We start from the raw sequence: 108045 nt of genomic DNA on the forward strand, positions 1-108045 counted from the left end.
CCTTCCGCGCCGACGAGTGGCTGCTGTACGACCAGGAGTCGCCGTCCGCCGCGGGCGGCCGGGGCCTGGGCCAGGCCCGGATCTACACGCGGGACGGCCGGCTGGCCATCTCGGTGATCCAGGAGGGCGTGGTCCGGGTCCCCCGCTGAGCGCCGGGCGCCCGGCGGGCGTACGGTCCGGTACATGACGCAGGGCGAGGAACCGGACGGCACGGGCCCGAGCACGGGCGAGGACACGGCCAAGGGCACGGGCGAGAGCACGTTCACGGTGATCGTGGCGGCGCTGGCCAACCTGGGCATCGCGGTGGCCAAGGCCGTCGCCGGCCTCGTCAGCGGGTCGAGCGCGATGCTCTCCGAGGCGGCGCACTCCTTCGCGGACACCATCACCGAGGTGCTGCTGCTGACCGCGCTCAAGCGCAGCGACAAGCCCGCCGACGAGGACCACCCGCTCGGCTACGGCGGCGAGCGCTACGTCTGGGCGCTGCTGGCGTCGGTGGCCACCTTCGTGGGCGGCGCGGTCTTCTCCGTCTACGACGGCGTGCACACCCTCGTGCACGGCGAGGAGCCGGGCGACCCCCTGGTCTCGTACGTCGTGCTGGCCGTCGCCTTCGTCCTGGAGGGCTTCTCGCTGCGCACCGCGGTGCGCCAGGTGCGCGGCGAGGCGGCCCGCTTCGGCACGGCCGTCGGCCGCTACCTGCGCCTCACCCCCGACACCACGGTCAAGGCCGTCGTCATGGAGGACTCCGCCGCCCTGGTCGGCCTGCTGCTCGCGGCGGGCGGCCTGCTGGGCGGCCAGCTCACCGGCTCGGGCGTCTTCGACGGCGTCGCCTCGGTGCTGATCGGCCTGCTCCTGGTGTACGTGGCCTGGGTGCTCGGCCACGCCAACGCCCAGCTGCTGATCGGCCGCCCGCTGCCGCGCCCGATGCGCGAGGCGGTGCGCGAGGAACTGCTCGCCGTGGAGCACGTGGCCGGGGTCCTGGAGCTGACCACTCTCATCCAGGGCCCCGAGGAGCTCCTGGTGGCCGCGAAGGTCGACTTCCGGGACGGGGTCGCCGCCGAGCAGGTCGAGTGGGCCTGCGAGGCGGCGGAGGCCCGGCTGCGGGCCCGCTTCCCGGCGATCCGGCGCGTCTACCTGGACCCCACCCCGGGGCGCGGTCAGAGCAGGCCGGCGGAGTCCAGCAGGTAGGCGGTCATCGGCTCGTAGTAGCGCGGGTCGAGCACGTGGTCGTCCAGCGGCACGGCCACCTGCAGGGTGCCCTCGGCCTCGCCGATGAACAGGGCCGGGTCGTTGCAGTCCGCGTACCCCACCGCGTCCACGCCGCGCTGGGCGGCCCGCCCGGCCCACCCGTGGTCCGCGACCACGAGGTCGGGGGCGGTGTCCAGGGCGTCCAGGATCGCGTTCATCGGTTCCGGCGAATGGGTGTGCCACAGGGAGGCGCCGCGCTCGAAGACGGCCACGTCGGCGAACTGCACGACGTACCCCTCGTCCGCGGTCAGGCCGCCCGGGATGCGCACCACGTCGCACCCGGCGGCGCGCAGGGCGGCGGCGGTGCGGTGGTGGACGTCGAGCAGGGCGCCCGGGTGGCCGGTGGCGAAGAGCACCCGCTGGCGGCCCTCGGCGGCCTTGCGCAGCCGGGCGGCCATCCGGTCCAGGCCGGCCACGGTCAGCTCGGGGTCGATGGTGTCCTGGCCGGCCCGGTGGCCCGGGTCGTCGTCGACGCCGCAGCGCTCGGCCATGACGGCGAGGACGTCCTGCTCGTCGCTCCAGCGCTCACCGAGCTCGAGGCCGAGCCAGTAGTGCCGGTCGCCGTTGGCCAGTTTGCGGTAGTGGCTGAGGTTGTTCTCGCGGGGCGTGGCGACGTTTCCGGCGATACGGGTGCGGACGAGGTGGTCGAGGAGTTCGGCACGGCTGGGTATCGGCATGACCCCATTCTTGCGGAGCGGGCCGCCGCGGGCCCGCCCGATCCACGTTGTGGGCGGTCCGGTCCCCCGCCGGCCCGGTCCGGACGGAAGGCCGGCCCGGTCCGGACGGAAGGCCCCTACGCCCCCAGCGCCCCGAAGGCGCCGTGGGCCAGCCGGCGCAGGACGCCCTCGGTGACCGCGCGTCCCGCGCCGCCGCCCAGGTGCGGCGTGGAGTTCAGCAGGCCGAAGACCGCGTGCACGGCCGCCCGCACCTCCCCCTCCGAGGGCTCCGGGTACAGCTCGCGGACCACGCCCACCCACAGCTCGACGTACTCGCGCTGGAGGCGCCGCACCCGCTTGCGGTCGTCGTCGCGCAGCCGCTCCAGCTCGCGGTCGTGCAGGGTGATCAGCGCCCGGTCGTCGAGCGCGAAGTCGATGTGCCCGTCGATGAGCGAGGCGAGCACCGCGCCCGGGTCGCCGGCCGCCCCGGCGGCGCGGGTCCGCCCGCCGTCCAGCAGGCGCTCGCTGATCCCGACGAGCAGCTCGGCGAGCATCGCGTCCTTGCCGGGGAAGTGGCGGTAGAGGCCGGGCCCGCTGATGCCGACGGCCGCGCCTATCTCGTCCACGCCGACCCCGTGAAAGCCGCGCTCGGCGAAGAGGCGGGCGGCCTCCCTGAGGATCTGCTCGCGCCGCGTGGGGGCATCGGTCCTGGTGCTCATGGCACTGATTCTAGACAACCCGGTTAGCGCTCGTTAACCTGAGGGAAACGCGTTAACGCTCATTAACACCCGGCTCACACCACCCAGCAGGGGGCACGATGCAGCAGGCACCCGTCCTCGACAGCGCGGCAGATCCCGCGTCCGAGGCCTGGCGCGCCAACGAGGCCGCGCACCGGGAGCTGTCCGAAGGCCTGCGCGCCAGGCTGTCCGCCGTCCGCCAGGGCGGCGGCGAGAAGGCCCGCGCCCGGCACACCGCCCGCGGCAAGCTCCTGCCCCGCGACCGGGTGGACGCGCTGCTCGACCCGGGCTCGCCCTTCCTGGAGCTGGCCCCGCTCGCGGCGAACGGGATGTACGGGGACCAGGCCCCGGCCGCCGGGGTGATCGCGGGCGTGGGCCGGGTCGCCGGCCGCGAGGTGGTGGTCGTCGCCAACGACGCGACCGTCAAGGGCGGCACGTACTACCCGATGACGGTGAAGAAGCACCTGCGCGCGCAGGAGGTGGCCCTGGAGAACCGGCTGCCCTGCGTCTACCTGGTGGACTCCGGCGGCGCCTTCCTGCCGATGCAGGACGAGGTCTTCCCCGACCGCGAGCACTTCGGCCGGATCTTCTACAACCAGGCCCGGATGTCCGGGATGGGCATCCCGCAGATCGCGGCGGTCCTCGGCTCCTGCACCGCCGGCGGGGCGTACGTGCCGGCGATGAGCGACGAGGCCGTCATCGTGCGCGGCCAGGGCACCATCTTCCTGGGTGGCCCGCCCCTGGTGAAGGCCGCCACCGGCGAGGTCGTGACGGCCGAGGAGCTGGGCGGCGGCGAGGTCCACTCGCGCACCTCCGGGGTCACCGACCACCTCGCCGAGGACGACGCGCACGCGCTGCGGATCGTCCGGGACATCGTGGCGACCCTGCCCTCGCGCGGCCCGCTGCCGTGGACCACGGCCCCGGTGGAGGAGCCGAAGGCCGACCCGCTGGGGCTCTACGGGGCGGTGCCGGTCGACTCCCGCACCCCCTACGACGTGCGCGAGGTCATCGCGCGCGTGGTGGACGGCTCGCGCTTCCAGGAGTTCAAGGCCGAGTACGGCCAGACCCTGGTCACCGGCTTCGCCCGGATCCACGGCCACCCGGTCGGGATCGTCGCCAACAACGGCATCCTGTTCTCCGAGTCCGCCCAGAAGGGCGCGCACTTCATCGAGCTGTGCGACCAGCGCGGCATCCCCCTGGTGTTCCTGCAGAACATCTCCGGCTTCATGGTCGGCAAGGCGTACGAGCACGGCGGCATCGCCAAGCACGGCGCCAAGATGGTCACGGCGGTCGCCACCACCCGGGTGCCCAAGCTGACCGTCGTCGTCGGCGGCTCCTACGGCGCGGGCAACTACTCGATGTGCGGCCGCGCCTACTCGCCCCGCTTCCTGTGGATGTGGCCCAACGCCAAGATCTCGGTGATGGGCGGCGAGCAGGCCGCCTCGGTGCTCGCCACCGTCAAGCGCGACCAGCTCGGCGACGCCTGGAGCGCCGAGGAGGAAGAGGCCTTCAAGGCCCCGGTCCGCGAGCAGTACGAGACCCAGGGCAGCGCCTACTACGCCACCGCCCGGCTCTGGGACGACGGCGTGATCGACCCCCTGGAGACCCGGCAGGTGCTGGGTCTGGCCCTGACCGCCTGTGCCAACGCGCCGCTGGGTGAGCCCCGGTTCGGCGTCTTCCGGATGTGAGGGAGACCATGTTCGACACCGTTCTGGTGGCCAACCGGGGTGAGATCGCGGTGCGCGTGATCCGCACGCTGCGCTCGCTCGGAGTGCGCTCGGTGGCCGTGTTCAGCGACGCCGACGCCGACGCCCGGCACGTGCGGGAGGCGGACACGGCCGTACGGATCGGCCCGGCACCCGCCGCCGAGAGCTACCTGTCGGCGGCGGCCATCGTCGAGGCCGCGGCCCGCACCGGCGCCCAGGCCGTCCACCCCGGCTACGGTTTCCTCGCCGAGAACGCGGCGTTCGCGCGGGCCTGCGCCGAGGCGGGCCTGGTCTTCATCGGCCCGTCCGCCGAGGCGATCGCCCTGATGGGCGACAAGATCCGGGCCAAGGAGACCGTGGAGGCCGCCGGGGTGCCGGTGGTCCCGGGCGGCCGCGACCCCGAACTGGCCGCCGCCGCCCGCTCGCTGGGCGCCCCGGTGCTGCTCAAGCCCAGTGCGGGCGGCGGCGGCAAGGGCATGCGCCTGGTGCGCGACCTGGCCGTGCTCGACGAGGAGATCGCCGCCGCGCGGCGCGAGGCCCGTGCCTCCTTCGGCGACGACACCCTGCTGGTGGAGCGCTGGATCGACCGGCCACGGCACATCGAGATCCAGGTCCTCGCCGACGCCCACGGCAACGTGGTGCACCTGGGCGAGCGCGAGTGCTCGCTCCAGCGGCGCCACCAGAAGGTCATCGAGGAGGCGCCCAGCGTCCTGCTCGACGAGGCGACCCGGGCGGCGATGGGCGCGGCGGCCGTGGAGGCGGCGCGCAGCTGCGGCTACGTCGGCGCGGGCACCGTGGAGTTCATCGTGCCGGGCGCGGACCCGTCCGCGTACTGCTTCATGGAGATGAACACCCGCCTCCAGGTCGAGCACCCGGTCACCGAGCTGGTGACGGGCCTGGACCTGGTGGAGTGGCAGCTGCGGGTGGCCGCCGGGGAGCGGCTCTCCTTCGGCCAGGACGACGTCACGCTGACCGGGCACGCCGTGGAGGCGCGGCTGTGCGCGGAGGACCCGGCGCGCGGCTTCCTGCCCTCCGGCGGCACGGTCCTCGCGCTGCGCGAGCCGCGGGGCGAGGGCGTGCGCACCGACTCCGGCCTGAGCGAGGGCACCGAGGTCGGCAGCCTGTACGACCCGATGCTGTCCAAGGTCATCGCGTACGGCCCCGACCGGGCGACGGCCCTGCGCAGGCTGCGGGCCGCGCTGGCCGGGACGGTCACCCTGGGCGTGCCCACCAACGCGGGCTTCCTGCGCCGCCTGCTCGCCCACCCGCGGGTGGTCTCGGGCGAGCTGGACACCGGCCTGGTCGAGCGGGACGCGGAGTCCCTGGTCCCGGACGGGGTGCCCGAGGAGGTGTACGCGGCGGCGGCGGCCGTGCGCGCGGCGCGGCTGGAGCCGGCGGCGGGCGGCTGGACCGACCCGTTCTCGGTGCCCAGCGGATGGCGCCTGGGCGGCACGCCGGTCACCCCGTCGTTCCCCTTGCGCGTCCCGGGACTCGAACCCGTCACCCACCCGGCGCCCGCCGACGCGCGCGTGGAGGCGGACCGGGTCACCGTCCGCGTCGACGGCGTCCTGCACTCCTTCGACCGGGCCGGCGACTGGCTGGGCCGGGACGGCGACTCCTGGCAGGTGCGCGACCACGACCCGGTGGCCGCCGCGCTGACCGGGGCCGCGCACGCCGGGGCGGACGCGCTCGCCGCGCCGATGCCGGGCACGGTCACCGTGGTGAAGGTCGCGGTGGGCGACCGGGTCGACGCCGGGCAGAGCCTGCTGGTGGTCGAGGCGATGAAGATGGAGCACGTCATCGCGGCGCCGCACGCGGGCACCGTGACCGAGCTGGACGTCAAGGCCGGGACGGCCGTCGCGATGGAGCAGGTCCTCGCGGTCGTCACGCCCGACGCCCCGGCCGACGCGGAGGTGCCCGCGTGAGCGCCGCCGGACTGCCGATGGCCTTCCCGCTGGAGGGCCTGCCCGCCCGGGTCCGCATCCACGAGGTCGGCGCGCGCGACGGCCTGCAGAACGAGCGGGCGGTCGTGCCCACCGAGGTGAAGGCCGAGTTCGTCCACCGGCTGGCCCGGGCCGGGCTCACCACCATCGAGGCCACCAGCTTCGTGCACCCCAAGTGGGTGCCCCAACTGGCCGACGCCGAGGCGCTGTTCCCGCTCGTGCGGGACCTGGACGCGCGGCTTCCGGTGCTGGTGCCCAATGAGCGCGGCCTGGACCGCGCGCTGGCCCTGGGCGCCCGCGAGGTCGCCGTCTTCGCCAGCGCCACCGAGTCGTTCGCCAAGGCCAACCTCAACCGGACCGTGGACGAGGCCCTCGCCATGTTCGCCCCGGTCGTGGCCCGGGCCAGGGCCGAGGGCCTGGCGGTGCGCGGCTACCTGTCGATGTGCTTCGGCGACCCCTGGGAGGGCCAGGTCCCGGTGGAGCAGGTCGTCCGGGTCACCCGCGCCCTGGCCGACCTGGGCTGCCAGGAGCTGAGCCTGGGCGACACCATCGGGGTGGCCACGCCCGGGCACGTGGGCGCGCTGCTGTCCGCGCTGGACGCGGCCGGGCTGCCGTCCTCCCGTCTGGCGGTGCACTTCCACGACACCTACGGCCAGGCCCTGTCCAACACGCTGGCCGCGCTGCGGCACGGCGTGGCCACCGTCGACGCCTCGGCGGGCGGCCTGGGCGGCTGCCCGTACGCGAAGAGTGCCACCGGGAACCTCGCCACCGAAGACCTCGTGTGGATGCTCCACGGCCTCGGCATCGAGACCGGGGTCGACCTCGGGGAGCTGGTCGCCACGAGCGCCTGGCTCGCCGAACGCCTGGGACGGCCCAGCCCGTCCCGCACCGTCCGCGCCCTCTCCCACAAGGAGCAGTAGACATGTCGCTCGACCACCGGCTCTCCGAGGAGCACGAGGAACTCCGGCGCACCGTCGAGGAGTTCGCCCACGACGTCGTGGCCCCCAAGATCGGCGACCTGTACGAGCGCCATGAGTTCCCGTACGAGATCGTGCGCGAGATGGGCCGCATGGGCCTGTTCGGGCTGCCCTTCCCCGAGGAGTACGGCGGCATGGGCGGCGACTACCTGGCGCTCGGGATCGCCCTGGAGGAGCTGGCACGGGTGGACTCCTCGGTGGCCATCACCCTGGAGGCGGGCGTCTCGCTGGGCGCCATGCCGGTGTACCGCTTCGGCACCGAGGAGCAGAAGCGGCAGTGGCTGCCGAAGCTGTGCGCGGGCGAGGTGCTCGGCGCGTTCGGCCTGACCGAGCCGGAGTGCGGCTCGGACGCGGGCGGCACCCGGACCACGGCGGTGCGCGACGAGGCGACCGGCGAGTGGGTGATCAACGGCTCCAAGTGCTTCATCACCAACTCCGGCACGGACATCACCGGCCTGGTCACGGTGACCGCCGTGACCGGCCGCAAGCCCGACGGGCGCCCGCTGATCTCCTCGATCATCGTGCCGTCGGGGACGCCCGGCTTCACCGTCGCGGCCCCGTACTCCAAGGTCGGCTGGAACTCCTCGGACACCCGCGAGCTGTCCTTCTCCGACGTCCGGGTGCCGGGGGAGAACCTGCTGGGCGAGGAGGGCCGCGGCTACGCGCAGTTCCTGCGCATCCTGGACGAGGGCCGGGTGGCGATCGCCGCGCTGGCCACCGGGCTCGCGCAGGGCTGCGTGGACGAGTCGCTGAAGTACGCCAAGGAGCGCCGCGCCTTCGGCCGCCCGATCGGCGACAACCAGGCGATCCAGTTCAAGATCGCTGACATGGAGATGCGGGCGCACATGGCCCGCATCGGCTGGCGCGACGCGGCGTCGCGGCTGGTGCTCGGGGAGCCGTTCAAGAAGGAGGCGGCGCTGGCGAAGCTGTACTCCTCGACGGTGGCCGTGGACAACGCGCGCGAGGCGACGCAGATCCACGGGGGGTACGGGTTCATGAACGAGTACCCGGTGGCGCGGATGTGGCGGGACTCCAAGATCCTGGAGATCGGCGAGGGGACGAGCGAGGTGCAGCGGATGCTGATCGCCCGCGAGCTGGGACTTTCGGCGTAGCGGGCCCGCTTGCCCGGTGCGCCGCCGCGCCGGGCAAGCGGAGGGGCGGGTTCACAGGGCCCGGGGGGCAAGGTTAGGCTCACCTCACTAATCGGCCCCCACCCCGAAGGCAGACCCCGCATGTCCAACGCCCGCGCATCCCGTCCCACCCGCCGCGGTCTGCTCGCCGCGGGCGGCGCCCTCGGCCTCGGGGCGGCGCTGGCCGCCTGCGGCGGCTCCGGCTCCGCCAAGGAGTCCGACGGCGACGCCGCGAAGTCGGGCCCCTGGAAGTTCAAGGACGACCGGGGCAAGGACGTCGAGGCGAAGTCCGTCCCGAAGAACATCGTCGCCTTCGTCGGCGTGGCCGCCGCGCTGCACGACTACGGCGTCGAGGTGAAGGGCGTCTTCGGCCCGACCACGGTCAAGGACCCCAAGACGGGCGAGGACCGGGCCGATGTGCAGGCGGGCGACCTGGACGTCAAGAAGGTCGAGGTCATCGGCAACGTCTACGGCGAGTTCAAGATCGAGGAGTACCTGAAGCTGGAGCCGGAGCTGCTGGTCTCCGCGCTCTGGGAGCCGAACAAGCTCTGGTACCTGCCGGAGAAGTCCGCCGACAAGATCCTCAAGATCGCGCCGAGCGTGGGCCTGTGGGCCACCAACACCACCATCCCCAAGGCCCTGGAGCGCCACGCGCAGCTGGCCGAGTCCCTCGGCGCGGACCTGAAGTCGAAGAAGGTCACCGACGCCAGGGCCCGGTTCGAGAAGGCCGCCGCCCGGCTGCGCGCCGCCGCCAAGTCCCGCCCGGAGATCCGCGTGATGATCGGCTCCGCGAGCGCCGAGGTCTTCTACGTCTCGCTCGCCAAGATGTCCGCGGACACCGCCTACTTCGAGGAGCTGGGCGTCAAGTTCGTCAAGCCGAAGGTGGACGGGCAGGGCTTCTTCGAGTCGCTGAGCTGGGAGAACCTCGACAAGTACCCGGCCGACGTGATCATGATGGACAACCGCACCTCGGCGGTGCAGCCCAAGGACCTGGGCTCCAAGCCCACCTGGGGCCAGCTGCCGGCCGTCAAGGCGGGCCAGGTGATCCCGCGCGTGACCGAGCCGATCTACTCGTACGACAAGTGCGCCGTGCTGGTCGAGGACCTCGCCAAGGCGATCGAGAACGCGAAGAAGGTGGGCTGACCCCGATGACGACCGCCGAGTCCGTCCCGTTCCGCTTCTTCCCCCTCCAGGTGACCCGGACGCGACGGCTCGGTCCGTCGCTGGTGCGCGTCACCTTCACCGGAGGGGGACTGGACCGCTTCGCCTCGGGCGGGCGCGACCAGTCCCTCTCGCTGTTCCTGCCGCGCGCCGGCCGGCGTGAGCCGCTGCTGCCGCCGCTGGACACCGACGACATCTACGCGGTGCTCGGCGCCTGGCGCGCGCTGCCGGACGACGAGCGGGCCGTGATGCGCTCGTACACCGTGCGCGAGCAGCGCCGCTCCCCCGACGAGGTGGACGTCGACTTCGCCGTGCACGCCGACGGCGGGCCCGCCTGCCGCTGGGCCCTGGCGGCCGCCGAGGGCGACCGCGTGGTGGTCCTCGGCCCGGCGGTGGCCGACAACACCGCGGTGCGCTTCCGGCCGCCCGCGGACGCCGACGCGGTGGTGCTCTGGGCCGACGAGACCGCGCTGCCGGCCGCCTCCGCGATCCTGGAGTCGCTGCCCGCCGGGCTGCCGGTGCGGGCCTTCCTCGAGGTACCCTGCGCCGCCGACGTGCTGGAGCCCGTCACGGCGGCGAAGGCCGAACTGACCTGGCTGGTACGGGAGGACGGCGCGCCGTCGGCGCTGGAGGCGGTGCGCGCCGCGGAGCTGCCGGGCGCGCTGCCGTACGCCTGGCTGGCGGGCGAGTCCGGCTCGGTGAAGGCGCTGCGGCGCCACCTCGTGGGCGAACGCGGCCTGGACAGGCGGCGGGTGACGTTCGTGGGCTACTGGCGGCGCGGCCTGAGCGAGGACGCGCTGCGCGAGGCGCCGGAGGGCGACGCGTGAGAGACGTGTGAACGTCTGCTTCCGGATGGGGGCGAGGGGACACCGTGACGTGGAAGTTAGGTTAGGCTAACCTAACTTCCACGTCGTCCCCTCGCCCCCACTCCTGTCCTGGAGGGGCGACGCAGCCCGTACCGGGAGGACCCCGCATGCGCTCGCACCTGCTCAACGACGCCACGGCGGAGCAATACCGGCGCTCCGTCACCGAGGGGGTCGAGCGGGTGGCGGCCAGACTCGCCACGAACCCGCGGCCCTTCACCGGCGTCACCCCCGACGCGCTCGCCCCCGAGATCGCGGCGGTCGACCTCGACCGCCCCCTGCACGACACCTCGGCCGCCCTCGACGAGCTGGAGCGCGTCTACCTGCGCGACGCCGTCTACTTCCACCACCCCCGCTACCTGGGCCACCTCAACTGCCCGGTCGTCATACCCGCCGTCCTCGGCGAGGCGGTGCTCTCCGCCGTCAACTCCTCGCTGGACACCTGGGACCAGAGCGCCGGCGCCACCCTCATCGAGCGCCGCCTGATCGACTGGACCACCGCGCGGGCCGGCCTCGGCGAGGCCGCCGACGGCGTCTTCACCAGCGGCGGCAGCCAGTCCAACCTCCAGGCCCTGCTGCTGGCCCGCCAGGAGGCGAAGGCCGCCGACCCGTCCCGGCTGCGCGTCCTCGCCTCCGCCTGCGGCCACTTCAGCGTCCAGAAGTCCGCCTCGCTGCTCGGCCTCGGCCCGGACGCCGTGGTGTCCGTGCCCGTCGACCGCGACCGCCGGATGCGCACCGACGCGCTGGCCGACGCGCTGGAGCGGTGCGCCCGCGACGGCGACGTCCCGATGGCCGTCGTCGCCACCGCCGGGACCACCGACTTCGGCTCGATCGACCCGCTGCCCGAGATCGCCGACCTGGCGACGCTGTACGGCGCCTGGCTGCACGTCGACGCGGCGTACGGCTGCGGACTGCTCGCCTCCCCCACCCGGCGCGGCCTGCTCGACGGCGTGGAGCGCGCCGACTCCGTCACCGTCGACTACCACAAGTCCTTCTTCCAGCCGGTGAGTTCCTCCGCCCTGCTGGTACGGGACGGGACCACGCTGCGGCACGCGACGTACCACGCGGAGTACCTCAACCCCCGCCGCACGGTCGCCGAGGGCGTCCCCAACCAGGTGGACAAGTCCCTGCAGACCACCCGGCGCTTCGACGCGCTGAAGCTCTGGATGACCCTGCGCGTGATGGGCGCCGACGGCGTCGGGCAGCTCTTCGACGAGGTCTGCGACCTGGCCGCCGAGGGCTGGGAGCGGCTCGCCGCCGACCCTCGCTACGACGTCGTGGTCCGGCCCCGGCTGTCCACCCTGGTCTTCCGCTACATCCCGGCGGAGGCCACCTCGCCCGAGCAGATCGACCGGGCGAACCTGCACGCCCGCAAGGCCCTGTTCGCCTCCGGCGAGGCGGTCGTGGCGGGCACCGAGGTGGACGGCCGCCAGTACCTGAAGTTCACCCTGCTCAACCCCGAGACGACCACCGACGACATCGCCGCCGTCCTCGACCTCATCGCCGGCCACGCCGAGCAGTACCTGGGAGAGAACCTTGTCCACGCCTCGTGACCTCGACTTCATCGGGATCGGGCTCGGGCCCTTCAACCTCGGACTCGCCTGCCTGACCGAGCCGGTCGAGGAGCTCAACGGCCTCTTCCTGGAGTCCAAGCCGGACTTCGAGTGGCACTCCGGGATGTTCCTGGACGGCGCCCACCTGCAGACGCCGTTCATGTCCGACCTGGTGACGCTGGCCGACCCGACCTCGCCGTACTCCTTCCTCAACTACCTGAAGGAGAAGGGCAGGCTGTACTCGTTCTACATACGCGAGAACTTCTATCCGCTGCGCACCGAGTACAACGACTACTGCCGCTGGGCCGCCGCCCGGCTGGGCAGCGTGCGGTTCTCCACCACGGTGACCGAGGTGACGTACGACGAGGCGGACGGGCGCTACGCGGTGCGCACCGACGGCGGCGAGGTCCACCGCGCGCCCCGCCTGGTGCTCGGTACCGGCACTCCCCCGTACGTCCCCGAGGCGTGCGAGGGACTCGGCGGCGACTTCACCCACAACTCGCGTTACCTGGACGCCCGTTCCGAGCTCCTCACGAAGGAGTCGATCACGGTCGTCGGCAGCGGGCAGAGCGCGGCGGAGATCTACCAGGACCTGCTCTCCGGCATCGACGAGCACGGCTACCGGCTGAACTGGGTGACCCGCTCCCCGCGCTTCTTCCCGCTGGAGTACACCAAGCTCACCCTGGAGATGACCTCGCCGGAGTACGCGGACTACTTCCGCGCGCTGCCCGAGGACACCCGCTACGGCCTGGAGGAGCGGCAGAAGGGCCTGTTCAAGGGCATCGACGGGGACCTGGTCAACGAGATCTACGACCTGCTGTACCAGAAGAACCTGGCCGGTCCCGTGCCCACCCGGCTGCTCACCAACTGCGCGCTGCGCACGGCCGCGTACACCGACGGCGGCTACACCCTGGGCCTGCGCCAGGAGGAGCAGGGCAAGGACTTCGAGCTGCGCACCGAGGGCCTGGTGCTCGCCACCGGCTACAAGTACGTGCCCCCGGCCTTCCTGGAGCCGGTGCGCGACCGGATCACCTGGGACGGGCGGGGCCGCTTCGACGTGGCCCGCAACTACGCGATCGACGTCACCGGGCGCGGGATCTTCCTGCAGAACGCGGGCACCCACACCCACTCGGTCACCAGCCCCGACCTGGGCATGGGCGCCTACCGCAACGCGTACATCATCCGCGAGCTGCTGGGCTCCGCCTACTACCCCGTCGAGAAGTCCATCGCGTTCCAGGAGTTCGCCGTATGAGCAGCCGCACCACCTCCCCCACCGCCGTCGGGACGCTGAGCCTGCGCCCGCTGGACGTCCTGACCGACGCCGGCCTGGTGCACCGCTGGGTGACCCACCCCAAGTCCGCGTTCTGGCTGATGTCCGACCACCGCCTCCAGGACGTGGAGCGGGAGTACATGGCGATCGCCGCGCACCCGCACCACGACGCCTTCCTCGGCCTGCGCGACGGCGAGCCCGCCTTCCTGATGGAGCGCTACGACCCCGCCCACGTGGAGCTGGTGGGCCTGTACGAGCCCGAGCCCGGGGACGTCGGGATGCACTTCCTGGTCGCCCCGACCGACACCCCCGTGCACGGCTTCACCCGCGCGGTGATCACCGCGGTGATGCGCGAGCTGTTCGCCGAACCGGCGGTGCGGCGCGTGGTGGTGGAGCCGGACGCCCGCAACACCGCCGTGCACGTGCTGAACGAGGCGGTGGGCTTCGTGGCCGAGCGGGAGATAGCCAAGCCGGAGAAGCGGGCGCTGCTGAGCTTCTGCACCCGGGAGCGGTTCCGCGAGGCGACGGGAGAGGACCTGTGAGCACCACCCACGACCTGCACGGGGCCGTCGGCCACCTGACGCCCGAGCGCTGGGCCGAGGCCACCCGGCAGCTGCTGCGCAAGGCGCTCGCCGAGTTCAGCCACGAGCGGCTGCTGGCCCCCGAGCCGCTGGGCGGGGACGCCTACCGGGTACTGGCCGACGACGGCGCCACCGAGTACCGCTTCACCGCCCGCCGGTTCGCCCTGGACCACTGGCAGGTGCGCCCCGAGTCGGTCACCCGCCACCGCCACGGCGCCGAACTGCCCCTGGACGCGCTGGAGTTCTTCACCGAGTTCCAGGAGTCCCTGGGCCTGAGCCCGGAGGTCCTGCCGGTCTACCTGGAGGAGATCTCCTCCACCCTCTCCGGCACCGCCTACAAGCTCACCAAGCCCGCCGTCAGCGCCGCCGAGCTGGCCGCCGCCGGCTTCCAGGCGATCGAGACGGGCATGACCGAGGGCCACCCGTGCTTCGTCGCCAACAACGGCCGGCTCGGCTTCGGCGTCCACGAGTACCACGCGTACGCCCCCGAGACGGCGAGCCCGGTCCGGCTGGTGTGGCTGGCCGCCCGGCGCGAGCGGGCCGTCTTCACGGCGGGCGCGGGCGTCGAGTACGAGGCGTTCGTCCGGGCCGAGCTCGGCGACGCGGCCGTCGACGGCTTCGTACGCCGACTGGCCGACCAGGGGCTCGACTTCGACGACCACGTGCTCATCCCGGTGCACCCCTGGCAGTGGTGGAACAAGCTGTCCGTCACCTTCGCCGCCGAGGTCGCCCAGCGGCGCCTGGTGGTGCTCGGCGAGGGCGGCGACGACTACCTGGCCCAGCAGTCCATCCGCACCTTCTTCAACGCCTCCGACCCGGCCAGGCACTACGTGAAGACCGCGATCTCGGTGCTCAACATGGGCTTCATGCGCGGACTCTCGGCCGCCTACATGGAGGCCACGCCCGCGATCAACGACTGGCTGGCCCGGCTGATCGACAACGACCGCGTCCTCAAGGGCGCCGGGTTCTCGATCATCCGCGAGTGCGCGGCGGTCGGCTACCGGCACCTGGAGTACGAGAAGGCCACCGACCGCTACTCGCCGTACCGCAAGATGCTCGCGGCCCTGTGGCGCGAGTCGCCGGTGACCTCCCTGCGGCCCGGCGAGCGGCTCGCCACCATGGCCTCGCTGCTGCACGTGGACCGCGACGGCGGCTCGTTCGCGGCGGCGCTGATCGCGTCCTCCGGGCTGGCGCCCGAGGAGTGGCTGCGCGGCTACCTGGACGCCTACCTGCTGCCGGTGCTGCACTCCTTCTACGCGTACGACCTGGTGTTCATGCCGCACGGCGAGAACGTGATCCTGGTGCTCGACGAGCGCGGGGCGGTGGTGCGGGCGGTGTTCAAGGACATCGCCGAGGAGATCTGCGTGATGGACCCGGACGCGGTGCTGCCGCCGGCCGTGGAGCGGATCCGCGCTGAGGTGCCGGAGGACATGAAGGCGCTGTCGGTGCTCACGGACGTCTTCGACTGCTTCTTCCGCTTCCTGTCCGCCACGCTGGCCGACCGGGGGGTGCTGGAGGAGGACGCGTTCTGGCGGACCGTCGCCGCGTGCGTGCGCGGGCACCAGGAGGCGGTGCCGGAGCTGGCGGAGAAGTTCGCCCGCTACGACCTGTTCGCGCCGGACTTCGCGCTGTCCTGCCTCAACCGGCTCCAGCTGCGCGACAACCGGCAGATGGTGGACCTGGCGGACCCGTCGGGCGCCCTGCAGCTCGTCGGCACCCTGGAGAACCCGCTGGCGCGGGTCGCCTGAACCCGGCGGGCGCCGGCCGCGGTACGGTCCCGCGGCCGGCGCCCGCCGCTCCCCCGGGCCCGCCGGGGCCCGCGCCCCGCCCCCTGCCCCGCCCAACCCGGTGGAACAATCAGGGACATGGCGGAAATCATCCAGAAGGACGGGACCTGGACCTTCGACGGCGACACCGTGCGCATCGTCCCCGGCGGCGACAAGGGCGTGAGCCTGCTGCGCCGCGCGCTGGGTGAGGTCGCGGTGCCGCTGGACGCGCTGGCGGGCGTCTCCTTCGAGGCGGGCCGCAAGTCGGGGCGGCTCAGGCTGCGGCTGCGCGACGGCGCCGACCCGCTGCTCCAGACCACCGGCGGAAAGCTCGACGAGGCCTCGGACCCCTACCGGCTGAGCGTCTCCGGCGACCGCGCCGGCGTCGCCGAGTACTTCGTGGACGAGGTGCGCAACGCCCTGCTCCTGGAGCAGGTGGCCGCCGGGCCCACCGACCGCTACCTGCTGCCGGGGCCCGCCCTGCCGCTGACCATCGGCGCGGGCGACGGCACCGTCACCTTCGACGGCGAGCGGATCCGCCTGGAGTGGAACTGGAAGACCGAGGAGTCCAAGTCGGCGGGCGGCCCGCGCACGCTGGGCCTGGCGGACGTGGACGCCGTGGAGTGGCTGCCCGCGGCCGGCCTGGAGAACGGCTACCTGCGCTTCCGCACGGCGCACTCCTCCGCCCCGGCCTTCTCCGGCCCCGCCAAGTACGACCCGCACGCGGTGGAGCTGTGGGGCTTCCGCAGGGACCCGCTGATGGCGCTGGTGGCGGCGGCCGTGGTGGCCCGGCTGCCGCACCCGCACGCGGTGCGGAAGGAGCTCGCGCCGCCGCCCGCCGCGGCCCTGCCGCCCGCGGCCGACCACGACGTGCTGCTGCGGCGCCTGCGGGAGCTGGGCGAGCTGCACCAGGCGGGCGTACTGACGGACGACGAGTTCACGGCCGCCAAGCAGGCCGTACTCAAACAGCTCTGACCTGGGACTACTCCAAAAGGACAGGAATCCTGCCCGATATCGGGCAGGATTCTTGCATTCAATATGAAGGACCCTTCAGTATCTACGGGTGCTCGAACGCCGCTCGTCCCACGAGGACCTCGTCGACCACCTGGTGCGCAGCACCGCGCTCAGGCGCGGCGAGGCGGCCCGGGTGGTACTGGACGTGCTGGCGTACTTCGGCGAGACGACCGAGGAGTTCGTGCGACGCCGCCACCGGGAGCTGCAGTCCGGTGGCGCGGTGAACTCCGAGATCTTCGAGCGGATCGCGGCCGAGCTGCCGCACCGCGCCGTGGCGCCACCGGAGCTCTCGCTCCGGCAGCTGCGCCGCATCGTCTACGGCTGAGCACACCAGGGCAACGGCATCGGCAACGGCCATCAGTGCGGTACGGAGGGGCAGAGACTCTATGTGCGGAATCGTCGGTTACATCGGCAGGCGTGATGTGGCACCACTGCTGCTGGAGGGGCTCCAGCGCCTGGAGTACCGGGGTTACGACTCCGCGGGCATGGTCGTCACCAGCCCGAAGGCCGGCGGCCTGAAGATGGTCAAGGCCAAGGGCCGGGTGCGCGACCTGGAGGCGCGGGTCCCCAAGCGCTTCACCGGCACCACCGGCATCGCCCACACCCGCTGGGCCACCCACGGCGCGCCGAGCGACGTCAACTCCCACCCGCACCTGGACCCGGAGAACAAGGTCGCCGTCGTCCACAACGGCATCGTGGACAACGCCCAGGAGCTGCGCGCCAAGCTGGAGGCGGACGGCGTCGTCTTCGCCTCCGAGACCGACACCGAGGTCATCACCCACCTGATCGCCCGCTCCCAGGCCGCCACGCTGGAGGAGAAGGTCCGCGAGGCGCTCAAGCTCATCGAGGGCACCTACGGCATCGCCGTGATGCACGCGGACTTCAACGACCGCATCGTGGTGGCCCGCAACGGCTCCCCGGTGATCCTGGGCATCGGCGAGAAGGAGATGCTGGTCGCCTCCGACGTCGCCGCGCTGATCGCGCACACCCGCCAGGTGGTCACCCTGGACGACGGCGAGATGGCCACCCTCAAGGCCGACGACTTCCGTACGTACACGACGTCGGGCACCTCCACCACCGCCACCCCGGAGACCGTGGAGTGGGAGGCCGCCTCCTACGACATGGGCGGCCACGACACGTACATGCACAAGGAGATCTCCGAGCAGGCCGACGCCGTGGACCGCGTGCTGCGCGGCCGCATCGACGACCGCTTCTCCACCGTGCACCTGGGCGGCCTGAACCTGGACGCCCGCGAGGCCCGCACCATCCGCCGGATCAAGATCCTGGGCTGCGGCACCTCCTACCACGCCGGCCTGATCGGCGCGGGCCTGATCGAGTCCCTGGCCCGCATCCCGGCGGACGCCGAGCCGGCCTCGGAGTTCCGCTACCGCAACCCGGTCGTGGACCCCGACACGCTCTACGTCGCCGTCTCCCAGTCCGGCGAGACCTACGACGTGCTGGCCGCGGTCCAGGAGCTCAAGCGCAAGGGCGCCCGCGTCCTCGGCGTGGTGAACGTGGTGGGCTCCGCCATCGCCCGCGAGGCCGACGGCGGCGTGTACGTGCACGCGGGCCCCGAGGTCTGCGTGGTGTCCACCAAGTGCTTCACCAACACGGTGGTCGCCTTCGCGCTGCTCGCCCTGCACCTGGGCCGCATCCGCGACCTGTCCGTCACCGACGGCAAGCGGATCATCGAGGGCCTGCGCAGGCTGCCGGAGCAGATCGGGCAGATCCTGGAGACCGAGGACGAGATCAAGAAGCTGGCGGCCGAGTACGCGGACGCCAAGTCGATGATGTTCATCGGCCGGGTGCGCGGCTACCCGGTGGCCCTGGAGGCCTCCCTGAAGCTCAAGGAGATCTCCTACATCCACGCGGAGGCCTACCCGGCCTCCGAGCTCAAGCACGGCCCGCTGGCGCTCATCGAGCCGGCCCTGCCGACGGTCGCGATCGTCCCGGACGACGACCTGCTGGAGAAGAACCGCGCCGCCCTGGAGGAGATCAAGGCCCGCAGCGGCCGGATCCTCGCGGTGGCGCACCAGGTCCAGGAGAAGGCCGACCACACCATCGTCGTACCGAAGAACGAGGACGAGCTGGACCCGATCCTGATGGGCATCCCGCTCCAACTCCTCGCGTACCACACGGCGCTGGCGCTGGGCCGGGACATCGACAAGCCCCGCAACCTGGCGAAGTCGGTCACGGTCGAGTAGGACCGCCGCCCGGCGGAAGACCCCCCACGGGACGCGAAGCGGCCCCCGCGTGTGCCACCAGCACGCGGGGGCCGCTTCCTCGTACGGCCGGTGCCGCCCAAGCACCGGCCTCGTGGCCGCTCAGCCGGTGGCCGTCACTCCCCGGCCCGCGGCGCGCTCCACGCGTGGTGCCGCTTCCCAGCGTCCTCTATGTACCCTTCACAAGCGCACAATCCACCTCGTACGGGCGAGTAGATTTATCTGTTCCGTACGGGATTTGACGGGTTCTCACCGGGGCACCCGGTCCCTTTGGTACACGTACGCCAAGAACGCCCCAAGTCCCCCCGGAGAACGCCCGGAAGGGCTAGGGAACGAGCCGGGGAACGGGCTACGGGATGACGATCACCGGGCGCTGGGCGCGGCGCGCGAGGCGGCCCGCCACGGAGCCGAAGATGCGCCCGACGATGCCGTGCGTGGAGCCCACGACGATCGCGTCGGCCGAGTACTCGCGGCCGACCTCCTCCAGCTCGTGGCAGATGTCCCCGCCGCGCTCGACCAGGATCCAGGGCACCTCGGCCAGGTAGTCCGCACAGGCGAGTTCGAGGCCGAGCACCTCGGTGCGGTGGTCGGGCACGTCGACGAAGACCGGTGGCTCGCAGCCCGCCCAGACGGTGGTGGGCAGCCGATTGGCCACGTGCACGATGATCAGGCCGGAGCCGGAGCGCCGCGCCATGCCGATCGCGTAGGCCAGCGCCCGCTCACTGGACGTCGAGCCGTCGAAGCCGACGACGACGCCGTGCATGAACGCGGGGTCGCAGGAGTGGCGTGTCTGTTCCGCCGCGAGGGGGTCGACCGTGGAATCGGCGACCTGCTTGCGGTCCGCGGGTTCGAAGAATTCGTGTCCGGCCATCGGTGTCTCGGCGAAGAAGGTCCTCGTGGAAGGGGGACGGACGATGAGGCAGGGGGCAGTGACGGAAGGGACGTGATCTCGGAGAGCGGGGCCACGCGGCTCCACCGGGGAGCAGTGTCCGGGAATCACCTTCCCAACCCCATATCCCCAAGGGTACGGCGACACTCCTCTCCTGCCCAGGGCTCGCCGCCCTACGCGTGGCGTTCCACGGAGCATGCACGAGCCCGCCCCGGAAGGCAATGCCGGATGGGCCGTACAGCCGTCACCTGTCCAGGGCCCGCCATGTCCCCCGTACGCCGGAGTCGAGTGACCGGAGCGTTCCGCTCCTCGTTGGCCAGCGGTCAGCCCACCGCGCCCGAGGGAGCAACCGTGCCCGCCACCGAGGTAGTACCGGCTTCAACCTCCGCCGCCCAGTCCGCGAGCGACGTCGTCCGCTGGGCCGCCTTCAGCTGTGCGCTGGTCCCCGTCGTCCTCGTCGTGCACGGCACGTCCTTCGGCGGGGCCTCGGTCGCCGCGCTGGGCCTGGCGGCCGTCACGGCGGCCTGCCGGGTGCTGCTGCGCCAGTCGGAGCGGGCCGCGGCGCGCGAGGCCGCGGGGGTCGCGGAGGCCCCGCACGGCCGCCGGCGGTCGAGGGACGGTGGAACGCCGCGCGGGAACGGCCGCCGCCGTGCTGGAAGTGCGCCTCAGGACTGACGTGTTCGCACACCCGCGCCCGTAGGTTTTCAGCCAACTTCCCGAACACCTCACCCCGGTGGCCGAGCCCCCCTCGAACCCCCTTGCCACCAGGGAAGAAAGCCCTGCCATGGCTATTCGCACCCTACGGGGACGGGCCATGCACGCTACGCGCACTTCCCTGCGCACCCCGTGACATGGAACGCTTCCTGATCGAATGCTTCGCGCCAAGTTGCCTTGTCGACAATGTGCTGGATGCAGAACTTGTCACGCCGGCGCCACGGGACACAGTAGATTCGATCATGGCTATCGATGGCTGGGGACTCGTGCAAAACCGAGGGGAAACGTGCAGGAGCGACAGGACCGAGGAGACGCGAACACCGAGGGGGGCTTAGCGTCATGAGCCAGGACTCCGCCGCACCGGAGGCCGCACGGAAGCTGTCCGGGCGCCGCCGTCGCGAGGTCGTCGCCGTACTGCTCTTCAGTGGCGGCCCCATCTTCGAGAGCTCGATCCCGCTCTCCGTGTTCGGAATCGACCGGCAGGACGCGGGAGTTCCGCGTTACCGACTGCTGGTCTGTGCAGGCGAGGAAGGCCCACTGCGGACCACAGGGGGCCTCGAACTCACCGCGCCGTACGGCCTGGAGGCGATCAGCCGGGCCGGAACCGTCGTCGTACCGGCCTGGCGGTCGATCACCTCGCCGCCACCGCCGGAGGCGCTCGACGCGCTGCGCCGGGCCCACGAGGAAGGCGCCCGCATCGTCGGGCTGTGCACCGGCGCCTTCGTGCTCGCGGCCGCCGGACTGCTCGACGGGCGTCCCGCGACGACGCACTGGATGTACGCGCCGACGCTGGCGAAGCGCTACCCGTCGGTCCACGTGGACCCGCGGGAGCTCTTCGTCGACGACGGCGACGTGCTGACGTCCGCCGGCACGGCGGCCGGAATCGATCTCTGTCTGCACATCGTGCGGACCGACCACGGCGCCGAGGCCGCCGGCGCGCTCGCGCGCAGGCTGGTCGTCCCGCCCCGCCGAAGCGGCGGGCAGGAGCGCTACCTCGACAGGTCTTTACCCGAGGAGATCGGCGCCGACCCGCTGGCCGAGGTCGTCGCCTGGGCGCTGGAGCACCTCCACGAGCAGTTCGACGTGGAGACGCTGGCGGCGCGCGCGTACATGTCACGGCGTACGTTCGACCGCCGCTTCCGGTCACTGACGGGGTCCGCCCCGCTCCAGTGGCTGATCACCCAGCGGGTGCTGCAAGCGCAGCGGCTCCTGGAGACCTCCGACTACTCGGTCGACGAGGTCGCCGGACGCTGCGGCTTCCGCTCCCCCGTCGCGCTGCGCGGGCACTTCCGCCGCCAGCTCGGCTCGTCACCGGCCGCGTACCGCGCGGCCTACCGGGCCCGTCGCCCGCAGAGCGACCCGGGTCCGCCGACGAGCGTGGTGGAGACGGTCGTGCCCGCCCAGGTCTCGTCCGCGGCGCGACGCGCCGCGGCGGCCGCCGGACCGGTCGGCCCGCCCTCGACCGCGTCCGGTGACCCGGGCAAGCCGCAGTCCGACCTGTACGCGCCCGGACGCCCGGCGCTGCCCGGGCAGCGCAGCGGCGCGTAGGAGTACGTACGAAGCCGTACGGCGGACCCCTCCCAGGTCCGCCGTACGGCTTCTGCGCGCGTCCGGGAGCCATAAGGTAGGACGCATGAACGATCGCATGGTGTGGATCGACTGCGAGATGACCGGGCTCTCGCTGACGGACGACGCACTCATCGAGGTGGCCGCACTGGTCACCGACTCGGAACTGAACGTGCTCGGCGAAGGCGTGGACATCGTGATCCGCCCGCCGGACGAGGCCCTGGAGACCATGCCGGACGTGGTGCGCCAGATGCACACCTCGTCGGGCCTCCTCGACGAGCTGGCGGGCGGCACCACGCTGGCCGACGCCGAGGCACAGGTCCTGGCGTACGTGCGCGAGCACGTGAAGGAGCCCGGCAAGGCCCCGCTGTGCGGCAACTCGGTCGGCACCGACCGCGGCTTCCTGCTCCGCGACATGCCGGACCTGGAGGGATTCCTGCACTACCGGATCGTGGACGTCTCCTCGGTGAAGGAGCTGGCGCGGCGCTGGTACCCGCGGGCGTACTTCAACAGCCCGGAGAAGAACGGCAACCACCGGGCGCTCGCCGACATCCGCGAGTCGATCGCGGAGCTGCGCTACTACCGCGAGGCGGTCTTCGTCCCGCAGCCGGGCCCCGACTCGGACACGGCGAAGCAGATCGCGTCCCGCCACGTGGTCCCGGCGGAGCAGCACTAGCCCGGGGACGCCTTCCGGGCCGGAGGGCCTTCCGCCCTGCGGCCCGGGGCGCCTGGCCTCACGGGGCGCCTGGGCGCACAGGAGGCGCCGCCTCCCGGGACCTCCGGGTGCGGGGCCTTCGCCCGGGGCCCGGGATGCCTGGGCCGGGCCCCGGGTGGCCCGGGCGGGGCCCTGGACACCTGCGGCCGGACCCGCTCGACCCCGCCCCCACAGGGCCTCCGGGCCCTCCCGAGGCCCCCTCCGGACCCCCGCGAGAAAGGCGGGCGCGAGCACCCCTTCGGACCCTGTACACTTTTTCTCGGCCGGTCGGGGAAGTCCCCGGACAGAACGACCGGACGTGGTGGGTATAGCTCAGCTGGCAGAGCACCTGGTTGTGGTCCAGGATGTCGCGGGTTCAAGTCCCGTTACTCACCCTGAATGATCAAGGGCTGACCTGTGAAAACGGGTCAGCCCTTCGTCATGTCCGGGAACCCGGGAACATCACGGGAACAACAGGGGTCCACGACCAGGCGTTTTGGGCGTACCGTCCCGTCATGGCGAGCATCGTGAAGCGGCCCAAGAAGTCGGGCGACGTCACCTACCAGGTGAAGTGGCGCCAGGACGGCGAGTGGCAGACGGAGAACTTCGGTGACCCGGACGCGGCCGACCAGTTCCGCCGCCTCGTCGAGGCGCACGGCAACCAGTGGCCGCACGGCTGGGTCCGCGGGCAGGGGTTCGTCGAGGAGCCGGCCGTCCCCGGGGACATCCCCCTCCTCGAGTACGCGACCCGCTACGTCGACCGGCTCACCGGCATCGACGACCGGACCCGCGAGGACTACCACCGCGAGGTCCGCATCCACTTCACCCTGCTCCGCCACACGACGCCCGCGGGCGAGGACGCCACGGCGACGATCGGGAACCTCACCCAGGAGGACGTCACCGACTGGGTGCGCGCCGAGGAGACCGGCGAGCGGGACCCCCACGACGCCGAGAAGTGGCTCAGGCGGCCCGCAGACCCCAAGAGCATCCGCAATCGCCACGGACTCCTCTTCTGCGTCGTCCAGGCCGCCATAGAGGCCACCACGCCCCTGCGTACGACGAACTGCTGCAAGCGGACGAGCCTCCCCCGCGTGGACGACCACACGGACGAGGAGATGACCTTCCTGGAGCGTGACGAGTACGAGCGCATCGCGCAGGAGATCACCGACCCGGACGCCCGGGACCTCGCCGACTGGCTCGTGGGCACCGGGATGCGCTGGAGCGAGGCCACCGCCCTGCGGGTGTCCGACCTCGCCCTGACCGCCGAGCGGCCCTCGGTGAACATCCAGCGGGCCTGGAAGAAGGCCAAGAAGGGATCCCCCGGCGGCGCGTTCTACCTCGGACCGCCGAAGACGAAGAAGGCGCGTCGCCTGCTGCGCCTGGCCCCGGCACAGGTCGAGCTGGCGCGGCGGCATTCCACCGGGCGGAGGCCGGACGACTTCGTGTTCCGCGCGGCGATGGGCGGGGCGTGGCGGCACGCGAACTACTACAACCGGAAGTGGCTACCGGCCGTCGCTGCGGCGGTCGAGAAGGGCCTGCCGAAGAGGCCGAGACTGCACGACCTGCGGCACACGCACGTTGCGTGGCTGATCGCCGCGCGGATCCCGCTGCCGGCCATCCAGATCCGGCTGGGGCACGAGTCGATCCAGACGACGGTGGACCGGTACGGGCACCTGGTGCAGGGGCTGGACGACGACATCGCTTCGGCGGTGGAGGCAATCATGGGCGTGCCGGCACCGCGCGCCGGGCTGCACGCGGTGCGGACGGCGTAGGGCTACACCGGAGGGTGGCCGCCTGGCCTGTCGCGCTCGTCTATCGGGGCGACGGTCAGGCGGCCGGTGTGGCAGTCCGCTTCGAGGATGGCGTTCAGCTCGGAGACGATCTGCTCTATGTCGGCGTCTGGTCGGATCGCGAAGGTGCGAGCCTCGGGGGAGTCCACTCCGACGACGGCGTAGCCGTCTGGGAGCAGCTTGCTCGTCACAATCTGTACTCGTCGCGCTGGGCGTGCGTGCTCAATCTCGGCCACAGATCCCCCAATGGCGTGCTCCAGCTCACAAAGGAACCACGTGTTCGATTCCTCAGGCAAGCGGCAGTTCGGACCTCTCACGCTCCCCAAGCGGATCAGTAATGGTGCCGCATTGAACCGTTCCTGACTACACCGCGCACAACGGAACTACGGTGCGTACCGGCCATGGCCAATGGGATGCACCTCGGGCTCTACTCCGGTGGCGCGAACGAGTCGATAAGCCGGAGGAGTTGCTGACGCTGAGTAGGCGTCAGCCGGTCGGCGCGAGCGACGAGTGCGCGCGCCTCGCCCGAGGCGGACCACTCGATGTCGATCCCGAAGAACTCCGCGGCTGCGGCGTCCTGAATCACACCGAGAGGCAGCCGGATGCCCTTGGCGATCCCACGCAGCATCGGAAGGTCGGGAGGCTGGACCGCGAGGCCCGTGAGCAGCCGGTGCAGCCAACTCCCCTTAATGGCCTGCTGACCCGTCTCCGGGTCGATGCACTGCGCCGCGAGCTTCTCGTAGCTGAGCCCGAGCTCGTCCTTGCGCTCTCTCACCAGGTCCCGCAGGTGCGCGCGTTCCGCCGGCGCAGCGGGTGTCTCCGCAGCCATGAGGCTCATCCTGCCACTCCGTGTCGTGTCATGGGCCGTGGGGTGTCCATGCGACCAGGGGGACGGTACCCAGCTTCCCCCTGATGGCGTCTGGTCTGCCGTCCAGCGCGCTGGACAGAGTGTCCAGCCTCTGAGCCGATTGCGCCAGGGCGCACTGGCGGAATGACTCGTTCCTAGCACTACCCCCAAGGGGATGGACGATACGTCCAAGCTATGCAATGCTCTGGTCATCCAAGCAGTGCAATGAACTACTGCACGAGGTGGACGTGACCAGACCTGCCCTGCGCTACCGACTCGTCAGCATCCAGCTCCTGGAGCTGCTGATGCGGCGGACCGGCACCGGCTCCGGTGTCAGCATCCGCGAACTGGCCGACCGCGCTGATGTCCCGCACGGGACCATCGGCAACCTCCTGACCGGCGAGCAGGAGGGCGTATACGCCGAGGCCGCACACCGCATCGCCTCCGCGATCGGCGTCGACCTGCTCGTCCTGTGGATTCCCGTGGAGCGCGCGGAGGCGTCGCTCCCCCGGCCCCGTCAGGCGGTGACGGCATGACGACCGGCCACAAGCCCGGACTCACCTACCCCGAGGCGGCAAAGCACCTTCGCGTCAAGGTCACGTGGCTGAAGAGGCACGTGAAGAGCCTGCCCCACTCCAAGAAGGGGCGCGTCGTGACCTTCAGCGACGCGGACCTGGAGCGCATCGACTCGGTGCTGTTCCACCACGAGCCGACGACGGGCCCTCTGGCCGTCGAGTCGGCGCCCGCCCCGCAGGGGGCGCACCCGCTGGCGTCGCTGCGTCCGCTGCCCGCTCGGGGCGCGCCGCGCCGCGTCGGCTGACCAACGCACAACGGGGCCGCCCGGACCGGCATCCGGAACGACCCCCGGCACCTCAACCCACTGGATCGAGGACACCGTGAGCACCACTATCTCATCGCCACCCCTCACCTCCCCCGCGTCGTTCCCCACCGGCGACCGGCGCCCCACCCCTGTCGCCGGACTCACCCCGCCGCCCGTCGCCTACGTCGACGCGGACGGCGACCGGTGGACCGTGACCGGCAAGCGCACCCCGGACGGCGAGCTGATCGTCGAGTGCGCGGAGCCGCAGGACCCGGACGACGCGGGCGAGGGCGAGTCGTTCCCGTGGACGCTGCGGCTGGTCGAGGACGCGTTCGGTCCGCTGACGGCGGTGTGGTCATGAACCGGCGGGAGGCGGCCCCGTTCTTGACGCCGCTCCGGCAGGCCCTTCTGGACCACGCGGACATCGCGAGTCTGCCGCTGACGGTGGCGCAGGTGACCGAGCTGGCGTACGCGGCGATGCTCGCGCTGCGGGCGCCGGAGCTGCCGACGGCGGAGCTGTGCGCGCCGCTGTCGCCGGTGGAACGGGACGTGCTGTTCGGTCTGGCGATCGGTGAGACGTCGGAGGAAACGGCGGCTCGGCTGTGCCGGAACGTGGAGACGGTGCGCTCGCACCGGCGGCACATCTACCGGCGGCTGGGCGCGCGTTCGGGTGCGCAGGCTGTCGCGCTGGGTGTGTCGCTGGGCCTGCTGGCGGTGCCGTGCGAGAGCGAGGTCGCGGCATGAGCGAGCCGACGACGAGCGACCCGGCGACCGTGGTGACGCGGGACGGGACGCGGTGGGTGCAGAAGGGCGTGAACCGGGACGCCCGGGGCCTGTACGTGGTGGAGGGCTCGGCGTGCGGGTGTCCGACGTCGCTGATGACGACGCTGCCGGAGCTGGCGGAGATGGGTCTGCGGCCGGCGGTCCCGGTGCGGCGGTCGGTGGACAAGCTGCGTGGGCTGCTGGCCCGGCAGCGGCGGGCGGTGTGTGCCGGGTGCACGGCGCCGGTGGCTGAGGGCGAGACGTACTGCTCGACGGTCTGCCGGAACCGGGATGACCGGCACGACTCCCTGGACTACCGGGCGGAGGACGGCCGATGACCTGCGACTGCCTCGCGCTGGCGGATCCAGAGGAGCCGCACGCGGACGACTGCGTGCACTGGGACCTGGACGTGGAGGTCGACGCGTACGCGTGGGCCATGGCCGAGGACGGCCTGCGGTGAGCGCGCTGACGGATCTGCTCGACGCGCTGGAGGTCTCGCCGGAGGTGCGGCCCGGCAAGGCGCGGGCGCTGTGGGACGCGGCGCTCGCCGAGCACCTGGAACAGCAGGTCCTCGCGGAGGAGCTGCGGCGGATCGAGGCGGGCCTGGCCGAGCGTTGGCCGGTGGTCGCCGCGTTCCTCGCGGAGGACCGGGCGCGCCGCCCGGTGCTGCACCCGGGCGAGCCGCCCGTCCTGGACATGTCGTCGGGCCGCATGCGCCGCGACTACCTGGCCGCCGCGATCGAGACGCACGGCGGGGACTGGACGACCGCGCGGGTCCTGCGCCTGTACCGCGAGGCGGCGTTCACCGTGACCCGGCGGCACACGGTCCGTGCGGACCTGGGCTACCTGCACCGTGCGGGCCTGCTGGAGCTGCACGACAACGGGACCCGCCGCCACTACACCCGGAGGGCTGCCTCATGACGACGTCCGTGCGGGCCGGGGCGTCGTCCCCGGCCGCCGGGCGGCGGGTCACCCCGACCGGCCGCCTGATCCTGCCGGCCGACGCCGACCGCGCCGACTGGCTCACCGCCCGGCGCCAGGGCCTCGGCTCCAGCGACATGGCCGCCGTCCTCGGCATCAGCCGCTACGGCAATGGCCTGTCGGTCTACCACGACAAGACCGGCGGGCTGCCGCTGGAGAGCGACGACTCCGAACCCGCCCTGTGGGGGCGCGCGTTCGAGGAGACGGTGGCCCGGGAGTGGGCGCGCCGGAACCGGTCCGTGGTCCGCCGTGTCGGGCTCGTCGCCAACACGGAGCGCCCGTGGCAGATGTGCACGCTGGACCGCCGGGTCCTGCGCTGCCCGATCGGCGACGTGACCGAGCGCTGCGCCACAGAGATCAAATGCCGCGACCGGATGAAGGCCGACGAGTGGCGCAAGGGCATCCCGGACGACGTGCTCGCGCAGGTGCTGTGGCAGGCCGACGTGTGCGGCTACGACCACATGCACGTGGCGTGCCTGATCGGCGGCAACGACTACCGCCAGTACGTCGTACGGACCGCCGACCACGCGCAGTTGATCGCCGACCTGCGAGAGGCCGGGGCCCGCGCGTGGCAGCAGATCACCGACCGGCGGCCGCCCGTCCTCGCGCACGACGCCGACCCGGACGTCCTCCTCGACCTGTACGAGCGCCTCCACCCGGAGCGCACGGGCGTGGTGGACCTGACCCTCCAGGGCGACGCACAGGACGCGCTCGCCGAGTACCTCGACGCGCACAACGACCTGACCGAGGCGCAGGCCCGCAAGGACCGAGCGAAGGCCGCGATGGTCGGCGCGCTCGGAGCCGCAAGCGAGGCGGTCGTCCTGGACCGCACCTTCTACCGGCTCGACGAGCAGGCCCGCAAGCACTGCGACACGCGACGTCTGGCCGAGCGCTGGCCGGACGCGTACGCGGACTGCGTCGAGGACCGCATCTCGCGCCAGCTGCACGTCCCAGGCGTGATCCGTGAGGAGCACAATGTATGAGCACGATCCAGGAGCGGGCCGCCGCCGCGGCCGGACGCACCACCAGCGAGCAGACGGACGACCTGAGCCTCCCGCAGGGGTACGTCGATCAGTTCCCGGTCCCGGACCCGATGGCGGACTACGACCCCGGGGACGACGACCCGGACATGGTGCCCGTGCACGTGGCGTGGCTCCGGGTCCGGCGCGAGATCCGCGCGATCGGTAAGGGTGAGCTGTACAGCCAGTCCGGCACCCGCTTCAACTTCCGGGGCGTCGATACGGTCGTCCAGCACTTCGGGCCCGTCACCCTCAGGCACGGCGTGAACATCATCTCCTCTCGCGTCGAGGCCACTTACGGCGAGAAGGCGACCAAGTCGGGCGGCAAGATGCGCGAGTGCTCCGTCCTCGTCACCTGGACGGTGATGGGGCCGAAGGGCGACACGCTCACCCTCCAGACCATGGGCGAGGCGCTCGACACGGCCGACAAGGCGACGACGAAGGCGCAGTCCGTCGCGTTGCGCACGCTGCTCCTCGGCTTCGGCCTGACGCCGACCGGGGACCCGGACCCCGACTCGTCGAAGATCGAGCGCGGTGAGGCGCCGATGCGGTCGCCGGAGTCGTACCGGGACGAGCAGCTCGACAAGAGCACCACGCCGAGCCGTCTCGACCAGATCCGCCGGGAGCTGCGCGACTCCGGGATGCTCAACACACAGGTGAAGAACGAGGTCGGCGAGATGGAGACGCTCGACTCGATCGGCGGCCGGATGTACCGCGAGCGCACGGGCGGTGCGTCGTGATCGACACGAGGTGGCACGACGAAGCCCTCTGCGCCCAGACCGACCCCGAGTTGTTCTTCCCGCCGCAGGGCGGCGGCGTCCTCCAGATGGCGCAGGCGCGGGCCGTGTGCGCCGCCTGCCCGGTCCGGCTGCCCTGCCTGGAGCACGGCGTCGCCCACGGGGAGCGGGGCGTGTGGGGCGGCACGACGGACCGGCAGCGGCAGGCGATCCGCCGGGCCCGGGACACCCGGAGGGCCGCCGCATGATGTCGTACCGCTGGGTCCGCAGCCCGTACCGCGCGCCCGACACGGCCCCCGAGCACTGGGGAACCCGCGCCGCCTGCGCCGCACCCGACGTGGACCCCGAGCTGTTCTTCCCGCTGCCGAGCCAGAGCCTCGCGCCCGCACGACAGATCTGCCGGGTCTGCCCGGTCGTGCTGGAGTGCCTGGAGGCCGCGCTCGCCGAGGAGGGCACCAAGCCGAAGGAGCAGCGCTCCGGCGTCCGGGGCGGGCTCAGCGTCGAGCAGCGCGTGGCCCTGAGCCGGAAGAGGCGGAGGGCCGCCTCATGACGCCCGAGAACGCCAGCGCCGAGGAGATCCTCACCCGCTTGCACCAGGGGCTGGGCAACAACGCCATCGCCCGGGCCCTGCACGTCGACAAGAACCGCGTCGCCAGGATCCGGCGCGAGCACGGCATCCCCGTCTACCAGAAGGCGATGCCGACGCTGGAGGAGAAGTGGCGGTCCCTGACCCGGCCGGTGGCCGGCGGGCACCTGGAGTGGACCGGCGCGCGCGGCCGGTCCAGCGGTACCCCGGTGATGCGGTACCGCGACCGGAGGTACAGCGCGGCCGCGGTCGCCTTCCGGATCCGGTACGGCCGGGAGCCGGTCGGCTACGTGATCGCCGAGTGCGGCGTCCGGCACTGCGTCGCCCCGGACCACGTGGACGACCAGGCCGCGCGGGCCGCGACCCGGGAGACGCTGCGGCACCTGAAGGGCGGCCGGGCCCGGAAGAAGTGGTGCGTCCGGGGTCACGAGCAGGCCGAGCACGGCCGGTATCTGCCGGACGGGACGGCGTACTGCGCGGGGTGCAACGCCGAGGCCAAGGCCAAGGCACGCGCTGCCGCGGTGCCGTGACCGGCCGCCGCCGTACGCCCGCCGAGCGCCCGTTCACCGGCGGCCTGGACTGGTCGGACTCCTCGCACTGGTCCCCCCGTCTCCGGCCGTGCCGGTACTGCGGGGGCCTGACGAACCTGCGGGACTCGCGGCGGAGCCCGGCGCACAAGGTCTGCGCGGAGGCGGCGCTCGCCCGCCAGGCCGCCGAGGCGGCGCAGGCGTAAGAGAACGAGCGACTCGCCTGAGACCCGTCCGGGGCGGCCGGCCTGAGCCCCGCCCCGGACGACGAACCACCACCACGGAGAGCGTCTTGAGCACTGACGAGCAGGCGACCAGAGCCAGCGGCAGCGTCCCCCACGCGTACGGGAACGCGCTCGCCTGGCGCTGGTCACGGGAGATGCCCACGCCCCTGCGGCGCGGCTTCCTCACGCTGCTCTACGCGCTCAGGGCCATGGCCAACTCCGACGGTCAACTCCGCTTCCCTGACAGCCCGATCCGGATCACGGACATCGCGAAGGCCATCGGCGCCGACGAGAAGGACACGCGCCGCTACCTCGCCGCTGCCGTAGAGGCCGGGGTCCTCGCGGTGCGCGGGGAGCAGAAGCGCGGCAAGCCCACCTTGTACGTGCTCCTGCTGGGCCCGTCGCCGGACTGGGCGGCGGCGGTGAAGTCCCTGGAGGACTCGCAGCGGAAGCGATCGGAGCGGAAGCCTCCGCCGTGGCGGGCGGCCGGAAAGAACGGGGGGCGGTCCCCCGAACTTTCAGAGCCGAAGTTCGGGGGACCGCCCCCGGAACTTACCGCCGGTACGCCGCTCGAAGTTCGGGGGACCGCCCCCCGTACGAGTTCGGGGGACCACCCCCCGACCAGTTCGGGGGACCGCCCCCTGAACAACCCAGGAAGTACCCATGTCTCTACCCATGACGAGGGGGAGGTCGTTCTCCGGCCTCAGGTAGTGGGCGCTCCCGACGATCAAGACGAGATCCCCCACGACGAGCAACCCCGCGCCGACCCCGCCGCCGAAGAGCCGCGCGAGTTCGCGCTCTGCGCGGGCTGCCGAGGCCCGCTCATCCCCGACCCCCAGCGTCCCGGCCGCGACCGCCACGCCTGGTGCACCACCGCCGAGAGGACCGCCTCATGAGCCCCATCCGGCCCGAGAACCGCCGCCGCTACCCGCCCAACTGGCCCGAGATCAGCCGCAGCATCCGCTTCGGCCGCGCCGAGAAGCGCTGCGAATGCCGAGGCGAATGCGGACGCGGCACCCACACCGACCGCTGCCCCAACGTCCACGGCGGCCTCGCGTACGGCACCGGCAGCCGCGTCATCCTCACCGTCGCCCACCTCAACCACCAACCCGAGGACTGCCGACCCGAGAACCTCCGCGCCATGTGCCAGGGCTGCCACCTCCACTACGACCGCGACCACCACCGCCAGACCGCCGCCGCCACCCGCCGCGCCGCACGCGAAGCCGCCGGCCAACTCGCCCTCGACGGCCCGTGATGGACCGCTCCGAGCGGCTCCACCGCTGCCCTCCCAACTGCCACAACTGCCCCCACCTCGACGGCGACGTCATGCCCAACTGCATGGGCACCGCCGCCCTCTCCCTCGAATCCACCTCCCTCGCTTGGTGCACCTGCGCCGCGAACCAGGAACTCCCCGCCGAGGACAGCACCGCCGCCCGCATCGCAGCCCTCGAAGCGCGCATCGCCGAACTGGAGGCCCGCCTGTGACGCCGTACGAGCGCCTGCTCCTCGACGAACTCCCCTCCTGCCCCGAAACCCCCGCCCCCGGCCGCGCACGCGACTGGCGAGGCACCTGGACCCCCGCCGAACAAGCCCAGCACCGCAACGACCTCCTCGCCGCACTCACCGACTGGACCGACACCACCGACCCCCGCCACCTCCGACTCGTACGAAACGAGGCCGCATGACCAGCGACGAACTCCCCAACCACCTCCGCGAACTCGGCATCGACCCGCGAGAAATCCACGACATCACCAGCCCGACCACCACCCGCGCGACCGACCCGGTTCCCGCCGAGGACGCGCGCCAGGAGACGGCCAGCCCCGTCGGCCTCGCCGCCGCGCTGCCGATGGCCGTGATGTCGGCGATCCTCCGCGACTTCGCCGGGCCGTACTACCCGGACCGCATCGGCGTGTTCTGCGACCACTGCGGCGTCGTCGAGGCGGACGACTACGTGGTCCACGAGGGCATGACCCGGGCGCAGCGGCTCCAGGTCGCCCGGGACCACCTCGTCGCCGCGAAGGGCTGGCGCTCGGATGACGGCGGCGACTTCTGCCCGAGCTGCAAGCCCACCAACTGATCACCAAGGAGACGACCATGCCCGACCAGCCGCTCCCGCCCGGCACCCGGGTCCGCCACGTCGGCCAGCAGTGGGCCCGCGCGGCGACCGCGACGATCCGGTCCGTCGACGGCCCGTACCCGGACGGCAGTTACGAGTACGAGGTCACGGCGGGCCAGGACTTCTCCCGCCGGACCGGGCCCGACAACCCGGAGACCCGCACGACCCGCTGGAACTCGCGGACCGTCCGCCCCGCCGCCGGGTCCGTGTCGTGACCCTCGCCGCCGCGCACACCACCACCCACACCCCGGAGAAGGCCATGCCGAACACCATCGCCGACAAGATCCGCGCCGACATCGCCCGCGAGACCGCCGAGATCACGGCGATCGTCCTGCGCGAGGCCGCCGACCGCTTCGAGGCCGCATGCCCCGACGCCAACGGCGAGCTGGACGTCTGCATGTGCCACGCCGCCCCAGTCCTGCGCGACTGGGCCAGCGAGGCGGAAGGCGGCACCCGATGATGACCACGCCCGCCGACGAGCTGCGCATCGCAGCGGCCAAGCTCCGCGACCTCGCAGACGCCATCAGCGCACCAGACCCCCGAGACCGGGCGTTCCACGCCGACGGCGCGACCGTCACGCAGGGCCGGTCAGTGATCGGATACGACGTTGCCACGGCGGAGACCCCCGAACTCGCCGAGTACATCGCCGTCATGCACCCCGGCGTCGCCCTCGCCCTCGTCGAGCTGCTGGAGACAGAGGCCGCCGTCGCGGACGGCTTCCGTGACAGGGCTCCCCAGATCACCGACGAGCAGATTGAGGCCATCTGCCACGGCCCCCTCGCCGTCGCCCGCGCGATCAACGGCGGTGCCCGATGACCACTCCCTGCCCCGCCGGCTGCGGACGCCAGCGCCAGACCGGCCGCTACCTCGACCTCGAATGCTGGAGCAACCTCACCGCCCGCACGCGCCGCGCGCTCAGCCGCCGCGACAGCAAGGCCCACGCCAGGCTGCGCGAGCTGCACACCCAGCTCGCGGCGGGCGTGCCCCTGAGCGAGATCGAGGTGACCCCGTGACCGACGACCCGTTCGCCGCAGCCGACCGGCTCCGCGGCACCATCCAGACCTCGACCACAGTCCTACTCGCCGCCGTCGCCTGGATCCTCCTCCAACAGGCCCAGTGGCTCCTGTGCGCCGCCGTGACAGTCGGGGCGGTCGCCCTCGGCCTCGCCGCCGCACACGGCCGCCACACGGCCACACAGGCCCGCCAGGCACGCGCCGACGCGGAACGGCGATACCGGTATGCGCATTCGCCCGAGAACGCCAGGTTCGTCCTCGACGTCTGCACCTGTTCGATCAGCGGCCAGTGCCCCAACTGCCCGCCCGAGCGCCTCCGGGGGTTCTGGTGACCACCGCCCGCCGCTGCCGCCCCACCGCCGTCTGCGGCTACCCCGAGGACTGCCAGGCCTACGAGTGGGACGACTGGTGCCCCTGCGACGACGAAGACGGCGAGTACGAGCCGTACGAGGCCGGCGACTTCGACGACGAGCCGTACGAGGAGCCCGCGCCCGGCCGCCCTGTCGAGGACGTCCTCATCTCGATCGATCAGTACAACCCGGAAGGAAGCTGATGGCCAAGATCGCAGAAGCCACCCTCGGCGCCCGCTTCGGCAAGCTCACCGTGACCGGCGAACGCATCCCGACGCGCCAGGCCACAGTCCCAGTGCGCTGTGACTGTGGCACTGAGAAGGTCGCATTCGTCCACCAGCTTGGCGTTCAAGTCAACAGCTGCGGTCAGTGTCTTCGCGCACCGGTGCACCACGGCAAGTCGCGGACGCCCGAGTACAGGGCGTGGATGCGCATGATCCAGCGCTGCACCAACCCCAACAACTCGAATTGGTCCCGATACGGCGGGCGCGGGATATCAGTCGCAGCGTGCTTCAGGCACGACTTCGAAGCGTTCCTTAGAGAGATCGGCCCGCGACCGACGCCCAGCCACTCGGTGGATCGGATCGACAACGACCGTGGCTACGAGCCCGGAAACGTGCGATGGGCCACCCCCAGCGAGCAGGCACTGAATCGCAGTCCACGCACGCTGTGCTGCCGAGGGCATCACCTCGACGGGGACAACGTGCGCACCACCCGCAAGGGCTCCCGAGCGTGCCGCGAGTGCGACCGACTCCGAGGGGCCGAGGCGCGTGCGAAGCGACGTTCTTTCCAGGAGCAGACGTGACCCAGACGACCGGCCGATACACCGCCGACACGATCACCGACCAGGCCCTCGACGAGCTGTACGCCACCGTCCGCCGACTCAATTACCGCGCCCAGCGCGCCGAGTCCACGATCGCGCAGTACGAACGGGCCGTCGTCCAGTGGGAGATCAGCGAGCGCGGCACGTACATCCCGCACGCCAGCCTCCGCGCGATCGGGAGGGTCACCGGCACGGACCTGCTCGGCAGCGTCCGCCACCTCCAGCATTTCCAGCGGGTCGAGCAGGCCGAGGCCGCCATCGCCCGCGTGCGCGCCCACCTCCGCTACGTCCTCGACTACCAGGGCCCCGGCCACTCGCACCTGGTCCCCGGCCGGTGGGACAAGGACGGCAGCCCCTGCGACCACTGCGCCCGCCTCGCCGAGGCCCGCGCCGCCCTCGACGAGCCCAAGGAGGGCCGACCATGACCGCCCGCGTCTACACCGGCGACATCCGCCGACAACTCCCCCGCACCGGACGCAGCGCCTACACCATCCGCCAAGACAGCCCCCGCACCATCCGCGTCAGCCGCGACGGACCCAGCGCCCGCGTGTGGCTGGAGATGCTCGCCGCCCGGCTCCAGCGGGACGGCTACTCCACCGAACTCCAAGAGCCCACCGCCATCCGGCCGCTGCGCCTACGGATCACCCGCAAGCACGCCCGGACCTGACACGCGAGAGGGGCGTGCTCCAGACCTCCCCAGGCCAGCACGCCCCACCGGTGCGATCACCGTACAGCTCGACCGCCACGGAGCCCACGATGACCACCGCACGCGCCGCCCTTCACGTCCTCACCCTCCGCTGGACCGACCTCACCGACACCCTCGGCGCACCCAACTCGGGTGCCTGGTACGGGACCGGGATCCGCAGCCTGCTCGCCGACACCCGCGACGCCGACGAGCAGCTCCTCGCCGAGCGCGCCGCCGCCGACCTCCGCGCCCTGGAGCGCGACCCCGCACAGATCGGCGCCCGACCCATCCCGCTGCGCCTCGACATCCACACCGCGATGATCACCATCACGGAGACGATGCGGTACGCCGCCGACGTCGTCGCCAGCAGCGTCCAGCGCGCCCCGATGACCGCCGCCCCCGCCGGCCTCCCCCTCACCGCAGGCGAGCAGGCCCGCCGCCGGGAGCTGGCCGCGGCCGACGTGCGGGATCCTCGGCGCTGGCCGATCGGCACGACGACGCGATCCCTGGAGTCCGCCGTCGGCTGGCTGGAGGCGCGCGTCGAGGGGCAGTCCGGCCCGTTCCGGCCGCTCGGCCCTGGCGACCACACGGCCATCTGCGACGCCACCAGGCAGGCCATCTGGCTCGCGGAGCAGGCCCTCGACCGCGGCGTCCACGCGGCGCTGACCCTGGCCCGGCCGTGCCCGCGCTGCGGCGGGCAGGTGACCATGCGCGGGTCGCGCGCGGCGTGCGGCGGGTGCCGGGCCGCGTGGACGACAGGGGAGGCCGTCGCGGCGTAGCGACCCAAGCGACCGAGCCCCCGACCGATGCGGGCGGGGGCTCGTGCGTGCGCGGGCGGCTACTCGGCCGTGGGTGGGTCCGTCAGGTCCGTACGGCGGCCCTGACGGATGCCGGCCTGGCGCGCCGCCCAGTAGCGGTCGAACCAGGCGACGGGGTACTCGGGCCGCGACGAGCCGGGGCGGAAGCTCGGCGGTGGCCAGCCCTCGGCCGGGTTCGTGGCCAGCCGGTGGATCAACGTCCTGCTCTTGCCGACTCGTTCGGCCAGCTTCGGAATGGTCATGGTCTCCCGCGGCTCCTCGCTGTCCGGGGTCTCGGGCATGGCACATCCTCTCGCGAGGTGTGGACATTGTCCACACTTCTCGCTACGGTCGAACTGGCACAGAAGACGGCCCCGGTCGGGCTCTCACACACCGGCCGGGGCCAGCCATCCACCTGACTGACCAGGAGATGACCATGCCCGAGCGTACCGACCAGCCCCCCGAGCAGCCCAGCCCCGCGACCCTCGACGCCCTCGACGTCGAACTCCGCCGGATCCTCCGCGACGGCACGTACGCCGCCCAGCTCCTCCGCTCCGTCGCCGACGAGCTGGACCAGGTCCCGTACCTCACGGTCAACGCCGACGAACTCGCCATGGCGATCGCCGTCGCCCACGACGTGCTGTTCTTCGACATGCCGCCGCTCCTCGCCGAGGAAGCCGCCGAGCGCGCCTCCGCCGTCATGCCGGACATCCACGACGACGGCCGCCAGACCTGCGGCGAGTACGCCACCCTCCTCCGCCTCGCCGCGAGGACCGTCTGATGCCCGCCGAGCCGGAGCCGCGCCCGACGCCCGTCGCCGAGCAGCCCGCGACCGTACGCGCCTGCCAGGCCGACTACGCCGCCGGAGCCGCCGCCCGCCGCGCGTCCGAGAAGGCCGACGCCCGCGCCAGCCGCCGCTGACCCCCTCCGACCGGCCGGGCCCGCCCCCAGACCCCGAGCGGGCCCGGCCTCCGCACCTGGAGTGCACCGTGCGCACACGCACCGCAACCCGCTACGTCGAGCACACCATCGACGGCAAGACCCGCCTCGTCCCCGACGAGTACGACGCCCCCGCGCCGCCCCGGGACTGGGACCAGATCGCCCTCAACATCGCCACCGGCATCGCCACCACCGGACTCGTCGCCGCCATGGCCTGGTCCACCGCCTCCATCGGCGACCTCCTCGACCGCGTCACCGTCGCCCCCGCCGCCTACGCCGCGGCCGGCACCTTCGACGCCGCGTGGATCCTCTGCCTGATCGTCGAGTGGCTGTGCCGCTACGAACCCGAGCGCGCCAAGACCGCCGCCCGCGCTGGATGGGTCGCCCTCGCCATCGTCATGGCCGCGCTCACCGTCCACGGCCACCTCGACGGCACCCTGTCCGTCGGCCTCGTCGGCGCCGCCGTCTCCGCCCTCGCCAAGGGCGGCTTCACGATCGTCATGGGCTACCACGCCCGCCCCCTCGACGCCCGCACCCTCGCGTGGCTGCGCGCCGAGGCCGCCGAGATCGACGGCAGCCTCGCCCTGATCCCCGCCCGCCGCCGCCTCACCCGCAGCCGCGCCCTCCTCGACGCCGAACAGGCCGCCCTCGGACCCGGATCGGACGCGGATCCGGACGCGTCCGGACAGTCCGGACCCAATCCGGCCGCCAACGTCGTCCCGATCACCCCCGGCGCCATGACCAGCAAGGACGCCGTCCGGATCGCCTGGGACTCCGGAATCCGGGACCGGGACGCGGTCGTCCGCGCGGCCAGCAAGATCCTCGGCAAGGCGATCTCTCCGGACACGGTCGACCGCTACCTCCGCGCCATCCGGGTCGGTGCGTGATGGCCGACGACTGGTGGGACCGGCTGTACGACGAGGAGCGCCCCGCGCCCGCGAAGACGACGCCCTGGTGGAACACCCGCGCCGCCCGGCCCGCCGAAGCCGAACCCGCGCCGCCGCAGCCCGCGTTCCAGTTCACCGTCACCCCGACCGCCCCCGCCGCAGACCGCGCCAGCGCCCGCCGGGCCCGCTACCGCTGGTGGTTCCTCCGCCGGGGGAGCGCCGCCGGCGTCGGCTACCTCCTCGGCCTCGGCCCCGTCATCCAGGGCCGGATCCACGAGTCCGGCAACGGGGCCGTCGGCTTCGCCTTCCTGCTCTGGATCGTCGCCTGGCTGCTCGCCACCAAGGCCCTCAACCTCGTGCCCGCGCGCGCCACCGAGGAGGCGCACCTCGCCGCCGACTGGCTCGCCCACATCCCCTCCGCCACCGTCCTCGCCGCACTCGCCCTCAACACCCCCGGAGTACTCCAGTGACCAGCCTCGCCGCCGCGGGCAGCCCCTTCGGCGCCCTCGGAAGCGGCGGACTCGCCCTCGTCGTCGTGGTGTTCCTGATCCTCGGCGTCCGCGGGAAGGGCCGCGTCAAGCTCACCGCCTCGCCCGCCGCCTACATCGGGTTCATCGCCGCGACCGCCGCCTCCGCTGCCGGAAAGACCTGGGGCAAGCCCGAGCAGGTCATCGGCCAGGGTCTCAGCGGCCTCGGAGTCGGCCAGTCCGGAGGCCCGTTCGGAGACGTTGGCCTCGGCGCCGTCGCCCTGCTCCTCCTCGCGATCTACCTCACGATGGCCCTCACCTCCGCCAGCGCCGCAGCTATCGGCGTCATCGCCGGAGTCGTCTGGCCCGCCACCGGCGACTCGACCCTGTGGTCCATCCCCTGCGCCCTCGCCGAGGCCGCCCTCGGCATGCTCGGGAGCTGACATGCGCGCCTGGATCGCCCTCTGGGACGGCTCGACCTCCCTCTGCCGCCTGCTCGCCGCGTGGATCGCCGGGGGACCGCTGCCCCGGCTCCTCGCCCTGGTTCTCGCCGCGGGGTTCGCCGTGGGCCTGCCCGTGACTACCGCCCTCGCCTGGCTCACCGTGGCCGCTTGGCTGACGACCTCGGTCGTCCTCGGCTACCGCTCCCCCTCGGACGCCGCGAAGCGCCTCCTCGACGACCCCGACGAGGCCACCGAGAAGGACGCGCCGGCCGCCCCCGCGATCGGGCCCGAGCAGCTCGCCGTAGCCCTCCACGCAGTCGGCTCCCCGCACGCCCACCTGTCCGCCCTCGCCACCCACCTGAAGATCACCCCGGGGGCCCTCCGCGAGGCCCTCACCGCCGCCTCCATCCCCATCTCCGGCGGGGTCCGCATGGGAGGCGCCGTCTCCACCGGCGTGAAGAAGGACCACTTCCCCGCGCTCCCGACCGACCCCGGAGACGGCGTTGTAGCCGCTGTTGTCCCTGGTGAGAGCAACAACAACAACGCGGCCGACTTCATCCAGGACAAGACGAACGCGCACCGCTGGCACGCCCCAGAGATCCTCAAGGGGGTGATCAAGCGATGATCCGTCTCATCCGCGCCGCCCTCGCCGACGTCTACTGCGTCACCTGCGGCTGGTGGTACCCCGAGCCCCACGGCCACTGATCCACCACCACGCCAGCACCACGCGGGATGATCCCCGCACCGCACGACCGGAGGAGCCCCATGGACACCGCCCTCGCCACCCCGCCCGCACCGCCCACGCCCGCCGCCGACCGCGTCCCGCTCGCGCAGCTGGCCGCCGAGACCGCGCGCGACCGGCGCCCCGAGCCCGACCGCGAACAGCCCCTCGCCGCCGCGGCCTTCCAGTCCGCCCTGTAGGCGCGTACCGTCGCCCCCATACCGAGGAGGCGGCCACCTCCGACGCCCCGCCGTGGATCCCCCGCCCGGCGGGGCGTCCTCACGTCCAGGCCCCCGCAGTTGACACCCGGCCACAGGCGCCCCATCATGGGCGGCAGATCCGGCGTGCCCGGACATAAACCACAAGCCCCGCCATCGAGCGGGGCTTTGCCGTATCCGCTGACACCGCGCTCACACCGCGCGCACCATGGACCCCTCACCGCACAGCCCAAGGGGGGCACATGGGGTTCATCAACGACGCCAAGGCCGAGACCGCCAAGCGGGACGCCGCCAAGGCCCACGCCGCCGGATACCGCACGCTCGTGTTCAAGATCATCGAGGCCAACTCGACCAGCCGCAGCACCGGCATCATGACCGGCGTCGGCGAACAGATCGACGCCATCGAAGCCCAGGGCTGGACCCTCGACACGATGACCGCCGCCGAAGGCAAGGCGCTCGGCGGCGAACGCGTCGCACTCGTCTGCCTGTTCCGCCGACGCGGCTGACCCACCCCGCACCGAGCCCGGCCGCACACCCCCGAGCGGCCGGGCTCACGCACGCCCGGGGAGGCGCCGTGACCAAGCGCACCGACATCACGGAGTACGGCTACCGCAAGACCCGGGCCCGCGTCCTCGCCGAATCCGACGTCTGCATCCTCTGCGGCCACGGCCTCGCCGACGCCGTCGACCACGTCATCCCCGTCGCCCGAGGCGGCACCAGCGACCCCGACAACCTCGCCCCTATCCACGGCGTGGCGGGCTGCCCCACCTGCGGGCGCAAGTGCAACAGCGAGAAGGGCGACCGCCCATTGGCGCAGGTCACGAGGCTGAAGACATCGAGGGACTGGTACGCCGGACCCTGACCCCGAGGAGCGCGTGACCATGAGCGGCGGCAGCTTCAGCCTCCTCTACCTCGCCCGTGATCTGGAGGAGCTAGTCAAGCGGCGCAGCGACCTCGCCGACATGGCCGAGACCCTCGCCCGGCTCGGCTACGCAGACGACGTCGCACGCGAGACCCAGCAGCTCCTCGCCCTCCTCGACGCCTGGGAAGCCGAGGCCGAGGCCCGGGTCAAGGCGCTCCGTGGCGTGTGGAAGGCCGTCGAGTGGTGGCACTCCGACGACTGGAACGAAGGACATGTGCACGACGCTCTCACCGGCTATCGAGATCAGCAGCGACGGGCCTCTGACCTGCATTGATCTCTTCGATCTCGTGATGACCTCGACCTGATCCGAGCTAGGTCGGTCATGATTTTTTAGGGAGATCATCTTCCCAGCCCCGCGCCCAGCCTTTATTTTTCTCCCCCCGGGCCGGATCTCAGGGGACGATCATGGAGGCGGTGCCCTTGACCAGGCGAAACGCAGCCAGCCGCGGGCCCGTCGAGGCGGCCGTCCGGGACGACATCGACCAGCTCGGGGACCTCACCGGCGTGGAGCCGTCGCTCACCGAGCTGGCGTACACCCTGGCCCGCGAGGTCGACCTGACCCAGACCGGGGAGTGCGAGGACTGCGGCGCCCGGGTCCCGCTGGAGGACAGCACCAAGACGTTGCCGACTCTCTCCCGCGAGCTGCGCCAGACGCTCGCCGCGCTGCTGGAGGGGCGGGTCGTGAATGACGACGACGACGGACTCGGGGACCTGGCAACCCCCGAGTGACTTCGCGGCCGACCTGTACGAGCGGTACGGCCTGACGTGCCCGCCGCTGTGGGGCACCCCCCGGCATCCGGACCGACCCTCGCTCGGGCCGAAGCTGTGGAAGGTCATGACCAAGCTCGGCGCCCCGCCGATGCCCTGGCAGAAGTACGTCACCGACGTCGCCCTGGAGATCGACCCGGCCACCGGTGTGTTCGCCTACCGCGAGGTCGGCATCAGCGTGTCCCGGCAGCAGGGCAAGACCGAGCTGTGCCTGGCCGCCCAGGTGCACCGGGCGCTGGCCTGGCCGCGGCAGAACATCGTCTACGCGGCGCAGACCCGGGGCATGGCGAGGCAGCGCTGGGAGGATGAGTTCTGGGAGAAGATCGCCGCGTCCGAGCTGGCCCGCCTGGCACGTATCCGCAAGAGCAACGGCAACGAGGCGATCCTGTGGCCGCGCACCCGCTCGAAGATGGGCATCACCGCCAACACCGAGAAGGCCGGCCACGGGCCGCCCCTGGACCAGGGCTTCATCGACGAGGCGTTCGCTCACGAGGACGACAGGCTTGAGCAGGCTTTCTCGCCCGCGATGCTGACCCGCGCCATGGCTCAGCTGTGGTGGGCCTCGGCCGGCGGTACGGAGAAGTCGGCGTGGCTGAACAAGAAGCGGAAGATCGGGCGGGCCTTGATCGAGGCGCAGTTCGCCGCGCTCGCCGAGGACCCGAACGCTCCCCGCCCGCGGGCGGCCTACTTCGAGTGGTACGCCCCTGAGCACCTGGACCGCGCGGACCCCGAGACGTGGCACAGGACGCTGCCCGCGCTGGGGCACACGGTGACCGAGGACATCATCCAGGCCGAGCTGGAGAAGCTCGACCCGGCCGAGTTCGACCGGGCCTACCTGAACCGCACGCGCAAGGCCACGCCGCCGTCCGACCCGAACATCCCGCGCGAGCAGTGGACGGCCGCGGCCTCCGAGGACTCGCGGCCGGCGGCCGACGAGGTGGCGCTCGCGGTGGACGTGGCGCAGGACCGCAGCCACGCGAGCATCGGCGCGGCGATCCGGCGTCCGGACGGGCGGGTGCACATGGAGCTGATGGACCGGCGCCCGGGCACTGACTGGGTGGTGCCCGCGCTGGTCCGCCTCCACAGCCTGTGGAATCCGCTGGTCGTGGCAGTCGCCTCGTCGGGTGCCCCGGCCGGGTCGCTGATCGACGACATCACGACGGCCGGGATCACCGTGCCGGAGGACAAGGAGCAGCCGCACCGCGGGCACCTGGTGGTGATGCGGACGAACGACATGACCGAGGCGTGCGGCGGCTGGGCGGACGCGGTCCGCCAGGGCGCCGCCGTGCACATCGACCAGGCCCCGTTGACAGGGGCCGTCAACGGCGCGCGGACGCGCCGCAACGGGGACGCCTGGCAACTGGACCGGACGCACTCCCTGGTGGATGTGAGCCCGCTGGTGACGGTCGTCGAGGCGCGGTGGGCGCTGCTGTCCAAGGGGCCGTCCGTGCTGGAGGACTACGACGTCCTCGATTCGATCTACTGAGGAGGCGACGCGCATGCGTGAGTGGGTGACGACGCTCCTCGACGCGCTCGGGCTGGCGCTGATTGCGGCTGGGATGGGCGCCGCGTCCGCGCCCCTGCTGGGGTGGGGAGGGCTCGGGGTCTCCGGGGTGGTGCTGCTGGCCGGATCGACTGCGGCGGCCCGGCTGGACAAGCCGAAGGGCGGTAGCGGATGAGCCTGTTCACGCGCCGCAGCATCGCTGGCCCGACCGCGTCCGAGCTGATCCCGCCCCGGGTGCCGCAGCGGGCGGGCGGGGTGTCGGTCACGAACGAGACGGCGCTGCGGCACAGCGCGGTGTGGGCGTCCCTGCGTCTGCGCGCGAACCTCATCTCGATGATGCCGGTGGACCTGTACCGCCGGGTCGACGGGGTCATGGTCGAAGTGCCCAAGCCTCCCGTCCTGGTCAACCCTGGCGGCGAGTCGGTCGGCATCCAGGAGTGGCTCTACTCCACCCAGTTCGACCTCGACCGAGCGGGCAACGCCTTCGGTCTGATCACCGCGCGGGACGGGCTGGGGTTCCCGGCCCGCATCGACCTGCTGCCACTGTCCGACGTCACGGTGAAGTCGACCGGCGGGAAGGTCACCGCGTACCGCGTGGGCAGCGAGACCTACGACCCGAGCGACGTGTGGCACGAAAAGCAGTACACCGTGGCGGGACTGGCGGTCGGCCTGTCCCCGCTGGCCTACGCGGCCTGGTCGATCGGCGAGTACCTGAGCATCCAGCAGTTCGCGCTCGACTGGTTCGGCAACGGGGCGGTGCCCAGCGCGCACCTGAAGAACACCAACAAGACGATCAGCCCGGCGGCGGCCGAGGAGACGAAGCACCGGTTCAAGGCGGCGACCCGGAACGGCGATCTCTTCGTGACCGGGAACGACTGGGAGTACGAGATGATCCAGGCGGAGAGCGCGGGTGCCGACTGGATCGAGGCGAAGCGCGCGACGTCGACCGACATCGCCCGGTACTTCGACGTACCCGGGGACCTGATCGACGCGGCGGCCGGTGGCTCGTCGATCACCTACGCGAATCTCACGCAGCGGAACCTCCAGCTCCTGATCATGCACCTGGGGCCGGCGATCGGCCGCCGCGAGACGGCGCTGTCGAGCATCACGTCCCGGCCCCGGTTCGTGAAGCTCAACACCGACAGCCTGCTGCGGATGGACCCGCAGACCAGGACCGGCGTCCTCGCGCAGCAGATCAACGCCCGGATCCTCGCCCCGTCCGAAGCGCGCGAGATCGAGAACCGGCCGCCGTTCACGACCGACCAGCTCGCCGAGTTCGACCGACTGTTCGGCAAGGGCGCGCAGCCACAGCCCGCCACCGCGACCCCGCAAGGAGGCACACCCTCATGACCGACATGGCGACCCTGCGGCAGCAGGCTGCCCAGGCCCGCGCCGGCGCCGCGGGCTCCATCGCAATGCACGTCCCCCGGGACCGGCCTGAGTCCCCCGAGATCCGGTTCACGTCCCAGCTCAGGGCCAAGACCGTGGAGCGGGACGGCATGCCCTGGTTCCAGGTGGAGGGCTACGCCTCCAGCTTCGAGCAGGGCTATGAGATGTGGGACGCGTTCGGCCCGTACACCGAGGTCGTCTCGAAGGGCGCGGCCGACGCGACGCTGGCCGCCGACCCGGAGGTGGTGTTCCGGTTCAACCACGCCGGGACCCCGATGGCCTCGACGAGGAACAGCCGCCTGGAACTGTGGGCGGACGACGCTGGCCTCGGGCAGCGCGCGTGGCTCAACCCGAAGCGCAGTGACGTGCAGCTCCTCGTCCAGGCGATCGAGGACGGCGACGTGCGCGAGCAGTCGTTCATGTTCCGCATCACCGGCGGCCAGTGGTCCCCGGACTACACCGAGTACCGCATCCAGTCCTTCGACCTGGAGCGCGGCGACGTCGGCCCCGTGACCTACGGCGCCAACCCGCACACCAGCGTCGCGGCTCGCTCCGGCGAGTTCCTCGACGCGATCCCGAACCTGCCGCCGCTGGCCGCCCGCGAGGCGCTGGCCCGGCTGTCCCAGCGCGCCGACCTGATGCCGTCGGCCGCGCCCACACCCGTCCTGCTGCCGACGCCCGCGCCGGCCCCGGCAGCACCCGGAAAGCAGGGCCGCTCGCTGGCCCTGCTGCGCACGCAGCTCCTCGTCGAGCACGGCAAGGACGACTGACTCGCCCCACCATCAGCACGCCGTCCGGCAGATGACCCAGACGGCGGGACCCCGACGCGCCCCGGCAGACGCCCCGTTGGCGCGCGGTCGCGCTACTCACCATCTACCGGAAGGACCCCGTCATGCCCGGAGGGCTGGACGAGCTCATCGCCTCGATCGAGGTGGAGCTGGAGGCCGCGCAGAAGCGGCGCACGAAGACGATGAAGGAAGCCGAGCTGATCCTGGCCAAGGCCGGGCAGGACGGCCGCTCGAACCTGACCACCGAGGAGGACGACCGGGTCGCCGAGCTGTTCGCCGCGCGCGACCAGGCCAAGGCCGACATCGCCGGGATCGAGAAGAAGCTGGAGAACGCCCGCGGCCTGAAGGTCGAGGAGATGGAGCGGGCCGAGCAGGCCAAGCGTGTCACGCCCACCGAGGTACGCCGCCCGTCCTACGACCAGGTGGCGCGGGTGGGCCGCGAGGAGCGGACCTACCGCAAGGACCAGGACCCCCTCGGCAAGGGGTTCCTCATGGACATCTGCCGGCAGTTCACGTTCCAGGACGTCGAGGCGTCCGCGAAGCTGGCCAGGCACATGGCCGAGGAGCGTGTCGAGCGCGCCGAGTACATGCAGCGTGCCGTGGGCACCGGCGCGTTCGCCGGGCTCACCGTGCCGCAGTACCTGACCGACCTGTACGCCCCGGCCACGGCCGCGCTGCGCCCGTTCGCCGACGTCTGCAACCAGCACCCCCTGCCTGAGTCGGGCATGTCGGTGAACATCTCCCGGATCACCACCGCGTCCAGTGCCGCGCTCCAGGCGTCGGAGAACGCGGCCGTGTCCGAGACCGACATGGACGACACGCTGCTGACCGTGCCCGTGCAGACGGCGGCCGGACAGCAGACCGTCTCGCGGCAGGCGATCGACCGGGGCAACGGCATCGAGGACGTCACGATGCAGGACCTGTTCAACCGGGTCTCGACCAACCTCGACTCCACGCTGATCAACCAGGCGACCACCGGCCTGTCTGCGGCGGCCACGGCCGTCGCCTACACCGACGCCTCCCCGACCGGCGCCGAGCTGTACCCGAAGGTGCTCGCGGGCGCGGCCGGGGTCGAGGCGGCGCTGCTGGCGATGGGCCGCCCGTCGCACGCGGTGATGCACTCGCGCCGCTGGTACTGGCTGTCCTCGCAGATGTCCTCGACGTGGCCCCTGATCAACTGGTCCGGGCTGCCGGTCCAGGCCGGCGGGATGGCGAACGCGGGCAGCTCCTACGGCTCCGGCCCGCGCGGCGTCCTGCCCTGCGGCCTGGAGGTCATCGTCGACAACAACATCGCGACGAACGCGGGCGCGGGCACCAACGAGGACGAGATCTACGTGGTGCCGAACTCCGAGTGCCACCTGTGGGAGGACCCGTCCGCCCCGATGTTCATCCGCGCCGAGCAGGCCAAGGCCGCGAACCTCGGCGTGCTCCTCGTCGCCTACTCCTACTTCGCGTACACCTTCGGGCGCTACGCGAACGGGATGCAGAAGATCGGCGGCACCGGCCTGGTGACCCCGGCGTTCTGATCCCGGCTCCGGGGGCGGGGCCCGCGTAGCGGTGCGCGGGCCCCTCTGCCCCGGCCAGAGAGGAGAGCACGATGCCGACCATCTCCGCGATCGGCGGCGACCGGTGGCCCAACTCCGCCCGGCTGTCCAGCACGCAGGCCGGGAACGGGGTCTCGACGAACGTCGTCGACCGGGGCGCGGCTGTCGAGCGGCCGGCGCTGCTGACCATCGTCACCACCGTGGGCGCCACGCCCACCTGTACGTATGCGATCGAGGGCAGCGCGGACGGCACCGACTGGTGGCCCGTCTCCTACGCCGACCCGGCCACCCCCGACACCGGGGCCGTGGCCACGTTCGCGATCACCACGGCGACGACGACCCGCAAGATCCTGCGCGCGGCGCAGCCGTGGCGGTTCCTGCGGGTCACGTACTCGTCGAACACCAACGTCACGAACACGACGGACGTGACGATCTTCTGAGGAGTGAGGCATGAGCCAGACCGACGACCCGATGGTGGCCGCGCTCCTGCGCGAGCGCGCGGGCTACGTGGCCCGCGGGCTCGACGACCGGGTGGCCGCCGTGGACGAACAGCTCGCGCTGCGCGGCTACAGCGGCGAGGCCGCGCCCGAGACCCAGGAGCCGGAGGGCCGGGCCACACCACAGGTACAGCAGAGCACCGCCGAGGGCCGGGGCCGCGGGCGGGGCCGGCGGGCCAGCGAGTAGCACCGTGGCCAACGAGTACGCGGACCTGCCCACGCTCCTCGCGCAGCTCGGCGCCGAGCCCGGGGACACCAACCTCGACGGGCTGCTGCGGTCCGCGCTGGAGGCCGCGTCCCGCAGCATCGACCGCGCGACCGGCAGACGGTTCTACCTCGATGCCGCTCCGTCCGCGCGCCGCTACAACCCGCGCGAGCGGACGGCACGGGAGACGGACGGCGAGCGGCTGCTCGTCGACGACATGGGCGCCGAGCCGACCACCGTCGAGACCGGCTCCGGCGCGTCATGGTCGGTCGTGGCCGCCGGCCAGTACGAGGCGGGCCCGGACAACGCGCTCGCCGACTCCCGTCCGCTCACGTCGCTGCTGGCACTGTCCTCGTACTGGGACACCGGCGGCACCGGGCGAGTACGCGTGACCGCACGGTGGGGCTGGCCGGCCGTCCCCCCGGAGATCGCGCAGGCCACGCTCATCCAGGCCAACAGGCTGTTCAAGCGCAAGAACTCGCCCGAGGGCGTGATGGGTTCCGCCGAGTGGGGCGTGGTCCGCCTGTCCCGCCGGGACCCGGACGTCTGGAATCTGATCGAGCCGTACATGCTCCCGGGCATGGCGTGAAGGGAGGGATGCGCCGTGGAAATGTCCGCCGTGCGCGAGGCGATCGCGGACGCGGCCCGCGCAGTGACGATGCCCGTGGGCACGCGCAAGCTCACGAGCACGGGCTACGTCCCCGACGAGGTGAACGAACCGTGCTTCTTCGCGGGCGAGTACAGCGTGGACTTCGACAAGGCCATGGGCCGCGCGCTCGACGAGGCCGAGATCACCTGCCGCGTCCTCGTCAGCCGCGCCGACGACAAGGCCGCCCAGCGCCTGCTCGACCGGATGCTGTCCGGCAGTGGGCCCGGGTCGCTGAAGCAGGCGATCGAGGCGGCGCGCGGGGCGCCCGGTGAGTACGCCCTCGGCGGCCTGGCCCACGATCTCCGCGTGACCCGCATCCAGGGCTACCGCTGGTACGAGCATGCCGGGGTGGACTACGTCGGCGCGGAGCTGACCATCAAGGTCATCGGGGACGGGAGCGGCTGAGATGGCGAAGACGATCCTCACCGATGTGCGTCTGTTCGCCGTCGGCGCCGACCTGACCGGCAACTCCAACAAGGTCGAGCTGAGCGGCGAGTTCGAGGAGAAGGACACCACCAACTACGGCAGCGCCGGGTGGAAGGAAGTCCTCGCCGGGCTCGGCTCGGCGGAGATCAACGGCGAGGGCCAGTGGGAGGCGGGCGACGCGACGAAGGTCGACGACGCAAGCTGGGCCCAGCTCGGCGGGCTCGGCCCGTGGACCGTCTGCCCGACGGCGGCCACGGTCGGCGCGCTGGCCTACCTCACGCGCGCGCTGCGCTGCTCGTACACATTCCTCGGCGAGGTCGGCGAGGTCGCCCCCTGGCAGGCCAAGGCGACGAGCCACTGGCCGCTCGTGCGGGGGCAGATCGCCCACCCGCCCGGGACCGCGCGCACCGCGACCGGCACCGGCACCGCCCTCCAGCTCGGCGCCGTCGCCGCCGGGCAGCGGATGTACGCGGGGCTGCACGTGCTGTCCGCCGCGGGCACCACGCCGAGCATCACCTGCCGCGTCGAGTCCGACGACAACGCGGGCTTCAGCTCGCCGACGACCCGGCTGACGTTCGCCGCCGCGACCGCGCCCAGCGGCGAACCCCTGCGCACCGACGGGACGGCCATCACCGACAACTACTGGCGCGCGGCCTGGACCATCTCCGGCACGAGCCCCAGCTTCATGTTCGCTCTCTCCCTGGGAATCAGGTGATCACCCATGCCGAAGATGGTCCTCACCAGCGAGTTTGTGTCGCTGAACGGCACCGACCTGTCCGAGTACACACGCAAGGCGGAGCTGAGTGTGGAGGTGGAGGAGAAGGACGTCACCACCTATGCCTCGGCAGGATGGAAGGAGACCCTCGGCGGGCTGAAGGGCGGTGAGCTGGGGCTGGAGTTCCTCCAGGACTTCGCCGCGACCCGCCTCGACTCGATCATGTGGCCGCTGTTCGGCACGGTCGTCACCTTCGAGGTGCGGCCGACGAGCGCGGCCGTGGGCACGTCGAACCCGAAGTGGACCGGCAGCGTCTTGATCAAGGAGTGGAAGCCCATCGAAGGCGGCGTGGGCGACGAGGCCACGGCCGGCGTCTCCTTCCCCACCTCCGGCGCCGTCACCCGCGCGACGTCCTGATGCCCAGCGGCCAGCCGCCGTTCGAGCTGCGCTGCACGCACGAGGGGCTGGACTCCCTGGTGCGGGCGATCCGCGCGGAGGCCGACGGCAAGGAGCTGCGCAAGGAACTCGCGAAGAACATGAGGGAGGCCTTGAAGCCAGGGGCCGCCGACGCGAAGAGTTCGATCATGGCGATGGCCTCGTCCGGGCTCGGCGCCCGGCCCGGTCTGCGGACCAGCATCGCCCGCAAGATCCGGCCCGAGGTGAAGCTGGGCGGCCGGTGGACTGGCGCCCGCGTGAAGGCGTTCAAGACCAAGAACATCCGCCGCTTCCCCAACGCGCCCAAGCGCGTGAACCGCAGGTCCGGCGGGTGGCGCACGCTCACCTACGGGCACGAGCCGTGGCGCACACAGGAAGGCAAGCGCGGCTGGTTCGACGAGGCGTTCGAGAACGCGACCACCACGTACCGCCAGGCCGTCCTCGACGCGATGGAAGACATGGCCCGCCGGATAGCTTCCCGGGTCGACCAGGGATAGGAGCCCGATGTACCTGATCTACCAGCCCGAGGGGCAGGACGAGCCGACCCGCTGGAAGTACAACCCCCGCCGCCTCATGGCCGTGGAGCGCGAGGACCTGGAGCGCCGCACCTCGCGGAACTTCTCGACCTTCACGACCGACGTGGTCCAGGGCAACGCCCTGTGCAGGCGCGCGCTGCTCTTCACCTACCTGCGGCGCGACCACCCGAAGGTGAAGTTCGAGGACGTCGACTTCACCTGGGACGAGGTCAAGCTGGCGTACTCCCAGCAGGAGCTACACCTCATGCGCGAGGACGCCCTGGAAACCCTCCACGGCGACCAGCTCGCCGCCGCACTCGCGTCCTTCGACAAGGCCATGGAGACCGCCTACGACGAAGACGAGGTGGGCGAGGGCGGCGAGGGAAAAGCCCAGCTGCCGATCGCCGACTAGCGAACCTCGGCAACGCCGCTCACCTGCTCGGCCTCAAGGAGGAGGACTTCCTCAAGATGACTGTCGAGGTAGAGGACCACTACCTGACCTGGCTGGACGCGTACCGCAAGCAGATGGACGAGGCCGAGGCCAAGATGAAGAGGGGGTGACCCGCCGTGTCGGACACCTCGCTCGTCTTCAACCTCGTCGCACGCGACCGCGCGTCGGCCGAGGTCGGACAGATGGCCGAGAAGTTCAACACCGCCGCCGCCACGATCGGCGCCGGGTTCGCCGGGGCGCTCGGCGTCGGCATCATGGCGAACATCGACGCCGAGGCCGCAGGCGACAAGCTCGCCGCGCAGTTGGGCGTGGGCCCGGCCGAGGCGGCCGAGCTGTCCCGCGTCTCCGCGAGCGTCTACCGCAACGCCTGGGGCGAGTCGACCGAAGAGGTCAACGAGGCGATCCGCGGCGTGTACCAGAACATCGGCGACACCTCGGCCGCCGAGGGCGGGCTGGAGGGCGTGACCACGAAGGTCATGGCGCTGGCCTCTACGTTCGACCAGGAGATCGGCAAGGTCTCGGCCGCCGCCGGACAGCTCGTCCGCACGGGCCTGGCCGACTCCGCCGACGAGGCGTTCGACATCATGACCGCCGGGTTCCAGTCGTCGGCCAACAAGGCGGACGACTTGCTCGACACGCTCAACGAGTACAGCACGCAGTGGCGCCGGATCGGCCTGGACGGGCAGACGGCCATCGGCCTGATCAGCCAGGGCATGGCAGCGGGCGCCCGCGACAGCGATCAAGTCGCGGACGCGCTGGGTCAGTTCGGCGAGCGGGCCCTGGCCGGGGGCACGGCGGTGGACGCGGCGTTCCAGTCGATCGGCCTGTCCTCTGCGGACATGGCCGCGAAGATCGGCGCGGGTGGGGCCACCTCGAAGCAGGCGTTGCAGCTCACCATGGACGCGCTGCGCGGGACGGCCAACGAGCAGGTCAGGCTGAACGCGGCGGCGGCCCTGTTCGGCGACCCGGGCAACGTGCTCGGCGCCGCCTTGTTCGCCCTCAACCCGGCGACGGCGTCGGCCGCTGCGGGCATGGACAAGGCGGCCGGGGCCACGGACAAGCTCGTCGACACTGTCGGCGGGAACGCGTCCGCGACCTTCGAGTCGTTCAAGCGGAAGGTGCTCGGCGACCTGGGCGACGCGGGCGGCGTCGTCGTGAAGTTCGCCATGGACAACCAGAGCGTCATGCTCCCGCTGCTGTACACGTTCGCCGGGCTGGCCGCGACGGTCGCTGTGACGCGCGGCGTGATGGTCGCCTACTCGGCTGTGTCCTCCATCGTGACCGGGGCGCACGCCCTGATCTCCGCCTCGTGCTGGACCGTGATCGGCAACTGGATGCGGATGACGGCGATCGGCCTCGCTGCCTACGTGCGGATCGGGGCCGCGGCCGTCGTGGCCGGCACGACGACGGCCGCCGCGTGGATCGGCTCGGCGCTGGTGTCGATGGGGACGTGGCTGGCCGCGCTCGCGCGCACCGCGCTGACGGCGTCGATGACGTTCATCGGGATGGCGGCGCGGGCGGTCGCGTGGGCTGTGGTCATGGCGGCTCAGTGGCTGATCGCGATGGGTCCGGTGGGCTGGGTCATCGCGGCGGTGGTGGGTCTGGCTGCGCTGATCATCGCCAACTGGGCGAAGATCAAGGCGTGGACGGGGCAGGCGTTCGACTGGGTCTGGAACAAGATCAAGTCGATCGGCTTGACGATCCTCTCCTGGATCACCGGCTGGCCGATCGTGTCGTACTTCCTGCGGCACTGGGACCGCATCAAGACCGGCGTCGCCGTCAAGGTGCTCCAGCTCATGATGTACGTGAGCAGCCTGCCCGGCCGGATCTCCCGCGCCCTCGGCAACCTGGGCTCGCTGTTGTACGGCAAGGGCGCCGACATCGTGCGCGGCCTGTGGAACGGCATCGTCTCCATGGGCGGCTGGCTGCGTGACAGCCTCATGGGCTGGGCCCGCAACCTGATCCCAGGCCCGATCGCCAAGGCGCTGGGCATCGCGTCGCCGTCGCGGGTGATGGCGCTGGAGGTCGGCCGGTGGATCCCGGCCGGCGTCGTCCAGGGCATCGAGGCCGGACAGCCCGCGGTCGCCCGCACCATGGCCTCCCTCGTCGAACCACCGCCCGCGGCTGCGGGCATGGCCGCCGGAGGCCGCCTCGCCGGGGGCGCCGCGCCCATGGTGCGGCCCGGCGCTGGCGGTGGCGGCGTGGTCGTCGTGCGCCTGGACGTGACGGGCGCGGACGGCGACCTGCTCCGACTCATGCGGCGCATGGTCCGCGTCGAGGGATACGGCAACGCGCAGCTCGCGTTCGGCGACAGGAGGTAGACGTGGCCTTCCCCCAGACCCCGCTCGACGTGCGGACCGAACTCCAGATCGGCGGGGCCTGGACGGACGTCTCGTCCTACGTGTACACGCGGTCCCCGATCACGATCGAGCGGGGCCGCAAGGACGAGGGCTCGCGCGTGGATCCCTCGAAGTGCTCGCTGACCTTGAACAACAGGGACGGCCGCTTCTCTCCGCGCAACCCGCTGTCCCCGTACTACGGGCTGATCGGCCGCAACACCCCGATCCGGGTCAGCGTCCCGGGGACCGAGTCGTACCTGGCTCTCTCCGGGGCCCAGGCCGACATCGCCTCCACCCCGGACCACGCCAGCCTCGGCATCACTGGCGACATCGACATCCGCGTCGAGGCCACCTGCGACTGGTACACCAGCCAGCTGAACCAGACGCTGATCGGCCAGTGGGGTGTCGAGGGCAATCGCGCCTGGCTGCTGCGGATCTACGGCGGGAACCTGACCCTGCTCTGGACCACGGGCGGTCTCGCCTCGGCTGCGTTCTTCTGGGACTTCACGCTGCCGCGGCTGCCGCGCCGTGCTGCGCTCCGCTTCGTCCTCGACGTGAACAACGGCTCGGGCAACCTGGCCACGGCCGCGTACTGGTCGACGAGCATCAGCGGAACGTGGACGCAGTTCGGCACGGGAACCGGCTCCGGCGTGACCAGCATCTTCAACAGCACGGCACCGCTGGAGATCGGGCCGACGCAGACCGGCACGGTCCCCATGCGGGCCCCGCTCGTCGGCCGCGTTCACCGCGCCGAGGTCCGCAACGGGATCGGCGGCAGCGTCGTGGCGAACCCCGACTTCACGGCGAAGACCCCGGGCACGACCTCGTTCGCCGACGGCGCCGGCCGGACGTGGACCGTGGGCGGGAACGCCGCGATCACCAACAGGGAGTACCGGTTCTACGGGGAGGTCTCCGCGTGGCCGCCGCGCTGGGACGTCTCAGGCCGGGACGTGTGGACGCCGATCGAGGCGGCCGGGATCCAGCGGCGCCTCGGCCAGGGCCGCAAACCCCTCGACAGCACCCTGCGGCGCCGCATCCCCTCCGACTCGACGGTCCTCGCGTACTGGCCGATGGAGGAGGACAAGGCCGCGTCGCAGTTCTACAGCCCGCTCGCCGGGGTGAAACCGCTGATCGTGGCGGGCAGCATCGACTACGCCACGGACACCGACCTGCCCGGGGCCCTGGGCCTGCCGCACCTGCACACCGGCGCGTCGCTCTGGGGCGCGGTGCCCGGCCCCGCGTCGGCGGCTGGGCGCTGGCACGTGGAGCACATGGTCAACATGCCCTCGTCGCCGGGCAGCGCGACCGCGTACATGGACGTGTTCACCACCGGCACCATCGCCCGCGTCCGGATCAGCCTCGGCGGCGGCTCGTCGCACGTCCGCTTCGACGCCTACGACGGGGCCGGCACGCTGCTCGGGTCGCAGAACTCGACGACGGCCACCACGCTGTACGGCGGGTGGCGGCGCCTGAGGCTCTTCTGCGAGCCGTCCGGCGGCAACATCCGCGTGGCGCTGACCTGGCTCACCCCTGACGATCAGCCCGGATTCTTCATCGACACGATCTTCGCGGGCAGTATCGGGCGCGTCGCCTACGTCAGCGTGCCCTCGCTCCCGGCTGCCCTCGACGGGATCGGCATGGGGCACCTCGCCGTCTTCAACACCTCGAACACCAGCATCTTCAACCTCGCGGACGCCGCATTCGCCGGGGACTACGCGGGCTGGAGGATGGACCGCCTCGCCGGAGAGGAGGTCGTCCCGGTGTCGCTGACGGCGCCGCCGTGGGAGTCCGAGCGCGTGGGAACGCAGGCGTCGGACACGCTCCTCGGGCTGCTCCAGTCCGCGGCCGACACGGATGGCGGGATCCTGTACGAGCGGCGGGACCGGCTGGCCCTGGCCTACCGCGACCGGATCAGCCTCTACAACCAGGCGGTCGCCCTGCCGCTGAGCTACATCGTGGACGGCGAGGTCGGGCCGCCGCTGGAGCCAGCGGAGGACGACCAGCAGATCCGCAACGACGTGACCGTGACCCGCTCCGGCGGGTCCTCGGCGCGGGTCACGCAGACCACGGGGGCGCTGTCCGTGGCCGACCCCGAGGACGGGGGCGTCGGCACCTACGACGAGTCCGTGACCCTGTCCCTGTACCTGGACTCCCAGGCCGAGCAGCAGGCCGCGTGGCGGGTGGCGCTGGGCACGTGGGACGAGGCCCGCTATCCGACGATCCGGGTGATGCTGCACGCGGTGCCGTACCTGATCGACGAGGTGCTGGCGCTCGACATCGGGGACCGCCTCACGATCGCCAGCCCCCCAGCGTGGCTCCCGCCCGACCTCATCGACCAACTCGCCTTCGGCTACAGCGAGGTACTGGACCAGTTCACCTGGGACGTCTACTTCAACTGCGTGCCCGCTGGCCCGTGGACGGTGGGCGTCGTCGAGGACGATGTCCTCGGCCGCGTCGACACCGACGGCTGCACCCTGAACGGGCCGATCTCCAGCTCGACGACCACGGTCAACGTGGCGACCGCCGTCGGCGTCCCGCGGTGGATCGACTCGGCCACCTACGGCTCGATGTTCCCCTTCGACATCCGCGTCGGGGGCGAGGTGATGCGGGTGACGAACATCGTGGGGACTGCCCTGTCGCAGACCATGACCGTCCAGCGCGGGCGGAACGGGATCACGAAGGCCCACGCGTCCGGCACCCCGGTGGTGCTGGCGAACCCGATGCGCCTCGCGCTCTGACCTGAGGAGGTGCCCCGGTGGCCTTCGCCGGACAGAAGATCACGGCTGCTCAGTTCAACCGGTTGCAGCCCAAGAAGTACTCCGCCGTCGGGACGGGCACGCTGACCGGGCCGCTCTCCAACGCCGACGTGACCGGGGCGACGATCACGCTGACGACCGAGACGGCCAACGCGATGTACACCGTGTGGTGCACGTGGGACTTCAACATGACCGGCGCCTCGTCCGGCACCGAGACGGGCCGCCTGAACCTGGACGGGGCGAACCTCAGCCCGCTGACCACGAACGCCGACCCGGACAACGGCGGGCGCGGCACGGTCCCGCAGAACTACAACGGCACCATCGCCACGCCGGGGTCGCACACGTTCAAGCTCGTGGCCAGCCCGCTCACCGGGCAGCAGGTGCAGAACGTGAACTGCTCGATCATCGTCGAGATCACGGAGGTCGTCTGATGCCCTGGGTCGTCCCCGCCGCCGAGTCCCGCCAGTACGACGGGGCCAACGCGGCCGACCTCGCCGCGTGGATCGGCGCCGACGAGTACGCCGAGACGGGCGACGCCCTGACCCTGACGGTCACCGTGTGGGGCCTCACGAACGACGTGGTCCTCCAGCCGGGCTGGTGGCTGATACGGCAGGTCGGCCAGTGCGGCGGGGCGCACAGCCCCGAGGACTACGCCCGCCTGTGGCACGAACTCCCCACGGCCTGACCCCTGCACGCCCTTCGCCCCGTGCCGTCCTGGCCGGGGCTCACGCATGTCTGGAGGCACACGTGCCTGATCTGTGGATGCCGGGCGCCACGCGCCTCGACATCGGCGACCACGCCCCCACCGACGGCGGCCCGGCCAAGGCCATCGCGCACATCACGTGGGACCGCAACGCGACCGCGGCGAAGCCCGCCGACCTCGTCCCCTACACCAACCTCGTCGAGTACTTCGGCCGGAACCCGGACGGCAAGGCCGCTGCGCCTCACCTGCTGTGGGATCCATTCACCGGGGCCGTCACGCAGTTCCACCCGGCGACCTCCCGCTCCAAGTCCCTGGCGGACCAGGCGGGCGGGACCCGCACGAACCGCGCGGGCAGCGTCGTGATCCAGATCGAGACGGTGTTCTTCCCGTACTGCCGCGTGGGCGGGCGGGTGTACGCGGAGCTGACCGACACCCCGTGCAAGGGCTGGCCGGAGCTGCTCGCGTGGGTGCGCTCGTGGGGTGTGCCGGACGTGTGGCCGATGGGCCGACCGATCGATTTCGCTCCGCGCCGGAGCGAGTCCGTGTGGGAGTCCCGCGCGGGCTGGTACGCGCACGCGCACGTCCCCGAGAACGACCACCAGGACCCGGGCTCGTGGCCCGCGTTCACGACCAGCCCGACCCCTGTGCCCGCCGAGGAGGACCCCGTGCCCGAAGACCTGACCGAGTCCACCGACACCGACGTCCGGATCCCGGCCGACACCTGGACCCTGACCGCGATGGCCGCCGACTCCGCGCTGCTCCAGGGCAAGGCGTCGTACGTGCTCACCTCCTACGCCACCGTGGCCGGCGCCCCGGGCACGCGCGTGAAGGGCCGTTACCAGGACTACGACGTCGCGAAGAAGCGCAGCTCGCTGGACCTGCCGATGGACGCCGGGGTCATCGGCGCGGACGGGCGCCTCGACGTCCACCTCGACCGCAACGGGCAGCTCCCCGCAGGCACGCAGCTTCGGCTCGAACTCTGGGCGGACAAGCCGATCACCGTGACGTACCGCGTGCTGCGCGGTCGCGTCTGGCGCTGACCAACTCCCCTCTCACAGAAGTGGATCACCCATGGGAATCGCAGCCTTCTGGAAGGCCGCCTTCGAGCGCGCCGTCCGTACCTTCGCTCAGGGCACCATCGGCGCGATCGGCGCCGGGGCCCTCAGCATCCTCGACGTGGACTGGGGTGAGGCGGCTGGTGTCGGCGGCCTGGCCGCTGTGCTGTCCGTGCTCACCTCGGTCGCGACGTCCGGCGTCGGCCGCCCCGGGCCCGGCATCACCGAGACCGCGGTCGACCGCCCGACCTCGATCGTCTGATGTGGCCGGCGGCGGCGCGGCGGGTGTCTCGCCGCCGCGCGTACCTCGTCACCCTCGGCCTGGCCTGGGCCGGGTACGGAGCGCTCGGCATGATCGGCAACGTGACCTACAGCCGTAGCCGCGGCATCGCCGAGCTGACCCGCTGGGTCCCGATCGACGTCCTGGGCTGGGGCTGGGTCGCGCTCGGCCTGCTCGCCGTCCTGGCCGCCGTGCCTGCGCGCTGCCCCCGTGTGCAGGCGATGGGCTTCGCCGCGGTCAGCACCCCGGCCGCGCTGTGGGGGACGGCGTTCGCGTACTCCGCGGCGACCGGGTTCGACGGGGCGGCCGGCGGGGCGTGCGGCTGGCTCGGGTTCGCGCTCGGGACGTTGTGGGTGTCGGGCATGGAGGACCCGCCGCCCCGTCACCTGAGGAAGGGGCGACGCTGATGGACATGGGGGCGCTGGTCGCGTCGGGGGTAGCTGGCCTGGTCGGTGTGCTGACGTGGCAGCAGTCCCGCGCGTCGAACCGCCGGTCTGATTTCACGGCGATCACTGAGCGCCTGGACCGCGAGCTGAAGGAAGAGAAGGTCCAGCGGCGGCTGACGAACAGCTACGTGCTGGAGCTGCTGCGCTGGGCCCGGCGCGTGGAGCCGACCACGCAGGCCGGGCCCGTTCCTGATCCGCCGGCCGACCTCGATCTGTCGCCCTGGCAGCCGTGACCTGAGAGGGGGCCGTGATGGCTCTGCCCGCGACGCGTGTCGTCACCGGGAAGTACACCAACCCCGCGACCCAGACTGCGGCCACCGGGTTCGTCCGGCTCACCCCGCTGCCCGCGGTGTGGACGGACACCGTCAACGGGGAGCGGCTGCCCGGGGGCGTGGAGCTGGACCTCGTCGCGGGGCAGTGGTCACAGGCGCTGATCACGACGGACGCGGCCGGGGTCGAGCCGGGCACGAACCGGTACTGGCAGATCGAGGAGCACATCGACGGGCAGCCCGTCGCCGCAGGGGTGTTCGCGCTGCCGACGGGCGATGGGTCCCCGGTGCGGGTGGCGACGCTGCTCGACCCGGACCCGGGGGTGCCGCAGTACGCGCCGATGGTCCTGTCCGTGAACGGCGAGGTCGGTGTCGTCGTGCTGGTGCCGGCCGACATCGGGGCGCTGGCGGCGGACGGCGGGACGCTGACGGGGAACTTGACGGTGGCCTCGTCGTACGACGGGACGACGTCGAGCGACTCGACGCGCAGGATCACGCTCCAGTCGTACCAGCGGGCGACGTACCCGGGGCACTGGGGCGAGCCGCTGCGGCTGGACCTGCTGCGGGACGACGCGAAGGCGATGATCGCCTGGCGTGAGGGCTACACCGGGAACGGGCTGCGGTCGGTCGCGTGGATCGGCGCGCACGGCAAGAGCAACGACGGGCTGTCCTGGCACAACCACATCAGCATCGAGGTGCCGGACCTCAGCGGTGCGCTCCAGACAGCGCTGGAGATCCCCTACGCGCAGTTCAACACCCCCAACGGATTCGGGATCGCGGCGGCTGACGTCTACGTGCGCGCGGTCGCGAAGCTGATCGCCTCCGGCGTCCCGCTGATCGTCGAGGGCTCCCCGGGCACGAACCGTGACCTGGTCTTCGGCAGCACGGACGGCACGAACGTGGGCGGCAAGGACGCCTACAAGCGCTGGGCGATCCGCGCCGACTCCGTCGCGGAGACCGGGTCGAACGCCGGGTCCGACTTGCGGTGGATCCGCTACAACGACCTCGGCGCGGCGATCGACTCGCCCATCTACGGGAAGCGCAGCAACGGCTTCATCGGGCTCGGCGGGAACGTCTCGCCTCAGGTCCAGCTCGACATCGGCGCGGCGAACTCCGGCTCCTGGGAGGCCCGCCTGAACCGGGGCGCCACGACCAACTCCGCAGGCCTCTCCTTCGCCACGAATGCCGTCGTCCAGTGGACGGTCGGCATGCGCAACGACTCCACGAACGACCTGCACGTCAGGGACAACGTCAACGGCCGCACGCCGTGGAAGGTCCGGACGACCGGCGCGGTGGAGGCTGGTCTCGGCTTCGCCCGTGGGCGGACGGCGGTGGCCGATGCGAACTACACGATCTTGACGACGGACTCGCGGATCGCGGTCACGTCGATCACGGCCGCGCGGGTGATCACGCTGCCCAACGTTGCGACGGCCACCGGCCAGGAGTTCGTGATCAAGGATGAGTCGGGCGCCGCCGACGGCACCAAGACGATCACCGTGAGCGGCGCCGCGAACATCGACGGCGCGGCGAGCAAGGTGATCAACGCGGCGTACGGGTCGCTGAGGGTGTACTCCAACGGGACCGCGTGGTTCACCTACTGACCGGCGAACAACGTCGCCCCCTGTCTGGCCTTCGGGCCGGGCAGGGGGCGACGTCGTGTCTGCGGCCGATTCCCCCGCGCGGCGGGGACAACTTGAAACATCGAACCGGAACACCCCCGCGCTGCGGGGACGAGCAGTGCCCCGCGTCCGCCGGGCTGCTGCTTTGGCAGAGTAGCGCAGCCGACCGACAGCAGTCAGCGGTTCCTACGGCTCGGCGAGGTCGGTCCGGGCTCCGCGGCCGGGGCGAGCCTGGTGGGCGGCGCGTACTGCGGCCGCGTCGTACAGGGCCGTGATGCGGCCCGCGCTGGACACGCCCGTTCCGGCGCGCTTGATACCCCACCGGGAGAGCTGCCGTCGCGCGGCGTCGCGGGTGAGGCCGAGGTGCTCCCCGGCTTGCTCGGCGGACCACAGCTCGGGCTGCTGGTCGGGCATCAGTAGTCCTCCTTCAGTGAGGTGATGTACGTGGAGGCCTCGCGGCGGGTCAGCCCCTCGATTCCGGCGCGGTCGGTGGGGCCGCTCATGAAGCCGCCGCCGTCGCCGCTGCGGCGCCGCTGGTCGAGCAGGGACAGGATGAAGTCGACCTGCTTGGGGGTGACCATCGGGGTCCCGGGCGCGGGGGGCGGGGTGACGCCTACGGCTTCGGCGGCCGCGGTGACGACGGCGTGCTCGCGGTCCTGGACGTGCTTGCGGATGCGGGCGGCGACCTGGTCGGCCTGGCGGGCCTTGAGGGTGCCGGTGTGGCCGGTGATGGCGTAGCGGTAGCCGCCGGCCTCTTCGGTCCACTGCTCGATGGTGGCGTCCGGGACGCCGGCCTTCTGGGCGAGGAGGTGGATGCGCTCGGCGTCGTGGCTGCTGATGGCCATGGTGGTCCCCCTTGGATCGGCTTGGGTGGTGCCCTTGCTGACGCTTTAACTATGCCTCACGTGAGGCACAGTCGTCAAGGGGTGCCCCGCCCACAGCGACGCCCCCTGCCACAGCTCCGGCCGGGCAGGGGGCGCTTCGTGCGTTCTGGCGCCCTGTTGCGCCACCGCGCCCTAGCGTTACGGTGCGCGCTCCACACGACCCACAGAGGGGGATCCATGGCCCGCAAGTTCCGTATGGTCGGCAGCAATTCGGGTTCGAACGGCTGCCCGACCCTGTACACGATTCCCGACGGGAGGTACGTAGTCCAAGGGCCCCGGGTCGACGACCCGGAGGAGCTAGCCCAGCTCGACCGGCGGGCGCCGGGCGAGGGCGCGGTCATCGTCCCGCGCGAGCTGCTCGCGAATTTCGGTCCCCGGGAGGCGATCCACGTGCCGCAGATGATCACGTTCGCCGAGTTCGACGCCATGTTCGCCAACCTGAAGCACTCGGCGTGGCGGCTGGAGACCCGGCGCCGGTACGCGTCGGACGAGACCACGCCGACGTACCGCCAGTTCGTCGCTGGGGAGCCGGTCGATTGGACGAGCTGGGACGCGGAGTGGTGCGCCGAGCGCCGGGAACAGACTCGGCTGGGGAAGAGGTTCGAGCGGGTACGGATCCTGGACACCCCGCCGACGGTCGCGCAGCGGTACCTCCTCGACAACGCTCGGCGGAACAGCGCCGTGGGCGAGGACATCCGCGTCCTGGACCGCTCGCAGGCCGAGGAACTCAGCCTGCCCCACGAGGACTTCTGGATCTTCGACGCCCGGGTGGTCGCCCTGCTGCACTTCGACGAGGACGACGAGATGACCGGCGTGGAACTCATCACGAACCCGGTGGAGGTGCTGCCGTACCTCCAGGCCCGCGAGGCCGCCTGGCACTACGCAAGGCCTTACGACCAGGCGTAGGGCGGATACGGTGCCCGGGTGAGCACCGACTTTCAGCAGGCCAGGGTGGCGCTCGGCATCCGGCTCCGTGAGCTGCGGGGCCGGACGTCCGGGCGGGCCCTGGCCGCTCAACTCGGCTGGACCCAGTCGAAGGTGTCCAAGCTCGAGACCGGCCGGCAGACCGCGACGCCGGAGGATCTCCGCGCGTGGGCGGAAGCGACCGGCCACCCGGAGGCGGGCGAGGAACTCCTGTCCCGGCTCCAGGGGCTGGAGTCGCGGTCCCGGTCCTGGCGGCGCCAGCTCGCCGCCGGGCACCGGCCGGTGCAGGACACGCTCACGACCGAGTACGAGCGCGCGTCGGTGCTGTACGCGTGGGAGGGCTCGATGGTCGTCGGGCCGCTCCAGACCGCCGACTACGCCCGCGCGATCTTCGAGTCGTACTCCGAGCTGCACCAGTCGCCGCGCGACACCGAGGCCGCAGTACGGGCGCGAATGGAGCGGCAGCGGCTGCTGCATGACGGGCGGCAGGCGTACCACGTGGTGATGTGGGAGGCCGCGCTCTACTCGCGGATCTGCCGGCCGGGCGCGCTCGCTGCCCAGCTCGACCGCCTCGCAGGGACGATCGGACTCGACACGGTCCACCTCGGCATCGTGCCCTTCGCCGCGCGCGTCCCCATCCCGCCGGGGCCCGGCTTCTGGATCCTCGATGACCGGCTCGTCCTCGTCGAGGACTGGCACGCGGAGCTGTGGCTCGACGACCGGGACAGCCTCGGCGTGTACCAGCGGGTGTGGGAGCGGCTCGCCGGGGCTGCGGTCTACGGGGACGCCGCGCACCGCCTGATCGCCCGGGCGAGGGCTGCTCTCGACCTCGCGTGAGCATCATCGCGAATCCGCCGGGGCGGCGCGAGAATCATCGAGAATCACACGGCACGGCGCGAATCACCCGCGCCTACGGTGCAGGTCATGGACACCGATACCCGCCCCCCGGGGGCCGCCGCAGCGGGTACGGGCTGGTGCGCATGGCACCGTGGCCCGTCCAGCACAGCCCGTCTCGTCGAGGAATCTCCCGTCGACCGCACGTCGGCATCGCCGTACCGCCGGAGCGCGTGCGCACCGTGCGTCGAGCAGCGGCGCCTGACTCCCGTGGAGGCCGCGTCGTGACGCCGGTCCGGTGCGTCGAGATGGAGGCGTCCGCCCTGTCGACGTGCACGGTCTGTGGAGATCGGACGATCGGCCGGATCTGGTACCTCGTCGAGCCCGAGCGCGCGCGGCGGGGCGAGCCCCCGCGGGTGGCCCACAAGCGGCACAGCGACGCCGAGATCCAGGCCGCTGTCGAGGAGGCGCAGGATGCGTAGGCTCCGCAGCGGGGACCGGGTCCTCGACAAGATCCTCGGCCGGGTGGGCGTCGTGCAGTCGGCGGACGTCGCCGAGTACGCGGTGCGCAGCGAGTACACCGGGGCGACGTGGTCGGCGGCGCGGTGGGACCTGGAGTTGCTGCCGCCGTTGCGGGTCGGGTCGTCGCCGGTGCAGCCTCGCCGGTACTCGGCGCCGCCGAGACCCTCGGGGCTGCGCCCCTGACTTGCCGCCGCGGCCGGCCCGCCTCGGTGTGCGAGGGCGCCCCGGCCGGCCACCGACGGCGGATCGGTCGGCCGGGGCTCAGCGCACGAGGTCGGCGAGCGGGACACCAATCGCGTCGGCGATGCGGATCAGGGTGTCGAGCTTCGCGGACGCGTGGCCCTGCTCGATGCGGTTGTACGAGGCGAGGGACATGTCGACGCGCAGCGCGACTTTCTCCTGCGTGAGGTTGGCCCAGAGACGCGCGGCGCGGATCTGATCGCCGATGGCGCGACGGCGTGCGAGGACGCGGTCGTCGGGCATCGGCTCGTGGTGCACTCAGCCACGGTCACGCCTCCATGATCGAAATGTCTTTATGGTCAACCATAAGGAGGTTGATCATGCTGATCTGCGGGTATCCGCCCAAGATCCCCAGACTGGCCCTCCCCGCTCCCCAAGCATCGGGAGGGCCTGACTCGCCCCCCGCTCCCTCGCTGGAGCGGGGGGCGCTGTCGTGCGCCGGTAGCGCGATTCGGGGCTTTGCTACTCACCCCGTGTGGGCGCCGGGCGGCGCCGCCGGGAGCTGTTCCCGCGGGAACACGGCGGGGCGTCCGGCCGCATTTGGCGTCATCGAGCGTCATCGAACGGCACCAGAATGTCCCGAAAACCGGCATCGTCGCAGGTCACAATCAGGTCAAAAAACTGGTTCAAGTCCCGTTACTCACCCTGATCGATTCGGGCCCCGTCCTCACGAAGAGGACGGGGCCCGAGTCGTTTGTACGGGGATGCCGCCGCGCGGCCCCGGGCCGTGCGTTCGGAGATCCTCTCCCCCGGGTCGCCGGCGCGCCCTACCCTGGCGGGGACGAGCCGTTGAGAAGGGCAGGGTCCGATGTCTTCCGACGCCACTCCCGACCCGTACGCCGAGCCGATCGCCTTCGGCAGCAGGATGCAGCTCCTCCGGGAGCGGCGCGGCATGAGCCGGGTCGTGCTCGCCGGGCTCCTCGGCCGGTCGCCGGCCTGGGTGAAGCAGGTCGAGAAGGGCGGGATCGGGGCGCCGGGGCTCGACACGGTGCTCCAGGTCGCCGAGGTCCTGCGGGTGCGCAACCTCGCCGAGCTCACCGGGCGCCCCGAGCCCCGGGTGGACCTCTTCGTGGGGCCCGGGCACCCGCGGCTCGCGGCCGTCCGCGCGGCGGTGGACCACCTGCCACTGGTCACCGAGCGGGAGGCCCCGCCGGTACCCCATCTGCGGGCGCGCCTGGCGAAGGCGTGGAGCGCCCGGCACCGGGCGGCCAACCACCGCGACGTGATCGGCGCTCTGCTGCCGGACCTGATCCGGGACTCCGAGCTGGCCGTACGGCAGGCCCGGCGTCCGGAGGAGTGGCGCGCGGCGCAGGCCGTCGTGGCCGAGGTGTACTCGCTGGCCCAGTTCTTCGTCGCCTACCAGCCGGACAGCTCGCTCCTGTGGCGCGTGGCCGAGCGCGGCATGATGGCGGCCCGGCAGTCCGGTGACCCGCACGCGATCGGCGTGGCCGCGTGGCTCATGGCCCAGGCGCACCGCGACTCCGGCCCCGGGCACTACGACGCGGCGGACGCGGTCGCGCTGGAGACGGCGCGGTTCCTGGAGCCACTGCTGCCCGACGGGACCGACGACGTACGGGCCGTCGCGGGCGCGCTCGCCTTCGAGGCCGGGTACACGGCGGCCCGCCGGGGCGAGGCGGGTACGGCGTGGCGGTACTGGGACTCCGCGCGGGCGGTGGCCGAGCGGCTGCCGGAGGCGTACTACCACCCGGTGACCTCGTTCTCCCGGGGCGCCATGGGCGCGCACGCGGTCACCGTGGCCGTCGAGCTGCACTCGGGCCCGGAGGCGGTGCGCCAGGTCGCGCGGGCCGACGCGGACGCCATCCCGTCCCGGCCGCGCCGGGCCCGGCACCGGATCGAGGAGGCGCGCGGCTACCAGCTCGACGGCCGCCCTGACCTGGCGCTCGCCACGCTGGCGCAGGCGCACGAGGCGGCCCCGGAGACGATCACGTACAACGGGTACGCCCGCAGGATCGTGCTGGAGCAGTCCGAGTCCAAGGTCACCGCCCGCAGGCGCCAGGCCGCCGAACTCGCCGCCCGGATCGGCCTGCTGGCCGCGTAGGCCGTGTCCGGCCGAGGGGTATGGATCCCTGCCCTCTGCCGGGGGCGGGCGGCTCTACGGTCCCTGCATGACACTGCGTGCCTACGACGTCCCCGCGCCCCCGTCCTCCACCTGCGGGCTCTGCGGGCGGCCGATCCTCGACCGTGCGTACCTCCTCGCCGAGCCCGGCACGCCGGTGCCGGAAGAACCGCGGCTCGTGCACCAGGGACACCCCGAGGTGCGGGAGGCCGTCGTGCGGCGGCTGCGTACCGGGGACAAGGTCCTCGACACGGCGCTCGGCCGTGTGGGCATCGTGCGGGCGGTCGGAGTCGGCGACTACACGGTGCGCAGCGAGTACTCGGGCGTCACCTGGGCCGCCCCGCGCTGGGACCTCGAACCGCTCCCGCCCCTGCGGGTCGGCCCGCTCACGACGAGCCCCGCACCACCGTGACGGCCCCGGCGCCCCGGGTGGGCCGGAGCGGGCGCCCGGGCGGGAGCCGGACCCCACGGCCGGGGTCACGACGAGTCCCGCACCACCAGCCGTGTCGGCAGGACCAGGCTCGGGGGGGTGTCCGAGGGGCGGGATATCTCCCGCAGCAGCACCCCCGTCATCGCGCGGCCCATCTCCTCGATCGGCTGGCGCACGCTCGTGAGGGCCGGGTCCATGTGGCGGGCGATGGCCGAGTCGTCGAAGCCCACCAGCGCCACGTCGTCCGGGATGCGGCGGCCCGACTCGCGCAGCACCCGGCGCGCCCCGGCCGCCATCACGTCGGAGGCGGCGAACACCGCGTCCAGGTCCGGCCAGCGCGCCAGGAGTTCCGTCATCGCCCGGCGGCCGCCCGCTTCGGTGAAGTCGCCCTCGGCCACCCGGTCGGGGGCCAGGCCCTCCGTGGTGAGCGCCTCGCGGTAGCCGTCCAGGCGGCAGCGCGCGCCGTACACGTCCATCCGGCCGGTGATCGTGGCGATCCGGGTGCGGCCGCGCGCCGCGAGGTGGGCGACGGCCGAGCGGGCCCCGGCCAGGTTGTCGGAGTCGACCGAGGGCAGCGGCTCCTCGGCCGAGCGGCGGCCGCTGACGACGACCGGTATGCCCAGTTCGACGAGGAGTTCCGGGAGCGGGTCGTCCGCGTGGACCGAGACCAGCAGGACGCCGTCCACCCGGTGGGAGGCCAGGTACTGGGCGAGCCGGCGGCGTTCGCGGTCGTTCCCAGCGAGGGTCAGCAGGAGCTGCATCTCGGTGTCGGCGAGGGCCGCGCCGACGCCCCGGACGATGTCGGAGAAGTACGGCTCGGCGAAGAAGCGGGTCTCCGGCTCGGGGACCACCAGGGCCAGCGCGTCGGCCCGGTTGGCGGCCAGGGTGCGGGCGGCGCGGTTGGGTACGTAACCGAGCTCGGCGACCGCCGCCTCGACGGCGGCCCGGGTGCGCTCGCTGACCCGGGGGGAGCCGTTGATGACCCGGGAGGCGGTGCCCCGGCCGACGCCCGCGCGGGCGGCCACCTCCTCCAGCGTCGGGCGCCCCGCGCCGCGCACCCGAAGGCCGCGGATACCGCTGTTCCGGCGATCAACCACGTCAATCCCCCCTTGGCTCCCTTGGCTCCCCTGGCCGAGAACATAACGTGTCCGTTGCCTTGACACCCCTTCAGGCAGCCGCGACCCTTCAACACATCACTTGTGGGAGCGCTCCCACCGTACCGCGCTCATTCATGACCCGCACGTACTCAGGCCCTCGCCGACGGAAAATCAACTCCCGGACCCCACGGGTCGGTTGAACCGGCGCGGGTGCACACGTCAGGACACTGGGAGGACGCAATGCGCAAGGCCGTAATCCTCGCGCTCGCCGCCGCCCTCGGGGCCGGCCTGCTGGCCGGCTGCGCCGAGGACGCCGACGGGCCCGCGGGAGGCGCCACGAAGGGCTCCGGCTCGGGCGGCGGCAAGACCACGCTCACGGTGGGGGTGTTCGGGGCCTTCGGGCTCAAGGAGGCCGGGCTGTACGACGAGTACATGCGGCTGAACCCCGGCATCAGGATCGAGCAGACCTCGATCGAGCGCAACGAGAACTACTACCCGCAGCTGCTCACCCACCTGGGCAGCGGCAGTGGCCTGGCGGACGTCCAGGCGGTCGAGGTCAACAACATCGCGGAGATCACCGCGACGCAGTCGGCCAAGCTGGAGGACCTGGGCAAGGCGCCGGGCGTGGACAAGTCCGCGTTCCTGGACTGGAAGTGGGCCCAGGGCACCGACAAGAGCGGCAAGACGGTGGCGCTGGGCACCGACATCGGGCCGCAGGGCATCTGCTACCGCAAGGACCTGTTCGCCAAGGCCGGGCTGCCCACCGACCGGGAGGCCGTGGGCAAGCTGTGGGCCGGGGACTGGGGCAAGTACCTGGCGGCCGGGAAGCAGTTCAAGGCGAAGGCGCCCAAGGGCGCGGCGTTCGTGGACTCGGCCTCCGGGGTGATGGCGGCGATCACCGGCGGCAGCGCGGAGCGGTTCTACGACAAGGACGGGAAGGTCTCGTACAAGACCAGCCCCGGGGTGAAGGAGGCGTGGGACACCGCGGCCGCGTTCGCCACGCAGGGCCTGACCGCCAAGCTCCAGCAGTTCACCCCGGCCTGGGACCAGGGGTACGCCAACGCCACCTTCGCCACCGTCTCCTGCCCGGCCTGGATGCTCGGCTACATCCAGGACAAGGCCGGGGCCGCGGGCAAGGACAAGTGGGACGTGGCGGCGGCGCCGAAGCCCAGCAACTGGGGCGGCTCGTTCCTGACCGTGCCGTCCGCGGGCAAGCACAAGGCGGAGGCCGCGAAGCTGGCCGCCTGGCTGACCGCGCCGGCCCAGCAGGCGACCCTGTTCGAGAAGCGCGCCAGCTTCCCCTCGGCCTCGGCCACGTACGAGCTCCCGGCGGTGGCGAACGCCAAGCACCCGTACTTCGGCGGCGCGCCGACCGGGCAGATCTTCGCCAAGGCCGCCGAGGGCGTGCCGGTGCAGATCCTGGGCCCGAAGGACCTGATCATCGCGCAGAACCTGGCCGACGTGGGCATGCTCCAGGTCGACCAGCGGGGGAAGTCCCCGCAGGAGGGCTGGGACGCGGCGGTGAAGAAGATCGACAACGCACTGGACCAGTGAGCACTCCATGACGAGCGAGGCAACCACGGCCGCGCCCTCCCACGAGGAGGGCGCGGCCCCCGCCGCGGCGCGCGCGGCGGACGAGCGGCGCAGGGCACGGCGCAGCCGCTGGTACCGGTGGGACGTGCGCTTCAGTCCGTACGCCTTCGTGGCGCCGTTCTTCGTGTTCTTCGCGGTCTTCGGGCTGGTCCCGATGCTCTACACCGGCTGGGCCTCCCTGCACCGGGTGGAGCTGACCGCGCCGACGGACATGGAGTGGGTGGGGCTGCGCAACTTCACCCGGCTGCTCGACGACGAGTTCTTCTGGAACGCGCTGAGGAACACGCTGACCATCGGGCTGATCTCGACCGTGCCGCAGCTGCTGATGGCGCTGGGCGTGGCGCACCTGCTCAACTACCAGCTGCGCGGCTCGATGTTCTTCCGGGTCGCGATCCTCACCCCGTACGCCACCTCGGTGGCCGCCGCGACCCTGGTCTTCGTGCTGCTCTTCGGGCGCGACTACGGGATGATCAACTGGGCGCTCGGGGCGGTGGGCGTGGGGCCGGTCGACTGGCAGAACGGCGACTGGACCTCGCAGCTGGCGGTCTCCACGATCGTGGTGTGGCGCTGGACGGGCTACAACGCGCTGATCTACCTGGCGGCGATGCAGGCCATCCCGCACGAGCTGTACGAGTCGGCGGCGCTGGACGGCGCCTCGCGCTGGCAGCAGTTCGTGCACGTCACGGTCCCGGCGCTGCGGCCGACGATCCTGTTCACCTGCGTGGTGTCCACGATCGGGGCGACGCAGCTGTTCGGCGAGCCGCTGCTGTTCAGCGGGGGCGGGGGCGCCACCGGCGGCTCCGACCACCAGTTCCAGACGCTGGGCCTGTACCTGTACGAGCAGGGCTGGGTGAACCTGCACCTGGGCCGGGCCTCGGCGATCGCCTGGACGATGTTCCTGATCCTGCTGGTCGTGGGCGCGGTCAACGGCCTGATCGCCCGCCGACTGCGCAAGAGCGCGTAGGGGAGCCCGATGCTGACCACCACCAAGCGCGCGGGGCGCCAGCTGCACGGCGGCCGAATCACCTACGCCGTGCTGACCCTGTTCACGATCGGCTCGCTGTTCCCCCTGGTGTGGACCGCGATCGCCGCCTCCCGCAGCAACGGGCGGCTCGCCCAGACCCCGCCGCCCTTCTGGTTCGGCGGGAACCTGTTCAAGAACCTGGAGATCGCCTGGACCGACGCCAACATGGGCACGGCGCTGCTCAACACCACGGTCGTGGCCGGATCGGTGGCGCTGGGCACGGTGCTCTTCTCCACGCTGGCCGGCTTCGCCTTCGCCAAGCTGCGCTTCCGCTTCAAGAACCTGCTCCTGCTGATGGTGATCGGCACCATGATGGTGCCGCCGCAGCTGAGCGTCGTACCGCTGTACATGCTGGTCGCGAAGCTGTCCTGGACCGATCAGCTGCAGGCGGTGATCCTGCCCGCGCTGGTGTGCGCCTTCGGGGTGTTCTTCATGCGCCAGTACCTGGTGGAGGCGCTGCCCACCGAGCTGGTCGAGGCCGCCCGGGTGGACGGGGCGAGCAGCTGGCGGGTGGTGTGGCACGTGGTGTTCCCGGCCGCGCGGCCCGCGATGGCGGTGCTCGGGATGCTGACCTTCGTCATGTCCTGGAACGACTTCTTCTGGCCGATCATCGCCCTGACGCAGAACGGCAGCCCGACCGTCCAGGTCGCGCTCACCGGCCTGGGCCGGGGGTACATCCCCGACCAGTCGGTGATCATGGCGGGCGCGCTGCTGGGCACGCTGCCGCTGCTGGTCGCCTTCGTCCTGTTCGGCCGCCAGATCGTGGGCGGCATCATGCAGGGCGCCGTCAAGGGCTGACCCGATCCCGTCCCCCTCGCACCCGTCCCTCTCGCACACGTTGGGAGCTCAACCATGCCCGTCACCTTCCCCGACGGCTTCCTGTGGGGCACCGCCACCGCCGCGTACCAGATCGAGGGCGCGGCCCGTGAGGGCGGTCGCACGCCCTCCATCTGGGACACCTTCAGCCACACCCCCGGCCGCACCGAGAACGGCGACACCGGCGACACCGCCTGCGACCACTTCCACCGCAGGGCCGAGGACGTGGCGCTGATGGCGGACCTCGGGGTGGGCGCGTACCGCTTCTCGGTCTCCTGGCCGAGGGTGCAGCCGACCGGGCGCGGCCCGGCCGTCCAGCGCGGCCTGGACTTCTACCGGGGCCTGGTCGACGACCTGCTCGGGCGGGGCATCAGGCCGGTGCTCACGCTGTACCACTGGGACCTGCCGCAGGAGCTGGAGGACGCGGGCGGCTGGCCCGAGCGGGAGACCGCGTACCGCTTCGCGGAGTACGCGTCCCTGGTGGCCGGGGCGCTGGGCGACCGGGTGGAGATGTGGACCACCCTCAACGAGCCGTGGTGCAGCGCCTTCCTGGGGTACGGCTCCGGGGTGCACGCCCCGGGCCGCACCGACCCGGTCGCCGCGCTGCGCGCCGCCCACCACCTGAACCTGGCGCACGGCCTGGGCGCGAGCGCGCTGCGGGCCGCGCTGCCCGCCCGGGCGCAGGTGTCCATCAGCCTGAACCCCTGCGAGGTGCGGGCGAGGAGCGAGGACCCGGCGGACCTGGACGCGCGGCGCCGGATCGACGCGCTGTCCACCCGGGTCTTCACCGGGCCGCTGCTGAAGGGCGCCTACCCGGCGGACCTGCTGGCGGACACCGCGGGCCTGACGGACTGGTCGTTCGTACGGGACGGGGACCTGGCGGCGATCCACCAGCGGCTGGACTGGCTGGGGGTCAACTACTACTCCCCCACGCTGGTCTCGGGCGCCGAGGAGGGCGCGCCCCCGGCCGACGGCGGCAACGGCGGGCACGGGATCACCGCGCACACCCCCTGGCCGGGCGCGGACCGGGTGGCCTTCCACCAGCCGCCGGGCGAGCGCACCGAGATGGGCTGGACGGTGGACCCGTCGGGGCTGCGGGACCTGCTGGTGCGGCTGGGCCGGGAGTTCCCGGGGCTGCCGCTGGTGGTGACGGAGAACGGCGCGGCCTGCGACGACAAGGTGTCCGCGGACGGCTCGGTGCACGACCCGGACCGGATCGCCTACCTGCACGGGCACCTGGCCGCGGTGCGCCGGGCGATGGAGGACGGCGCGGACGTGCGCGGCTACCTGCTGTGGTCGTTCCTGGACAACTTCGAATGGGCGTACGGCTACGGCAAGCGGTTCGGCATCGTCCACGTGGACTACGAGTCGCAGGCGCGCACCCCGAAGTCGAGTGCCCGCTGGTACGCGCGGGTGGCGCGCTCGGGGGAGCTGCCGGACACCCGGGCGGAGTAGCGCCGGGAGGCTGCGGCGGGGCGGCACGGAATGCCGTCCCGCCGCAGCGCTGTTAATTTCCGGCTTATGTCCTATTTGCGTACGCATGCCACCGCGGTCCTCACGGAACGGCCCGGGTGAGGCCGGATGGGGATCATCCGTGACCACCCCGAACTCGCCCTGTTCCTCTGCCTGGCGGGCGGCTACCTGGTCGGCAAGCTGCGCTTCGGCCCGATCACGCTCGGCGGCATCTGCGGCACGCTGATCGTCTCGCTGCTGCTCGGCACCCAGCACGTCACCGTCGACGACGACGTGAAGACGGTGTTCTTCGCGCTGTTCATCTTCTCGCTCGGCTACCTGGCCGGGCCGCAGTTCTTCGCCAACCTCAACCGCAAGAGCCTGCGCTTCTTCGTGCTCTGCTTCATCGAGCTGGCCTCGATCATCGGCATCGCGTTCTTCCTCGCCAAGACCTTCGACCTGGACGTGGGCACCGCCTCGGGCATCCTGGCCGGCGCCGCCACCGAGTCCGCCGTCGTCGGCACCGCGACCGAGGCGATCGGGCAGCTCAGCGGCCTGACGGCGGAGCAGGTCAGCCAGTACCAGGGCCACGTCGCCACCGCGTACACCGTCTGCTACCTGTTCGGCCTGATCACCATCGTGCTCTACACCAGCCAGTTCATGCCGATGCTGATGCGGGTGAACCTGCGCGACGCCTCCCGCGAGCTGTGGGAGAAGATGCGCGGCGGCGACAGCGGCCTGGAGGCCGACGAGCGCGAGGCGCTGCCCGGCCTGGTCGGGCGCACCTTCCTGGTCACCGAGGCCGACGGGCGCACCGTCGCCGACCTGGAGTCCTCGCTGGGCGGCCGGGTCACCGTCGAGTCCGTCAAGCGCGGCAGCAAGGTGCTCACCCCGCCCCCGCCGGACTTCGAGCTGACCCTGTCCGACCTGGTCCTCACGGTCGGCCGGCGGGCCAACATCATCGAGGCCGGCCGGGTCATCGGCCCCGAGACGCCCGCCATCCCCGGCCTGGACACCCCGCTGGCCACCCGGCAGATCGCGCTCACCGACAAGGCCCTCCAGGGCAGCACCCTGGACCGGCTCACCAAGGAGCACCCGGAGTTCACCAGCGGCGGGGTGTACGTCACCGACGTGCTGCGCAACGACCAGCACCTGCCCGCCACCCCCGACACGGTCGTCCACCGCGGCGACGTGCTCACCCTGGTGGGCTCCCGCTCCGGCCTGGGGCGGCTCGCCTCCAAGATCGGCGCGGTGGTGAAGAACGACGCCACCGACTTCATCTACCTGGGCCTGGGCATCGCGGTGGGTTCGCTGCTCGGCCAGGTCGTGGTCCGGTTCGGCGACGTCCCGCTGTCGCTGGGCACCGGCGGCGGCTGCCTGATCTCCGGGCTGCTCTTCGGCTGGTTCCGCTCGCTGCGCCAGACCTTCGGCGCCTTCCCGCCGCAGGCCGCGACCACGCTGAAGGACATGGGCCTGGCGGTCTTCATCGCCTGTACGGGACTGATCTCGGGGCCGCAGGCCTGGCCTCTGCTCAAGCAGTACGGGGCGCTGCTGCCGTTCGCCGGGATCGCGATGGTCCTGGTGCCCGCCACGCTCTCGCTGCTGGTGGGCCGCAAGCTGCTGAAGATCGAACCGCCGCTGCTGGTCGGCGCGATCGCCGGACAGCAGTGCTCGACCCCGGCGATCACCTCCGTCACCCAGGTGGCCCAGAGCTCGGTCCCGATGCTCGGCTACACGATCACGTACACCCTCTCCAACTTCCTGCTCCCCCTCACCGGACCCCTGCTGGTCGGCATCCTCGGAGCGTAATCAATGATCGACTTCCTCAACCGGAACATCTTCCAGCCCCATCCCGAGCTGCTGGTCTTCATCACCCTCGCCCTGGGCTTCCTCGTCGGGAAGCTGCGGTACAAGGCGATCGCGCTGGGGGCCGTGACCGGCTGCCTCATCATGGGGCTGGTCCTCGGGGCCCAGTTCGGGGTCACCATCGAGGGCACCGTGAAGAACCTCTTCTTCACGATGTTCCTCTTCGCCCTCGGCTACCGCGTCGGCCCGCAGTTCTTCCGCGGCCTGAAGAAGGACGGCCTCCCCCAGGTCATCAACGCGGTGGTCGTCTGCGTCACCGGCCTGCTGGTCTGCTGGGCCTTCGCCGCGATGCTGGGGTACGGCCCCGGGCTCAGCGCCGGCCTGCTCGGCGGCGCGCTCACCCAGTCGGCCGTCATCGGCGTCGCCCAGGACGCCATCGGCAACCTGCCGGGCCTGTCGGCCGCCGAGGTGAAGGACCAGGAGAACCTGGTCGCCATCGGCTACGCCGTGACCTACCCGCTCGGCACCATCCTGTGCGCCCTGCTGCTGGCCAGCGTGATCCCCCGGCTCTACCGCCGCGACCTGGCCGCCGAGTCGGCCGTGCTCGCCAAGGAGATGGACGCGCCCCAGGACAACCCCGACCTGCACGAGGGCTACTACGAGGTCGTCCTGCGCGCCTACACGGTGGAGCGCCCCGACATCGTGGGCCGCACCATCGACGACTTCGAGAAGCAGCAGAAGGAACTGGGCCGGCGCCTCTACATCACCGGGGTGCGCCGCGACGGCCAGGTCCTCGCCCACGACCAGGGCACCGTCCTGGCGCAGGGCGACGTGGTCGCCATGAGCGCCCTGCGCGGCGACCTGGTCAGCTACGACGCCCGTACGCACGTGGGCGGCGAGGCCGACGACGTGGAGCTGCTGGGCTACCAGACCGAGTCGCTGCACGTGGTGGCCTCGGAGAAGGCGCAGCTGGGCAAGACGATCGCCGAGCTGCGGGCCGAGCCGTTCATGGTGGGCGTCTACGTCGACAAGCTCTACCGCTCCGGCGCGGAGTTCCCGTACCGGCTCAACACCAAGGTCGAGCGCGGCGACACCCTGATCCTGACCGGCCCCAAGCGGCTGGTGGACCCGGCGGGCAAGGCGATCGGCAAGCCGGTCCCCACCAGCTTCGCCACCGACATGATCTGGATCGGCCTGGGGATCTTCCTGGGCGGCTGCATCGGCATCCCGGCGCTCAAGGCGGGCGGCGTGCCGATCTCGCTGTCCACCTCGGGCGGCGCACTGATCATGGGCCTGGTCTTCGGCTGGATCCGGGGCAAGTACCCGACGTACGGCAACGTGCCGCCGGGCGCCCAGTGGTTCATGGACACCCTCGGGCTCTGCCTGTTCGTCGCGGTCGTCGGCATCAACGCCGGCCCCTCCTTCACCAGCGGCCTGTCCACGGCCGGCTGGGGGCTGCTGGTCTTCGGCGCGGTGGCCACCGTGATCCCGCAGATCGTCGGCTTCCTGGTGGGCCACCACATCCAGAAGATCCGCTTCCCCATCCTGATGGGCGTCCTGGCCGGTGGACAGACCACCACCGCCGCCATCGGCGCGATCAACGAGTCCGCCAAGTCCCAGGTGCCGACGCTCGGTTACACCATCCCCTACGCGGTGGCCAACGTGCTGCTGACGATCTGGGGCGCCGTCATCGTCCTGCTCCACCACTGAGAACGCCCCGCGCCCACCCCCGCGACCGCAAGGAGCCACCGTGCCCAAGACGACCCTCACCCGCGCCCAGATCAAGGAATACGCCCAGCTCAGCCCGTTCGAGCTGAAGAACATCTTCATCGACCTGGCCCAGCAGGCCCAGGCGGACGAGCCGGGCCAGAAGGACAAGTCCTCGGTCCAGATGCTCAACGCGGGCCGCGGCAACCCCAACTGGACGGCCACCGGCCCCCGCGAGGCCTTCTACGCGCTCGGCTACTTCTCGCTGGCGGAGTCCCGCCGGGTGTGGACGGCCGACAACCTGGGCGGCATGCCGGAGAAGGACGGGTCCGGCGACCGCTTCGACGCGTTCGTCCGCAAGAACCCGGCGCTGCCCGGCATCGAGCTGCTGCAGAAGTGCGTCGAGCACGCGGTGGAGCGCTTCGGCTTCGACAAGGACGCGTTCGTCCACGAGCTGACCGACAGCTCGGTGGGCGACAACTACCCGGTCCCCGACCGGATGCTGGTCCACGCCGAGCAGGTGGTGCGGGGGTACATCGCGGACGAGATGTTCGACAAGCGCCCGCCGGAGGGCAACGTCTCGTACTTCGCGACCGAGGGCGGCACCGCCGCCATGTGCTACATCTTCGACTCCCTGATGAAGAACGGGATCCTGAAGAAGGGCGACAAGATCGCCCTGATGGTGCCGGTCTTCACGCCGTACATCGAGATCCCCGAGCTCGACACCTACGAGTTCGACGTGACGTACGTCCAGGCGAGCAACTTCGCCGAGGAGGGCGTGCGCGAGTGGCGCTACCCCACCGAGGAGGTCGCCAAGCTGGAGGACCCGGAGATCAAGCTGGTCTGCCTGGTCAACCCGTCCAACCCGCCCTCCCTCGCGCTCAGCGAGCGGGTCGCCGACCAGATCAAGACGATCGTCGCGGAGAAGAACCCGAACCTGCTGATCGTCACGGACGACGTGTACGGCACGTTCGTGGAGGGCTTCCGCTCCATCGCCGCCGACCTGCCGCGCAACACCCTGCTGGTGTACTCGTACTCCAAGCACTACGGCTGCACCGGCTGGCGCCTGGGCGTCATCGGCCTGCACGACGACAACGTCATCGACGAGATGATCGCGGGCTTCCCGCAGGACGCCAAGGACGCGCTGAACAAGCGGTACGGGACGCTGACCCTGGAGCCGGAGAAGATCCGCTTCATCGACCGGCTGGTGGCGGACTCGCGCCAGGTGGCCCTCAACCACACGGCGGGCCTCTCGCTCCCCCAGCAGGTCATGATGACCCTCTTCTCGCTCTTCGACATGCTCGACGAGGGCCAGGAGTACAAGCACCGCATCCGCGCGATCGTCAACCGCCGCCTCGACCTGCTGCTCGAAGGCGCCCAGATGAAGATCGCCGACGACCCGCAGCGGGCCGGGTACTACATCGAGCTGGACCTGCTCGCCGAGGCCGAGCGGGTGCACGGCAAGGAGTTCGCCGACTTCCTTGAGCAGAACTACGAGCCGATCGACTCGCTGTTCCGGCTCGCCCAGCAGACCGGCGTGGTGCTGCTCAACGGCGGCGGCTTCGAGGGCCCGGAGTGGTCGGTGCGCGTCTCGCTGGCCAACCTCGACGACCTGGACTACCTGAAGATCGGCCACCACCTGCGGAGCATCTTCGACGACTACGCGCAGGAGTGGCGGGCGTCGAAGGGCTGAGCCCGGGGCCCGGGGGGTGGTCCCGGGCCCCTCACCCGGGCGAGAAGCTTTCTGTAGTGGGCGTTATGGAATCTGGTACGGTACCCGTACTTCCGTAACGCCCACTACACATTCATGGGCGCACGACCACAGGGGGACCCACCATGACCGCGCCCGCACTGCTCCTGGCCCACGGCGCCACCGGCAGCCTCGCCGACAACTACGGCCCGGTCCGCGAGCGGCTGGAGCACGGCAGGACCGTCCTCGGCGCCGACTACCCGGGCAGCGGGGACGCGCCGCGCTCCGGGGAACCGCTGGAACTCGACTCGCTCGCCGACCTGTTGGTGGCAGAGGCGGACGCGGCGGGCGTCGAGCGGTTCGCCGTCTCCGGGTACTCGCTGGGCACCGCCGTCGCCGCGCGGATCGCCACCCGCCACCCCGGCCGGGTCACCGCCGTGGTGCTCACCGCACCCTTCGCCCGCCTCGACAACCGCACGCTGCTCCACGTCCGCCAGTGGAAGCACCTGTACGAGACCGGCGACCGGCTCGCCCTGGGGCGCCACATGCTGCCGCTGGCCCTCGGCCCCGCCGCGCTGGAGGCGATCGCCCCCGCCGACCTGGACGCCGCCGCCCTGGCCACCGGCGAGTCCGCGCCGCCCGGCACGGCCGAGCAGGTGGACCTGGTGGCCCGCGCCGACGTGCGCGACGACCTGCCCCGCATCGCGGTGCCGACGCTGGTCGTGGTCACCACCGAGGACCGGTTGGTCCCGGTCCCCCTCCAGCGGGCCGTCGCGGCGGCGGTGCCCGGCGCCCGTACGGCCGGACTCGCCACCGGACACCTGCCGTTCGCGGAGGCGCCCGAGGAATGGGCGGGGCTGATCACCTCGTTCCTGGACGAGGTCGCGGGCGGCTGAGGCCGAGCCCGGACAGGGGTGCGCCCCGGCCGGAAGGGGGGAGTTCCCGGCCGGGGCGCTGTGGGGGGTGGTGGAACGGGTGGCCCCGCGGCGGCTACTTGCCGGCGGCCAGCGCCCTGGTGAAGGCGAACGGCTCCTGGAGGACCGAACTGCACGTCGGGTCCGCGTAGTTGACGGCCCCCGCGGCGCACTGCTTGTCGCGGGTGCCGGACCACATGGAGAGCCAGCCGAGGCCCTTGTCGCGGGCGAAGGCGGCGAGCTGCCCGGCGTCCTGGACCGTGAAGACCTCCGACGCGACGTCGTTGACGCCGATCATCGGGGTGACCGCGACGGCCTTCCAGGCCGCCGCGTCGGACAGCCCGAACACGCCCTTGACCTGGGCCTGCGTGGCGGTGGCCGCCTGCGTCGCGTACGTACCCATGTCACCGGAGTAGGCCGGACCGTAGTCCATCGCCATCACGTTGACCGCGCCGACCTCCACCCCGTTCTTCTTCGCGTCGGCCAGCAGGTCCACGCCCGGCTGGGTCAGCCCCTCGGGCATCACCGGCAGCGTGAAGGAGACGTCCAGGCCCGGGTGGGACTTCTGCAGGCTCGCGATCGCCTGCGCGCGGCGGGAGTTGGCGGCGGTGTCCGGCAGCGCGCCGCCCTCGATGTCGAAGTCGACCCTGGTCAGGTCGTACTGGTCGATCACCTTGCCGTACGCCTTGGCCAGCGCGTCCGCCGAGGAGCACTTCAGCGCCAGCTCGGACCCGGCCGCGCCGCCGAAGGAGACGCGCACGTCACCGCCCTTGGCGCGCAGGGCGGATATCTGCGACGCCACCTTGTCGGACGCCAGGTCGGTCACCCCGCCCCACAGCGGCTCGCAGGACCCGCCGGAGGTGACGAAGGCCAGGTTGAACTCCTTCACCCCGGTCTTGGCGACGGTGTCGAGCAGGTCGTACGCGGGGTTGAGGGAGGTGTCCACGAAGGGGGCGAACCCGCCCGCCGCGCCCTGCCCGGCGGGCGGCGAGGTGGGCTCCTTGGTGGGGGCCGGGGTCCCGGTGGGCTGCTGCGTCGGCTTCGTCGTCGAACTCGTCGTCGGGGCGGGGGCGGACGGCCCGGTGGTGGGCCGCTCGCTCGGGCGGCCGCTCGGCGCGGGCGTCGCGCCGCCGTCGACCGAGCACGTCGCCCCGTCGATCTCGCAGTGCGACGGGTCGCCGGCGGCGCCGCTCGCGGTGGTCACGAAGCCGACGGTGACGGAGGCGCCGGGGGCCAGCGCCTTGTTCCAGCCGGTCGGCTTCACGGTGACGTGCCGCCCGCTGACGGTGTGCTCGCCGTTCCACAGCGAGCCGATCGACGTCCCGGCGGGCAGGTCGAACTCCAGCGTCCAGCCGGAGCGCGCCTCGTCGGTGTCGTTGGTGATGACGTACTGGCCGGTGTAGCCGCCGGTCCAGGAGCTGGTCCGGGTGTACGCGGCGCCGACGGCCGCCGCCTGGGCCGTCCCGGTCAGCGCGAACGCCGCGCCGCCGACGACGGCCGCCGCCACGACCGCGCCGACCGCCTTGGTCCTGCCGCTCGCCCTGCGCCGGTGGGTAGTGCTGCCCATTCGCGTGCCTGCCTCTGTCGTACGGGGGTGGGGGTGCGGCAGCACGCTAGCGACCGGGAAACGGACAAAGATCCGTTAGCGGGCGGGGAGGGGGAGCCTTAGGGTCCGCTTAAGGGGAGCATGGGGCGGGGGAAAGGTTGGCGGGCGGGTGCGGGAGCGGGGGCGGGGGCTAAGCCGGGCGGGGGCGGGGGCTGAGCCGGGCGGGGGCGGGGGCTGAGCCGGGCGGGAGCGGGGGCTGAGCCGGGCGGCTGTTCGTACGCGTCCGGCGCCCGGCGGCTGGTCGTACGCGTCCGGCTCCCGGCGCCTCAGCGGCCCGGTTCCCCCGTCGTCGCCGCGCCGCGGCCCCGCTTGCGGCGGCCCACCCGGTGGCCCCGGCGGCCCTCCCCCGCGCGGTGGTGGCCCAGGCCGATCCAGACCCGTACCTCCGTGCCGCCGAGCACCGAGTGACCGATCCGCACGTCGCCGCCGGTGGACTCGGCGACCCGGCGCACGATGTCCAGGCCCAGGCCCGTCGAGCCGTCCCGCCCGGTGCTGTGGCCGCGCGCCAGGGCCGCCTCCGGGTCGAGGATGCCGGCGCCCGCGTCGGAGACCAGCACGATGACGGCGTCCTCGCCGTTGTGCACGTCCACCGAGAAGGCGGTGCCCTCGGGGGTGTGCCGGAAGACGTTGCCGAGCAGCGCGTCGAGCGAGGCGACCAGTTCGGGGCGGGCGACCGGGATGCGCACCGGGCGGTCGACGCCCGCCACCCGTACCTTGCGGCCCTCGTCCTCGGCCAGCGCCGACCAGAAGTCCATCCGCTCGCGCACCACTTCGGAGACGTCGCAGCCCGAGCCGGGACCGGACGCCTGGGTCTGCGGCTTGGCCTCGCGCGCGGTGCGGATGATCGTGTCGACCTCGCGCTCCAGCTGCTCCACTGCCGCCCGGGTCTGGTCGGCGGCCGGTCCCTCGCCCAGCGAGGCGGCGTTGAGCCGCAGCACGGTCAGCGGGGTGCGCAGCCGGTGGGAGAGGTCGGCGGCCAGCTCGCGCTCGTTGGCCAGCAGCTGGACGACCTGGTCGGCCATGGAGTTGAAGGCGACCGCCGCGGACTTCAGCTCGGCGGGGCCCTCCTCGGGCACCCGGGCGCCGAGCCGTCCCTCGCCCAGCTCGTGGGCGGCCCGGGCGAGGCGCTGGGCGGGCTGCACCATGCGGACGCCGAGCCGGTCGGCGACCGCGACCGAGCCGACGATCAGGGCGACGCCCACGCCCGCCAGGACCAGCCAGGCGGTGGCGACGCCGTTGGTGACGGCCTCCTCGGGCACGAACAGCTCGACGACCGCGATCTCGCCGCTGCCCAGCGCGGTGGGCTGGAGCAGCACCGAGCCGCCGGGCACCTCGGCGATGGAGGCGCGGCCCAGCTCCCGGGTGGTGCGCAGGTCGTCCTCGGAGGCCCGGCTGGTGCCGACCTCCAGGGGCTTCCCCCCGGGTCCCGACGCGGGCACGTGCACGGCCATCCGCCGGGCGGCGCCGTCCTCGGTGGAGGCGACGGCCCGCTGGAGCTGGCGCGCGTCGCCGGTGATGGCGAGGACGGGGGCGATGCCGGCGGCGCGCCGCTCGGCGTTGGAGAACGCCCGGTCCCTGGCCATCTCCTTGATGACCAGGCCGAGCGGTACGGCGAAGGCGACCACGACCATGGCGGTGACCGCCAGCGCCACCTTGACCAGGGCCCATCTCACGCGGGTGGCTCCAGCTTCACTCCGACGCCGCGCAGGGTGTGCAGATAGCGGGGGTTGGCGGCGGTCTCGCCCAACTTCCGCCGCAACCAGGACAAATGGACGTCGATGGTCTGGTCGTCGCCGTACGACTGCTGCCAGACCTCGGCGAGGAGTTCCTTGCGCGGTACGACCACGCCGGGACGCCCGGCGAGGAAGGCCAGCAGGTCGAACTCGCGCCGGGTCAGGTCGAGGCGGCTGCCGTCCAGTTCGGCCTGGCGGCGCAGCGGGTCGATGGCGAGGCCGCCGACCCGGATCTCGCGCGAGGGCGGCGCGTCCCCGGCGGCGGCGCGGGCGCGGCGCAGCACGGCGGCCATGCGGGCGGAGAGGTGCTCCACGGAGAACGGCTTGGTGAGGTAGTCGTCGGCGCCGGCGTTCAACAGCCGTACGATCTCGCCCTCGTCGTCGCGCGCGGTGGCGATGATGACCGGGACGTCGGTGATGCCCCGGAGCATCTTCAACGCCTCGGACCCGTCCAGGTCGGGGAGTCCGAGGTCGAGGATGACCACGTCGAAGCGGAAATGGGCCACTTCGCGCAGCGCCTCCAGGGCAGTGCCGACACTCCGCACGGTGTGGGAGGCGTCGGTGAGATGCCGGATGAGGGCTGAGCGCACGAACTGGTCGTCCTCGACCACGAGCACACTTGCCATGGGCGGCACCGTACGCCATCCGGAGCAACGCGGTCCCCGGCGGGACACCCGTGGTGCGGGTGGTGCAGTATGGGCCGGATGCGCAGAGGACTCGTACACGCCGGGGCGTGGACGCTCGCCACGGGCGCGGCGGTCACCCTCTCCTGGTGGGGCGTGCACACCGTGATGGCGGGCACCGTCTACGACGCGCCGATGGCGCTGCCACTGGCGTCGGACGCCCCCACGACGCGGGGCGCGCGCCCGCTGTCGTCGTCGACGCACCGCCCCAAGGAGCCGGAGGGGAAGGGTCCGTCGAAGCCGGACGACTCGGACAAGGGGGGCGGCTCGCGCGGTTCCGACACCCCGCCGCCTCCCGCACGGAAACCTTCCTCCACCTCGTCCGGTACGTCACCGTCGGCGCCGCCCCCGGCGTCCTCGTCCCACGGCTCGGCCTCCACCGGCACGGTGAAGAGCTACCGGGTGTCGGGCGGCCGCGCGGTGTTCGACATCGGCGCGGACGCGGCGGAACTGATCTCGGCGACGCCGGAGCCGGGCTGGCAGATGCAGGTGTGGAAGCAGCCGACGTGGATCCGGGTGACGTTCACCCGGGACGGCCGGGAGGTCTCGGTCTTCTGCACGTGGCACGACCACGCCCCGATGGTGGAGCTGGACGACCGCTAGGGCGTGTCGTTCAGGACCTGTCGTCCGGTACCGTTCGCGCCGTTTCCTCACGACACGTGCAGCGCTCGCCCTCGGGGCCGTAGTTGACGGGCTTGCGACAGGCGGCGCAGTTGCTGAGCACGGTGACGCCGGGGGGCGGCCCGGGCGGGATGGCCCACATGGTCAGTGCGCCTCCGGTGCGTGGGGGTGCTCCGGGTGCTTGCGGATGAGGACGTTGCAGTCGGATACGGCGGAGAGGTCACGGCGCTCCCGGGCGGCGCGGCGGCGGTGGGCCAGGGTGTGGCAGGTGGGGCAATCGGGGGGTGCTTCTGGGTCCGTGTAGTCCGTTGCCGACGTCTGCACCATGGCGGCCATCGCGCCTCCCGCTCGCTTCCGAAGTCGTTGCGACGACCCTAGGAAGCGGTGGACCGGCGCCGCCACGTTCTTGCACGTGCTTGCACGCGGATCAGTCGAGCGCCGTGATGGCGTCCGAGATCAGGGCCCGCGCGGCGGTGCCGTACACCGCGATCCCGGACAGTTCGGCGAAGGCCTTCGCGTAGGTGGCGATCTCGGTGGGGGCGGTCACGTTCACCGCGGCCGTGAGCAGTTCGACGGTCGACTGACGGTCGTCGAACAGGTAGAAGGCCTCCAGCGGCCACACGCGGCGCGGGGCCGTGAAGGGGATGACGCCGAGGCTGACGTTCGGCAGGGCCATGACCGCGAGCAGGTAGCCGAGTTGCCCGGCCATGACGGCCGCGTCGGCGATCCGGTAGCGGAGCACCGCCTCCTCCAGGAGGAGGGCGAACCGGTGGTCCCCCTCGTGGAGGACGCGGGAGCGCTCGATCCGGGACGAGGCGGCCGCCTCCGAGTCGTCCGGGGTGCCTTGGAAGGCCGCGATGGTGGAGAGCAGGGCGGCGGCGTACGCCTCGGTCTGGAGCATCCCGGGGACCACGTTCGAGCAGTACGCGCGGAAGTGCCGGGTCCGCTGGAACAGCGGGACGACCTCCTCCTGCGCCCGGCGCATGCCGTGGCGGTGGAGCTTCTGCCAGTGCACGTACATCTGGTCGGCCTGGCGGTTCGCCGCGACCAGGTCCGCCACTTCGCCCTCGGCCCCGCACGCCGCGCACCACGCGCGGATGTCGGCGTCGGACGCGGGCGTCCTGGCCCGCTCGATGCGCGACGACTTGGCAGGGCTCCAGCCACAGCGAAGAGCCAGTTCGTGCCCGGTGAGTTCGGCCTCCCTGCGCAGGCCGCCGAGCCGGGCGGCGATGGCTTCGCGGGCGGCCTGGGCGCTGGACGAGGGTGACGCGGACATGGGTCGGCTCTTCGCGGGACGTCGGATCAGACGGAGAACTTCTCGTGCGGGACCCCACGTTCCCACACCGCTTCGAACGCGGTGGAGGCGAGGGCGGCCACGGCCGGTTCGGACCGGACCTCCCACTTGGGATCGGCCCAGTCCCCGGCCCCGGTGAAGTGGTTGAAGAGGACCGTCTCGCCGTCGAACAGCCAGAAGTCGTTGCCGGGGAACGCGATGTCAGAGGCGTGCCGCCGGGGCAGCCAGCGCACCTGCTCCCCCGCGTGCAGGTTCACCACGGTGCCGGCGTGCTCGTACCGGATGTAGTCCATGACGGGCTCGGAGACGACCCGCGCCCGGCGGAACGAGACTCCCCTGGCCGCGGTGGACCGAACCAGCTCGACCCAGGGCGTCCAGTAGGCCGAGGCGGGGTCCACGTCCCGCTGTCCCGTACGCCTCCAGTGCTCGAAGTCGTCGACCTCGTTGCCGACTCCGTACGCGTCGCGCAGCTCCAAGTGCACCGCGGAGTGCCGCGCTACCGCGAGCAGTTCCCTGAAGTCAGGCTCCTTCTGCGACATCGCACGCCTTCCTGATCATCGCCGCCATGCGGACCGGAATCCGGACCACGCCTTCGTGAGGAGGGATGCCCGGCGCGTGTCCGGGCACCGCGAACGCGGCACACCACGCCACGAGTTCGTCGTCGGGCTTCCAGCCCTGGAAGACCAGCTCCCGCTTCTCTTCGTCCACCCAAACGGTGGGTGAGCCCACTTGTCCCGTCTCCGGGTCGATTCCGATGAACCGCAGTGCCATGGCCACCTCCGGTCTCAAGCGGCTTGCGCCGACTTGCACGAGCGTGGCTGCGGGCGCGCCCGAGCGTCAAGAGCGCTCGGGTGTCCACGGACAGTTCTCGGCCACACGCGCATCCGGCCCCGCAGGCGGCACGGGCCCTGATCCGCAAGGCGGTCCGGGCTGCCGAGCAGGACGGCGCGGGCTCCTAGCGGCACCACCGCGGCCCCGCTCCGCACCGCCTCAGCGGAACACCGACGACGGCGGCTCCGGCGACGGCTTCGACGTCGCGTCCGTCACCACCGGGGCGCCGCCCGTGAAGTCCGCGAGCGCCGCCCCCGCCTCCACCCTCCCCGGGTGCGGGTCCGTCGCCACGCGGCGGGTGAGGTCGGCGACCGGGAGCGGGACGTCCGACGCCACCAGGACCGCGTTGCCGAAGCGGCGGCCCCGCCAGACCGTGGGGTCGGCGGCCAGGGCCAGTTCGGGGAAGACCGCCGCGGCCGTCGCGACCTGGCCGCGCAGGTGGGCCAGGGGCGGACCGTCGGCGAGGTTCGCCGCGTAGTGGCCGCCGGGCTTGAGCACCCGGCGGACCTCGGCGAGGAACTCCGTGCTCGTCAGGTGCGCCGGGGTGCGGGCCCCGCTGAACACGTCGGCGATCACCACGTCCGCCCAGGCGTCCGGCAGCTTGGTGAGTCCGGCGCGGGCGTCCCCGCCGCGCACCCGGATCCGGGCGTTCGGGTCAAGCGGGAGTTCCCGGCGCACCAGCTGGACCAGGGGCGCGTCCAGCTCCACCACCTGCTGGGTGGAGCGCGGCCGGGTCGCGGCGACGTAGCGGGCGAGGGTCAGGGCGCCGCCGCCCAGGTGCAGCACGTGCAGCGGCTGGCGGGCCGGGGCGGCCAGGTCGAGGACGTGGCCGAGGCGGCGCTGGTACTCGAAGGTGAGCCGGGTCGGGTCGGCGAGGTCCACGTGGGACTGCGGGGCCCCGTCGAGCAGCAGGGTCCAGCCCTGCGGACGGTCCCGGTCGGGTATGAGTTCGGCGAGCCCGCCGTCGACCTTCTCGACGACGGCCTCGGGCGTCGCCTCCCGCCCGCGCTGTCTGTTCCTCGCCACCCGGCCAATTATGAGGTCAACGGCAGTTGTCGGCCGCTTCGATCATGCGGGCCGCCTCATCCAGGGCCTCCCGCAGCACCTCGGGGTCGGTCACCGGGCCGCCGTCGGCCGGGGGCAGCAGCCAGCCGGAGCCGGTGACCGGGGGCTCCGGGTCGGGGTCGGCGTGCAGGCCGGGGATGCGCAGTCCCCGCCCGTTCGTACGGGTGCAGGCGCTGCCCGGGACGTCCCAGGCCTCGGCGGTGCCGGGCGGTACCAGGAAGCCGAGGGTGTCGCAGGCGCCGTCGTGGATCACCGGGCCGACGGCCGGGGCGCCGCCGCGGCGCAGGATGTCGACGGCCTCAAGGCCCTGCCGGGCCGGGACGGTGACCAGGTCGAGCGGTGCCTCGGGGGGCGGCGGGGCGCTGATGTCCTGGCTCGGCCCGCGGCGCGCGGTCGTACAGGAACCGCCGGTCATCTCCATGCCGACCTCCAACACAGGGAACCCCTCCTCGTCGAGTGGAGACGACGCCCTGCGGGCGGTTCTCCGGCTCCACCTGGTTCAACGGCGCGGGGGCGTCAAGGGCTACGGCGGCACGCCGCCGCAAAGGATGGCAGTTCATGGCAGATCATGGGTGAGATATCCGTTTTGTAGGCAAACTCCGTGTGAGCGTCCGGTCACAGCGGGTACGTTCTTGCCCCGCCGGGACACCGGCGGACAAGGAGAGGCTCGGCCATGGCGTCGTCAGGGGCAGTTCCCAATCACGCCTTCCGCCGCCTGCGCGGACAGCGTTCACCGGGCGAGTTCGCGGCGGCGGTGCGACGGGCGGCCCGGGAGATCGGCGAGCAGGTCGCCTGCGACGCCCGCTACATCGGGCGCGTGGAAGCGGGCGAGATCCGCTGCCCCAACTACGCGTACGAACGGGTCTTCCTGCACATGTTCCCCGGCCTGTCGCTGACCGACCTGGGCTTCACGGCGCGGGAACGGGTCCGCGGGCGGGGCGCGCGGGCACGGACCGGTGCGCCCCTGTCACCCATCACGATCCACGACCGCGGGGTCGGCGACGACGAGGAGAGCGACGTGCGGCGTCGCGCATTCATGGCCGGCTCCACCACCTCGGTGGCGGCGGTCTCGCTGGGGCTGGCCCTGGGCGTCCCCGCCCCGCGCGGCCGGGCCGGCCGGACCGAGGCGAGCGCGGTCGAGGAGGCCGTGCGCAGGATCCGCCTCCTCGACGACCGGCACGGCGCGGACGGCCTGTACCGCAGGGCGGCCGAGCCGCTGCGCACCGCGTACGAGCTGCTCGACGCGGGCACCTCGGGGCGCGCCACCGCCGACCGGCTGTACGCGGGCGCGGGCGAGCTGGCCCTGTCGGTGGGCTGGCTGGCGCACGACTCCGGGAGGCTGCAGGACGCGCGCTCGCACTACGCGGAGGCGCTGGCCACCGCGCGCGTGGCGGGCGATCCGGGGCTGGAGGCGCACGCGTTCTGCAACACCTCGTTCCTGGCCAGGGACGCCGGACGGTACCGCGAGGCGGTACGGGCCGCGGAGGCCGGGCAGCACGCGGCCCGGCAGCTGTCGTCCGCCCGGCTGGTCGCCCTGCTGGCCCTGCGCGAGGCGGGCGGCTGGGCGGGGCTCGGCGACCGCGCGGCCTGCGAGCTGGCGCTCGGGCGGGCGCACGCGTGGTTCGGGCGGGGCCCGTCCGACGCGGACCCGGAGTGGATGTCGTTCTTCGGCGAGCCGGAGCTGGAGGCGCTGGAGGCGCAGTGCTGGTCGGCGCTGGGCGACTGGCGCAAGGCGGCCCGGCACGCGCACCGCGCGGTGGCCCTCCAGGACCCGCACTTCACCCGGAACCTGGCGCTGTACCAGGCGCAGCTGGCCGCCGACCTGGTGCGCGCGGGCGCACCGGAGGAGGGTGCGTCGGCGGGACTGCGGGTGCTGCCGCTGCTCGACGACGTCCAGTCGACGCGGATCCAGGCGATGCTGCGGGACACGGCCAGGGCGCTGGCGCCGGGCGGGCGCAGCGAGCAGGTGGCGGTGTTCCTGGAGCGGACCCGCCGGGTGTGAGGGCGGACCCCTCCGGTCCGTACGTGCTCCTCGGTCCCTAAGCGGAGCCCGTCCGGCTGCTCTCGCGTCCGCACGAGGGGCCCGCGCGGGTTGTTCAGTACTCCAGGTGCCCGGTGTCGTTCCAGCGCTCCAGGGCCGGGGCCCCGTACGCCCAGCCCAGGACCGACAGGCTGGTCGGGTCCAGGCGGACGCGGGCGCCGAAGGACAGGTCCTCGCCCATCCAGCGGGCCGCGATGGAGCGCAGCATGTGCCCGTGCGCGAAGACCAGGACGTCACGGTCGGCCGAGCGCGCCCAGTCGACGACCTCGTCCGCGCGCGCGGTGACCTGCTCCAGGCTCTCGCCCCCCGGGACGGCGTCGCGCCAGATCAGCCAGCCCGGGCGGACCGCCTGGATCTCCGCCGGGGTCATGCCCTCGTAGGCCCCGTAGTCCCACTCCATGAGCGCGTCCCAGTGCGCGGCGCGGTCGCCGAAGCCCGCGAGCTCGCACGTCTCGCGCGCGCGGGACAGCGGGCTGGTGCGCACCTCGACGTCCGGCAGACCGGCCCAGGGGCCGCGGTGCAGCCGCTTCCCGAGGAGCTCGGCGCCCTCCCGTCCCTCGTCGAGGAGCGGGATGTCCGTCCTGCCGGTGTGCTTCCCCAGCTTCGACCAGGCGGTCTGGCCGTGCCGGGCGAGCAGGATGCGCGGTGCCATGCGGAGCTCTCCCTGAGGTTCACAAACGGTGCCTTTCCATCATCGCTCACCTGAACCTCCTGCGAACCACGGGCAACCCGGGCCACGATCATCGCGTCATGTACACACCGGGGGGCGATGTCCGCCGCCGTTCACATACACCGTACGGTTGACGGTCGGCCATCCGCAGTTGGCCGTACGCACACATCGATGGAGAGCGTCCGGATGTCGCTACCAGCCACCGCGCAAGGGCAGACGCACACGCACACCCACCCCCGCCGCCCCCGCTGGTGGACCGAGCTGCCGCTGATCGCCCTGGTGTACGCCGCCTACTCGGCGGGCCGGCTGCTCGCGCGCGGCGACGTGTCCACCGCCGTCGACCACGGCCTGGCCATCCTGCGCGCCGAGGAGGTCCTGCGGCTGGACCCCGAGCGCGCCCTGAACCGGCTCTTCACCGACACCCCCGCCCTCGGCATACCCGCCGACTTCGCGTACGCCTCGCTGCACTACCTGGTCACCCCGGCCGTGCTGGTCTGGCTCTTCCGCCGCCGCCCCGCCCACTACCGGGCCGCCCGCACCTGGCTGATGCTCTCCACGCTCATGGGACTGGTCGGGTTCACGCTGCTGCCCACCTGCCCGCCCCGGCTGCTCGACGCCGGGCACGGCTTCGTCGACACCATGGCGCAGTACAGCGCGTACGGCTGGTGGGGCGGCGAGGCCAGCGCGCCGCGCGGCCTGGGCGGCATGACCAACCAGTACGCCGCGATGCCCAGCCTGCACGTCGGCTGGGCCCTGTGGTGCGGCGTGCTGCTGTTCCGGTACGGCCGCACCCCGCTGCTGCGCGCGCTGGGCGTCGCCTACCCGCTGCTCACCCTGCTCGTGGTGATGGGCACCGCCAACCACTACTTCCTGGACGCGGTCGCGGGCGCCGCCGTGATGGGTCTCGGCTTCCTGCTCACGGGCCCCGCGCTGCGCCTGGCGGACCGGTTCCTCGCCCGCGTCGCTCCCGCCCCCCGCGGCCCGAAGTCCCCGATTGTCAGTGCCGGATGCGAGACTTCCGCGGGTGAGCGAATCCCTGGGCAGAGGACCGGGCGTCCCTCCGCGGACCCCGTCCCGGCAGACACCACCGACAGCGCTGAGGCAGCTGCTCGCTGAGCTGCGCGGACCGGCCGCCGCACCGCGTCCGCTGGACGCCCGCGCGCTGGCCGCCCTCGCCGCCAACCCCGGCTGCGACCGGCGCGCGCTGCTGGACGGCGCCGGGGTGGACAAGGCGGCGCTCGCCTCGGCGCTGGGCTCCCCCGCCCCCTTCGGCCAGTCGCAGTTCGCCTTCATGCGCGGTCACGCCTTCGAGGCCCGGGTGAAGGCCGACGGCGGGCGGTCCCTGCTCGCGCTCCTCGGCCACGAGTCGCCGGGTGACGTGCGGGTCCCCGACCTCGCGGCGGCGGGCCCCGAAGGCCGGGCGGCACGCACCGCGCTCGCGCTGCGCGAGGCCACCGCCGCGGGCGCCTGGGCCCTCCTCGACCACCCGATGCTGGCCCTGGAGGTCGCCGGGTCCCCGGCCTACCTGGAGCCGGACGCGGTCGTGGTCGCGCCGGACGGGCGCTGGACGGTCGTGGAGATCAAGTCCTTCCCGATGCTGGACGGTTCGGCGGACGCCGCCAAGGTCGGCGCCGCCGCCCGGCAGTCCGCGGTGTACGTGCTGGCCCTGGAGCGGGTCGCCGCGCTGACCGAGGGCGCCTCGGTGGCGCACACGGTGCTGCTGGTCTGCCCCAAGGACTTCTCCAACCTGCCCACGGCCGCCCCGGTCGACGTGCGCAAGCAGCTCTCGGTGACCCGCCGCCAGCTGGACCGGCTAACCCGGGTCGAGGACATCGCCGCGCGGCTGCCCGAGGGCACCCGGTTCGACGTGTCCGCCTGCTCGTCCGACGAGCTGGCCCGCGCGGTCGAGGAGGTGCCCCACGCGTACGCGCCGGAGTGCCTGGCCGCGTGCGAGCTGGCCTTCCACTGCCGCGACCGGGCCCGCGGCGCGGGCGCCGTGGAGGCGCTGGGCCGCTCCGTGCGGGGCGAGCTGGGCGGCCTGACGACCGTGGACGCGGTGCTGGCCGCCGCGCGCGGCGAGGCGGGCGACCCGGCCGACCCGACGGTGGAGGCGCTGCGGCGCGCCCAGGTGCTGCGGACGGAGGCCCTGGCATGTCGCTGATCGCCACCCTCGCGCGCCTGGAGGCCGTGGAGACCGGGCGCGCCCAGCCGCTGGCGACCGTGCGCCACTGCCATCTGTCCGCGCGCCCTCTGGTGCTCGTCCCGCTGACCACCGCGGGCGAGGCCGGCGCCCCGCTGGGGGCCCTGGTGGGAACCGACCCGGAGCGGGCCCGGCTGCTCGTGGTCACCCAGCCGCGCGACCGGGACCTGCGCGCCGCGTTCCTGGCCGACCTCGCCGAGGCGGTGCTGCCGCACTTCGACGCGTACGCGGAGGAGGTCGAGACGGCCGAGCGCTCCGAGACCGACCCGGAGACCGGCAAGAAGGTCAAGGTCGAGGTCGACCTGTGCGTGGACGCGCCCCAGCTGGTGGTGCCCAGCCGGGCGGGCGTCGAGTACGTACGGCTGCTCGGGCGCTCCACGCGCTTCCGCCGCACCGCCGAGCAGGACCCGGAGGCGGAGTTCCCGGCCCCCGCGCGGGTCCCGCTGCTCGGGCGCTGGCTCACCCACTTCGGCGAGCGCTCCCGGGTGCCCGGCTCCTCGCTGCTGCTGAGCGCCACCGACCTGCTGAACCGGCACTGGGCGACCGGCCAGTCCTCGCTGGAGGACCAGCACCTGGGGGCGCTGCTCGCCTGGGTGGACGTGCCGGAGGGCGGTAGCGGGGCGCGGGCGGCGCTGGCTGCCGAGACCGGGCGCGACGCGGCCGGACAGCTGCTGTGCCCGCCCGCGGGGCCGGCCACCGACCCGGCCTTCGACAACAAGCTGCTGGCCCCGGCGGTCGAGCGCTACGACCGGGCCCGCCAGCTGCTGGCCGGGGCGGAGGACGGCGAGCGCGCGGACGAGGGCCTGGGCGCGCTGCACCGGGCGGAGCGGGAGATCCGCGAGCTGCTCCTCGCCCAGCTGCGGCCCACCTGGGACGCGGTGTGGCGGGCGCTGGAGCTGGCCCGTGCGCTGCCCGAGGGGGCGCGGGTGGCCGACCGCTGGACGAGCGACCGGTGGTCGTTCACCGAGCAGCGCAACCGGGTGCTGTCCGGGGAGCCGCCGCAGCCCCGGCGGGACGACGCGGTGACCGCCGCGCGCAAGCTGGCGAGCCGGGAGGGCGCCCAGCAGAAGCTGGAGGCGCAGCAGGCGCTGGACGACCCGCTGGTGATGGCGGGGCGCCGGCTGTCCGGGGAGGCGTTCGCGGCGGAGGTCACGGACGTGGTGATGGCCTGGACGGAGTCCAAGCGGCCCTCGCCGCGCCCGCTGCTGACGGTGCGCACCGACGACCGTCCGCACCTGGGCGAGTCGGTCAAGGCGTACCGCTCGCTGGACGGCAAGCCGCAGAGCGCGGAGTTCGTGGAGTACGTCGCGGACGGCGACGGCGACGCGGGCGCGGGCGGCGGCACGCTGGTGCTGCGCCTGCTGGACCGGATGGGCCGCTCCCGGGAGCCCGCCGAGGGGTCGGTGCCGCAGAAGGGCGACCGGATCCTGTGGACCCTGTTCGAGCACGACCAGCGGGTGGGCGCCAAGCTGCCCGACCCGGAGGACACGCCGTGGACGCACGGCGGGCCGCCCCGCGCCGACGCCGAGAGCCCCGACGCCGTGACCCCGGAGGACCTGCTGTGACGTTCGACCCGTCGGCCGAGGCCGCGCGCGCGACCGACGCGATCCTGGCGGACACCCTGCACGGGGACGCGCGCGGTGTCGTCGTGGACTCCCCTCCGGGCGCGGGCAAGTCCACCCTGGTGGTGCGGGCGGCGCTGGAGCTGGCCGCCGCCGGGCGCCCCCTGATGGTGGTCGCGCAGACGAACGCGCAGGTGGACGACCTGGTGCTGCGGCTGGCCGAGAAGCAGCCCGAACTGCCGGTCGGACGGCTGCACAGCAACGACGCCTCGCCGTACGACAAGGCGCTGGACGCCCTGGACAACGTACGGAAGTCGGCGAAGGCGGGGGACCTGGCCGGGCTCGACGTGGTGATCTCCACGGCCGCGAAGTGGGCGCACGTGAAGAACACCGAGCCGTGGGCGCACGCGATCGTGGACGAGGCGTACCAGATGCGCTCGGACGCGCTGCTGGCCGTGGCGGGGCTCTTCGAGCGGGCTCTGTTCGTGGGCGACCCGGGGCAGCTGGACCCGTTCTCGGTGGTGGGCGCGGACCAGTGGGCGGGGCTGTCGTACGACCCGTCGGCCAGTGCGGTGTCGACCCTGCTGGCGCACAACCCGCAGCTGCCGCAGCACCGGCTGCCGGTGTCCTGGCGGCTGCCCGCGTCGGCGGCGCCGCTGGTCTCCGCGGCGTTCTACCCGTACACGCCCTTCCGCAGCGGTACGGGACCGGGCGACCGGCGGCTCGCCTTCGGGGTGGCCTCCGACGGCTCGGCGCCCGACCGGGTCCTGGACGAGGCCGCGGAGTCGGGCTGGGGCCTGCTGGAGCTGCCCGCCCGGCACACCCCGCGCACCGACCCGGAGGCCGTGCACGCGGTGGCCCTGGTGGTGCGGCGCCTCCTGGACCGGGGCGGCGCCGCGGTCTCGGAGCGCTCGGCGGAGCCGGTGCCGCTCACCCCGGACCGGATCGCGGTCGGCACCGCCCACCGCGACCAGGCGGCGGCGGTGCGCGCCGCGCTGGCCGGGCTCGGCGTGGCCGGGGTGACGGTGGACACGGCGAACCGGCTGCAGGGCCGGGAGTACGACGTGACGGTGGTGCTGCACCCGCTGTCGGGCCGCCCCGACGCGACGGCCTTCCACCTGGAGACGGGCCGGCTGTGCGTGCTGGCCTCGCGCCACCGGCACGCGTGCGTGGTGGTGTGCCGGGCCGGGGTGACGGAACTCCTGGACGAGCACCCGTCGACGGAACCGGTGCAGCTGGGCGTGACCGTGAAGTTCCCGGACGGCTGGGAGGCGAACCACGCGGTCCTGTCCCACCTCGCCGAACACCGGGTGCGCTGGGGGCCCTGACGGAGGCGGGGCGATGGAGCGCGCGGTGCACGTCAGCGCGGGCCTGCGGTCGTCCAGGAGGCGCCCGCCGCCCCGCACGCGCCGGACGGAGTCCGGCACGCCGCCGCAGGCGGCCGATGGTGACAGCCCCGGACGGCTGGGAGGCGAACCACGCGGTCCTGTCCCACCTCACCGAACACCGGGTGCGCTGGGGGCCCTGAATCGAGGCCCTCTTGTCAGGGGCGGGAGAATGGATGGCGGCCCGGAGGAGTGTCCGGGCCGTCCGTGTGCGAGGAGGAGCGACCGACATGGCGGAAACCGACAGGAACGAGCAGCGGCGGATCAAGCCCGCGCAGCTGCTCTTCGAGCCCGCCGGGGCCACCGCCGACCCCGAGCACTTCTTCGACCTGGAGTCCATCGAGGACCCCCGCGAGCTGCTGGGCCGGGCCACCGAGCTGACCGTGGCCTTCCGCGCGGCCACCGACCGGGCGGTGGAGTTCCAGGCGGTCGCGGCGGCGCAGCTGGCCGACCCGCGCCGGTTCGACCGGCTGACGCCCGCGGACATCGCGGAGCGGGCCGAGTGGACCGAGGACTACGCCGTGAAGATGATCGAGTTCGGCCGCGACCTGCTGCGCGGCACCGTCGAGGACTGAGGGACACGGAGCCCGGGCGCGGAAAGGATCCGGCCACCGCGACGCTCCCCGGCACCCCTCCGCGGCACCCCCCTGGCATATGCGGGGCGCACCATACTCCCCGGTCCCCCGTCCCGTCCCGGTTTCCGGCAAGCCGCGCGAGGCGCCCCCGGGCGCCCGGTAGACGTGGCTCCATGAGTTCCTGGCTGCGCGACCCCTCCCCCCTGAGCGGCGACCCGGGCGACACCGCCCGGGTGACCGCGTCCGGTGTCGACTGGCTGGCGTCCGCCTCGGCGTACCCGCGCTCCACCCGCGCCCTGTGGGAGTCCCGTCCCACCGCCCCCGCGGTCCTGCCCTGCGGCACGGCCTTCGACGTCGTGAACGTCCCCGCGGTCTTCGGCCGCCGCATGCTGGACCGCCTCTGGGCGGAGGGCCCGGGCTCCGGCCCGGTGGCCCTGCACCGCGGCCGCATGCTGCTGTTCACGCCCCCGGGCACCGCCCACCGGCTGCCGTCCCTGCTCGACTGGGAGGAGTGGGGCGACAGCGTGCCCCCGCTGCTCTGCCACGGCACCGGCGACGCGGTGACCGTGCCCCCGCTGGCGCCGGGCGGGGCGGGCGGCCCGCGCTGGGTGGTGGCGCCGGACACCCGGCACCCCTGGCTGCCGGGTCCCGAGGTGATCCTGTGGGCCTGTGTGCGGGCGGCGCGCACGGCCTCGGCGGCGGCCGTGCGGATATCGATTTTTCCTCCCGCCGATCAGGGTGCTAATGTCTACGACGTCAGCAGGCGCCGCTAGCTCAGTTGGTTAGAGCAGCTGACTCTTAATCAGCGGGTCCGGGGTTCGAGTCCCTGGCGGCGCACAGACGGTCGAAGGCCCCTCGCGGAAGCGAGGGGCCTTCTTCGTGCGTACCGCGAGCGGGTCCGCTCAGGTCCCGGTGGTGATCTTCACCGTGAACGCCCCCGTCCGGGAGCGGTCCGCCACCTCCACCCGTACGTGCTCCCCCGGCACCGTGTAGGTCTCCCCCACGCCCAGCGGCGCGTCCGCGAGCGGCGGGTACACCGACTGGTCCCAGCACGCGGCGGTGCGCGGGTGGGTGTCCAGGACCTCGATGGGCCCGGAGCCGGAGGCCGTCTCGTTGCGGACCCGGTAGATCAGCACGCCCTCGGTGCAGGCGTCCCGGTCGTTCCCGGTGGAGCCGCGCGCCTCGATGGCCAGGGCACTGCCCTCCCCGGTGCGCACGACCGCCAGCCGGGTGCCGACCGAGCCGCCGGGCGCCGGCAGGGCGGCCAGCGGCTCCAGGGTGACCAGGGTGGCGCCGTCCCGGCCCACGCAGCGCACCGCGCGCCGGTCCAGCCAGCCGAGCTTCCACTTGTGCCAGCCGAAGAGGTCGGGGGCCAGGCCGAACTGGCTGCCCATGACGTCCCAGTCACCCACATGGGTGTCCCAGTCGCCCTTGCCGTCGGTCGGCCGGTTGTAGAGGTCGGGCAGGTCGAAGACGTGTCCGGTCTCGTGGGCCAGGACGTTGCGGTCCGGCGGATGGCGCTCGAAGACGGTCACGATGCGCCGCAGGTCCGTACCGTCCACGCGCATCGGGTGGTCGAAGTTGACCACCTTGGTGGCGTCGGAGTCGACGCCGGGCGCGTCCGGGTCGGCGACGAAGTAGACGACGTCGTACTTGGAGAAGTCGACCCGGGGGTCGGCCGCCGCCACCGCGTCCTTGAGGTACGCGGTCCGCTTCGCGGCGTCCCAGTCACGCCTTATCTCGTACGACTCCGAGGAGTGCGGCATCTCCACCCAGTCGTACAGCGGGTGGGCGCGCAGGTCGAAGGTGCCGTAGGAGGCGCGCCGGAAGTAGTCGCCGGTCTCCGGGAAGTAGTCCCCGGCCAGCTCCTCCGGCCCGGCCAGCGGCACCGAGTCGGGGAAGGACAGGAAGACCATGACGGCGTTGAGGGTGCGGGTGGGCCGGGGGTAGGAGCCGTTCCAGCTGTCGAGCCCCAGCGAGTGGTGGGCCGCGGTGCGCGGCAGGGCGCACGGGCCGGCCGAGGGACCGGCCACGGCGGGACCCGCGACCAGGCCGGTGGCGGCCAGTGCGAAGAGCGAGGTGAGTCCTGCGACGGCACGCAGGCGCCTCCTTTCCACTCCGTCGGGTGTCAGCTGACCCTCCACGTCGACCTCCGGCTGCGGACTTCGGGACACCTCACCCACCCTGTGGCGTTTTGCTCGGTTACGCACTGTTTCGCTGCCCTAGTCGAGTGAGGAGTCAACTCGACGGGTGACACGGAGGGCTCACGGAAAGTCACAAACGATCAGCCGGAGCCGCACCCGTGCCAGGTCTGCGCAGAAACGATCGGCCTCGGACGGAGGAGGGGATTCCGCAAGGCGTCGACCACACGCCTGGGGGACGAAGGAGCTGGAACGGCCGCCGGGGCAGCCTCTATGATCGGCACACTTTCGTCAGACCGACCCGTCCCGACCCCTGTTACGAGACCACAGCCCTCCGGGAGCCAGCGGTGAGCGGAACCTCCGAAGGACCGGGCCCAGCGGCTCTCCCCGCGCCCGGCGCCGGCCGTCCTCCGGTCACGGAACGTCATGACGACCACCCCGCCGAACGGCTGACCGTCGGCCGCACCGCGGCCGAGCTGCGCGACTACCGCGCCGCGTTCAACGCCGCGCACCTCGCCATGGCCGTGGTCGACCACGAGGGCCGGGTGGTCGCCGCCAACGAGGCGCTCGCCACCCTGCTCGGCGCCGAGACCGGCGAACTGCACGAGCGGGCCGCCGCCGACCTGGTCGACCTGGCCTCCGACGGCCGCACCTGGCACGCGTACCGCGAGGTGCTGCGCGGGCGGCGCTCCCGCTTCCGCTGCACCCGCCGCCTCAAGCACCCCGACGGGCGCTCGATGTGGGCCGAGGTGACGGTGTCCCCGGTGCCCGACAGCACGGGCGTGCTGCTGTCCATCGCCGACATCAGCGACCGGCGCGAGCTCCAGGCCCGGCTGCGCCACCTGCAGATGCACGACCCGGTGACCCGGCTGCCCAACCGCACCCTGTTCTTCGAGCGGCTCTCGCAGGCGCTGGAGAACTCGTCGTACGGGCATGGCGGAACAGGGCGGATCGGCCTGTGCTACCTGGACCTGGACGGCTTCAAGGCCGTCAACGACACCCTGGGGCACCGCGTCGGCGACCGGCTGCTCGCCGCCGTCGCCGCCCGGCTCACCGAGTGCGCGGCCGTCGACGGCTACACCCGCAGCGGCGGCCACCTGGTGGCCCGTCTCGGCGGCGACGAGTTCGCGATCCTGGTCGAGGACTCCACCGGGACGGAGCAGCTGTCCGACCTGGCGCGCTCGCTGCTCACCGCGGTGCAGCAGCCCTTCGACCTGGCCGGGCAGCGCCTGTCGGTGTCGGCGTCCATCGGGGTGGTGGAGCGGGGCGCGGCCGGGACGACGGCGACCGGTCTGATGCAGGCCGCGGACACCACGCTGTACTGGGCCAAGGCCGACGGCAAGGCCCGCTGGACGCTCTTCGACCCCGAGCGCAACGCGCACCGGATGACCCGTCAGGCGCTCTCCTCGACCCTGCGGCCCGCCGTGGAGCGGGGCGAGTTCGCGCTGGAGTACCAGCCGCTGGTCGAGCTGGGCACCGGGGTGGTGCGGGGGGTGGAGGCGCTGGTGCGCTGGAACCACCCGCAGTTCGGGCTGCTCTCGCCGAATCGGTTCGTCGGGATCGCCGAGGAGGACGGCTCGATCGTGCAGCTCGGGCGGTGGGTGCTGCGCACCGCGTGCCGCCAGGCGCGGCAGTGGCAGCAGGACCACCCCCGGCAGCGGCCGCTGTTCGTGAGCGTCAACGTGGCCGTGCGCCAGGTGTGGGACTCCGACCTGGTGGCGGACGTGGCGGGGATCCTGGCCGAGACGGGCCTGGAGCCGCACCTGCTGCAGCTGGAGCTGACCGAGTCGGCGGTGATGGGATCGGCCGGGCGGCCGCTGCAGGCGCTCCAGGCGCTGAGCGACATGGGCGTGCAGATCGCCATCGACGACTTCGGCACGGGCTACTCGAACCTGGCCTACCTCAGCCGGCTGCCGGTGTCGGTGCTGAAGCTGGACGGCTCGTTCGTCCGGGGCTTCCAGGACGAGTCGCACGCCAACCCGGCCGACGAGCTGATCGTCGAGGCGCTGGTGCAGCTGGCCCACCGGCTGGGCCTGACGGTGACGGCGGAGTGCGTGGAGACCTCGGGGCAGGCGGCCCGGCTGCGCCGGATCGGCTGCGACACCGGGCAGGGCTGGCTCTACTCGCGGGCGGTGCCGCCGGACAAGATCGCGCTGCTGATCGGGTCGAAGCCGCTGCCTGTGTGACGGCGGAGGGCCCCGCGGGGAGCAGGTGCTCCCCGCGGGGCCCTCCGGCCCGTCAGCGGGTCGGGTGCGGCGGGTCGGGTCAGCAGGCGCCGAGGTCCTGCCAGACGCCCCACTCGCCGGTGGTGCCGGGCTCCTCGCCCTTCGTCCACCACTTGGCCTTCCAGGTGTGGCCCTTGTAGGAGACCTGGGTGCTGCCCGTGTACTCCTTCGCCCGGTCCCAGGCGGCCGCGGTGCAGGTGCCGGCCGGCGGGGTCGTGGGCGGGGTGGTCGGGGGCGTCGTCGGCGGGGTGGTGGGCGGCGTCGACGGGTCGGTCGGGTTCGTCGGGGAGGAACCGACCGCGGCCACGATGTCGTTGAGCAGCGTGGTCTTGTCGTCCAGGCCGAGCAGCGAGTACATCATCGCGCCGGCCAGGCCGCGCTGGTGGGCGTAGTCGGCGCGGGCCTGGATGGCGCGCTTGTCCAGGCCGGTGAAGAACTCGCCGTCCTTGTAGAAGTACGCGGCCTTGGCCTGGTCGTCCCAGAAGGTGGTGGCCGGGTTGTCGACGATGCCGCCGAGCTCCTTGTAGTGCGCGATGCCGGGCTGGATGCTGACCGGGCGCTGCGCGGAGGGGCCGGTGGCGGTCTGGGCGAGGCCGTTGGTGGTGCCGGCGGGGACGCCCTTCCAGCCGCGGTAGTAGAACTCGTAGCCCAGGGTCAGCTTGTTGGCGGGGAAGCCGCCCGCGATGCCGTAGGCGGGCTTGCCGTCGATCCAGGAGTCGATGGCGTTGTCGACCGAGTACTTCTCCGTGCCCGGCTTGATCGGGTCGGTCGGGTCGTTGGCGCCCGAGTAGAGCGGCGACTGGTGGTACGTCGGCCCGTCGCCGTCCCAGGCGCCGTGCATGTCGTACGTCATGATGTTGGCGTAGTCGAGGTACTGACCGATCTTGTCGGTCTCGATGTTCTTGATCTTGTCCTGGCCGGCCGGGAGCGCCGCCGTGAGCAGGTACTTCTTGCCGCCGTGCGAGGCGCCGTACTCGTCGAGCTGCTTGCGGAACTCGGCGAGCAGCAGCGTGAAGTTCTGCTTGTCCTCGGGGGCGTAGTGGTTGCCCAGGTGGCCGTCGGGCGAGCCCGGGTACTCCCAGTCGATGTCGATGCCGTCGAAGATCCCGGCCGCGCTGCCCGGGCCGCCGAAGCCGCCGTCGACCGGCAGGTCGCCCTGGATGTACTGCTTGACGCAGGAGGAGACCAGCTTCTTGCGGCTGGCGTCGGTCTTGGCCGCGTCGGAGAAGTACTTGGAGTACGTCCAGCCGCCCAGCGAGATGTTGATCTTCAGCTTGGGGTACTTCGCCTTGAGCTGCTTGAACTGGTTGAAGACGCCCATGATCGGCTGGTCCCACTTGTCGGCGACGCCGCTGACGCTGGTGTCGGCCGAGAAGGACTTCTGGTAGTCGGCGAAGGAGTCGCCCGCGCCGTCACCCGCGTTGGGGTTGTTGTCGTCGCCCGCCGCCTTGTTGGCCATGAAACAGGTCAGGTCGGTCGGGTGGATGTTGCCGAACGAGTAGTTGATGACGTCGAGTTTGCCCGCGATGCCCCGGGTGTCCAGGTGCTTGGGGTAGAAGGCGTTGCCGTACACGCTCCACTGGTCGTAGTACGCGATCTTCACGCCGCCCGTGGAGGGCGCGGGGTCGGCCGCCTGGGCGGTGCCGAGACCGGCGAAGGTGGCGAGTACGCCGGCGGCGAGCGCCGTGGTGGCGAGCGCGGCTATGAGAGGTCTGCGGGGGTGCACGGGCGGCCTCCGGAGGGGGTGCGCGGTACAGGAGTTGGAGCAGTGATAGCCGCGCGGTGAACGGCGCGTCAATGGTCTGAACCAAATTGAGGACTAGACCAATTGGGCCGTGAAAGCCCTTGTCAGACCGTTGTCCGGACATGCGGAACCGCCCGCCACCCTTGGTGACGAGCGGTTTAGGGCGCTCTAGTGGACGATCGGCGTCCGTCGATGTGGTCTGGACCACTCCCCGATTACTCGGGCAGCCCGTACGCGTCCGCGACCAGCTCGTAGGAGCGCAGCCGGGCCTTCGGACCGTGTGCGTTCGCCGTCAGCATCAACTCGTCGGCCCCCGTGCGCTTCTGGAGCGCGTCCAGGCCCTCGCGCACCGCGTCCGGCGTCCCGTACACGATGTTGGCCAGCCAGGAGTCGGCGAACTCCCGCTCCAGCGGGCTGAACGCGTACGCCTCCGCCTCCTCGGGCGTGGGCACCAGGCCCGGGCGGCCGGTGCGCAGCCGGAGCATCGACAGGGCCCCGGTCATCACCTGGCGCCTGGCCTCCTTCTCGTCCTCGGCGGCGAAGGTGTTGACGCCGATCAGGGCGTACGGGGCGTCCAGCACGGCCGACGGGCGGAAGGAGCTGCGGTACAGGTCCAGGGCCGGGATCGTGTTCTGCGCCGAGAAGTGGTGGGCGAACGCGAACGGCAGGCCCAGGGACCCGGCAAGGCGGGCGCTGAAGCCGGAGGAGCCCAGCAGCCAGACCGGCGGGCGGTGCGGCGACTGCACGCCGCCCGGGGCGGTGGCCTGCACCGGGCCCGGCACCGCGTGGATGCGCGCGTACGGGTGGCCGCCGGGGAAGTCGTCGTCCAGGAACCGGATCAGCTCGGCCAGCTGCTGCGGGAAGTCGTCGGCCCCCTCGTTGAGCCGCTCGGTGCGGCGCAGGGCCGCCGCCGTGGCGCCGTCGGTGCCGGGCGCGCGCCCGAGGCCCAGGTCCACCCGGCCCGGGGCGAGGGCCTCCAGGGTGCCGAACTGCTCGGCGATGACCAGGGGCGCGTGGTTGGGCAGCATCACGCCGCCGGAGCCGAGCCGGATGCGCTCGGTGTGGGCGGCGAGGTGGGCCAGGATCACGGCCGGGGAGGAGGAGGCGACGCCCGGCATGGAGTGGTGCTCGGCGACCCAGTGCCGGTGGAAGCCGCGCCGCTCGGCCAGCCTGGCGATCTCCACGCTGGTGGCGAGCGCCTCGGTCGCGGTGTGGCCGCTGCCGACCGTCACCAGGTCCAGTACGGACAGCGGTACAGGGGCGGAGCCGCGCGTCTCGCCTCGAATCTCGTCGCTCACCGGGTCGGAACCTTCCTGTCCTGCCTGCGTCGGGGTACTCAGGACGAGAACAGGAGGGTGTCTCCGGTTATTCCCGTACGGGTCCGGGCGCCCGATCGCGTACGGCTCCGGGGTGGCTGTTCCCGTACGGCTCCGGGGGCGCCTGACCCGTACGGCTCCCGGGAGCGGCGCCCCTACTCCCGCTTCGCGAACAGCGTGCCCAGCTCCTCGCCGTGCGCCCGGCGCTCCGCGAGCCGCAGCCCCTCCCAGACCGTGGCCTGGCTCGCGGTCAGCACCGGCTTGCCCAGCTCGCGCTCCAGCGCCTCCAGGTGGGCGGCCGTGGCCAGGGCGGTGTCCGGGATCAGCACGCACTCGGCCGCCGGGTGGTCCGCCCGGACCGCGAGCTCCAGGACCCGGTCGCCGCCCCCGACCCCGGCGGTGACCAGCCCGGCGCGCCCGGCCAGGACCTCGACCCCGGCGGCCCCGAGGAAGGCGGCGAACTGCGCGGTGACGTCCGCCGGGTACGTCGAGGCCACCGCGACCCGGGCTGCGCCCAGCTCCCGCAGGGCGTGGACGAAGGCGAACGCGGTGCTGGAGGAGGGCAGCCCGGCGGCCAGGGCCAGCGCCCGCACCTGCTCGTGGGCACCCTCCCAGCCCCGCGCGAAGCTGCCGCTCGCGGAGGCCCAGAGCACCGACTCGGCGCCCACCAGGCGCAGTCGCTCGACCTTGCCGGCCAGCTCCTCGCGGGCGCCGAGCGCGTCGGCGCGCACCACCGGCAGCCGGACGCCGTCCAGCAGGGTGCCGATGCGGGCGTAGTCGTCCTCGGCGGCGTGCCCGGGGCAGAGCAGTCCCACGGTGGTCATTCCCGTCCTCCCTCTCGTCGCTGGGAACGCGGTCCGTTGCGCCTGCCCGTTCGGCGGCGGGGTAGTCATCGGACAGGTCAGCCGGGTGCCCGCGCCCCTTTGACGGACGGCGCCGGGGCTGCCACCGTGGGCGGCGCCATGGCCGAAGACACCCGCCCCGCCCGCTCCCTCCCCGTGCTCCTGGTGCTGGACGGCGACCCGCCGCCGCGCCTGGGCCGGCTGACCGGGCGCGTGCGCGTCCGGCACACCGACGCGTCCGGCCTCGCCGCCGAACTCCCGGGCGCCGACGTCCTGCTGGTCTGGGACTTCACCTCGGACGCGGTGCGCGAGGCCTGGCCGGGACCGGGCCGCAGGCCGCGCTGGGTGCACGCCGCGAGCGCCGGGGTGGACCGGCTGCTCTGCCCGGAGCTGGTCGCCTCGGACACCGTGCTCACCAACGCCCGGGGCGTCTTCGACGAGCCGATCGCGGAGTACGTGACCGGTCTGGTCTTCGCGCTGGCCAAGGACCTGCCGCGGACCCTGGAGCTGCAGCGCGGGCACGTCTGGCGGCACCGGGAGACCACCCGGGTGGCCGGCACCCGGGCCGCGGTGGTCGGCGCGGGACCGATCGGCCGGGCGGTCGCGCGCTCGCTGCGGGCGGTCGGGGTGACCTGCGCGGTGGTCGGGCGCACGGCCCGCGCCGGGGTGCACGGCGCCGAGGACCTGCCGCGGCTGCTCACCCGGGCCGACTGGGTGGTGTGCGCGGCGCCGCTGACGGAGGCGACGCGGGGCATGTTCGACGCCCGGCTCTTCGGCCTGATGCAGCCCTCGGCGCACTTCGTGAACGTGGGGCGCGGACAGCTGGTGGACGAGGGCGCGCTGGTGGAGGCCGTGTCGCGGCGGTGGATCGCGGGGGCGGCGCTCGACGTGTTCCAGGAGGAGCCGCTGGGTGCGGACAGCCCGCTGTGGGACGTGCCGGGGCTGCTGGTGTCGCCGCACATGAGCGGGGACACGGTGGGCTGGCGGGACCGGCTGGGCGCGCAGTTCGTGGAGTTGTACGAACTCTGGGCGGCAGGCGGGACGTTGGCGAACGTGGTCGACAAGAAACGTGGGTACGTCCCCATGCATGACTGAACTCACCGCTCTGACGGCACGTCAACTCCTGGCCGGTTACCGGTCGCTGGCCTTCTCCCCGGTCGACGCCACCCGCGCCGTCCTGGACCTGGCCGAGCGCGCGCAGCCGCGCGTCAACGCGTTCGTGCGGCTGGACGCGGCGGGCGCGCTCGCCGCGGCCGAGCGGTCCGCCGCGCGCTGGCGGGCGGGTGAGCCCGAGGGGCTGCTGGACGGCGTGCCGGTGTCGGTGAAGGACATCCTGCTCCAGGCGGGCGCGCCCAACCTCAAGGGGTCGCGGACGGTGCGGCCGGAGGGGCCCTGGACGGAGGACTCCCCGGTGGTGGCCGGGCTGCGCCGGCACGGCGCGGTCCTCTTCGGGCGCACCACCACGCCGGAGTTCGGCTGGAAGGGCGTCACGGACTCGCCGCTGACCGGCGTCACCCGCAACCCGTACGACACCGCGCGCACCCCGGGCGGCTCAAGCGGCGGCAGCGCGGCGGCCCTCGCGCTGGGCGCCGGGCCGCTGTCGGTGGGCACCGACGGCGGCGGCTCGGTGCGCATACCGGCGTCCTTCTGCGGGGTGTTCGGCCTCAAGCCCACCTACGGGCGGGTGCCGGTCTACCCGGGCAGCACCTACGGCACCCTCTCCCACGTCGGCCCGATGGCCCGGGACGCGGCCGACGCGGCGCTGCTGCTGGACGCGGTCAGCGGCGAGGACTGGCGGGAGTGGGCCGGGGTGCCCTCGCGGCCGGTGTCGGGCCTGCTCGGCGAGGGCGTGAAGGGGCTGCGGGTGGCGTACTCGGCGTCCTTGGGCGGGCAGGTGGCGGTGCGGCCCGACGTGGCGTCGGCGGTGCGGGGGGCGGTGGGGCGGCTGGCCGGACTCGGCGCGTACATCGAGGAGTCGGACCCGGACATCGCCGACCCGGTGGACGTCTTCCACACCCTGTGGTTCAGCGGGGTGGCCCGGCTGGTGCAGCGACTGGGCCGGGAGCAGCGGGAGTTGCTCGACCCGGGGGCGCGCGAGGTGGCCGCGGCCGGCGCCCGCCACAGCGCGCTGGACTACCTGGCGGCGATGGACGCGCGGATGGAGCTGGGGCAGCGCATGGGCCGCTTCCACACCTCGTACGACCTGCTGGTCACCCCGACCCTGCCGGTCACCGCCTTCGAGGCGGGGGCGGAGGTGCCGCGCGGGTCCGGGCTCCGCCGCTGGACGGGCTGGACCCCGTTCACGTACCCCTTCAACCTCACCCAGCAGCCCGCCGCGACGGTGCCGTGCGGGGTGGACCGGGACGGGCTGCCGGTCGGGGTGCAGATCGTGGCCGCGCGCCACCGCGACGACCTGGTGCTCCGGGCCGCGCACGCGCTGTACGAGTCGGGCGCGGCGGCGGTGCCGGCTCCCCCGGCGCCGTAACGGGCCGGTTTCTTTCGAAAATCCGCACGCATACCCCGACGGGGTCCGGGTAGCTGCGCGCCCATGGCCGGAACCCAGCGCATCAGACCCTTCGGCGCCCCGCGCCGCCGGGCGCTCCTGCTCACCGCGGCAGGGGCGTTCGGCGCGGCGGCGTGCAGCCGAGTCGCCTCCGGAAACGCCCTGGACCGGCTCAGATCCCAGCGCACCGTGCGTCTGGGCATCGCGGGCGAGGTCCCGTACGGATACGTGGACGAGCAGGGCGAGTTCACCGGCGAGGCGCCCGAACTGGCCAAAATCATCTTCAAGCGGCTCGGCATCGAGCACGTCCAGCCGGTGGCCACCGACTTCGCCTCGCTGATACCCGGCCTCAACTCCCAGCAGTTCGACGTGGTGTCCGCCGGGATGTACATCAACAAGGAACGCTGCGAGCAGGTGGTCTTCGCCGATCCCGAGTACCAGATGCTCGACGCCTTCATCGTGCGCAAGGGCAATCCGAAGGACCTGCGCTCCTACGAGGACGTGGTGAAGGCCGGGGCGAGGCTGGCGACCGGCGCGGGCTACGCGGAGATCGGCTACGCGGTGGCCGCCGGGTACCCGGAGAAGGACATCGTGATCCTCCAGGACCAGGTCGCCGGGCTCAACGCCGTGGAGTCCGGCCGGGTCGACGTCTTCGCCGGGACCGCGCTGACCACCCGCGAGGTGGTGAAGAAGAGCTCCAGGGCCGAGTCCACCGAGCCGTTCGCGGCCGTGGTCGACGGCGAGAAGCAGATCGACGGCGGCGGCTTCGCCTTCCGCCCCACCGACACCGCGCTGCGCGACGCCTTCAACACCGAGCTGCACACGATGAAGAAGAGCGGCGAACTCCTGCGCGTGCTGCGCCGGTTCGGCTTCACCGAGCGGGAGATGACCACCCTGACCGCCGAGGAGCTGTGCCGATGACCGCCGGACTCTGGCAGAACTGGGTGCTGCCCGGCATCTGGACCACCCTCCAGCTCCTCCTCTTCAGCGCCGCCCTCGCCACGGCCGTCGCCTTCACGGTCGGCACCGCCCGCACCCACCGCTCGCGCGCCGTGCGCCTCCTCGCGGCCGTGTACACCGAGGTGTTCCGGGGCGTGTCCGCGCTGGTGCTGATGTTCTGGCTGTTCTTCGTGCTGCCGCCGCTGCTGGGCTGGCAGATGGTGCCGATGTGGGCCGCCGTGCTGGCGCTCGGCCTGTCCTACGGGGCGTACGGCGCCGAGATCGTCCGGGGCGCCCTGAACGCCGTACCGGCCGCGCAGCGCGAGGCGGGGATCGCCCTCAGCCTCTCCCCCTGGCAGCGGCTGCGGCTGGTGCTGCTCCCGCAGGCCGTGCCCGAGATGCTGCCGCCCTTCTCCAACCTGCTGGTCGAGCTGCTCAAGGGCACCGCCCTGGTCTCGCTGCTCGGCGTCGGCGACGTCTCCTTCGCGGCCTACCTGGTGCGGCTCGCGACCCAGGAGAGCGCGCGGATCTACACGGTGACGCTGGTGGTCTACTTCGTGATCGCCTTCGTGCTCACCCGCTCCATGAGGGCCCTGGAACGCCGGGCCAAGGCGAACGTCGGGACGGTGGCGGAGTGAACTGGGACTGGTCCGCGGCGGCGGACTTCATGCCGCGCTTCCTCGACGGCGCCCTGGTCACGCTCCAGGTCCTCGTCATCGGCTCGCTGATCGCCTTCACGCTGGGCCTGGTGTGGGCCCTGGGGCTGCGCTCGGGCAGCCGCTTCGTGCGCTGGCCGGTCGGGCTCGTCACCGAGTTCGTCCGCAACACCCCGCTGCTGGTGCAGCTGTTCTTCCTGTTCTTCGTGCTCCCCGAGTGGGGCGTGCGGTTCTCCGCGCTGACCACCGGCGTGCTCGCGATCGGCCTGCACTACTCCACGTACACCGCGCAGGTCTACCGGGCCGGCATCGACGCCGTGCCGCGCGGCCAGTGGGAGGCCGCCACCGCGCTCAGCCTGCCCGTCCACCGCACCTGGACCGCGGTGATCCTGCCGCAGGCGGTCCGCCGGATCACGCCCGCCCTGGGCAACTACGTGATCGCGATGCTCAAGGACACCCCGCTGCTGGCCGCGATCAGCGTGCTGGAGATGCTCCAGCAGTCCCGGCTGGAGAGCGCCGCCACCTTCCAGTACACCGAGCCGCTGACGATCGTCGGCATCGCCTTCGTCCTCATCGCCTGCCCGGCTTCCCTGCTCGTACGAACCCTGGAGCGCCGCCTTGCCCGCTGAGAAGACCGCCGAGACCACCGCCGAGACCACCGCGACCACCGCCGCCACCGCCGACCCGGA

At 72.6% G+C, this 108045-nt stretch carries 132 protein-coding genes and 2 tRNA genes (1 of these 134 cut by a window edge); 110 read left to right on the forward strand and 24 right to left on the reverse strand.

Translation table 11 applies throughout. The annotated features are described in order from the left end of the window. Both ABT160_RS02325 and ABT160_RS02330 read left to right on the forward strand, forming a co-directional pair. On the forward strand, positions 1 to 149 hold the 3' end of the coding sequence (locus tag ABT160_RS02325; RefSeq protein WP_351642436.1) for an acyl-CoA thioesterase. Its footprint begins 721 nt before the window's first position; the window shows 149 of its 870 coding nt (coding positions 722-870); the start codon falls outside the window, past its left edge; the stop codon is at positions 147 to 149. A gap of 34 nt (positions 150 to 183) precedes the next feature. Then, on the forward strand, positions 184 to 1185 hold the full coding sequence (locus ABT160_RS02330) for a cation diffusion facilitator family transporter (RefSeq protein WP_351642438.1): 1002 nt from the start codon (positions 184 to 186) through the stop codon (positions 1183 to 1185). Here ABT160_RS02330 and ABT160_RS02335 read toward each other — a convergent pair. Together ABT160_RS02335 and ABT160_RS02340 are read right to left on the reverse strand one after the other, a co-directional pair. After that, entirely contained in the window at positions 1155 to 1922 is a 768-nt protein-coding gene (locus tag ABT160_RS02335) for a phosphatase (protein ID WP_351642439.1), read from the reverse strand. The two genes, ABT160_RS02330 and ABT160_RS02335, sit on opposite strands and share 31 nt — an antisense overlap. Before the next feature lie 116 nt (positions 1923 to 2038). Then, entirely contained in the window at positions 2039 to 2620 is a 582-nt protein-coding gene (locus tag ABT160_RS02340) for an SACE_7040 family transcriptional regulator (protein WP_351642440.1), read from the reverse strand. A 98-nt stretch (positions 2621 to 2718) separates the two neighbouring features. On the opposite strand from ABT160_RS02340, the gene ABT160_RS02345 reads away from it, so the two are divergent. The 13 genes from ABT160_RS02345 to glmS all read left to right on the forward strand — a co-directional run bounded on the left by ABT160_RS02345 (position 2719) and on the right by glmS (position 18806). Beyond that, on the forward strand, positions 2719 to 4326 hold the full coding sequence (locus ABT160_RS02345; RefSeq protein WP_351642442.1) for a carboxyl transferase domain-containing protein: 1608 nt from the start codon (positions 2719 to 2721) through the stop codon (positions 4324 to 4326). Positions 4327 to 4334: 8 nt separating this feature from the next. Beyond that, entirely contained in the window at positions 4335 to 6269 is a 1935-nt protein-coding gene (locus ABT160_RS02350; RefSeq protein ID WP_351642444.1) for an ATP-binding protein, read from the forward strand. A gap of 17 nt (positions 6270 to 6286) precedes the next feature. After that, entirely contained in the window at positions 6287 to 7207 is a 921-nt protein-coding gene (locus ABT160_RS02355) for a hydroxymethylglutaryl-CoA lyase (RefSeq protein WP_351643035.1), read from the forward strand. A gap of 2 nt (positions 7208 to 7209) precedes the next feature. Beyond that, the gene (locus ABT160_RS02360) at positions 7210 to 8376 is read left to right on the forward strand and encodes an acyl-CoA dehydrogenase family protein (protein ID WP_351642447.1); all 1167 of its coding nucleotides are present in this window, start codon (positions 7210 to 7212) and stop codon (positions 8374 to 8376) included. A 120-nt stretch (positions 8377 to 8496) separates the two neighbouring features. Then, on the forward strand, positions 8497 to 9537 hold the full coding sequence (locus tag ABT160_RS02365; protein WP_351642449.1) for an ABC transporter substrate-binding protein: 1041 nt from the start codon (positions 8497 to 8499) through the stop codon (positions 9535 to 9537). A 5-nt stretch (positions 9538 to 9542) separates the two neighbouring features. Then, on the forward strand, positions 9543 to 10382 hold the full coding sequence (locus tag ABT160_RS02370; protein ID WP_351642452.1) for a siderophore-interacting protein: 840 nt from the start codon (positions 9543 to 9545) through the stop codon (positions 10380 to 10382). Positions 10383 to 10528: 146 nt separating this feature from the next. Then, on the forward strand, positions 10529 to 11971 hold the full coding sequence (locus ABT160_RS02375; protein WP_351642454.1) for a pyridoxal phosphate-dependent decarboxylase family protein: 1443 nt from the start codon (positions 10529 to 10531) through the stop codon (positions 11969 to 11971). Further along, entirely contained in the window at positions 11955 to 13223 is a 1269-nt protein-coding gene (locus ABT160_RS02380; protein WP_351642455.1) for a lysine N(6)-hydroxylase/L-ornithine N(5)-oxygenase family protein, read from the forward strand. The genes ABT160_RS02375 and ABT160_RS02380 overlap by 17 nt, the downstream gene beginning before the upstream one ends. Next, the gene (locus ABT160_RS02385) at positions 13220 to 13783 is read left to right on the forward strand and encodes a GNAT family N-acetyltransferase (RefSeq protein WP_351642458.1); all 564 of its coding nucleotides are present in this window, start codon (positions 13220 to 13222) and stop codon (positions 13781 to 13783) included. The genes ABT160_RS02380 and ABT160_RS02385 overlap by 4 nt, the downstream gene beginning before the upstream one ends. After that, entirely contained in the window at positions 13780 to 15570 is a 1791-nt protein-coding gene (locus ABT160_RS02390) for an IucA/IucC family protein (RefSeq protein WP_351642460.1), read from the forward strand. Before ABT160_RS02385 ends, ABT160_RS02390 begins: the two co-directional genes overlap by 4 nt. Before the next feature lie 117 nt (positions 15571 to 15687). After that, positions 15688 to 16563, forward strand: coding sequence for a DUF4429 domain-containing protein (locus ABT160_RS02395; protein ID WP_351642462.1), 876 nt, complete (start codon positions 15688 to 15690; stop codon positions 16561 to 16563). Between the two features lie 88 nt (positions 16564 to 16651). Beyond that, the gene (locus tag ABT160_RS02400) at positions 16652 to 16927 is read left to right on the forward strand and encodes a hypothetical protein (protein WP_351642463.1); all 276 of its coding nucleotides are present in this window, start codon (positions 16652 to 16654) and stop codon (positions 16925 to 16927) included. 61 nt (positions 16928 to 16988) lie between these two features. Further along, positions 16989 to 18806, forward strand: a complete 1818-nt coding sequence (glmS, locus tag ABT160_RS02405; RefSeq protein ID WP_351642464.1) for a glutamine--fructose-6-phosphate transaminase (isomerizing) — start codon at positions 16989 to 16991, stop codon at positions 18804 to 18806. Positions 18807 to 19173: 367 nt separating this feature from the next. On the opposite strand, the gene ABT160_RS02410 is transcribed toward glmS, so the two are convergent. Further along, positions 19174 to 19695: a universal stress protein gene (locus ABT160_RS02410; RefSeq protein ID WP_351642467.1), complete on the reverse strand. Its 522-nt coding sequence runs from the start codon at positions 19693 to 19695 to the stop codon at positions 19174 to 19176. A 369-nt stretch (positions 19696 to 20064) separates the two neighbouring features. Here ABT160_RS02410 and ABT160_RS02415 point away from each other — a divergent pair, with 369 nt between their 5' ends. The 5 genes from ABT160_RS02415 to ABT160_RS02435 all read left to right on the forward strand — a co-directional run bounded on the left by ABT160_RS02415 (position 20065) and on the right by ABT160_RS02435 (position 24459). After that, positions 20065 to 20388 (forward strand): hypothetical protein, encoded by a 324-nt coding sequence (locus ABT160_RS02415; protein ID WP_351642468.1) that lies wholly within the window; start codon positions 20065 to 20067, stop codon positions 20386 to 20388. Between the two features lie 378 nt (positions 20389 to 20766). Next, positions 20767 to 21975, forward strand: coding sequence for a GlxA family transcriptional regulator (locus ABT160_RS02420; protein ID WP_351642471.1), 1209 nt, complete (start codon positions 20767 to 20769; stop codon positions 21973 to 21975). 85 nt (positions 21976 to 22060) lie between these two features. Next, positions 22061 to 22669, forward strand: a complete 609-nt coding sequence (gene orn, locus ABT160_RS02425) for an oligoribonuclease (RefSeq protein WP_351642473.1) — start codon at positions 22061 to 22063, stop codon at positions 22667 to 22669. Between the two features lie 340 nt (positions 22670 to 23009). Beyond that, positions 23010 to 23082, forward strand: a tRNA-His gene (locus ABT160_RS02430). Between the two features lie 120 nt (positions 23083 to 23202). Beyond that, on the forward strand, positions 23203 to 24459 hold the full coding sequence (locus tag ABT160_RS02435) for a tyrosine-type recombinase/integrase (RefSeq protein WP_351642474.1): 1257 nt from the start codon (positions 23203 to 23205) through the stop codon (positions 24457 to 24459). Positions 24460 to 24461: 2 nt separating this feature from the next. Here ABT160_RS02435 and ABT160_RS02440 read toward each other — a convergent pair whose 3' ends face one another. Together ABT160_RS02440 and ABT160_RS02445 are read right to left on the reverse strand one after the other, a co-directional pair. Next, positions 24462 to 24668, reverse strand: a complete 207-nt coding sequence (locus ABT160_RS02440) for a hypothetical protein (RefSeq protein ID WP_351642477.1) — start codon at positions 24666 to 24668, stop codon at positions 24462 to 24464. A 236-nt stretch (positions 24669 to 24904) separates the two neighbouring features. Next, positions 24905 to 25306 (reverse strand): hypothetical protein, encoded by a 402-nt coding sequence (locus tag ABT160_RS02445; RefSeq protein WP_351642479.1) that lies wholly within the window; start codon positions 25304 to 25306, stop codon positions 24905 to 24907. Between the two features lie 266 nt (positions 25307 to 25572). On the opposite strand from ABT160_RS02445, the gene ABT160_RS02450 reads away from it, so the two are divergent. The 28 genes from ABT160_RS02450 (at position 25573) to ABT160_RS02585 (ending at position 36746) form a co-directional block, all read left to right on the forward strand. Next, a complete protein-coding gene (locus tag ABT160_RS02450; protein WP_351642480.1) occupies positions 25573 to 25860 on the forward strand; it encodes a helix-turn-helix domain-containing protein in 288 nt (95 codons plus the stop codon). Further along, entirely contained in the window at positions 25857 to 26144 is a 288-nt protein-coding gene (locus ABT160_RS02455) for a helix-turn-helix domain-containing protein (RefSeq protein WP_351642483.1), read from the forward strand. Before ABT160_RS02450 ends, ABT160_RS02455 begins: the two co-directional genes overlap by 4 nt. Positions 26145 to 26220: 76 nt before the next feature. Beyond that, positions 26221 to 26505: a phiSA1p31-related protein gene (locus tag ABT160_RS02460; RefSeq protein WP_351642484.1), complete on the forward strand. Its 285-nt coding sequence runs from the start codon at positions 26221 to 26223 to the stop codon at positions 26503 to 26505. After that, a complete protein-coding gene (locus ABT160_RS02465; RefSeq protein WP_351642486.1) occupies positions 26502 to 26888 on the forward strand; it encodes a helix-turn-helix transcriptional regulator in 387 nt (128 codons plus the stop codon). Before ABT160_RS02460 ends, ABT160_RS02465 begins: the two co-directional genes overlap by 4 nt. Further along, positions 26885 to 27244, forward strand: coding sequence for a hypothetical protein (locus tag ABT160_RS02470; protein WP_351642488.1), 360 nt, complete (start codon positions 26885 to 26887; stop codon positions 27242 to 27244). Before ABT160_RS02465 ends, ABT160_RS02470 begins: the two co-directional genes overlap by 4 nt. Beyond that, the gene (locus ABT160_RS02475) at positions 27241 to 27366 is read left to right on the forward strand and encodes a hypothetical protein (protein ID WP_351642489.1); all 126 of its coding nucleotides are present in this window, start codon (positions 27241 to 27243) and stop codon (positions 27364 to 27366) included. Before ABT160_RS02470 ends, ABT160_RS02475 begins: the two co-directional genes overlap by 4 nt. Continuing rightward, the gene (locus tag ABT160_RS02480; protein WP_351642490.1) at positions 27363 to 27827 is read left to right on the forward strand and encodes a hypothetical protein; all 465 of its coding nucleotides are present in this window, start codon (positions 27363 to 27365) and stop codon (positions 27825 to 27827) included. Before ABT160_RS02475 ends, ABT160_RS02480 begins: the two co-directional genes overlap by 4 nt. After that, a complete protein-coding gene (locus tag ABT160_RS02485) occupies positions 27824 to 28870 on the forward strand; it encodes a YqaJ viral recombinase family nuclease (protein ID WP_351642492.1) in 1047 nt (348 codons plus the stop codon). The genes ABT160_RS02480 and ABT160_RS02485 overlap by 4 nt, the downstream gene beginning before the upstream one ends. Beyond that, a complete protein-coding gene (locus ABT160_RS02490; protein ID WP_351642494.1) occupies positions 28867 to 29646 on the forward strand; it encodes an ERF family protein in 780 nt (259 codons plus the stop codon). Before ABT160_RS02485 ends, ABT160_RS02490 begins: the two co-directional genes overlap by 4 nt. After that, positions 29643 to 29891: a WhiB family transcriptional regulator gene (locus ABT160_RS02495; RefSeq protein ID WP_351642496.1), complete on the forward strand. Its 249-nt coding sequence runs from the start codon at positions 29643 to 29645 to the stop codon at positions 29889 to 29891. Before ABT160_RS02490 ends, ABT160_RS02495 begins: the two co-directional genes overlap by 4 nt. After that, positions 29888 to 30193, forward strand: coding sequence for a WhiB family transcriptional regulator (locus tag ABT160_RS02500; RefSeq protein ID WP_351642499.1), 306 nt, complete (start codon positions 29888 to 29890; stop codon positions 30191 to 30193). The genes ABT160_RS02495 and ABT160_RS02500 overlap by 4 nt, the downstream gene beginning before the upstream one ends. Next, positions 30190 to 30759: a hypothetical protein gene (locus tag ABT160_RS02505; RefSeq protein WP_351642500.1), complete on the forward strand. Its 570-nt coding sequence runs from the start codon at positions 30190 to 30192 to the stop codon at positions 30757 to 30759. Before ABT160_RS02500 ends, ABT160_RS02505 begins: the two co-directional genes overlap by 4 nt. Further along, positions 30756 to 30962, forward strand: a complete 207-nt coding sequence (locus ABT160_RS02510) for a hypothetical protein (protein WP_351642502.1) — start codon at positions 30756 to 30758, stop codon at positions 30960 to 30962. Before ABT160_RS02505 ends, ABT160_RS02510 begins: the two co-directional genes overlap by 4 nt. 86 nt (positions 30963 to 31048) lie before the next feature. Further along, entirely contained in the window at positions 31049 to 31876 is an 828-nt protein-coding gene (locus ABT160_RS02515) for a hypothetical protein (protein ID WP_351642504.1), read from the forward strand. Next, positions 31873 to 32235, forward strand: a complete 363-nt coding sequence (locus tag ABT160_RS02520) for a hypothetical protein (protein ID WP_351642505.1) — start codon at positions 31873 to 31875, stop codon at positions 32233 to 32235. The genes ABT160_RS02515 and ABT160_RS02520 overlap by 4 nt, the downstream gene beginning before the upstream one ends. Continuing rightward, on the forward strand, positions 32235 to 32465 hold the full coding sequence (locus ABT160_RS02525; protein WP_351642506.1) for a coiled-coil domain-containing protein: 231 nt from the start codon (positions 32235 to 32237) through the stop codon (positions 32463 to 32465). The genes ABT160_RS02520 and ABT160_RS02525 overlap by 1 nt, the downstream gene beginning before the upstream one ends. Further along, a complete protein-coding gene (locus ABT160_RS02530; protein ID WP_351642508.1) occupies positions 32462 to 32665 on the forward strand; it encodes a hypothetical protein in 204 nt (67 codons plus the stop codon). Before ABT160_RS02525 ends, ABT160_RS02530 begins: the two co-directional genes overlap by 4 nt. Further along, complete coding sequence (locus tag ABT160_RS02535) at positions 32662 to 33057, forward strand: hypothetical protein (RefSeq protein WP_351642510.1); 396 nt, start codon at positions 32662 to 32664, stop codon at positions 33055 to 33057. The genes ABT160_RS02530 and ABT160_RS02535 overlap by 4 nt, the downstream gene beginning before the upstream one ends. Positions 33058 to 33074: 17 nt before the next feature. Then, complete coding sequence (locus tag ABT160_RS02540; RefSeq protein WP_351642511.1) at positions 33075 to 33311, forward strand: hypothetical protein; 237 nt, start codon at positions 33075 to 33077, stop codon at positions 33309 to 33311. Further along, the gene (locus ABT160_RS02545) at positions 33308 to 33556 is read left to right on the forward strand and encodes a hypothetical protein (RefSeq protein WP_351642513.1); all 249 of its coding nucleotides are present in this window, start codon (positions 33308 to 33310) and stop codon (positions 33554 to 33556) included. The genes ABT160_RS02540 and ABT160_RS02545 overlap by 4 nt, the downstream gene beginning before the upstream one ends. Further along, positions 33553 to 33912, forward strand: a complete 360-nt coding sequence (locus ABT160_RS02550; protein ID WP_351642515.1) for a hypothetical protein — start codon at positions 33553 to 33555, stop codon at positions 33910 to 33912. Before ABT160_RS02545 ends, ABT160_RS02550 begins: the two co-directional genes overlap by 4 nt. After that, positions 33909 to 34109, forward strand: a complete 201-nt coding sequence (locus ABT160_RS02555) for a hypothetical protein (RefSeq protein WP_351642517.1) — start codon at positions 33909 to 33911, stop codon at positions 34107 to 34109. Before ABT160_RS02550 ends, ABT160_RS02555 begins: the two co-directional genes overlap by 4 nt. Next, the gene (locus tag ABT160_RS02560; RefSeq protein WP_351642518.1) at positions 34106 to 34441 is read left to right on the forward strand and encodes a hypothetical protein; all 336 of its coding nucleotides are present in this window, start codon (positions 34106 to 34108) and stop codon (positions 34439 to 34441) included. The genes ABT160_RS02555 and ABT160_RS02560 overlap by 4 nt, the downstream gene beginning before the upstream one ends. After that, entirely contained in the window at positions 34438 to 34662 is a 225-nt protein-coding gene (locus ABT160_RS02565; RefSeq protein ID WP_351642520.1) for a hypothetical protein, read from the forward strand. Before ABT160_RS02560 ends, ABT160_RS02565 begins: the two co-directional genes overlap by 4 nt. Continuing rightward, positions 34662 to 35264 (forward strand): hypothetical protein, encoded by a 603-nt coding sequence (locus tag ABT160_RS02570; RefSeq protein WP_351642521.1) that lies wholly within the window; start codon positions 34662 to 34664, stop codon positions 35262 to 35264. Before ABT160_RS02565 ends, ABT160_RS02570 begins: the two co-directional genes overlap by 1 nt. Then, positions 35261 to 35707 (forward strand): hypothetical protein, encoded by a 447-nt coding sequence (locus ABT160_RS02575; RefSeq protein WP_351642522.1) that lies wholly within the window; start codon positions 35261 to 35263, stop codon positions 35705 to 35707. The genes ABT160_RS02570 and ABT160_RS02575 overlap by 4 nt, the downstream gene beginning before the upstream one ends. Next, entirely contained in the window at positions 35704 to 35949 is a 246-nt protein-coding gene (locus tag ABT160_RS02580) for a hypothetical protein (RefSeq protein ID WP_351642523.1), read from the forward strand. The genes ABT160_RS02575 and ABT160_RS02580 overlap by 4 nt, the downstream gene beginning before the upstream one ends. Positions 35950 to 36038: 89 nt before the next feature. Next, positions 36039 to 36746: a hypothetical protein gene (locus tag ABT160_RS02585; RefSeq protein ID WP_351642525.1), complete on the forward strand. Its 708-nt coding sequence runs from the start codon at positions 36039 to 36041 to the stop codon at positions 36744 to 36746. Positions 36747 to 36805: 59 nt separating this feature from the next. Here the strand turns inward: ABT160_RS02585 and ABT160_RS02590 are convergent, their stop codons facing one another. Next, positions 36806 to 37066 carry a hypothetical protein gene (locus tag ABT160_RS02590; protein ID WP_351642527.1) on the reverse strand — a complete coding sequence of 87 codons (261 nt, stop codon included), beginning with the start codon at positions 37064 to 37066 and terminating at the stop codon, positions 36806 to 36808. Between the two features lie 134 nt (positions 37067 to 37200). On the opposite strand from ABT160_RS02590, the gene ABT160_RS02595 reads away from it, so the two are divergent. The 33 genes from ABT160_RS02595 (at position 37201) to ABT160_RS02755 (ending at position 60696) form a co-directional block, all read left to right on the forward strand. Then, complete coding sequence (locus ABT160_RS02595; protein ID WP_351642529.1) at positions 37201 to 37545, forward strand: hypothetical protein; 345 nt, start codon at positions 37201 to 37203, stop codon at positions 37543 to 37545. After that, positions 37545 to 37685 (forward strand): hypothetical protein, encoded by a 141-nt coding sequence (locus ABT160_RS02600; protein WP_351642531.1) that lies wholly within the window; start codon positions 37545 to 37547, stop codon positions 37683 to 37685. Before ABT160_RS02595 ends, ABT160_RS02600 begins: the two co-directional genes overlap by 1 nt. 68 nt (positions 37686 to 37753) lie before the next feature. Next, complete coding sequence (locus ABT160_RS02605) at positions 37754 to 38590, forward strand: protein transporter Sec31 (protein ID WP_351642532.1); 837 nt, start codon at positions 37754 to 37756, stop codon at positions 38588 to 38590. Beyond that, positions 38590 to 39060 carry a hypothetical protein gene (locus tag ABT160_RS02610; RefSeq protein WP_351642535.1) on the forward strand — a complete coding sequence of 157 codons (471 nt, stop codon included), beginning with the start codon at positions 38590 to 38592 and terminating at the stop codon, positions 39058 to 39060. The genes ABT160_RS02605 and ABT160_RS02610 overlap by 1 nt, the downstream gene beginning before the upstream one ends. Then, positions 39057 to 39500: a hypothetical protein gene (locus tag ABT160_RS02615; protein WP_351642537.1), complete on the forward strand. Its 444-nt coding sequence runs from the start codon at positions 39057 to 39059 to the stop codon at positions 39498 to 39500. The genes ABT160_RS02610 and ABT160_RS02615 overlap by 4 nt, the downstream gene beginning before the upstream one ends. A 1-nt stretch (position 39501) precedes the next feature. Further along, a complete protein-coding gene (locus ABT160_RS02620) occupies positions 39502 to 40125 on the forward strand; it encodes a hypothetical protein (RefSeq protein ID WP_351642539.1) in 624 nt (207 codons plus the stop codon). A gap of 140 nt (positions 40126 to 40265) precedes the next feature. After that, positions 40266 to 40421, forward strand: coding sequence for a hypothetical protein (locus ABT160_RS02625; RefSeq protein WP_351642542.1), 156 nt, complete (start codon positions 40266 to 40268; stop codon positions 40419 to 40421). 260 nt (positions 40422 to 40681) lie between these two features. Next, entirely contained in the window at positions 40682 to 40945 is a 264-nt protein-coding gene (locus ABT160_RS02630) for a hypothetical protein (RefSeq protein WP_351642545.1), read from the forward strand. 68 nt (positions 40946 to 41013) lie between these two features. Further along, complete coding sequence (locus ABT160_RS02635) at positions 41014 to 41301, forward strand: HNH endonuclease (protein ID WP_351642547.1); 288 nt, start codon at positions 41014 to 41016, stop codon at positions 41299 to 41301. A gap of 19 nt (positions 41302 to 41320) precedes the next feature. Continuing rightward, entirely contained in the window at positions 41321 to 41635 is a 315-nt protein-coding gene (locus ABT160_RS02640; protein ID WP_351642548.1) for a hypothetical protein, read from the forward strand. A gap of 146 nt (positions 41636 to 41781) precedes the next feature. Beyond that, the gene (locus ABT160_RS02645; RefSeq protein ID WP_351642550.1) at positions 41782 to 42090 is read left to right on the forward strand and encodes a hypothetical protein; all 309 of its coding nucleotides are present in this window, start codon (positions 41782 to 41784) and stop codon (positions 42088 to 42090) included. Continuing rightward, positions 42047 to 43615, forward strand: a complete 1569-nt coding sequence (locus ABT160_RS02650) for a terminase large subunit domain-containing protein (protein WP_351642551.1) — start codon at positions 42047 to 42049, stop codon at positions 43613 to 43615. The genes ABT160_RS02645 and ABT160_RS02650 overlap by 44 nt, the downstream gene beginning before the upstream one ends. Before the next feature lie 13 nt (positions 43616 to 43628). Next, positions 43629 to 43808, forward strand: coding sequence for a hypothetical protein (locus tag ABT160_RS02655; protein ID WP_351642553.1), 180 nt, complete (start codon positions 43629 to 43631; stop codon positions 43806 to 43808). Continuing rightward, complete coding sequence (locus tag ABT160_RS02660; protein WP_351642556.1) at positions 43805 to 44983, forward strand: phage portal protein; 1179 nt, start codon at positions 43805 to 43807, stop codon at positions 44981 to 44983. The genes ABT160_RS02655 and ABT160_RS02660 overlap by 4 nt, the downstream gene beginning before the upstream one ends. Continuing rightward, positions 44980 to 45792, forward strand: a complete 813-nt coding sequence (locus ABT160_RS02665) for an HK97 family phage prohead protease (RefSeq protein ID WP_351642557.1) — start codon at positions 44980 to 44982, stop codon at positions 45790 to 45792. The genes ABT160_RS02660 and ABT160_RS02665 overlap by 4 nt, the downstream gene beginning before the upstream one ends. A 122-nt stretch (positions 45793 to 45914) precedes the next feature. Then, a complete protein-coding gene (locus ABT160_RS02670) occupies positions 45915 to 47336 on the forward strand; it encodes a phage major capsid protein (protein WP_351642559.1) in 1422 nt (473 codons plus the stop codon). A 71-nt stretch (positions 47337 to 47407) separates the two neighbouring features. Next, on the forward strand, positions 47408 to 47794 hold the full coding sequence (locus tag ABT160_RS02675) for a hypothetical protein (protein ID WP_351642561.1): 387 nt from the start codon (positions 47408 to 47410) through the stop codon (positions 47792 to 47794). Positions 47795 to 47804: 10 nt separating this feature from the next. After that, on the forward strand, positions 47805 to 48038 hold the full coding sequence (locus ABT160_RS02680) for a hypothetical protein (RefSeq protein ID WP_351642563.1): 234 nt from the start codon (positions 47805 to 47807) through the stop codon (positions 48036 to 48038). Positions 48039 to 48042: 4 nt separating this feature from the next. Continuing rightward, entirely contained in the window at positions 48043 to 48645 is a 603-nt protein-coding gene (locus ABT160_RS02685; protein WP_351642566.1) for a phage gp6-like head-tail connector protein, read from the forward strand. Positions 48646 to 48666: 21 nt separating this feature from the next. After that, positions 48667 to 49110, forward strand: a complete 444-nt coding sequence (locus ABT160_RS02690) for a hypothetical protein (RefSeq protein ID WP_351643037.1) — start codon at positions 48667 to 48669, stop codon at positions 49108 to 49110. Between the two features lies 1 nt (position 49111). Continuing rightward, positions 49112 to 49846, forward strand: a complete 735-nt coding sequence (locus ABT160_RS02695; protein WP_351642568.1) for a hypothetical protein — start codon at positions 49112 to 49114, stop codon at positions 49844 to 49846. A gap of 6 nt (positions 49847 to 49852) precedes the next feature. After that, complete coding sequence (locus tag ABT160_RS02700) at positions 49853 to 50263, forward strand: hypothetical protein (RefSeq protein WP_351642570.1); 411 nt, start codon at positions 49853 to 49855, stop codon at positions 50261 to 50263. Continuing rightward, positions 50263 to 50778, forward strand: a complete 516-nt coding sequence (locus tag ABT160_RS02705; protein ID WP_351642573.1) for a hypothetical protein — start codon at positions 50263 to 50265, stop codon at positions 50776 to 50778. Before ABT160_RS02700 ends, ABT160_RS02705 begins: the two co-directional genes overlap by 1 nt. Before the next feature lie 7 nt (positions 50779 to 50785). Beyond that, on the forward strand, positions 50786 to 51208 hold the full coding sequence (locus tag ABT160_RS02710; protein ID WP_351642574.1) for a hypothetical protein: 423 nt from the start codon (positions 50786 to 50788) through the stop codon (positions 51206 to 51208). A 155-nt stretch (positions 51209 to 51363) separates the two neighbouring features. Next, positions 51364 to 53568, forward strand: coding sequence for a phage tail tape measure protein (locus tag ABT160_RS02715; protein ID WP_351642576.1), 2205 nt, complete (start codon positions 51364 to 51366; stop codon positions 53566 to 53568). 2 nt (positions 53569 to 53570) lie between these two features. Next, positions 53571 to 56324: a hypothetical protein gene (locus ABT160_RS02720; protein ID WP_351642578.1), complete on the forward strand. Its 2754-nt coding sequence runs from the start codon at positions 53571 to 53573 to the stop codon at positions 56322 to 56324. Between the two features lie 17 nt (positions 56325 to 56341). Then, on the forward strand, positions 56342 to 56773 hold the full coding sequence (locus ABT160_RS02725; protein WP_351642579.1) for a hypothetical protein: 432 nt from the start codon (positions 56342 to 56344) through the stop codon (positions 56771 to 56773). Continuing rightward, positions 56773 to 57027 carry a hypothetical protein gene (locus tag ABT160_RS02730; protein WP_351642581.1) on the forward strand — a complete coding sequence of 85 codons (255 nt, stop codon included), beginning with the start codon at positions 56773 to 56775 and terminating at the stop codon, positions 57025 to 57027. The genes ABT160_RS02725 and ABT160_RS02730 overlap by 1 nt, the downstream gene beginning before the upstream one ends. Before the next feature lie 62 nt (positions 57028 to 57089). Continuing rightward, positions 57090 to 58085: a hypothetical protein gene (locus tag ABT160_RS02735; RefSeq protein ID WP_351642584.1), complete on the forward strand. Its 996-nt coding sequence runs from the start codon at positions 57090 to 57092 to the stop codon at positions 58083 to 58085. A 31-nt stretch (positions 58086 to 58116) separates the two neighbouring features. Further along, entirely contained in the window at positions 58117 to 58362 is a 246-nt protein-coding gene (locus ABT160_RS02740; protein ID WP_351642586.1) for a holin, read from the forward strand. Positions 58363 to 58385: 23 nt separating this feature from the next. Beyond that, on the forward strand, positions 58386 to 58787 hold the full coding sequence (locus tag ABT160_RS02745) for a hypothetical protein (protein WP_351642589.1): 402 nt from the start codon (positions 58386 to 58388) through the stop codon (positions 58785 to 58787). Further along, positions 58787 to 59059 (forward strand): hypothetical protein, encoded by a 273-nt coding sequence (locus ABT160_RS02750; RefSeq protein WP_351642590.1) that lies wholly within the window; start codon positions 58787 to 58789, stop codon positions 59057 to 59059. The genes ABT160_RS02745 and ABT160_RS02750 overlap by 1 nt, the downstream gene beginning before the upstream one ends. Before the next feature lie 17 nt (positions 59060 to 59076). Then, positions 59077 to 60696 carry a hypothetical protein gene (locus ABT160_RS02755; RefSeq protein ID WP_351642592.1) on the forward strand — a complete coding sequence of 540 codons (1620 nt, stop codon included), beginning with the start codon at positions 59077 to 59079 and terminating at the stop codon, positions 60694 to 60696. Between the two features lie 204 nt (positions 60697 to 60900). Here the strand turns inward: ABT160_RS02755 and ABT160_RS02760 are convergent, their stop codons facing one another. Next, positions 60901 to 61128, reverse strand: coding sequence for a hypothetical protein (locus ABT160_RS02760; protein ID WP_351642594.1), 228 nt, complete (start codon positions 61126 to 61128; stop codon positions 60901 to 60903). Next, positions 61128 to 61559, reverse strand: coding sequence for a hypothetical protein (locus tag ABT160_RS02765; RefSeq protein WP_351642596.1), 432 nt, complete (start codon positions 61557 to 61559; stop codon positions 61128 to 61130). The genes ABT160_RS02760 and ABT160_RS02765 overlap by 1 nt, the downstream gene beginning before the upstream one ends. Before the next feature lie 216 nt (positions 61560 to 61775). Here ABT160_RS02765 and ABT160_RS02770 point away from each other — a divergent pair, with 216 nt between their 5' ends. The 4 genes from ABT160_RS02770 (at position 61776) to ABT160_RS02785 (ending at position 64061) form a co-directional block, all read left to right on the forward strand. Beyond that, complete coding sequence (locus ABT160_RS02770; RefSeq protein WP_351642598.1) at positions 61776 to 62504, forward strand: DUF6879 family protein; 729 nt, start codon at positions 61776 to 61778, stop codon at positions 62502 to 62504. An 18-nt stretch (positions 62505 to 62522) separates the two neighbouring features. Then, on the forward strand, positions 62523 to 63359 hold the full coding sequence (locus tag ABT160_RS02775; RefSeq protein WP_351642606.1) for a helix-turn-helix domain-containing protein: 837 nt from the start codon (positions 62523 to 62525) through the stop codon (positions 63357 to 63359). Between the two features lie 281 nt (positions 63360 to 63640). Beyond that, entirely contained in the window at positions 63641 to 63838 is a 198-nt protein-coding gene (locus ABT160_RS02780) for a hypothetical protein (RefSeq protein ID WP_351642609.1), read from the forward strand. Beyond that, the gene (locus ABT160_RS02785) at positions 63831 to 64061 is read left to right on the forward strand and encodes a hypothetical protein (RefSeq protein ID WP_351642612.1); all 231 of its coding nucleotides are present in this window, start codon (positions 63831 to 63833) and stop codon (positions 64059 to 64061) included. Before ABT160_RS02780 ends, ABT160_RS02785 begins: the two co-directional genes overlap by 8 nt. Positions 64062 to 64139: 78 nt before the next feature. Here the strand turns inward: ABT160_RS02785 and ABT160_RS02790 are convergent, their stop codons facing one another. After that, a complete protein-coding gene (locus ABT160_RS02790) occupies positions 64140 to 64361 on the reverse strand; it encodes a helix-turn-helix domain-containing protein (protein ID WP_351642614.1) in 222 nt (73 codons plus the stop codon). 565 nt (positions 64362 to 64926) lie between these two features. On the opposite strand from ABT160_RS02790, the gene ABT160_RS02795 reads away from it, so the two are divergent. Further along, positions 64927 to 66177 (forward strand): helix-turn-helix domain-containing protein, encoded by a 1251-nt coding sequence (locus tag ABT160_RS02795; RefSeq protein WP_351642617.1) that lies wholly within the window; start codon positions 64927 to 64929, stop codon positions 66175 to 66177. Between the two features lie 67 nt (positions 66178 to 66244). Then, positions 66245 to 66607 (forward strand): hypothetical protein, encoded by a 363-nt coding sequence (locus tag ABT160_RS02800; protein ID WP_351642620.1) that lies wholly within the window; start codon positions 66245 to 66247, stop codon positions 66605 to 66607. A 65-nt stretch (positions 66608 to 66672) separates the two neighbouring features. Here the strand turns inward: ABT160_RS02800 and ABT160_RS02805 are convergent, their stop codons facing one another. Beyond that, positions 66673 to 67698, reverse strand: coding sequence for a LacI family DNA-binding transcriptional regulator (locus tag ABT160_RS02805; RefSeq protein ID WP_351643040.1), 1026 nt, complete (start codon positions 67696 to 67698; stop codon positions 66673 to 66675). A gap of 264 nt (positions 67699 to 67962) precedes the next feature. Between ABT160_RS02805 and ABT160_RS02810 the strand changes: the two genes are divergently transcribed. The 8 genes from ABT160_RS02810 to ABT160_RS02845 all read left to right on the forward strand — a co-directional run bounded on the left by ABT160_RS02810 (position 67963) and on the right by ABT160_RS02845 (position 78706). Further along, complete coding sequence (locus tag ABT160_RS02810; RefSeq protein ID WP_351642623.1) at positions 67963 to 69276, forward strand: ABC transporter substrate-binding protein; 1314 nt, start codon at positions 67963 to 67965, stop codon at positions 69274 to 69276. A gap of 7 nt (positions 69277 to 69283) precedes the next feature. After that, a complete protein-coding gene (locus ABT160_RS02815) occupies positions 69284 to 70279 on the forward strand; it encodes a carbohydrate ABC transporter permease (RefSeq protein WP_351642626.1) in 996 nt (331 codons plus the stop codon). Positions 70280 to 70288: 9 nt separating this feature from the next. After that, a complete protein-coding gene (locus ABT160_RS02820) occupies positions 70289 to 71137 on the forward strand; it encodes a carbohydrate ABC transporter permease (RefSeq protein WP_351642629.1) in 849 nt (282 codons plus the stop codon). A 54-nt stretch (positions 71138 to 71191) separates the two neighbouring features. Further along, on the forward strand, positions 71192 to 72610 hold the full coding sequence (locus ABT160_RS02825; protein ID WP_351642631.1) for a GH1 family beta-glucosidase: 1419 nt from the start codon (positions 71192 to 71194) through the stop codon (positions 72608 to 72610). 126 nt (positions 72611 to 72736) lie between these two features. Then, a complete protein-coding gene (aspT, locus tag ABT160_RS02830; protein WP_351642634.1) occupies positions 72737 to 74416 on the forward strand; it encodes an aspartate-alanine antiporter in 1680 nt (559 codons plus the stop codon). 3 nt (positions 74417 to 74419) lie between these two features. Beyond that, positions 74420 to 76123, forward strand: coding sequence for an aspartate-alanine antiporter (gene aspT, locus ABT160_RS02835; protein ID WP_351642636.1), 1704 nt, complete (start codon positions 74420 to 74422; stop codon positions 76121 to 76123). Between the two features lie 40 nt (positions 76124 to 76163). Continuing rightward, positions 76164 to 77813 (forward strand): bifunctional aspartate transaminase/aspartate 4-decarboxylase, encoded by a 1650-nt coding sequence (locus tag ABT160_RS02840; RefSeq protein ID WP_351642639.1) that lies wholly within the window; start codon positions 76164 to 76166, stop codon positions 77811 to 77813. 143 nt (positions 77814 to 77956) lie between these two features. Next, positions 77957 to 78706: an alpha/beta fold hydrolase gene (locus ABT160_RS02845; protein WP_351642641.1), complete on the forward strand. Its 750-nt coding sequence runs from the start codon at positions 77957 to 77959 to the stop codon at positions 78704 to 78706. A 94-nt stretch (positions 78707 to 78800) separates the two neighbouring features. On the opposite strand, the gene ABT160_RS02850 is transcribed toward ABT160_RS02845, so the two are convergent. From ABT160_RS02850 to ABT160_RS02860, 3 genes are all read right to left on the reverse strand, one after another. After that, positions 78801 to 80291, reverse strand: coding sequence for a glycoside hydrolase family 18 protein (locus ABT160_RS02850; protein ID WP_351642642.1), 1491 nt, complete (start codon positions 80289 to 80291; stop codon positions 78801 to 78803). Positions 80292 to 80596: 305 nt separating this feature from the next. Next, on the reverse strand, positions 80597 to 82003 hold the full coding sequence (locus ABT160_RS02855; protein WP_351642645.1) for a sensor histidine kinase: 1407 nt from the start codon (positions 82001 to 82003) through the stop codon (positions 80597 to 80599). After that, the gene (locus ABT160_RS02860; RefSeq protein WP_351642647.1) at positions 82000 to 82689 is read right to left on the reverse strand and encodes a response regulator transcription factor; all 690 of its coding nucleotides are present in this window, start codon (positions 82687 to 82689) and stop codon (positions 82000 to 82002) included. Before ABT160_RS02860 ends, ABT160_RS02855 begins: the two co-directional genes overlap by 4 nt. A 78-nt stretch (positions 82690 to 82767) precedes the next feature. Between ABT160_RS02860 and ABT160_RS02865 the strand changes: the two genes are divergently transcribed. After that, the gene (locus tag ABT160_RS02865; RefSeq protein ID WP_351642649.1) at positions 82768 to 83349 is read left to right on the forward strand and encodes a hypothetical protein; all 582 of its coding nucleotides are present in this window, start codon (positions 82768 to 82770) and stop codon (positions 83347 to 83349) included. 162 nt (positions 83350 to 83511) lie between these two features. Here the strand turns inward: ABT160_RS02865 and ABT160_RS02870 are convergent, their stop codons facing one another. The 6 genes from ABT160_RS02870 to ABT160_RS02895 all read right to left on the reverse strand — a co-directional run bounded on the left by ABT160_RS02870 (position 83512) and on the right by ABT160_RS02895 (position 86978). After that, positions 83512 to 83703 carry a hypothetical protein gene (locus tag ABT160_RS02870; RefSeq protein ID WP_351642651.1) on the reverse strand — a complete coding sequence of 64 codons (192 nt, stop codon included), beginning with the start codon at positions 83701 to 83703 and terminating at the stop codon, positions 83512 to 83514. Positions 83704 to 83794: 91 nt separating this feature from the next. Beyond that, positions 83795 to 84643 (reverse strand): helix-turn-helix domain-containing protein, encoded by an 849-nt coding sequence (locus ABT160_RS02875; RefSeq protein ID WP_351642654.1) that lies wholly within the window; start codon positions 84641 to 84643, stop codon positions 83795 to 83797. A 26-nt stretch (positions 84644 to 84669) separates the two neighbouring features. After that, positions 84670 to 85200, reverse strand: coding sequence for a DUF6879 family protein (locus tag ABT160_RS02880; RefSeq protein WP_351642656.1), 531 nt, complete (start codon positions 85198 to 85200; stop codon positions 84670 to 84672). After that, positions 85181 to 85432, reverse strand: a complete 252-nt coding sequence (locus ABT160_RS02885; RefSeq protein WP_351642658.1) for a hypothetical protein — start codon at positions 85430 to 85432, stop codon at positions 85181 to 85183. The genes ABT160_RS02880 and ABT160_RS02885 overlap by 20 nt, the downstream gene beginning before the upstream one ends. 219 nt (positions 85433 to 85651) lie before the next feature. Next, positions 85652 to 86518, reverse strand: coding sequence for a spermidine synthase (locus ABT160_RS02890; protein WP_351642660.1), 867 nt, complete (start codon positions 86516 to 86518; stop codon positions 85652 to 85654). Positions 86519 to 86534: 16 nt separating this feature from the next. After that, entirely contained in the window at positions 86535 to 86978 is a 444-nt protein-coding gene (locus ABT160_RS02895; RefSeq protein ID WP_351642661.1) for a hypothetical protein, read from the reverse strand. Between the two features lie 252 nt (positions 86979 to 87230). On the opposite strand from ABT160_RS02895, the gene ABT160_RS02900 reads away from it, so the two are divergent. Further along, positions 87231 to 88559: an NsdA family TPR-like regulatory protein gene (locus ABT160_RS02900; RefSeq protein ID WP_351642663.1), complete on the forward strand. Its 1329-nt coding sequence runs from the start codon at positions 87231 to 87233 to the stop codon at positions 88557 to 88559. 94 nt (positions 88560 to 88653) lie between these two features. Here the strand turns inward: ABT160_RS02900 and ABT160_RS02905 are convergent, their stop codons facing one another. Continuing rightward, a complete protein-coding gene (locus tag ABT160_RS02905) occupies positions 88654 to 89250 on the reverse strand; it encodes a histidine phosphatase family protein (protein WP_351642665.1) in 597 nt (198 codons plus the stop codon). Positions 89251 to 89454: 204 nt separating this feature from the next. Here ABT160_RS02905 and ABT160_RS02910 point away from each other — a divergent pair, with 204 nt between their 5' ends. The 7 genes from ABT160_RS02910 to ABT160_RS02940 all read left to right on the forward strand — a co-directional run bounded on the left by ABT160_RS02910 (position 89455) and on the right by ABT160_RS02940 (position 95827). After that, positions 89455 to 90384: a phosphatase PAP2 family protein gene (locus tag ABT160_RS02910; protein ID WP_351642668.1), complete on the forward strand. Its 930-nt coding sequence runs from the start codon at positions 89455 to 89457 to the stop codon at positions 90382 to 90384. Beyond that, positions 90293 to 91429, forward strand: coding sequence for a hypothetical protein (locus tag ABT160_RS02915; protein WP_502984150.1), 1137 nt, complete (start codon positions 90293 to 90295; stop codon positions 91427 to 91429). Before ABT160_RS02910 ends, ABT160_RS02915 begins: the two co-directional genes overlap by 92 nt. Then, a complete protein-coding gene (locus tag ABT160_RS02920) occupies positions 91420 to 93033 on the forward strand; it encodes a hypothetical protein (RefSeq protein WP_351642670.1) in 1614 nt (537 codons plus the stop codon). The genes ABT160_RS02915 and ABT160_RS02920 overlap by 10 nt, the downstream gene beginning before the upstream one ends. Next, positions 93030 to 94358 carry an AAA domain-containing protein gene (locus ABT160_RS02925; protein ID WP_351642673.1) on the forward strand — a complete coding sequence of 443 codons (1329 nt, stop codon included), beginning with the start codon at positions 93030 to 93032 and terminating at the stop codon, positions 94356 to 94358. The genes ABT160_RS02920 and ABT160_RS02925 overlap by 4 nt, the downstream gene beginning before the upstream one ends. A gap of 287 nt (positions 94359 to 94645) precedes the next feature. After that, positions 94646 to 94990: a DUF8844 domain-containing protein gene (locus ABT160_RS02930; RefSeq protein ID WP_351642675.1), complete on the forward strand. Its 345-nt coding sequence runs from the start codon at positions 94646 to 94648 to the stop codon at positions 94988 to 94990. A gap of 173 nt (positions 94991 to 95163) precedes the next feature. Beyond that, complete coding sequence (locus ABT160_RS02935; RefSeq protein ID WP_351642677.1) at positions 95164 to 95763, forward strand: bifunctional DNA primase/polymerase; 600 nt, start codon at positions 95164 to 95166, stop codon at positions 95761 to 95763. Then, positions 95754 to 95827: transfer RNA gene (locus ABT160_RS02940), tRNA-Lys, on the forward strand. The genes ABT160_RS02935 and ABT160_RS02940 overlap by 10 nt, the downstream gene beginning before the upstream one ends. 65 nt (positions 95828 to 95892) lie before the next feature. On the opposite strand, the gene ABT160_RS02945 is transcribed toward ABT160_RS02940, so the two are convergent. Further along, complete coding sequence (locus tag ABT160_RS02945; RefSeq protein WP_351643046.1) at positions 95893 to 97134, reverse strand: M6 family metalloprotease domain-containing protein; 1242 nt, start codon at positions 97132 to 97134, stop codon at positions 95893 to 95895. A 344-nt stretch (positions 97135 to 97478) separates the two neighbouring features. Between ABT160_RS02945 and ABT160_RS02950 the strand changes: the two genes are divergently transcribed. Next, positions 97479 to 99317 (forward strand): putative bifunctional diguanylate cyclase/phosphodiesterase, encoded by a 1839-nt coding sequence (locus ABT160_RS02950; RefSeq protein WP_351642680.1) that lies wholly within the window; start codon positions 97479 to 97481, stop codon positions 99315 to 99317. A 79-nt stretch (positions 99318 to 99396) separates the two neighbouring features. Here ABT160_RS02950 and ABT160_RS02955 read toward each other — a convergent pair whose 3' ends face one another. The 3 genes from ABT160_RS02955 to ABT160_RS02965 all read right to left on the reverse strand — a co-directional run bounded on the left by ABT160_RS02955 (position 99397) and on the right by ABT160_RS02965 (position 103240). Continuing rightward, the gene (locus ABT160_RS02955; protein ID WP_351642682.1) at positions 99397 to 101082 is read right to left on the reverse strand and encodes a glycosyl hydrolase family 18 protein; all 1686 of its coding nucleotides are present in this window, start codon (positions 101080 to 101082) and stop codon (positions 99397 to 99399) included. A gap of 233 nt (positions 101083 to 101315) precedes the next feature. Next, complete coding sequence (locus ABT160_RS02960; RefSeq protein WP_351642685.1) at positions 101316 to 102398, reverse strand: LLM class flavin-dependent oxidoreductase; 1083 nt, start codon at positions 102396 to 102398, stop codon at positions 101316 to 101318. A gap of 173 nt (positions 102399 to 102571) precedes the next feature. After that, positions 102572 to 103240 (reverse strand): maleate cis-trans isomerase family protein, encoded by a 669-nt coding sequence (locus ABT160_RS02965; protein WP_351642686.1) that lies wholly within the window; start codon positions 103238 to 103240, stop codon positions 102572 to 102574. A gap of 138 nt (positions 103241 to 103378) precedes the next feature. Here ABT160_RS02965 and ABT160_RS02970 point away from each other — a divergent pair, with 138 nt between their 5' ends. From ABT160_RS02970 to ehuD, 5 genes are all read left to right on the forward strand, one after another. Beyond that, positions 103379 to 104353 carry a D-2-hydroxyacid dehydrogenase gene (locus ABT160_RS02970; protein ID WP_351642688.1) on the forward strand — a complete coding sequence of 325 codons (975 nt, stop codon included), beginning with the start codon at positions 103379 to 103381 and terminating at the stop codon, positions 104351 to 104353. Continuing rightward, positions 104346 to 105743: an amidase gene (locus ABT160_RS02975; RefSeq protein WP_351642691.1), complete on the forward strand. Its 1398-nt coding sequence runs from the start codon at positions 104346 to 104348 to the stop codon at positions 105741 to 105743. The genes ABT160_RS02970 and ABT160_RS02975 overlap by 8 nt, the downstream gene beginning before the upstream one ends. A gap of 63 nt (positions 105744 to 105806) precedes the next feature. After that, positions 105807 to 106682 (forward strand): ectoine/hydroxyectoine ABC transporter substrate-binding protein EhuB, encoded by an 876-nt coding sequence (ehuB, locus tag ABT160_RS02980; RefSeq protein ID WP_351642694.1) that lies wholly within the window; start codon positions 105807 to 105809, stop codon positions 106680 to 106682. Continuing rightward, the gene (gene ehuC / locus ABT160_RS02985) at positions 106679 to 107338 is read left to right on the forward strand and encodes an ectoine/hydroxyectoine ABC transporter permease subunit EhuC (RefSeq protein ID WP_351642695.1); all 660 of its coding nucleotides are present in this window, start codon (positions 106679 to 106681) and stop codon (positions 107336 to 107338) included. The genes ehuB and ehuC overlap by 4 nt, the downstream gene beginning before the upstream one ends. Then, positions 107335 to 107985, forward strand: a complete 651-nt coding sequence (gene ehuD / locus ABT160_RS02990; protein ID WP_351642698.1) for an ectoine/hydroxyectoine ABC transporter permease subunit EhuD — start codon at positions 107335 to 107337, stop codon at positions 107983 to 107985. Before ehuC ends, ehuD begins: the two co-directional genes overlap by 4 nt. Positions 107986 to 108045: the final 60 nt, after the last annotated feature.

It is taken from the genome of Streptomyces sp. NPDC001941 (assembly GCF_040296945.1).
In the GTDB taxonomy this organism is placed as follows: Bacteria; Actinomycetota; Actinomycetes; order Streptomycetales; family Streptomycetaceae; genus Streptomyces.

Bases quoted from the DNA above. Each gene is read 5' to 3' on its own strand.
- ABT160_RS02330 (WP_351642438.1), top strand. From the start codon at position 184: ATGACGCAGGGCGAGGAACCGGACGGCACGGGCCCGAGCACGGGCGAG.
- ABT160_RS02335 (WP_351642439.1), bottom strand. From the start codon at position 1,922: ATGCCGATACCCAGCCGTGCCGAACTCCTCGACCACCTCGTCCGCACC.
- ABT160_RS02340 (WP_351642440.1), bottom strand. From the start codon at position 2,620: ATGAGCACCAGGACCGATGCCCCCACGCGGCGCGAGCAGATCCTCAGG.
- ABT160_RS02345 (WP_351642442.1), top strand. From the start codon at position 2,719: ATGCAGCAGGCACCCGTCCTCGACAGCGCGGCAGATCCCGCGTCCGAG.
- ABT160_RS02350 (WP_351642444.1), top strand. From the start codon at position 4,335: ATGTTCGACACCGTTCTGGTGGCCAACCGGGGTGAGATCGCGGTGCGC.
- ABT160_RS02355 (WP_351643035.1), top strand. From the start codon at position 6,287: ATGGCCTTCCCGCTGGAGGGCCTGCCCGCCCGGGTCCGCATCCACGAG.
- ABT160_RS02360 (WP_351642447.1), top strand. From the start codon at position 7,210: ATGTCGCTCGACCACCGGCTCTCCGAGGAGCACGAGGAACTCCGGCGC.
- ABT160_RS02365 (WP_351642449.1), top strand. From the start codon at position 8,497: ATGTCCAACGCCCGCGCATCCCGTCCCACCCGCCGCGGTCTGCTCGCC.
- ABT160_RS02370 (WP_351642452.1), top strand. From the start codon at position 9,543: ATGACGACCGCCGAGTCCGTCCCGTTCCGCTTCTTCCCCCTCCAGGTG.
- ABT160_RS02375 (WP_351642454.1), top strand. From the start codon at position 10,529: ATGCGCTCGCACCTGCTCAACGACGCCACGGCGGAGCAATACCGGCGC.
- ABT160_RS02385 (WP_351642458.1), top strand. From the start codon at position 13,220: ATGAGCAGCCGCACCACCTCCCCCACCGCCGTCGGGACGCTGAGCCTG.
- ABT160_RS02395 (WP_351642462.1), top strand. From the start codon at position 15,688: ATGGCGGAAATCATCCAGAAGGACGGGACCTGGACCTTCGACGGCGAC.
- glmS (WP_351642464.1), top strand. From the start codon at position 16,989: ATGTGCGGAATCGTCGGTTACATCGGCAGGCGTGATGTGGCACCACTG.
- ABT160_RS02410 (WP_351642467.1), bottom strand. From the start codon at position 19,695: ATGGCCGGACACGAATTCTTCGAACCCGCGGACCGCAAGCAGGTCGCC.
- ABT160_RS02420 (WP_351642471.1), top strand. From the start codon at position 20,767: ATGAGCCAGGACTCCGCCGCACCGGAGGCCGCACGGAAGCTGTCCGGG.
- orn (WP_351642473.1), top strand. From the start codon at position 22,061: ATGAACGATCGCATGGTGTGGATCGACTGCGAGATGACCGGGCTCTCG.
- ABT160_RS02435 (WP_351642474.1), top strand. From the start codon at position 23,203: ATGGCGAGCATCGTGAAGCGGCCCAAGAAGTCGGGCGACGTCACCTAC.
- ABT160_RS02445 (WP_351642479.1), bottom strand. From the start codon at position 25,306: ATGGCTGCGGAGACACCCGCTGCGCCGGCGGAACGCGCGCACCTGCGG.
- ABT160_RS02455 (WP_351642483.1), top strand. From the start codon at position 25,857: ATGACGACCGGCCACAAGCCCGGACTCACCTACCCCGAGGCGGCAAAG.
- ABT160_RS02465 (WP_351642486.1), top strand. From the start codon at position 26,502: ATGAACCGGCGGGAGGCGGCCCCGTTCTTGACGCCGCTCCGGCAGGCC.
- ABT160_RS02470 (WP_351642488.1), top strand. From the start codon at position 26,885: ATGAGCGAGCCGACGACGAGCGACCCGGCGACCGTGGTGACGCGGGAC.
- ABT160_RS02475 (WP_351642489.1), top strand. From the start codon at position 27,241: ATGACCTGCGACTGCCTCGCGCTGGCGGATCCAGAGGAGCCGCACGCG.
- ABT160_RS02485 (WP_351642492.1), top strand. From the start codon at position 27,824: ATGACGACGTCCGTGCGGGCCGGGGCGTCGTCCCCGGCCGCCGGGCGG.
- ABT160_RS02490 (WP_351642494.1), top strand. From the start codon at position 28,867: ATGAGCACGATCCAGGAGCGGGCCGCCGCCGCGGCCGGACGCACCACC.
- ABT160_RS02500 (WP_351642499.1), top strand. From the start codon at position 29,888: ATGATGTCGTACCGCTGGGTCCGCAGCCCGTACCGCGCGCCCGACACG.
- ABT160_RS02505 (WP_351642500.1), top strand. From the start codon at position 30,190: ATGACGCCCGAGAACGCCAGCGCCGAGGAGATCCTCACCCGCTTGCAC.
- ABT160_RS02520 (WP_351642505.1), top strand. From the start codon at position 31,873: ATGAGCCCCATCCGGCCCGAGAACCGCCGCCGCTACCCGCCCAACTGG.
- ABT160_RS02525 (WP_351642506.1), top strand. From the start codon at position 32,235: ATGGACCGCTCCGAGCGGCTCCACCGCTGCCCTCCCAACTGCCACAAC.
- ABT160_RS02535 (WP_351642510.1), top strand. From the start codon at position 32,662: ATGACCAGCGACGAACTCCCCAACCACCTCCGCGAACTCGGCATCGAC.
- ABT160_RS02540 (WP_351642511.1), top strand. From the start codon at position 33,075: ATGCCCGACCAGCCGCTCCCGCCCGGCACCCGGGTCCGCCACGTCGGC.
- ABT160_RS02550 (WP_351642515.1), top strand. From the start codon at position 33,553: ATGATGACCACGCCCGCCGACGAGCTGCGCATCGCAGCGGCCAAGCTC.
- ABT160_RS02555 (WP_351642517.1), top strand. From the start codon at position 33,909: ATGACCACTCCCTGCCCCGCCGGCTGCGGACGCCAGCGCCAGACCGGC.
- ABT160_RS02570 (WP_351642521.1), top strand. From the start codon at position 34,662: ATGGCCAAGATCGCAGAAGCCACCCTCGGCGCCCGCTTCGGCAAGCTC.
- ABT160_RS02580 (WP_351642523.1), top strand. From the start codon at position 35,704: ATGACCGCCCGCGTCTACACCGGCGACATCCGCCGACAACTCCCCCGC.
- ABT160_RS02585 (WP_351642525.1), top strand. From the start codon at position 36,039: ATGACCACCGCACGCGCCGCCCTTCACGTCCTCACCCTCCGCTGGACC.
- ABT160_RS02590 (WP_351642527.1), bottom strand. From the start codon at position 37,066: ATGCCCGAGACCCCGGACAGCGAGGAGCCGCGGGAGACCATGACCATT.
- ABT160_RS02595 (WP_351642529.1), top strand. From the start codon at position 37,201: ATGCCCGAGCGTACCGACCAGCCCCCCGAGCAGCCCAGCCCCGCGACC.
- ABT160_RS02600 (WP_351642531.1), top strand. From the start codon at position 37,545: ATGCCCGCCGAGCCGGAGCCGCGCCCGACGCCCGTCGCCGAGCAGCCC.
- ABT160_RS02610 (WP_351642535.1), top strand. From the start codon at position 38,590: ATGGCCGACGACTGGTGGGACCGGCTGTACGACGAGGAGCGCCCCGCG.
- ABT160_RS02620 (WP_351642539.1), top strand. From the start codon at position 39,502: ATGCGCGCCTGGATCGCCCTCTGGGACGGCTCGACCTCCCTCTGCCGC.
- ABT160_RS02625 (WP_351642542.1), top strand. From the start codon at position 40,266: ATGGACACCGCCCTCGCCACCCCGCCCGCACCGCCCACGCCCGCCGCC.
- ABT160_RS02630 (WP_351642545.1), top strand. From the start codon at position 40,682: ATGGGGTTCATCAACGACGCCAAGGCCGAGACCGCCAAGCGGGACGCC.
- ABT160_RS02640 (WP_351642548.1), top strand. From the start codon at position 41,321: ATGAGCGGCGGCAGCTTCAGCCTCCTCTACCTCGCCCGTGATCTGGAG.
- ABT160_RS02650 (WP_351642551.1), top strand. From the start codon at position 42,047: ATGACGACGACGACGGACTCGGGGACCTGGCAACCCCCGAGTGACTTC.
- ABT160_RS02655 (WP_351642553.1), top strand. From the start codon at position 43,629: ATGCGTGAGTGGGTGACGACGCTCCTCGACGCGCTCGGGCTGGCGCTG.
- ABT160_RS02660 (WP_351642556.1), top strand. From the start codon at position 43,805: ATGAGCCTGTTCACGCGCCGCAGCATCGCTGGCCCGACCGCGTCCGAG.
- ABT160_RS02665 (WP_351642557.1), top strand. From the start codon at position 44,980: ATGACCGACATGGCGACCCTGCGGCAGCAGGCTGCCCAGGCCCGCGCC.
- ABT160_RS02670 (WP_351642559.1), top strand. From the start codon at position 45,915: ATGCCCGGAGGGCTGGACGAGCTCATCGCCTCGATCGAGGTGGAGCTG.
- ABT160_RS02675 (WP_351642561.1), top strand. From the start codon at position 47,408: ATGCCGACCATCTCCGCGATCGGCGGCGACCGGTGGCCCAACTCCGCC.
- ABT160_RS02680 (WP_351642563.1), top strand. From the start codon at position 47,805: ATGAGCCAGACCGACGACCCGATGGTGGCCGCGCTCCTGCGCGAGCGC.
- ABT160_RS02690 (WP_351643037.1), top strand. From the start codon at position 48,667: ATGTCCGCCGTGCGCGAGGCGATCGCGGACGCGGCCCGCGCAGTGACG.
- ABT160_RS02695 (WP_351642568.1), top strand. From the start codon at position 49,112: ATGGCGAAGACGATCCTCACCGATGTGCGTCTGTTCGCCGTCGGCGCC.
- ABT160_RS02700 (WP_351642570.1), top strand. From the start codon at position 49,853: ATGCCGAAGATGGTCCTCACCAGCGAGTTTGTGTCGCTGAACGGCACC.
- ABT160_RS02705 (WP_351642573.1), top strand. From the start codon at position 50,263: ATGCCCAGCGGCCAGCCGCCGTTCGAGCTGCGCTGCACGCACGAGGGG.
- ABT160_RS02710 (WP_351642574.1), top strand. From the start codon at position 50,786: ATGTACCTGATCTACCAGCCCGAGGGGCAGGACGAGCCGACCCGCTGG.
- ABT160_RS02730 (WP_351642581.1), top strand. From the start codon at position 56,773: ATGCCCTGGGTCGTCCCCGCCGCCGAGTCCCGCCAGTACGACGGGGCC.
- ABT160_RS02740 (WP_351642586.1), top strand. From the start codon at position 58,117: ATGGGAATCGCAGCCTTCTGGAAGGCCGCCTTCGAGCGCGCCGTCCGT.
- ABT160_RS02750 (WP_351642590.1), top strand. From the start codon at position 58,787: ATGGACATGGGGGCGCTGGTCGCGTCGGGGGTAGCTGGCCTGGTCGGT.
- ABT160_RS02755 (WP_351642592.1), top strand. From the start codon at position 59,077: ATGGCTCTGCCCGCGACGCGTGTCGTCACCGGGAAGTACACCAACCCC.
- ABT160_RS02760 (WP_351642594.1), bottom strand. From the start codon at position 61,128: ATGCCCGACCAGCAGCCCGAGCTGTGGTCCGCCGAGCAAGCCGGGGAG.
- ABT160_RS02765 (WP_351642596.1), bottom strand. From the start codon at position 61,559: ATGGCCATCAGCAGCCACGACGCCGAGCGCATCCACCTCCTCGCCCAG.
- ABT160_RS02770 (WP_351642598.1), top strand. From the start codon at position 61,776: ATGGCCCGCAAGTTCCGTATGGTCGGCAGCAATTCGGGTTCGAACGGC.
- ABT160_RS02785 (WP_351642612.1), top strand. From the start codon at position 63,831: ATGCGTAGGCTCCGCAGCGGGGACCGGGTCCTCGACAAGATCCTCGGC.
- ABT160_RS02790 (WP_351642614.1), bottom strand. From the start codon at position 64,361: ATGCCCGACGACCGCGTCCTCGCACGCCGTCGCGCCATCGGCGATCAG.
- ABT160_RS02795 (WP_351642617.1), top strand. From the start codon at position 64,927: ATGTCTTCCGACGCCACTCCCGACCCGTACGCCGAGCCGATCGCCTTC.
- ABT160_RS02800 (WP_351642620.1), top strand. From the start codon at position 66,245: ATGACACTGCGTGCCTACGACGTCCCCGCGCCCCCGTCCTCCACCTGC.
- ABT160_RS02810 (WP_351642623.1), top strand. From the start codon at position 67,963: ATGCGCAAGGCCGTAATCCTCGCGCTCGCCGCCGCCCTCGGGGCCGGC.
- ABT160_RS02815 (WP_351642626.1), top strand. From the start codon at position 69,284: ATGACGAGCGAGGCAACCACGGCCGCGCCCTCCCACGAGGAGGGCGCG.
- ABT160_RS02820 (WP_351642629.1), top strand. From the start codon at position 70,289: ATGCTGACCACCACCAAGCGCGCGGGGCGCCAGCTGCACGGCGGCCGA.
- ABT160_RS02825 (WP_351642631.1), top strand. From the start codon at position 71,192: ATGCCCGTCACCTTCCCCGACGGCTTCCTGTGGGGCACCGCCACCGCC.
- aspT (WP_351642634.1), top strand. From the start codon at position 72,737: ATGGGGATCATCCGTGACCACCCCGAACTCGCCCTGTTCCTCTGCCTG.
- aspT (WP_351642636.1), top strand. From the start codon at position 74,420: ATGATCGACTTCCTCAACCGGAACATCTTCCAGCCCCATCCCGAGCTG.
- ABT160_RS02845 (WP_351642641.1), top strand. From the start codon at position 77,957: ATGACCGCGCCCGCACTGCTCCTGGCCCACGGCGCCACCGGCAGCCTC.
- ABT160_RS02850 (WP_351642642.1), bottom strand. From the start codon at position 80,291: ATGGGCAGCACTACCCACCGGCGCAGGGCGAGCGGCAGGACCAAGGCG.
- ABT160_RS02860 (WP_351642647.1), bottom strand. From the start codon at position 82,689: ATGGCAAGTGTGCTCGTGGTCGAGGACGACCAGTTCGTGCGCTCAGCC.
- ABT160_RS02865 (WP_351642649.1), top strand. From the start codon at position 82,768: ATGCGCAGAGGACTCGTACACGCCGGGGCGTGGACGCTCGCCACGGGC.
- ABT160_RS02870 (WP_351642651.1), bottom strand. From the start codon at position 83,703: ATGGCCGCCATGGTGCAGACGTCGGCAACGGACTACACGGACCCAGAA.
- ABT160_RS02875 (WP_351642654.1), bottom strand. From the start codon at position 84,643: ATGTCCGCGTCACCCTCGTCCAGCGCCCAGGCCGCCCGCGAAGCCATC.
- ABT160_RS02880 (WP_351642656.1), bottom strand. From the start codon at position 85,200: ATGTCGCAGAAGGAGCCTGACTTCAGGGAACTGCTCGCGGTAGCGCGG.
- ABT160_RS02885 (WP_351642658.1), bottom strand. From the start codon at position 85,432: ATGGCACTGCGGTTCATCGGAATCGACCCGGAGACGGGACAAGTGGGC.
- ABT160_RS02895 (WP_351642661.1), bottom strand. From the start codon at position 86,978: ATGGAGATGACCGGCGGTTCCTGTACGACCGCGCGCCGCGGGCCGAGC.
- ABT160_RS02900 (WP_351642663.1), top strand. From the start codon at position 87,231: ATGGCGTCGTCAGGGGCAGTTCCCAATCACGCCTTCCGCCGCCTGCGC.
- ABT160_RS02905 (WP_351642665.1), bottom strand. From the start codon at position 89,250: ATGGCACCGCGCATCCTGCTCGCCCGGCACGGCCAGACCGCCTGGTCG.
- ABT160_RS02910 (WP_351642668.1), top strand. From the start codon at position 89,455: ATGTCGCTACCAGCCACCGCGCAAGGGCAGACGCACACGCACACCCAC.
- ABT160_RS02920 (WP_351642670.1), top strand. From the start codon at position 91,420: ATGTCGCTGATCGCCACCCTCGCGCGCCTGGAGGCCGTGGAGACCGGG.
- ABT160_RS02930 (WP_351642675.1), top strand. From the start codon at position 94,646: ATGGCGGAAACCGACAGGAACGAGCAGCGGCGGATCAAGCCCGCGCAG.
- ABT160_RS02935 (WP_351642677.1), top strand. From the start codon at position 95,164: ATGAGTTCCTGGCTGCGCGACCCCTCCCCCCTGAGCGGCGACCCGGGC.
- ABT160_RS02965 (WP_351642686.1), bottom strand. From the start codon at position 103,240: ATGACCACCGTGGGACTGCTCTGCCCCGGGCACGCCGCCGAGGACGAC.
- ABT160_RS02970 (WP_351642688.1), top strand. From the start codon at position 103,379: ATGGCCGAAGACACCCGCCCCGCCCGCTCCCTCCCCGTGCTCCTGGTG.
- ABT160_RS02975 (WP_351642691.1), top strand. From the start codon at position 104,346: ATGACTGAACTCACCGCTCTGACGGCACGTCAACTCCTGGCCGGTTAC.
- ehuB (WP_351642694.1), top strand. From the start codon at position 105,807: ATGGCCGGAACCCAGCGCATCAGACCCTTCGGCGCCCCGCGCCGCCGG.
- ehuC (WP_351642695.1), top strand. From the start codon at position 106,679: ATGACCGCCGGACTCTGGCAGAACTGGGTGCTGCCCGGCATCTGGACC.